108 protein-coding genes, 1 tRNA gene and 1 riboswitch (2 of these 110 running past the window's edge) are annotated in these 115,343 nt (G+C 54.3%); of the genes, 31 read left to right on the top strand and 78 right to left on the bottom strand.

Going from position 1 to position 115,343, the window contains the following annotated elements; all coding sequences use genetic code 11:
* The 18 genes from hemL to KP806_RS09670 form a co-directional block, all read right to left on the bottom strand.
* On the bottom strand, positions 1-629 hold the 5' end (the start) of the coding sequence (gene hemL, locus KP806_RS09585) for a glutamate-1-semialdehyde 2,1-aminomutase (RefSeq protein WP_224723358.1). The gene continues 673 nt to the left of window position 1, outside the view; the window shows 629 of its 1,302 coding nt (coding positions 1-629); it begins with the start codon at positions 627-629; the stop codon falls past the left edge of the window.
* Positions 622-1,632 (bottom strand): porphobilinogen synthase, encoded by a 1,011-nt coding sequence (gene hemB / locus KP806_RS09590; protein ID WP_224723359.1) that lies wholly within the window; start codon positions 1,630-1,632, stop codon positions 622-624. Before hemB ends, hemL begins: the two co-directional genes overlap by 8 nt.
* The gene (cobA, locus tag KP806_RS09595) at positions 1,632-3,200 is read right to left on the bottom strand and encodes a uroporphyrinogen-III C-methyltransferase (RefSeq protein ID WP_224723360.1); all 1,569 of its coding nucleotides are present in this window, start codon (positions 3,198-3,200) and stop codon (positions 1,632-1,634) included. The genes hemB and cobA overlap by 1 nt, the downstream gene beginning before the upstream one ends.
* A gap of 4 nt (positions 3,201-3,204) precedes the next feature.
* The gene (gene hemC / locus KP806_RS09600; protein WP_224723361.1) at positions 3,205-4,176 is read right to left on the bottom strand and encodes a hydroxymethylbilane synthase; all 972 of its coding nucleotides are present in this window, start codon (positions 4,174-4,176) and stop codon (positions 3,205-3,207) included.
* Positions 4,176-4,820: a precorrin-2 dehydrogenase/sirohydrochlorin ferrochelatase family protein gene (locus KP806_RS09605; RefSeq protein WP_224723362.1), complete on the bottom strand. Its 645-nt coding sequence runs from the start codon at positions 4,818-4,820 to the stop codon at positions 4,176-4,178. The genes hemC and KP806_RS09605 overlap by 1 nt, the downstream gene beginning before the upstream one ends.
* A 32-nt stretch (positions 4,821-4,852) precedes the next feature.
* Positions 4,853-5,665, bottom strand: coding sequence for a cytochrome c biogenesis protein CcsA (gene ccsA, locus KP806_RS09610; RefSeq protein WP_224723363.1), 813 nt, complete (start codon positions 5,663-5,665; stop codon positions 4,853-4,855).
* 23 nt (positions 5,666-5,688) lie between these two features.
* Positions 5,689-7,071, bottom strand: a complete 1,383-nt coding sequence (gene hemA, locus KP806_RS09615; RefSeq protein ID WP_224723364.1) for a glutamyl-tRNA reductase — start codon at positions 7,069-7,071, stop codon at positions 5,689-5,691.
* Positions 7,072-7,269: 198 nt separating this feature from the next.
* Entirely contained in the window at positions 7,270-7,668 is a 399-nt protein-coding gene (gene speD / locus KP806_RS09620) for an adenosylmethionine decarboxylase (RefSeq protein ID WP_224723365.1), read from the bottom strand.
* Between the two features lie 281 nt (positions 7,669-7,949).
* Positions 7,950-8,624 (bottom strand): YjgB family protein, encoded by a 675-nt coding sequence (locus KP806_RS09625; RefSeq protein ID WP_224723366.1) that lies wholly within the window; start codon positions 8,622-8,624, stop codon positions 7,950-7,952.
* A 174-nt stretch (positions 8,625-8,798) separates the two neighbouring features.
* On the bottom strand, positions 8,799-9,389 hold the full coding sequence (locus KP806_RS09630) for a non-ribosomal peptide synthetase module (protein ID WP_224723367.1): 591 nt from the start codon (positions 9,387-9,389) through the stop codon (positions 8,799-8,801).
* A 192-nt stretch (positions 9,390-9,581) separates the two neighbouring features.
* Complete coding sequence (gene yihA / locus KP806_RS09635; RefSeq protein WP_224723368.1) at positions 9,582-10,169, bottom strand: ribosome biogenesis GTP-binding protein YihA/YsxC; 588 nt, start codon at positions 10,167-10,169, stop codon at positions 9,582-9,584.
* Complete coding sequence (lon, locus tag KP806_RS09640) at positions 10,166-12,535, bottom strand: endopeptidase La (protein ID WP_224723369.1); 2,370 nt, start codon at positions 12,533-12,535, stop codon at positions 10,166-10,168. Before lon ends, yihA begins: the two co-directional genes overlap by 4 nt.
* A 37-nt stretch (positions 12,536-12,572) precedes the next feature.
* Entirely contained in the window at positions 12,573-14,279 is a 1,707-nt protein-coding gene (gene lonB / locus KP806_RS09645) for an ATP-dependent protease LonB (RefSeq protein ID WP_224723370.1), read from the bottom strand.
* A gap of 230 nt (positions 14,280-14,509) precedes the next feature.
* Positions 14,510-15,619: a flavodoxin-dependent (E)-4-hydroxy-3-methylbut-2-enyl-diphosphate synthase gene (gene ispG, locus KP806_RS09650; protein ID WP_224723371.1), complete on the bottom strand. Its 1,110-nt coding sequence runs from the start codon at positions 15,617-15,619 to the stop codon at positions 14,510-14,512.
* Positions 15,620-15,712: 93 nt separating this feature from the next.
* Positions 15,713-16,969: an ATP-dependent protease ATP-binding subunit ClpX gene (gene clpX, locus KP806_RS09655; RefSeq protein ID WP_224723372.1), complete on the bottom strand. Its 1,257-nt coding sequence runs from the start codon at positions 16,967-16,969 to the stop codon at positions 15,713-15,715.
* A 16-nt stretch (positions 16,970-16,985) separates the two neighbouring features.
* Positions 16,986-17,579 carry an ATP-dependent Clp endopeptidase proteolytic subunit ClpP gene (gene clpP, locus KP806_RS09660; RefSeq protein WP_224723373.1) on the bottom strand — a complete coding sequence of 198 codons (594 nt, stop codon included), beginning with the start codon at positions 17,577-17,579 and terminating at the stop codon, positions 16,986-16,988.
* A 226-nt stretch (positions 17,580-17,805) separates the two neighbouring features.
* Positions 17,806-19,095, bottom strand: coding sequence for a trigger factor (gene tig, locus KP806_RS09665; RefSeq protein ID WP_224723374.1), 1,290 nt, complete (start codon positions 19,093-19,095; stop codon positions 17,806-17,808).
* Between the two features lie 88 nt (positions 19,096-19,183).
* On the bottom strand, positions 19,184-20,083 hold the full coding sequence (locus KP806_RS09670; protein WP_224723375.1) for a hypothetical protein: 900 nt from the start codon (positions 20,081-20,083) through the stop codon (positions 19,184-19,186).
* Positions 20,084-20,293: 210 nt separating this feature from the next.
* Here KP806_RS09670 and KP806_RS09675 point away from each other — a divergent pair.
* A tRNA-Arg gene (locus KP806_RS09675) sits at positions 20,294-20,370 on the top strand.
* Between the two features lie 185 nt (positions 20,371-20,555).
* On the opposite strand, the gene KP806_RS09680 is transcribed toward KP806_RS09675, so the two are convergent.
* Positions 20,556-20,891: a hypothetical protein gene (locus KP806_RS09680; RefSeq protein ID WP_224723376.1), complete on the bottom strand. Its 336-nt coding sequence runs from the start codon at positions 20,889-20,891 to the stop codon at positions 20,556-20,558.
* A gap of 142 nt (positions 20,892-21,033) precedes the next feature.
* Between KP806_RS09680 and asnB the strand changes: the two genes are divergently transcribed.
* Entirely contained in the window at positions 21,034-22,878 is a 1,845-nt protein-coding gene (gene asnB / locus KP806_RS09685; RefSeq protein ID WP_224723377.1) for an asparagine synthase (glutamine-hydrolyzing), read from the top strand.
* A 150-nt stretch (positions 22,879-23,028) separates the two neighbouring features.
* Here asnB and rdgB read toward each other — a convergent pair whose 3' ends face one another.
* The 3 genes from rdgB to KP806_RS09700 form a co-directional block, all read right to left on the bottom strand.
* Positions 23,029-23,691: an RdgB/HAM1 family non-canonical purine NTP pyrophosphatase gene (gene rdgB / locus KP806_RS09690; protein ID WP_224723378.1), complete on the bottom strand. Its 663-nt coding sequence runs from the start codon at positions 23,689-23,691 to the stop codon at positions 23,029-23,031.
* A 6-nt stretch (positions 23,692-23,697) separates the two neighbouring features.
* Complete coding sequence (gene rph / locus KP806_RS09695; RefSeq protein ID WP_224723379.1) at positions 23,698-24,435, bottom strand: ribonuclease PH; 738 nt, start codon at positions 24,433-24,435, stop codon at positions 23,698-23,700.
* A gap of 186 nt (positions 24,436-24,621) precedes the next feature.
* Positions 24,622-25,677, bottom strand: a complete 1,056-nt coding sequence (locus KP806_RS09700) for a GerMN domain-containing protein (protein WP_224723380.1) — start codon at positions 25,675-25,677, stop codon at positions 24,622-24,624.
* A gap of 130 nt (positions 25,678-25,807) precedes the next feature.
* Between KP806_RS09700 and KP806_RS09705 the strand changes: the two genes are divergently transcribed.
* Positions 25,808-26,347, top strand: a complete 540-nt coding sequence (locus KP806_RS09705) for a phosphatidylglycerophosphatase A family protein (RefSeq protein ID WP_224723381.1) — start codon at positions 25,808-25,810, stop codon at positions 26,345-26,347.
* Between the two features lie 20 nt (positions 26,348-26,367).
* On the top strand, positions 26,368-27,048 hold the full coding sequence (locus tag KP806_RS09710; RefSeq protein WP_224723382.1) for a TIGR00266 family protein: 681 nt from the start codon (positions 26,368-26,370) through the stop codon (positions 27,046-27,048).
* 129 nt (positions 27,049-27,177) lie between these two features.
* On the opposite strand, the gene KP806_RS09715 is transcribed toward KP806_RS09710, so the two are convergent.
* From KP806_RS09715 to KP806_RS09730, 4 genes are all read right to left on the bottom strand, one after another.
* The gene (locus KP806_RS09715) at positions 27,178-28,896 is read right to left on the bottom strand and encodes an ATP-binding protein (protein WP_224723383.1); all 1,719 of its coding nucleotides are present in this window, start codon (positions 28,894-28,896) and stop codon (positions 27,178-27,180) included.
* Between the two features lie 105 nt (positions 28,897-29,001).
* Entirely contained in the window at positions 29,002-29,973 is a 972-nt protein-coding gene (glpX, locus tag KP806_RS09720; protein ID WP_224723384.1) for a class II fructose-bisphosphatase, read from the bottom strand.
* Between the two features lie 477 nt (positions 29,974-30,450).
* Positions 30,451-31,482, bottom strand: a complete 1,032-nt coding sequence (locus KP806_RS09725; protein ID WP_224723385.1) for an MBL fold metallo-hydrolase — start codon at positions 31,480-31,482, stop codon at positions 30,451-30,453.
* A 1-nt stretch (position 31,483) separates the two neighbouring features.
* Positions 31,484-32,230 carry a class I SAM-dependent methyltransferase gene (locus KP806_RS09730; protein WP_224723386.1) on the bottom strand — a complete coding sequence of 249 codons (747 nt, stop codon included), beginning with the start codon at positions 32,228-32,230 and terminating at the stop codon, positions 31,484-31,486.
* 189 nt (positions 32,231-32,419) lie between these two features.
* Here KP806_RS09730 and KP806_RS09735 point away from each other — a divergent pair, with 189 nt between their 5' ends.
* Genes KP806_RS09735 through KP806_RS09750 form a run of 4 tightly spaced genes read left to right on the top strand, consistent with a single transcriptional unit; the run spans position 32,420 to position 35,932 of the window.
* Positions 32,420-33,751: a spore germination protein gene (locus KP806_RS09735; RefSeq protein ID WP_224723387.1), complete on the top strand. Its 1,332-nt coding sequence runs from the start codon at positions 32,420-32,422 to the stop codon at positions 33,749-33,751.
* The gene (locus KP806_RS09740) at positions 33,748-34,848 is read left to right on the top strand and encodes a GerAB/ArcD/ProY family transporter (RefSeq protein WP_224723388.1); all 1,101 of its coding nucleotides are present in this window, start codon (positions 33,748-33,750) and stop codon (positions 34,846-34,848) included. Before KP806_RS09735 ends, KP806_RS09740 begins: the two co-directional genes overlap by 4 nt.
* Positions 34,845-35,732, top strand: coding sequence for a Ger(x)C family spore germination protein (locus KP806_RS09745; RefSeq protein WP_224723389.1), 888 nt, complete (start codon positions 34,845-34,847; stop codon positions 35,730-35,732). Before KP806_RS09740 ends, KP806_RS09745 begins: the two co-directional genes overlap by 4 nt.
* Positions 35,660-35,932, top strand: a complete 273-nt coding sequence (locus KP806_RS09750) for a Ger(x)C family spore germination C-terminal domain-containing protein (protein ID WP_224723390.1) — start codon at positions 35,660-35,662, stop codon at positions 35,930-35,932. The genes KP806_RS09745 and KP806_RS09750 overlap by 73 nt, the downstream gene beginning before the upstream one ends.
* A 10-nt stretch (positions 35,933-35,942) precedes the next feature.
* Here the strand turns inward: KP806_RS09750 and fni are convergent, their stop codons facing one another.
* A complete protein-coding gene (gene fni / locus KP806_RS09755) occupies positions 35,943-37,001 on the bottom strand; it encodes a type 2 isopentenyl-diphosphate Delta-isomerase (RefSeq protein WP_224723391.1) in 1,059 nt (352 codons plus the stop codon).
* Between the two features lie 286 nt (positions 37,002-37,287).
* Between fni and nagB the strand changes: the two genes are divergently transcribed.
* Entirely contained in the window at positions 37,288-38,013 is a 726-nt protein-coding gene (gene nagB, locus KP806_RS09760) for a glucosamine-6-phosphate deaminase (protein ID WP_224723392.1), read from the top strand.
* A 6-nt stretch (positions 38,014-38,019) separates the two neighbouring features.
* Positions 38,020-39,195, top strand: coding sequence for an N-acetylglucosamine-6-phosphate deacetylase (gene nagA, locus KP806_RS09765; RefSeq protein WP_318153561.1), 1,176 nt, complete (start codon positions 38,020-38,022; stop codon positions 39,193-39,195).
* Positions 39,196-39,526: 331 nt separating this feature from the next.
* On the opposite strand, the gene KP806_RS09770 is transcribed toward nagA, so the two are convergent.
* From KP806_RS09770 to citZ, 7 genes are all read right to left on the bottom strand, one after another.
* On the bottom strand, positions 39,527-40,309 hold the full coding sequence (locus KP806_RS09770) for a DeoR/GlpR family DNA-binding transcription regulator (RefSeq protein WP_224723394.1): 783 nt from the start codon (positions 40,307-40,309) through the stop codon (positions 39,527-39,529).
* 2 nt (positions 40,310-40,311) lie between these two features.
* The gene (locus KP806_RS09775; protein ID WP_224723395.1) at positions 40,312-41,268 is read right to left on the bottom strand and encodes a sugar kinase; all 957 of its coding nucleotides are present in this window, start codon (positions 41,266-41,268) and stop codon (positions 40,312-40,314) included.
* Positions 41,269-41,300: 32 nt separating this feature from the next.
* On the bottom strand, positions 41,301-41,732 hold the full coding sequence (locus KP806_RS09780) for a hypothetical protein (protein ID WP_224723396.1): 432 nt from the start codon (positions 41,730-41,732) through the stop codon (positions 41,301-41,303).
* A 154-nt stretch (positions 41,733-41,886) separates the two neighbouring features.
* Complete coding sequence (gene recQ / locus KP806_RS09785; RefSeq protein ID WP_224723397.1) at positions 41,887-44,049, bottom strand: DNA helicase RecQ; 2,163 nt, start codon at positions 44,047-44,049, stop codon at positions 41,887-41,889.
* A 102-nt stretch (positions 44,050-44,151) separates the two neighbouring features.
* Positions 44,152-45,096, bottom strand: a complete 945-nt coding sequence (gene mdh, locus KP806_RS09790; RefSeq protein ID WP_224723398.1) for a malate dehydrogenase — start codon at positions 45,094-45,096, stop codon at positions 44,152-44,154.
* 127 nt (positions 45,097-45,223) lie between these two features.
* Entirely contained in the window at positions 45,224-46,519 is a 1,296-nt protein-coding gene (gene icd, locus KP806_RS09795; protein WP_224723399.1) for an NADP-dependent isocitrate dehydrogenase, read from the bottom strand.
* A 128-nt stretch (positions 46,520-46,647) separates the two neighbouring features.
* On the bottom strand, positions 46,648-47,760 hold the full coding sequence (gene citZ, locus KP806_RS09800) for a citrate synthase (protein WP_224723400.1): 1,113 nt from the start codon (positions 47,758-47,760) through the stop codon (positions 46,648-46,650).
* Positions 47,761-48,103: 343 nt separating this feature from the next.
* On the opposite strand from citZ, the gene KP806_RS09805 reads away from it, so the two are divergent.
* Entirely contained in the window at positions 48,104-49,651 is a 1,548-nt protein-coding gene (locus KP806_RS09805; RefSeq protein WP_224723401.1) for a Ppx/GppA phosphatase family protein, read from the top strand.
* Here KP806_RS09805 and ppk1 read toward each other — a convergent pair.
* From ppk1 to KP806_RS09850, 9 genes are all read right to left on the bottom strand, one after another.
* On the bottom strand, positions 49,623-51,689 hold the full coding sequence (gene ppk1, locus KP806_RS09810) for a polyphosphate kinase 1 (protein WP_224723402.1): 2,067 nt from the start codon (positions 51,687-51,689) through the stop codon (positions 49,623-49,625). The genes KP806_RS09805 and ppk1 overlap by 29 nt on opposite strands.
* 191 nt (positions 51,690-51,880) lie before the next feature.
* Positions 51,881-52,273, bottom strand: a complete 393-nt coding sequence (locus KP806_RS09815) for an FxsA family protein (RefSeq protein WP_224723403.1) — start codon at positions 52,271-52,273, stop codon at positions 51,881-51,883.
* Positions 52,270-52,752: an acyl-CoA thioesterase gene (locus KP806_RS09820; protein ID WP_224723404.1), complete on the bottom strand. Its 483-nt coding sequence runs from the start codon at positions 52,750-52,752 to the stop codon at positions 52,270-52,272. Before KP806_RS09820 ends, KP806_RS09815 begins: the two co-directional genes overlap by 4 nt.
* Positions 52,753-52,897: 145 nt before the next feature.
* Positions 52,898-54,652: a pyruvate kinase gene (pyk, locus tag KP806_RS09825; protein WP_224723405.1), complete on the bottom strand. Its 1,755-nt coding sequence runs from the start codon at positions 54,650-54,652 to the stop codon at positions 52,898-52,900.
* Between the two features lie 95 nt (positions 54,653-54,747).
* Positions 54,748-55,818 carry an acetyl-CoA carboxylase carboxyltransferase subunit alpha gene (locus tag KP806_RS09830; RefSeq protein WP_224723406.1) on the bottom strand — a complete coding sequence of 357 codons (1,071 nt, stop codon included), beginning with the start codon at positions 55,816-55,818 and terminating at the stop codon, positions 54,748-54,750.
* Entirely contained in the window at positions 55,808-56,677 is an 870-nt protein-coding gene (gene accD / locus KP806_RS09835; RefSeq protein ID WP_224723407.1) for an acetyl-CoA carboxylase, carboxyltransferase subunit beta, read from the bottom strand. The genes KP806_RS09830 and accD overlap by 11 nt, the downstream gene beginning before the upstream one ends.
* A gap of 43 nt (positions 56,678-56,720) precedes the next feature.
* Positions 56,721-56,909 (bottom strand): glutamate decarboxylase, encoded by a 189-nt coding sequence (locus KP806_RS09840; RefSeq protein WP_224723408.1) that lies wholly within the window; start codon positions 56,907-56,909, stop codon positions 56,721-56,723.
* A 97-nt stretch (positions 56,910-57,006) separates the two neighbouring features.
* Positions 57,007-57,498 carry a phosphatidylglycerophosphatase A family protein gene (locus KP806_RS09845; protein ID WP_397376375.1) on the bottom strand — a complete coding sequence of 164 codons (492 nt, stop codon included), beginning with the start codon at positions 57,496-57,498 and terminating at the stop codon, positions 57,007-57,009.
* 314 nt (positions 57,499-57,812) lie between these two features.
* Positions 57,813-61,421: a DNA polymerase III subunit alpha gene (locus tag KP806_RS09850; RefSeq protein ID WP_224723410.1), complete on the bottom strand. Its 3,609-nt coding sequence runs from the start codon at positions 61,419-61,421 to the stop codon at positions 57,813-57,815.
* 111 nt (positions 61,422-61,532) lie between these two features.
* Here KP806_RS09850 and KP806_RS09855 point away from each other — a divergent pair, with 111 nt between their 5' ends.
* The 3 genes from KP806_RS09855 to KP806_RS09865 all read left to right on the top strand — a co-directional run bounded on the left by KP806_RS09855 (position 61,533) and on the right by KP806_RS09865 (position 62,764).
* Positions 61,533-61,859 carry a YtrH family sporulation protein gene (locus tag KP806_RS09855; protein WP_224723411.1) on the top strand — a complete coding sequence of 109 codons (327 nt, stop codon included), beginning with the start codon at positions 61,533-61,535 and terminating at the stop codon, positions 61,857-61,859.
* Positions 61,860-61,862: 3 nt separating this feature from the next.
* The gene (locus KP806_RS09860; RefSeq protein ID WP_224723412.1) at positions 61,863-62,384 is read left to right on the top strand and encodes a hypothetical protein; all 522 of its coding nucleotides are present in this window, start codon (positions 61,863-61,865) and stop codon (positions 62,382-62,384) included.
* 83 nt (positions 62,385-62,467) lie between these two features.
* Positions 62,468-62,764, top strand: a complete 297-nt coding sequence (locus KP806_RS09865; protein ID WP_224723413.1) for a YtpI family protein — start codon at positions 62,468-62,470, stop codon at positions 62,762-62,764.
* An 8-nt stretch (positions 62,765-62,772) separates the two neighbouring features.
* Here KP806_RS09865 and KP806_RS09870 read toward each other — a convergent pair whose 3' ends face one another.
* Both KP806_RS09870 and KP806_RS09875 read right to left on the bottom strand, forming a co-directional pair.
* Positions 62,773-64,128: a DRTGG domain-containing protein gene (locus KP806_RS09870; protein ID WP_224723414.1), complete on the bottom strand. Its 1,356-nt coding sequence runs from the start codon at positions 64,126-64,128 to the stop codon at positions 62,773-62,775.
* An 84-nt stretch (positions 64,129-64,212) separates the two neighbouring features.
* On the bottom strand, positions 64,213-64,686 hold the full coding sequence (locus KP806_RS09875) for a hypothetical protein (RefSeq protein WP_224723415.1): 474 nt from the start codon (positions 64,684-64,686) through the stop codon (positions 64,213-64,215).
* Positions 64,687-64,913: 227 nt separating this feature from the next.
* Here KP806_RS09875 and KP806_RS09880 point away from each other — a divergent pair, with 227 nt between their 5' ends.
* Positions 64,914-65,270, top strand: a complete 357-nt coding sequence (locus KP806_RS09880) for a helix-turn-helix domain-containing protein (RefSeq protein ID WP_224723416.1) — start codon at positions 64,914-64,916, stop codon at positions 65,268-65,270.
* A gap of 91 nt (positions 65,271-65,361) precedes the next feature.
* On the opposite strand, the gene KP806_RS09885 is transcribed toward KP806_RS09880, so the two are convergent.
* Both KP806_RS09885 and KP806_RS09890 read right to left on the bottom strand, forming a co-directional pair.
* Complete coding sequence (locus KP806_RS09885; RefSeq protein WP_224723417.1) at positions 65,362-65,646, bottom strand: hypothetical protein; 285 nt, start codon at positions 65,644-65,646, stop codon at positions 65,362-65,364.
* A gap of 89 nt (positions 65,647-65,735) precedes the next feature.
* Positions 65,736-66,071, bottom strand: coding sequence for a YlbF family regulator (locus KP806_RS09890; RefSeq protein ID WP_224723418.1), 336 nt, complete (start codon positions 66,069-66,071; stop codon positions 65,736-65,738).
* Between the two features lie 178 nt (positions 66,072-66,249).
* On the opposite strand from KP806_RS09890, the gene KP806_RS09895 reads away from it, so the two are divergent.
* From KP806_RS09895 to KP806_RS09920, 6 genes are all read left to right on the top strand, one after another.
* Positions 66,250-67,620 (top strand): YheC/YheD family endospore coat-associated protein, encoded by a 1,371-nt coding sequence (locus KP806_RS09895; RefSeq protein WP_224723419.1) that lies wholly within the window; start codon positions 66,250-66,252, stop codon positions 67,618-67,620.
* Positions 67,621-67,632: 12 nt separating this feature from the next.
* Positions 67,633-68,862, top strand: coding sequence for a YheC/YheD family endospore coat-associated protein (locus KP806_RS09900; RefSeq protein ID WP_224723420.1), 1,230 nt, complete (start codon positions 67,633-67,635; stop codon positions 68,860-68,862).
* The gene (locus tag KP806_RS09905; protein ID WP_224723421.1) at positions 68,859-70,238 is read left to right on the top strand and encodes a YheC/YheD family endospore coat-associated protein; all 1,380 of its coding nucleotides are present in this window, start codon (positions 68,859-68,861) and stop codon (positions 70,236-70,238) included. Before KP806_RS09900 ends, KP806_RS09905 begins: the two co-directional genes overlap by 4 nt.
* Positions 70,238-71,377 (top strand): YheC/YheD family endospore coat-associated protein, encoded by a 1,140-nt coding sequence (locus KP806_RS09910; RefSeq protein WP_224723422.1) that lies wholly within the window; start codon positions 70,238-70,240, stop codon positions 71,375-71,377. Before KP806_RS09905 ends, KP806_RS09910 begins: the two co-directional genes overlap by 1 nt.
* A gap of 164 nt (positions 71,378-71,541) precedes the next feature.
* Positions 71,542-72,039, top strand: coding sequence for a GNAT family N-acetyltransferase (locus KP806_RS09915; RefSeq protein ID WP_397376376.1), 498 nt, complete (start codon positions 71,542-71,544; stop codon positions 72,037-72,039).
* On the top strand, positions 71,996-73,189 hold the full coding sequence (locus tag KP806_RS09920; RefSeq protein WP_224723424.1) for a YheC/YheD family endospore coat-associated protein: 1,194 nt from the start codon (positions 71,996-71,998) through the stop codon (positions 73,187-73,189). The genes KP806_RS09915 and KP806_RS09920 overlap by 44 nt, the downstream gene beginning before the upstream one ends.
* Before the next feature lie 87 nt (positions 73,190-73,276).
* Here KP806_RS09920 and KP806_RS09925 read toward each other — a convergent pair whose 3' ends face one another.
* Both KP806_RS09925 and KP806_RS09930 read right to left on the bottom strand, forming a co-directional pair.
* Positions 73,277-73,870, bottom strand: a complete 594-nt coding sequence (locus KP806_RS09925) for an MSMEG_1061 family FMN-dependent PPOX-type flavoprotein (RefSeq protein WP_224723425.1) — start codon at positions 73,868-73,870, stop codon at positions 73,277-73,279.
* A 15-nt stretch (positions 73,871-73,885) separates the two neighbouring features.
* Entirely contained in the window at positions 73,886-74,560 is a 675-nt protein-coding gene (locus tag KP806_RS09930; protein ID WP_224723426.1) for an HAD family hydrolase, read from the bottom strand.
* Positions 74,561-74,788: 228 nt separating this feature from the next.
* Here KP806_RS09930 and KP806_RS09935 point away from each other — a divergent pair, with 228 nt between their 5' ends.
* Complete coding sequence (locus KP806_RS09935) at positions 74,789-76,057, top strand: saccharopine dehydrogenase NADP-binding domain-containing protein (RefSeq protein WP_224723427.1); 1,269 nt, start codon at positions 74,789-74,791, stop codon at positions 76,055-76,057.
* 89 nt (positions 76,058-76,146) lie between these two features.
* Here the strand turns inward: KP806_RS09935 and KP806_RS09940 are convergent, their stop codons facing one another.
* Positions 76,147-76,452, bottom strand: coding sequence for a hypothetical protein (locus tag KP806_RS09940; RefSeq protein WP_224723428.1), 306 nt, complete (start codon positions 76,450-76,452; stop codon positions 76,147-76,149).
* A 335-nt stretch (positions 76,453-76,787) separates the two neighbouring features.
* Between KP806_RS09940 and asd the strand changes: the two genes are divergently transcribed.
* On the top strand, positions 76,788-77,585 hold the full coding sequence (gene asd / locus KP806_RS09945; protein WP_224723429.1) for an archaetidylserine decarboxylase: 798 nt from the start codon (positions 76,788-76,790) through the stop codon (positions 77,583-77,585).
* Between the two features lie 163 nt (positions 77,586-77,748).
* On the opposite strand, the gene KP806_RS09950 is transcribed toward asd, so the two are convergent.
* The gene (locus tag KP806_RS09950) at positions 77,749-78,534 is read right to left on the bottom strand and encodes a helix-turn-helix domain-containing protein (RefSeq protein WP_224723430.1); all 786 of its coding nucleotides are present in this window, start codon (positions 78,532-78,534) and stop codon (positions 77,749-77,751) included.
* 341 nt (positions 78,535-78,875) lie between these two features.
* On the opposite strand from KP806_RS09950, the gene KP806_RS09955 reads away from it, so the two are divergent.
* Positions 78,876-80,174 carry an aminotransferase class I/II-fold pyridoxal phosphate-dependent enzyme gene (locus KP806_RS09955; protein WP_224723431.1) on the top strand — a complete coding sequence of 433 codons (1,299 nt, stop codon included), beginning with the start codon at positions 78,876-78,878 and terminating at the stop codon, positions 80,172-80,174.
* A gap of 98 nt (positions 80,175-80,272) precedes the next feature.
* Here KP806_RS09955 and KP806_RS09960 read toward each other — a convergent pair whose 3' ends face one another.
* The 6 genes from KP806_RS09960 to KP806_RS09985 all read right to left on the bottom strand — a co-directional run bounded on the left by KP806_RS09960 (position 80,273) and on the right by KP806_RS09985 (position 86,475).
* Positions 80,273-81,520: an ABC transporter permease gene (locus KP806_RS09960; protein WP_224723432.1), complete on the bottom strand. Its 1,248-nt coding sequence runs from the start codon at positions 81,518-81,520 to the stop codon at positions 80,273-80,275.
* Entirely contained in the window at positions 81,520-82,272 is a 753-nt protein-coding gene (locus KP806_RS09965) for an ABC transporter ATP-binding protein (protein WP_224723433.1), read from the bottom strand. Before KP806_RS09965 ends, KP806_RS09960 begins: the two co-directional genes overlap by 1 nt.
* Before the next feature lie 124 nt (positions 82,273-82,396).
* Positions 82,397-83,638 carry an S-layer homology domain-containing protein gene (locus KP806_RS09970; protein WP_224723434.1) on the bottom strand — a complete coding sequence of 414 codons (1,242 nt, stop codon included), beginning with the start codon at positions 83,636-83,638 and terminating at the stop codon, positions 82,397-82,399.
* 109 nt (positions 83,639-83,747) lie between these two features.
* Positions 83,748-85,136 carry a DEAD/DEAH box helicase gene (locus KP806_RS09975; RefSeq protein WP_224723435.1) on the bottom strand — a complete coding sequence of 463 codons (1,389 nt, stop codon included), beginning with the start codon at positions 85,134-85,136 and terminating at the stop codon, positions 83,748-83,750.
* Between the two features lie 26 nt (positions 85,137-85,162).
* Positions 85,163-85,936, bottom strand: a complete 774-nt coding sequence (locus KP806_RS09980) for an SDR family NAD(P)-dependent oxidoreductase (protein WP_224723436.1) — start codon at positions 85,934-85,936, stop codon at positions 85,163-85,165.
* Positions 85,937-86,013: 77 nt separating this feature from the next.
* Positions 86,014-86,475 (bottom strand): chemotaxis protein CheX, encoded by a 462-nt coding sequence (locus KP806_RS09985; RefSeq protein WP_224723437.1) that lies wholly within the window; start codon positions 86,473-86,475, stop codon positions 86,014-86,016.
* Between the two features lie 168 nt (positions 86,476-86,643).
* On the opposite strand from KP806_RS09985, the gene KP806_RS09990 reads away from it, so the two are divergent.
* Both KP806_RS09990 and KP806_RS27780 read left to right on the top strand, forming a co-directional pair.
* Positions 86,644-87,654 (top strand): zinc dependent phospholipase C family protein, encoded by a 1,011-nt coding sequence (locus KP806_RS09990; RefSeq protein WP_224723438.1) that lies wholly within the window; start codon positions 86,644-86,646, stop codon positions 87,652-87,654.
* Between the two features lie 268 nt (positions 87,655-87,922).
* Positions 87,923-90,769, top strand: coding sequence for a right-handed parallel beta-helix repeat-containing protein (locus KP806_RS27780; protein ID WP_318153548.1), 2,847 nt, complete (start codon positions 87,923-87,925; stop codon positions 90,767-90,769).
* A 42-nt stretch (positions 90,770-90,811) separates the two neighbouring features.
* Here the strand turns inward: KP806_RS27780 and KP806_RS10005 are convergent, their stop codons facing one another.
* Positions 90,812-91,810 carry an HRDC domain-containing protein gene (locus KP806_RS10005; RefSeq protein WP_224723439.1) on the bottom strand — a complete coding sequence of 333 codons (999 nt, stop codon included), beginning with the start codon at positions 91,808-91,810 and terminating at the stop codon, positions 90,812-90,814.
* Between the two features lie 235 nt (positions 91,811-92,045).
* Here KP806_RS10005 and KP806_RS10010 point away from each other — a divergent pair, with 235 nt between their 5' ends.
* Together KP806_RS10010 and KP806_RS10015 are read left to right on the top strand one after the other, a co-directional pair.
* Positions 92,046-92,342, top strand: coding sequence for a DUF3055 domain-containing protein (locus tag KP806_RS10010; protein WP_224723440.1), 297 nt, complete (start codon positions 92,046-92,048; stop codon positions 92,340-92,342).
* 53 nt (positions 92,343-92,395) lie between these two features.
* Entirely contained in the window at positions 92,396-92,680 is a 285-nt protein-coding gene (locus KP806_RS10015) for a hypothetical protein (RefSeq protein ID WP_224723441.1), read from the top strand.
* 70 nt (positions 92,681-92,750) lie between these two features.
* Here KP806_RS10015 and KP806_RS10020 read toward each other — a convergent pair whose 3' ends face one another.
* The 3 genes from KP806_RS10020 to KP806_RS10030 all read right to left on the bottom strand — a co-directional run bounded on the left by KP806_RS10020 (position 92,751) and on the right by KP806_RS10030 (position 96,048).
* A complete protein-coding gene (locus tag KP806_RS10020; RefSeq protein WP_224723442.1) occupies positions 92,751-94,106 on the bottom strand; it encodes a dicarboxylate/amino acid:cation symporter in 1,356 nt (451 codons plus the stop codon).
* Positions 94,107-94,229: 123 nt separating this feature from the next.
* Entirely contained in the window at positions 94,230-95,024 is a 795-nt protein-coding gene (locus KP806_RS10025) for an alpha/beta hydrolase family protein (RefSeq protein ID WP_224723443.1), read from the bottom strand.
* A 244-nt stretch (positions 95,025-95,268) separates the two neighbouring features.
* Positions 95,269-96,048 (bottom strand): phytanoyl-CoA dioxygenase family protein, encoded by a 780-nt coding sequence (locus KP806_RS10030; RefSeq protein WP_224723444.1) that lies wholly within the window; start codon positions 96,046-96,048, stop codon positions 95,269-95,271.
* A gap of 123 nt (positions 96,049-96,171) precedes the next feature.
* On the opposite strand from KP806_RS10030, the gene KP806_RS10035 reads away from it, so the two are divergent.
* Positions 96,172-97,053 (top strand): AraC family transcriptional regulator, encoded by an 882-nt coding sequence (locus tag KP806_RS10035; protein ID WP_224723445.1) that lies wholly within the window; start codon positions 96,172-96,174, stop codon positions 97,051-97,053.
* Between the two features lie 11 nt (positions 97,054-97,064).
* On the opposite strand, the gene KP806_RS10040 is transcribed toward KP806_RS10035, so the two are convergent.
* Entirely contained in the window at positions 97,065-97,826 is a 762-nt protein-coding gene (locus tag KP806_RS10040; RefSeq protein ID WP_224723446.1) for a metallophosphoesterase, read from the bottom strand.
* A gap of 291 nt (positions 97,827-98,117) precedes the next feature.
* Between KP806_RS10040 and KP806_RS10045 the strand changes: the two genes are divergently transcribed.
* Positions 98,118-98,447, top strand: a complete 330-nt coding sequence (locus tag KP806_RS10045; RefSeq protein WP_224723447.1) for a helix-turn-helix domain-containing protein — start codon at positions 98,118-98,120, stop codon at positions 98,445-98,447.
* 14 nt (positions 98,448-98,461) lie between these two features.
* On the opposite strand, the gene KP806_RS10050 is transcribed toward KP806_RS10045, so the two are convergent.
* From KP806_RS10050 to KP806_RS10100, 11 genes are all read right to left on the bottom strand, one after another.
* Positions 98,462-98,623, bottom strand: a complete 162-nt coding sequence (locus tag KP806_RS10050; protein WP_224723448.1) for an anti-repressor SinI family protein — start codon at positions 98,621-98,623, stop codon at positions 98,462-98,464.
* 17 nt (positions 98,624-98,640) lie between these two features.
* Positions 98,641-98,725: riboswitch (cyclic di-GMP riboswitch) on the bottom strand.
* Positions 98,726-98,910: 185 nt separating this feature from the next.
* Positions 98,911-99,945 (bottom strand): UDP-glucose 4-epimerase GalE, encoded by a 1,035-nt coding sequence (gene galE, locus KP806_RS10055; RefSeq protein WP_224723449.1) that lies wholly within the window; start codon positions 99,943-99,945, stop codon positions 98,911-98,913.
* A gap of 36 nt (positions 99,946-99,981) precedes the next feature.
* Entirely contained in the window at positions 99,982-101,562 is a 1,581-nt protein-coding gene (locus KP806_RS10060; RefSeq protein WP_224723450.1) for a lipopolysaccharide biosynthesis protein, read from the bottom strand.
* Positions 101,559-102,788, bottom strand: a complete 1,230-nt coding sequence (locus KP806_RS10065) for a glycoside hydrolase family 88 protein (protein WP_224723451.1) — start codon at positions 102,786-102,788, stop codon at positions 101,559-101,561. The genes KP806_RS10060 and KP806_RS10065 overlap by 4 nt, the downstream gene beginning before the upstream one ends.
* 19 nt (positions 102,789-102,807) lie before the next feature.
* Positions 102,808-104,007 (bottom strand): glycosyltransferase, encoded by a 1,200-nt coding sequence (locus KP806_RS10070; protein WP_224723452.1) that lies wholly within the window; start codon positions 104,005-104,007, stop codon positions 102,808-102,810.
* Entirely contained in the window at positions 104,004-105,206 is a 1,203-nt protein-coding gene (locus tag KP806_RS10075; protein WP_224723453.1) for a glycosyltransferase, read from the bottom strand. The genes KP806_RS10070 and KP806_RS10075 overlap by 4 nt, the downstream gene beginning before the upstream one ends.
* A gap of 7 nt (positions 105,207-105,213) precedes the next feature.
* Positions 105,214-106,371, bottom strand: coding sequence for a polysaccharide pyruvyl transferase family protein (locus KP806_RS10080; protein WP_224723454.1), 1,158 nt, complete (start codon positions 106,369-106,371; stop codon positions 105,214-105,216).
* Between the two features lie 4 nt (positions 106,372-106,375).
* Positions 106,376-107,440: a glycosyltransferase gene (locus KP806_RS10085; RefSeq protein WP_224723455.1), complete on the bottom strand. Its 1,065-nt coding sequence runs from the start codon at positions 107,438-107,440 to the stop codon at positions 106,376-106,378.
* Positions 107,441-107,474: 34 nt separating this feature from the next.
* Complete coding sequence (locus KP806_RS10090) at positions 107,475-108,674, bottom strand: glycosyltransferase (protein ID WP_224723456.1); 1,200 nt, start codon at positions 108,672-108,674, stop codon at positions 107,475-107,477.
* Entirely contained in the window at positions 108,671-109,318 is a 648-nt protein-coding gene (locus KP806_RS10095) for an acyltransferase (protein WP_224723457.1), read from the bottom strand. The genes KP806_RS10090 and KP806_RS10095 overlap by 4 nt, the downstream gene beginning before the upstream one ends.
* A gap of 26 nt (positions 109,319-109,344) precedes the next feature.
* Positions 109,345-110,556 (bottom strand): nucleotidyltransferase domain-containing protein, encoded by a 1,212-nt coding sequence (locus KP806_RS10100; RefSeq protein WP_224723458.1) that lies wholly within the window; start codon positions 110,554-110,556, stop codon positions 109,345-109,347.
* Positions 110,557-110,776: 220 nt separating this feature from the next.
* Between KP806_RS10100 and KP806_RS10105 the strand changes: the two genes are divergently transcribed.
* Complete coding sequence (locus KP806_RS10105; RefSeq protein ID WP_224723459.1) at positions 110,777-111,436, top strand: acetyltransferase; 660 nt, start codon at positions 110,777-110,779, stop codon at positions 111,434-111,436.
* 7 nt (positions 111,437-111,443) lie between these two features.
* On the opposite strand, the gene KP806_RS10110 is transcribed toward KP806_RS10105, so the two are convergent.
* The 5 genes in view from KP806_RS10110 to KP806_RS10130 are tightly spaced (at most 46 nt apart) and all read right to left on the bottom strand, a layout consistent with a single transcriptional unit that may run on beyond the window.
* On the bottom strand, positions 111,444-112,628 hold the full coding sequence (locus tag KP806_RS10110; RefSeq protein WP_224723460.1) for a DegT/DnrJ/EryC1/StrS family aminotransferase: 1,185 nt from the start codon (positions 112,626-112,628) through the stop codon (positions 111,444-111,446).
* A gap of 46 nt (positions 112,629-112,674) precedes the next feature.
* Positions 112,675-113,280, bottom strand: a complete 606-nt coding sequence (locus KP806_RS10115; RefSeq protein WP_318153562.1) for a sugar transferase — start codon at positions 113,278-113,280, stop codon at positions 112,675-112,677.
* A gap of 15 nt (positions 113,281-113,295) precedes the next feature.
* Positions 113,296-114,036: a glycosyltransferase family 32 protein gene (locus tag KP806_RS10120; RefSeq protein ID WP_318153551.1), complete on the bottom strand. Its 741-nt coding sequence runs from the start codon at positions 114,034-114,036 to the stop codon at positions 113,296-113,298.
* 14 nt (positions 114,037-114,050) lie between these two features.
* Positions 114,051-115,124 (bottom strand): EpsG family protein, encoded by a 1,074-nt coding sequence (locus KP806_RS10125; RefSeq protein ID WP_224723463.1) that lies wholly within the window; start codon positions 115,122-115,124, stop codon positions 114,051-114,053.
* Between the two features lie 40 nt (positions 115,125-115,164).
* Positions 115,165-115,343 carry the 3' end of a glycosyltransferase family 2 protein gene (locus tag KP806_RS10130; RefSeq protein ID WP_224723464.1) on the bottom strand. The gene runs 727 nt beyond the window's last position, so only the last 179 of its 906 coding nucleotides appear in the window; its start codon lies beyond the right edge, outside the window; its stop codon occupies positions 115,165-115,167.

A 115,343-nucleotide genomic window follows, 5' to 3' on the forward strand; every position in this document is an offset into this window, starting at 1 on the left:
ACGCAGGCGATTTCCTCGCCGAATTTCTCGAACGCAAGCTTGACGGATTCGATATCGTTATAAGGCACCGTAATCGTGTTCGCAGCCACCTGCTCCGGAACGCCCGGGCTGTCGGGCAGACCAAGCGTCGCTACTCCGGAACCAGCCTTGATAAGCAGGCTGTCCGCATGACCGTGATACGAGCCTTCGAATTTCAAAATTTTGCTTCGTTTCGTGTAACCGCGCGCCAGCCTTAAAGCCGACATGGTCGCTTCCGTGCCGGAATTGACCATTCTTACGAGGTCGATCGAAGGAACGCGCTCGCATACGAGCTCCGCCATCAGCGTCTCAAGCTCGGTAGGAGCCCCGAAGCTCGTTCCCTTCTCGGCAGTCCGCTTGATCGCTTCAATCACTTCGGGATGGGCATGCCCCAAAATAAGCGGTCCCCATGAGCCCACATAATCGATATAGCTGTTGCCGTCAATGTCATAAACGCGGCTTCCTTCCCCGCGTTCCATATAAACGGGATTAAGCCCTACCGATTTGAACGCCCGCACCGGGCTGTTCACGCCGCCCGGAATGACTTCTCTCGCTTTAGCGAAAGCGGCAACGGAGCGCTCGTCGTTTCTTTGCTTCGGTGCATTACTCATCCGCGTCACCTTCTCCCTTTAACCAGCGCGCCGCATCCTTCGCATGGTATGTAATAATGAGATCGGCGCCTGCGCGCTTCATTCCCGTCAACGTTTCAAGGACGACGTTCCGCTCGTCAATCCAGCCGTTCGCTGCGGCCGCTTTGACCATGGAATATTCCGCGCTGACATTGTACGCCGCAACAGGCAAATGATAGTTATCCTTAAGCAATCTGACGATATCCAGATAAGCCAGGGCCGGCTTTACCATCAGAAAATCGGCGCCTTCCGCAATATCGGACTCCGCTTCGCGGAGTGCCTCCCGGACGTTCGCCGGATCCATCTGATACGTCTTGCGGTCGCCGAATTGCGGCGCCGAATGAGCGGCGTCCCGGAATGGCCCGTAGTAGGCGGAGGCGAACTTCACCGAATAGGACATAATCGGAATATCGCTGTATCCCGCATCGTCCAAGCCTTGGCGGATAGCCAGCACGAAGCCGTCCATCATATTCGACGGCGCGATCACGTCGGCGCCGGCAGCCGCTTGCGAGACGGCGGTTTGAACCAGCAGATCGAGGGAGGAGTCGTTATCGACCTCCGCAATTCCCGTAATCTCATGCTCATGAACGATGCCGCAATGACCGTGATCGGTAAATTGGCACAGGCAAGTGTCCGCAATGACGACGAGCTCCGGCGCCCAGCCCTTGACCGCACGGATCGCCTGCTGTACAATGCCGTTCTCGGCGTAAGCCGAAGAGCCGACCGCATCTTTGTGCTCGGGAATGCCGAAGAGAAGAACCGACTGGATGCCGGCCTTCAGCACGTCACGGATTTCATCTTCGAGCAAATCCAGCGAATAGTGGTAAACACCCGGCATTGAAGGAATTTCTTCTTTTATATTCTCGCCGTGCGTGACAAAAATCGGATAGATAAAGTCGTTTGCGCTAAGCACCGTTTCTCTTACCAGATTTCTTAAAGCAGGGGTTCTGCGTAATCTGCGGTTTCTTACAGTCGGAAAACTCATCAGTCCCGTCCTCCCAGCGTAGTATGCTTCCTTTTTTTATTGTCGTTTATGATCGCCTGCAGCAAGCCGTCCAAGGTGGAGTCTTCCGCCTCGATTGCAACCTCGAGACCGGCTTCTCTTACCGTTTTGGACGTGACCGGACCGATGCTCGCAACCGGTATGCCCGACAGCAGCCCCGCAGGATTGTCGATTCCGTTTCGCTTCAGCACTTCCATCAGATTCGTAACCGTCGATGAGCTCGTAAAAGTAATCAGGTGAATGTTCTTCTCCTTCAGCCATTCGAGCGCCAGCTCGTCCTGGCCTTCCGCGAGCTTCGTCTCGTACACGTCGATTTCGACCGGGATCAGTCCCTTCGCCGAAAGCTCGCGAGGCAGAAGCTCGCGCGCAAGGTCGCCCCGCGGCAGCAGCACCGTCTGTCCCGGCTTCAGCTCCGGGCCCAGCTGTTCAAGCAGCCCTTCCGCATGAAATTTGGCCGGCAGCTCTTCGGCGGTCAGCCCCCGCTCGGCCAGCGCAGCCGCCGTTCTCGGACCGACTGCGGCCACTTTCGCGCCGTGAAATCTTCTTACATCCACCTTCAGCTTCTGCAGCCAGCGGAAGAAATAGTCGACGCCGTTCACGCTCGTAAAAACAACCCAATCATACCGCTCCGCCTGCGAAAGCGCGTCTCTTAACGCGGCAACGGCCTCCGGTTCGGCCGTTTCGCTGATCTCGATAACGGGAAACTCGCAAGGCTCGCCGCCGAGAGCTTCGATTTGCTCCGCAAGCTCGCTGGCCTGGGCTCTCGCTCTTGTCACAAGCACACGCGTGCCAAATAAAGGCTTGCGCTCGTACCATTGCAGCTTCTCTCGCTGCAGGACAACCTCTCCTACCACGATGACCGCGGGAGGCTTGAACTGCGCCTCGTTCACGACCGCTTCGATCGTCGCAAGCGTCCCGACGACGGTACGCTGTTCGACCCTTGTGCCCCAGCGGATCAGAGCGACCGGCGTCTCCGGCGGTTTTCCGTGCTTGATCAGCTGATCGGCGATATATCCGATTTTGGCTACGCCCATCAGGAAAATAAGAGTGCCCGTCGCGTTCGTCACTTTATCCCAATGAATCGAGCGGTCGAGCTTGTCCGGGCTTTCATGGCCCGTAATGATAGACAAGGAAGAAGCCAGATCGCGATGCGTCACCGGAATGCCTGCATACGCCGGAACGGCGATAGCGGACGTAATGCCCGGAACGATCTCGAATTCGATCCCATTGTCATACAACAGCTCGGCTTCCTCGCCGACCCTCCCGAATATCGTGGGATCCCCGCCCTTCAGGCGGGTCACCGTTTTGCCCTGCAGAGCCAGATCGACAAGCAGCTGATTAATTTCTTCCTGCTTCATCGTATGGCGGTCGGGCAGCTTGCCGACATAAATTTTTTCCGTTCCCGGCTTCAGATGCCGGAGCAGCCTTGGACTTGCGAGACGGTCGTAAACCACGACATCGCATTCCTTCAGGCACTCGAGCCCGCGGACGGTGATCAGCTTCGGGTCACCCGGGCCCGCACCGATCAAATATACTTTCCCCTTTTTCACCGGCTTATCCCCCAATGTCCGCCAAAATGCGGTCGGCTCCCCGTTCTATTAATACAGCGGCTACGTCCCGGCCCAGCTGCTCCGGATCCGTTCCCCGCTTTTCTTCCTTCAAGATCAGGCTGCCGTCAGGCGAGCCGACCATGCCGGTCATAACGAGCTGACGCTCGCCGGAGCCGCTTTCCGCAGATTCGCGGACGACGCAGTAGGCACCGATCGGAACCTGGCAGCCTCCGTTCAACGCGCCCAGAAAGCTTCTCTCCGCACGGACGGCCAGCTCCGTTTCCTTATCGTTATACAGCGCCAGCAGCTCGCGGATTTCCGGATCGTTCTCCCTGCACTCAATGCCGAGAGCGCCTTGTCCGACAGCCGGGAGGCAAACATCGGTTGGCACGACGGACGAAATTTTTTCCCTCCAGCCCATCCGGGTCATGCCTGCGGATGCCAGCACGATCGCGTCCAGTCCTTCCGTCTCCAGCTTACGGATCCGGGAATCGATATTGCCGCGGATAGATTCAAGCCGCAAATCCGGTCTTGCATGCTTCAGCTGGGAGGAGCGGCGCAGGCTGCTCGTGCCTACTCGGGCGCCGATAGGCAGATCCGCAAGTCCCCCGCCTTCACGGGTTACCAGGCAATCGGTCGGGTCAACCCGCTTCGGAGTCGAACCGTTGATCAGACCCTCCGGCAGCTCGAACGGCATATCCTTCATACTGTGGACGGCCATGTCGATATCGCCGTCTATGAGCGCCTGCTCGATTTCCTTCACGAAAAGTCCCTTGCCGCCGACCTTGGACAAAGTAACGTCGAGAATCCGGTCGCCCTTCGTTACGATTTTTTTAATTTCAAACGTATAGTCGAAGCCGTGCTTGTCGCAGATTTCCTTCAGATCGTCAATTACTTGACCCGTCTGAGTCAATGCCAGCGCGCTTTGCCTTGTTCCCACTACAATTACACGTTGTCCACTTGCTGCTTTCGCCATTATTTATGCCTCCTGTCAATCCGATGAAGCAAGCTTTGCAGCCATTCATCGATGTCGAAGTGTATTCTGTCTTGCTGCGCGGCCTCCTCGGCGGCCAGCTGAAGCACAAGCTGCCTGTCGCGCTCGTCCAGCACCGTGCCGAGAACGCGTTCGCGCAAGCGCCTTAGCCGCGCCGTCAGCGCTTCATAATTTGGACCGTACCGGCTTTCCAGCTCAGCCTTGATCTGACGGGATAGCGCCGGGCTGGCGCCCGATGCGGTAACCGCCAGCAGCAAATCCCCCCGCCGTACGACCGAAGGCGAAATAAAAGAGCTGTGCCCGGAATCGTCCGCCGCATTAACCAGAATGCCCAGCTTATCGCACGACGCGGCTATCGATTCGTTCAGTCCGCCGTCGTCCGTTGCCGCAAATACGAGCCGGGCGCCTGCGATATCCGTCTGCTCAAAACCCCGCAGCTGAACGGTGATCGCCCCCTCCTCCGCAAGCCGGGCTATAGAATGTGTCACCTGAGGGCTGACGACGACGATATCGTCGGCTCCCGCTTCAAGCAGGCCCCGGATTTTCCGCTGCGCGACCGCCCCTCCGCCAATTACGACGCAGCGCCTGCCGCGAAGCTGAAGAACCGCCGGATAATATCCATTCATGCCTGTTGCCCCCACATCCGGATTTTAGCCGCTTAATGAAACGACGAGAAATAGTTCGAAACCAGATTTAACGCCAGCATGCCGAATGCGGCGATATACAGCCTGGCCAGCTGCGGACCGGTCCGCTTCAGCATCGCTCTCTGATACACATAAATCACATACATGATCAAAGCCGCAAACGACGTCAGCACCTTCCAGTCAAACAACAGCGAGGCTCTTCCCTCCACCAGCAGGGAGGTTACCGCGATGGCAAGCGACATCGCCAGCAGCGGGACTCCCACAATAACGGCTCTGTCCCCGTATCTCTCAATCAGGTCCAGACTCGGCAGCCGGCGGACAAAGCTGGACCAGCGCTTCCGTTTTAACTGGCTGTGCAAAAACAGATACATGGAAGCGAATAAGGCGCCGAGCGTCAAAGCCGCGTACGCGCAAAGCACGAGACTGATATGTATATAAAGCAGCTCCCTTGTCGTTTTCCATAATTCAAGCGATTCTCCGGCGCCGGTACTGCTGTGCAAATTCAAAGCCAATACCGCAAACCCGACGACGTTGACGAAAAAAACGACAAAATCGATTTTGATAAACCGGCTGATGACGAGCGAAATCGTAACGAGCAGCCAAGAGAACCCTAACCAATATTCGAATGGCGTTACGTTCACCGACTGCAAATGGGTAATCATCCGGTAAACCAGATAGCCGGTCTGCAAAACCCAAACAAAAATAAGCAGCCCTGTACCCATCCGTTTCGCTTTCCGACTGGCGTTCATAAAGTCGGAAAAATAAAACAGCAGGCTCAGGGCGTAAATATAAAGTATCGCATCATATATCAAGCTTTGAGTCACCATAGCTCCTCCACATTCGCGGCCCTTTATCTTGTAATAGGTGCTAATGCCACAGCAGCTGCATGGGGTTGAACGTTTTTCTTTTTTGCTGCAACAACAGATTCTGCTGCCGCGTCAAGCTCCGCCTGGCGCGATTTGGCAAGCTGATCTTCCAGCGCGAACAGCTTAACGAACATGTCCATCGCTTCGTCGGCGCGCTTCTCTCCGGCCATTTCCTTAATCCGCAAAATCGGATCCTGCATCATTTGGTTCACGATGCTTTTGGTCAGCTTGCGGATTACCTTGAGCTCATGCTCGTCCAAGTCGGGGAGCTTGTTCGTCAGACTCTTCATCGTTTCCTCGTGAACGTCCGCCGCTTTCGTCTGCAGGGCCCGGATCAAAGGAACGACGCCGAGCGTCTTGTACCATTGCTCGAACAATTCCATTTCTTCGCTGATCATCGCTTCGATTTTGGCGGCCTCCCGGCGACGGTGCTCCAAATTGCTCTCCACAATGCCCTCCAAGTCGTCGATATCATACAGAAACACATTATCGACTGCCGCGATCGAAGGGTCCAAATCCCGCGGAACCGCAATGTCGACCATGAACAAAGGCTTAGCCTTGCGCCGCTGCATCGCAGCCGCAACCTTCTGGCGCGTCAGCACGTAGCTGTCCGAGCCGGTGGAGCTGATAATAATATCGGCTTCGTGCAGCTTATCGACCGCTTCCTCAAGAGACCATGCTACGCCTCCGAACTTGTCCGCCAGAGTGACGGCACGCTCGTACGTGCGGTTGACGACGATAACCCGTTCCGCCCCGTTCGCATACAGATGCTTCGCAGTCAGCTCCCCGGTTTCGCCGGCTCCGATAACCATAACCGTCTTCTTGCTGAATTGGCCGAATATGCGTTTGCCCAGCTCTACCGCCGCATAGCTTACCGATACGGCCGATTCGCCGATCGTCGTCTCGGTATGGGCACGCTTGGCCATCGTCAGCGCCTGCTTGAACAGCATATTGAACAAAGTCCCCGTCGTCTTCTGCTGCTGGGCAAGAAGAAAAGCGGTTTTCACCTGGCCCAAAATTTGCGTTTCCCCAATGACCATCGAATCGAGTCCGCTCGTTACGCGGAATAAATGCTCGATCGCCTTGTCATCCTCGTACATATATAAATGATTCGTAAACCGATCCCTCGGCAGCTTGAACCATTTCTCCATAAAAGAGCGAATATAGTGTCCGCACAAATGATGCCTGTCTACAACAGCATAGATCTCCGTCCGATTGCAGGTCGCGACAATGACACATTCCATGATGCTTTTCGTCTGGATGAGCTGATTCAACGCTTCAGGCAAATCCCGTTCCGCGAACGCGAACTGTTCTCTTACTTCAACGGGAGCCGTACGATAATTCAGACCTACTGATATGATGTGCATGCGCGGTCACCTGCCCCCTTTCTCTAGTCCGTACAACCTTTGATGTCTGCGATTATTATAGCATAGTTCGACATTCAGAAAATGCTCATTTATGAATAATGTTTGAAAAATTAATAATCATTATTCCCTTTTCATGCAAAGAAATAACCATGGATGAAATCCATGGTTATTTCGCAATAACACGTTCGGTTATAGCTCTTAGACGAGCTCGGTTTGCTTCATTTTCGGTTCTTCCACTTGCAGTTCGCCCATACCGCGCACAAGCTTCTTCGCGTAAGTCGCTTTCGGCTTCAATACGGAAAGCATGTAATCGATCGCAAGCTGAGGATCAACAGTCTCTCCGCAAGTGTAACAGTCAAGTGCGGCAAAGCCCTTCTCAGGATACGTATGAATCGAGAGGTGACTCTCCGAGAGCAGTACGAGAACAGTTGCTCCTTGAGGGTCGAATTGTTTTGCTTGAACTGACAATACAGTAGCTCCGCACGCTTCAGCAGCCTCTACCATGTGTGATTGCAAAAATTCAGCGCTGTTCAGTAGATCAAAGTCTACACCCCAAGTATCAACAGCAACGTGTCTTCCGAAAGTTGAGTATTCCATCTTTCGGTTCCCCCTTCCTAGGAATAAAATGTTTGAAAAATTTCATCCGCTAGGACCTACGTCATTCACTTCTCGAGGGATTAATCTCTCGCAACATAACAATGTCCTGAGTGAATCCTGGTTCCTATTATTTTCACAACAATGTTTTCAACGAGAATAAAAATAACATCTATCGCCGATAATTGCAACCCTTTTTTTTGAGCAGGTGTGAATTGGCATCCCTGCGCCTGCTCCGTCTTTAATGTATGTCGATATCGCTTATTACGCGACAGGACGATCCGTTATCCGGCCATATTATTTTTGGCGTCCTGCGGGCTGAAAACGGAGATATGTCCCACTCCCCCGCCAGCTTCCGGGATAATGAATTTCAACTGAAACTGACCGTTAACTTCGTACGTGTAAATATCGTCGGATCCGTTAACCGTCGTTTCATCCGCCTTGCCGAGCGCGGCTTCGATGTCCTCCAGCGTAATGACATGCAGCTCCTCCGCATACGACCTGACATCGAAGACGATCATCCCTTTGTTATAGCCGAAGGTGATTCCTTTGTCCTCATATGTGGCATACATGCCTTTACCCGCCGATTCGTTCCGGTCGGCTTTGCCCCATGCTTTTTCGATGTCATCGTACAGCGCCGTATGCGCAGCGTAGGAGCAGCCCGGCACCTTTCCCTGCTTGGCAAGCTCGACCAGCGAGCCGACCGTCCATTCCTGTCCGCCTGTCTCTTGCCCGCCCTCCTGGCCGTCTTCCTGTCCGGCTTCCTCCGCAGCGCCTAGCGCGCTGCCGCTAGACTGCGGCGACGCTTCGGTGGTCGGCGTTACGTCCGGCGCCTCCGTCTGCGGCTTTGCGGTCTGCCCGCCTCCGGTATTTCCTTCACTGCATGCCGTCAACGCCATCGCAAGCGCGAGCAGGATGCCCGCGGTAAGCTGGCGAAATCGTCTTGTCCTGTTCGTCATAGATGCGTCACTCCTTATGCAACTCTTTGATTTTAAAGCGAGCGCAAGTCCGCTTCCTTGTTACTGACAGCTGCAGCGCCCGATAAGTTGCACCTGCCGCCGAAAGATATTCCTATAGCAATAAAAAAAGAGAAGCCGCGATTGGCGGCTCCCCTTGCGTCTATGCCATGCTTATCAAGCTTCTAGTACAAATAATTTGCGGGTCAATTCGGTCAGGCGTTCGTCGATTTTGGCGATCTCGGTTGCGTCCTTCGTCTGATTGCGAAGGTCCAGCAGCTCATTTACCGCGCTGTTGACGAGACCGATTTCTCTTTCGATCAGTCGGCTGCGGAAAACGCGTTCAAGCTGGCCAAGCGTATCCTTGAATTCGAACACAACCCGGTTGCCCGATTTGGTGCTTTCCACGATTTTCATGACTGTGCCGTTCATATAATGATAGATCATCGTATAATGACTGTAGATTCGATTGACGGTCGCGCTGCCGCGGAAAGCAGATACCGCTTTGCGCATCGCATTGGTCAGCCTTGGCCCAACAAGCCGGCAAGAAAGTACGCACACAAAATAGTCTTGTTGACGTTCAAATGTCAGTCGGACTTCTTCCCTCCCTGCTACGTCTTCGAGAACAAGCTCATGGTTTCCGTTATCGAGCACTAATACCTCAAGGCGAAGCTGCTGCTCTTCAAACAACCTGATAAACTTAGCCATCTCATCATTCGTTAATTGCAGTTTGGCATTTACATACTCTGTGGCTAGCCGCTTAGCCATAAAAATCTCCTCAATTCTTTAAACTTGCACCTTTTTGTCTTAAGTATATTATACGTGATCGAAACATTTTATTCCTGCCGGCCAGCTCCGAAATTTTCGCAAATTCCACAAAAAAACGGAGGAATTCACGAGGAAAGCCGGATTATTCGCTATATCCTCTGCTTTATATAAGAACTTGCTGCACTTTCTGCCTCATGTAGCAATCGCTTCCGAAATAACCTCCCAAAGCTGCTCCCGCCCAAGCCCCGTTTCAGAGGAAAACAGGACGACGGGATCGCGGGGATCGGCCTCCAGCGTCGTTTTAACCATTTTAATATGCTTGTCCCATTTCGACCTCGGAATTTTGTCCGCCTTCGTTGCGACGATGCAGGTCGGAATTTCATAATGCTTAAGCCAGTGGTACATTTGCTGGTCCTGCTTGGACGGCTCGTGGCGGATATCGATGACCAGGAGCTGAAGCTTCAACGGCTCGCGGTCCCGGATATACTGCTCAATCATTTCCCCGAACTGCTCCCGCTGCGTTTTGGACACCTTGGCATAGCCGTATCCTGGAAAGTCCACGAGATATACCATGTCGTTGACGCGGTAGTAGTTGAGCTGCTGCGTTTTGCCTGGCTGGGAGCTCGTCCTGGCCAGGTTTTTGCGTAAAATCAATTTATTAATCAATGATGATTTCCCAACATTGGAACGCCCTGCCAGAGCGATCTCCGGCAAGGCGTCCTCAGGATATTGATGCGGCTTTACCGCGCTGATGACAAACTGTGCTTCTGTAATCTTCATAAAATCGTCGTACCTGCCTTCTCCTCCGTTTGTACCGGAAGCAGCGCATGCTGCAGCACTTCATCCATATGTCCGACAGGAATAAATTGCATCTCTTTGGCTACGCTGTCGGGTATATCCCGCAAATCCCGTTCATTGTCCTTTGGCAGCAGCACTTTGCGTATGCCCGCGCGATGCGCAGCTAGCGATTTCTCCTTCAAGCCGCCGATCGGCAGGACGCGGCCTCTAAGCGTTATTTCTCCCGTCATGGCCACTTCCTTGGATACGTAACGGTTCGTAAGAGCCGAAATAAGTGCCGTTGCGATCGTAATGCCCGCGGATGGCCCATCCTTCGGAATAGCCCCTTCCGGTATGTGAATATGAATATCGTTCTTCTCGTGGAAGGCCGGATCGATGCCCAGCTCCAGCGCTTTTGAGCGCGTATAGCTGAAGGCTGCCTGTGCGGATTCCTTCATGACGTCGCCCAGCTTGCCAGTCAAGGTCAGCTTTCCGCTGCCCGGCATAACCGTGACCTCGATCACCAGCGTATCGCCGCCCACTTCCGTCCACGCAAGACCGGTGACGGCTCCAATCTGGTTCTCGCTTTCGGCCTGACCGTACCGGAACTTAGCCGGACCGAGCCATTCCTTCAGCAAAGCGGCATCCACCTCAAGCGGCTCGGCGGTCCCTTCTTCTTCGCGGGAGACGAAATGCTTGGCCGCCTTCCGGCATACGGCCGCGATTTGCTGCTCAAGGTTACGCACGCCCGATTCACGCGTATACTCGCGGATGAGCTGCAGCAGCACCTCGTCATTCATGCTCAGCTGCTCTTCGGCGAGCCCGTGCTCCTTCTTCTGCTTCGGCAGCAAATAACGCGATCCGATCTGCAGCTTCTCGAGCTCCGTGTAGCCCGGAATGTACAGCACTTCCATCCGGTCAAGCAGCGGACGCGGAATATTGTGCATCGCATTCGCGGTCGTCACGAACATGACGTTGGATAAATTGAACGGAACCTCGACAAAGTGGTCGCTGAACGTATTGTTCTGCTCCGGATCAAGAACCTCCAAAAGCGCCGAAGCCGGATCCCCGCGGAAGTCCATTGCCATCTTATCGATTTCGTCAAGCAAAAAGACCGGATTATTCGAGCCCGCCGTCTTCATCCCTTGAATGATTCTGCCCGGCATCGCGCCGACGTAGGTGCGCCTGTGGCCGCGGATTTCCGCTTCGTCGCGTACGCCGCCCAGCGATATGCGGACAAACTTCCTGCCGAGCGACTTCGCGATGGAGCGCGCAAGCGACGTCTTGCCGACGCCCGGCGGCCCGACCAGACAGAGAATCGGCCCCTTAAGCTGCTTGACGAGCTGCTGAACGGCCAAATATTCAAGCACCCGCTCCTTCGGCTTTTCCAATCCGTAGTGATCTTCGTCGAGAACGGCCTCCGCCTTGCTGATGCTTAGGTCATCCTCCGTCTGCTTATTCCATGGAAGCGAGAGCAGCCAATCGATATAATTGCGGATGACGCCGCCTTCCGCGGACGTGGACGGCATTTTCTCCAGCCGGTCGATTTCCTTCTCGATCTTCTCCTTCACCTGCTCGGGAACACCCGCTTCCTGAAGCTGGCTGCGCAGCTCTTCGACTTCTCCCGCGCGGCCTTCCTTCTCGCCGAGCTCCTTCTGGATCGCCTTCATCTGCTCGCGCAAATAATATTCCTTCTGCGTCTTCTCCATCTGCTTCTTGACGCGCTGGTTTATTTTGCGTTCGAGCTCCAGCACCTCGCGCTCGTTATTGAGAATGTCGAGAAGCTTCTCCAGCCGCATACCGACGTCGATCGTCTCCAAAATATCCTGCTTATCCTTGATTTTGAGAGACAGGTGGCTGGTGATTACATCGGCAAGCCTGCCCGGATCGTCAATATCCGAAACCGCCGCGAGCGTCTCCGGGGTCACCTTCTTCGAAAGCGAGATATAATGCTCAAATTGGTTCAGGACGGAGCGCATCAGCGCGTCCACCTCGGGATCGTCCGTCTCCTGCTCAGGCAGCTCCTTGGCCGACACTTCGTAAAATTCGTCATTCGGCAAATAATCCAAAATCTCCGCGCGGACGACGCCTTCAACCAGCACACGGATCGTGCCGTTCGGAAGCTTAAGCATTTGCCGAACCTTGGCGATCGTTCCGACCTTGTAAATATCCTCTTCCGTCGGCTCTTCAATGTTCACTTCCGACTGCGAGCACAGCAAAATCATATGATCTTCGACCATCGAACGCTCCAGCGCCCGCACCGATTTGTCCCTTCCCACATCTAGGTGGAGCACCATGCTGGGATAAACGAGTAGCCCTCTCAGCGGTAGCAAGGGCAGCCGACGACCTTTCAACTTATTAGGTCCCACTCCAGCACCTCCAATTGTTAACGTCTACATCATATTATCATTCTACTGAATCTGCCTGCAAATAGCTAACATTCGGAGCGATAAATAATTCGGATGCCGTTTGCGGCTCCGCTTCCTCGGCCACGACGCCCGACTCCGGAAATACATGGGCGAACACTTCCTCCACCTTATCGACCGGGATGACCTTCAGCCCTTCCAGATCCGCGAATACGGCTTGCCAGTTTTCACGAGGAATGATGACCTGCTTCGCGCCGGCTTGAAAAGCAGCTTCAACCTTGGCCAAGACGCCGCCTACAGGCTTCACGTTGCCGTGGATCCCCACCTCGCCCGTCATCGCCAGCCTGTTGTCGACCGGAATGCCTTTTACCGCAGAAGTAATCGCAGTAGCCATCGCAATGCCGGCGGACGGACCGTCGATCGGCGTGCCGCCAGGGAAGTTGATATGCAGATCGTAATCCTGCGTGTTAAGGCCGATACGGCGAAGCACGGTCAGCACGTTCTCAACCGAACCCTTCGCCATGCTTTTCCGCCGCAGCGTGCGCGAGCCGCCGCCGCCGAGCTCCTCTTCATCCACGACCCCGGTAATCGTAAAATTGCCGAGACCCGGAGCAGACGCAATGGCGCTTACTTCAATCTCGAGCAGCGTACCCATGTTCGGCCCGTATACGGCGAGACCGTTCACGAAACCGATTTGCGGCGACTCCGGCACCTTGCGGTCCGGCCTCGGCGGGATTTGACTGCTGTTGACGACCCACTCGATATCGGCGGCTAAAATGCTGTCGCGTTTCTCGGACAACGCGACGCCTGCTGCAAGCTGAATGACGTTCACGGCTTCGCGGCCGTTCGTCGCGTATTTTTTTACGACCTCAATTGCCTCGGGGCATGGGCCGAAGCCGATTTTCTTCACGGCGTTTTCCGCTACAAGGCCGATTTCTTCTGCAAGCAAGGGACGGAAGAACACCTCCATGCAGCGGGAGCGGATCGCCGGAGGAATTTCCTGCGGCGAACGGGTTGTCGCACCGACCAGACGGAAATCGGCAGGCAGGCCGTTTTGGAAAATATCATGAATATAAACCGGAATGTTCGAATCCTCCGAGTTATAATACGCGCTCTCCAAAAACACCTTGCGGTCCTCGAGTACCTTTAACAATTTATTCATTTGGACCGGATGCAATTCACCAATTTCGTCGATAAACAAAATACCGCCGTGAGCCTTCGTAACGGCGCCCGGCTTCGGCTGCGGAATTCCCGCCACCCCCATCGCTCCCGCACCCTGGTAAATCGGGTCATGAACGGAGCCGATCAGCGGGTCGGCGATGCCCCGTTCGTCAAATCTGGCGGTCGTCGCATCAATTTCCGTAAATTTGGCTTCCGGCAGAAACGGCGATGAAGGATTTTTTTTCGCTTCCTCCAGCACGACGCGCGCCGCTGCGGTTTTACCGACGCCCGGCGGTCCGTAAATAATAACATGCTGAGGATTCGCGCTGCAAAGCGCAGCCTTTAACGCGCGCAGGCCGTCCCGCTGCCCGACGATGTCCTGCATGGCCTGCGGTCTCGTTTTTTCCGCCAGCGGCTTGGTCAGTGAAACGCTCCTTTGCTTCCGGAGCTTATCCATTTCCTTGCGCGATTCGCGGTCAACCGCAGAGCGGTTTGTCTTTTGGTTCCGCAGCAAATTCCAGAAATACAAACCGATCACGACGGCAAAAAACACCTGAATCAGCATTAACACTACACTTAAACTCATTTTCCTCCGCTCCTCTCAGCGTAAACGGTTGTAGCCTTCCTTCTTCGGGGCCAGCCAGTCAATCTGCATAATTGGTAGTATTCCCCCCTGGTAGTAGGAATAACCGCTTCCTCGCTTTTTTTCCTGATGAAGAATATCCAAAAGGATGTACGAGTGGAAAGAGAATGAAAAAAGAGGTTTGCTTCCGTCTCTTGAAGACGGAAGCAAACCTCTTTAGTGTTGGTGCCCTTTTAAGCCGGGGTATGGTGCTTGCGGCCGGGAATTTCCCCTGTCGCTTCAAACACGCGCACGATTTCATCGATTTCCTTCTTGAGCTCGTTCAGCAGCTCCGCCTCCGGCACCTTGCGGATCATCTCGCCATAACGGAACAGCATTCCCTCGCCGCGCGCACCGGCAATGCCGATATCGGCCTCGCGGGCCTCGCCGGGACCGTTAACCGCGCAGCCGAGCACAGAAACCTTGATCGGCACCTTGATCTTCGCGATGTAGTCCTCCACCTCGTTGGCGATCGAGAACAGATCGATATCAAGCCGGCCGCAAGTCGGACAGGATACGAGCGTTGCCGCATTCGTAATCAGCCCGAACGTCTTGAGCAGCTCGCGAGCGACCTTGACCTCTTCGACCGGATCGGCGCTTAAGCTGATGCGGACCGTGTTGCCGATGCCCATGGAGAGCAGCGCGCCAATACCGGCGGAGCTTTTGATCGTGCCGGTATGGAGCGTACCCGCTTCCGTGATGCCAAGGTGAAGCGGATATTTGATCTTCTCCGCTGCCATGCTGTAAGCGGCAATCGCCATCGGCACGTCGGAGGCTTTGAGCGAGACGATAATATCGTGGAAATCAAGCTCTTCCAGAATGCCGATATGGAACAAGGCGCTCTCCACCATCGCTTCCGGAGTCGGATAGCCGTACTTCTCAAGCAAATGGTTTTCCAGCGATCCGGCATTGACGCCGATACGAATCGGAATTCCTTTATCCTTGCAAGCTTTGACGACAGCCTCTACGCGTTCGCGGCGCCCGATATTGCCCGGATTGATCCGGACCTTGTCGACACCGTTCTCGATGGCCATGAGCGCCAGCCTGTAATCGAAATGAATGTCCGCAACAAGCGGAATATGAATGCGGGATTTAATTTCTTTGATCGCCTCGGCCGCTTCCTTGTTATTGACGGTTACCCGGACGATTTGACAGCCCGCTTCCTCCAACCGCAAAATTTCCGCAACCGTCGCCTCCACATCCGCCGTCTTGGTCGTACACATGCTTTGAATGATCACTTCGTTGCTGCCGCCGATCGTCAAATCGCCGACTCTTACCGGTACCGTATCTTGACGTAAATACATAAGCAGATCTCTCCCATGAACGTCAAAGTCCACCCTGACCAAGCGGCCTAAGCCGCTGGCAAGGGTGGAAACATTGACGGTGCTAAATAATGGTTAGGCGCTCTCTTCCTTCTTCTTGCCTTTCTTGGCAGCCAGCTCCGGCATGATTTTGTCCTTGACGGATTGCTCCGTAATAAGGCAAGTGCTCACGTCGTCGCGGGACGGCACCTCGTACATCACCTCAAGCATGATGCCTTCGATAATCGCACGAAGTCCGCGCGCGCCGGTATTGCGCTTAATCGCTTCCTTCGCGATCGCGTCGAGCGCAGCCGGCTCGAAATCGAGCTTAACGTTATCCATCTCCAGCAGCTTCTGGTACTGCTTCACTAGAGCGTTCTTCGGTTCGGATAAGATCCGAACGAGTGCCGGCTCGTCAAGCGGCTCCAGCGTAGAGATAACAGGCAGACGTCCTACAAATTCGGGAATCAGGCCGAATTTGAGCAAATCCTCAGGCAGTACCATCGACAAATATTCGCCCGGCTTCAAGTCCTTTTGCACTTCGCCGGTAGAGTTAAAGCCGATGACCTTCTTGCCGATACGGCGTTTGATCAGCGATTCCAGGCCGTCGAACGCGCCGCCGCAAATGAACAAAATGTTCGTCGTATCGATTTGGATAAACTCCTGGTGCGGGTGCTTGCGGCCGCCTTGAGGCGGAACGGAAGCAACCGTGCCTTCCAAAATTTTGAGAAGGGCCTGCTGCACGCCTTCCCCGGAAACGTCGCGAGTAATCGACGGGTTCTCGGATTTGCGGGCCACTTTATCGATTTCGTCGATATAAATGATGCCGCGCTCGGCTTTCTCCACATCGTAATCCGCCGCTTGAATAAGCTTAAGCAAAATATTCTCGACGTCTTCACCGACGTAACCCGCTTCCGTAAGCGAGGTTGCATCCGCAATGGCGAACGGTACGTTCAAAATTTTGGCCATCGTCTGCGCAAGCAAGGTTTTACCCGATCCCGTAGGACCCAGCAGCAAAATATTGCTCTTCTGCAGCTCGACATCCTCGATCTTGCTGCCCGAGTTAATCCGTTTGTAGTGGTTGTAAACCGCTACGGACAGCGACTTCTTGGCGAACTCCTGGCCGATGACGTAGGAATCCAGAATGGCGCGGATATCCTTCGGCTTCGGAATGTCCTTCAGATCGAGCTCTTCCTCGTTGCCGAGCTCCTCTTCCACGATTTCCGTGCAAAGCTCGATACACTCATCGCATATATAGACGCCTGGACCGGCTACGAGCTTACGTACCTGATCCTGCGATTTGCCGCAGAACGAGCATTTCAGCTGGCCTTTTTCGTCGTTGAATTTAAACATCTGATCACCCCTTCGATTAAATCGTCGATACCGGTGCCGTTATCACCTTGTCAATCAAACCGTAGGCAAGGGCCTCTTCCGCGCTCATGAAATTGTCACGGTCGGTATCGCGGTCGATTTTCTCATAAGGCTGTCCGGTGCGCTCCACATAGATCTGGTTCAGCTTTTGTTTCGTCTTCAAAATCCAATCCGCATGGATCTTGATATCGGAAGCTTGGCCGCGCACGCCGCCAAGCGGCTGATGAATCATAACCTCCGCGTTAGGAAGCGCGAAACGCTTGCCCTTCGCACCGGCAGTCAGCAGCAGCGAGCCCATGCTTGCAGCCATGCCCATGCAAATCGTGGACACTTCCGGCTTAATATATTGCATCGTATCGTAAATACCCATCCCCGCCGTTACAGAGCCGCCGGGAGAGTTAATATACAGGTGTATGTCCTTCTCCGGATCGTCGGCCGCCAGAAACAGCAGCTGTGCAATGACCGAATTCGCAACGTCATCGTCAATTGCACTTCCCAGGAAGATAATACGATCCTTCAGCAATCGGGAATAAATATCGTAGGAACGTTCCCCACGGTTTGTTTGTTCGACTACGATCGGTACTAGATTCATGCGACCAACCTCTTTTCGTTTATGGCTTTAGATACTTACTTATTGTAACACGTCATCGTAATGATGTCATTTTTCCGATAATACATTATACGGCGACGGTCGTTCGATATGTACGGAGATTCGTCTCCCGATCAAGCTGAAGCTGATATGTAAGGTCAAAATAAGGCACGTATCGAACGTGCCTTATCCCGGGTGAAGCCAATTATTTAATTCGTTATGTGAGCGATTAAACCGCTTTGCTGTTGTCGATCAGGAATTTGATCGTTTTGCGGAGCGTCAGATCCTCCAGCAGGCTGAGAAGGTTGCCGTTTTTCGCGAAGATGTCGCGCAGCTCGGCAGCAGGACGGTTGTAGGATTGGGACAGCTTCTCAAGCTCTTCGTTCAAATCTTCTTCGCCTGCAGTAATGCCTTCAGCTTTGGCGATCGCTTCTAGCACCAGGTTGTTGCGAACGCGCTTCTCGGCGTCGCCGCGCATTTGCTCGCGGAGAACGGCTTCGTTCTGGCCGGAGAACTGGTAGTAAAGCTCCATGTTCATTCCTTGCATTTTGAGGCGGTTCTCGAAGTCGCGGATCATGTAGTCCGTTTCGGAAACGATCATCGGCTCCGGAATTTCAACCTCAGCGGCGGAAGTAGCTTTCTCAACGATTGCGGACTCGCGCGCTTGCTCAGCTTCCTTCTCCTTGCGCTCTTTCAGCTTAACTGTAAGATCCTGCTTGTACTCTTCAAGCGTATCGAACTCGCTTACGTCTTTGGCGAACTCGTCGTCAAGAGCTGGAAGGGATTTGCGTTTGATTTCATGCAGCTTCACCTTGAACACGGCTGGCTTGCCTGCCAGGTGCTCGGCGTGGTAGCTCTCAGGGAACGTTACTTCTACGTCCTTGAAGTCGCCGATTTGCATGCCTACTACTTGCTCTTCGAAGCCTGGAATGAACGAGCCCGAACCCAGCTCAAGAGAATAACGCTCGCTTGCTCCGCCTTCGAATTGCTCGCCGTCGACATAGCCGTCGAAATCGATAACGGTGATGTCGCCGTTCTCTGCCGCGCCTTCCTCGATGACGGTAAGCTCTGCATGACGCTGCTGCAGACGCTCCAGCTCGGCGTTTACTTCCTCATCCGTAACTTCTGCAGTTGCAGCTTCAACCTCAAGTCCTTTGTACTCGCCCAAAGTCACTTCAGGCTTAACGACAACCTTAGCCTTGAATTTGAAAACTTGGCCTTTCGCGAATTGCTCAACGTCAATCTCAGGACGGTCGACCGGCTCAATGTTGCTTTCTCTTACCGCGTTCGTGTAAGCGTCAGGCAGCAGGATGTCGATTGCATCCTGATACAGGCTTTCCACACCGAAGCGCGATTCAAAAATGCCGCGCGGCACTTTGCCTTTACGGAATCCCGGAACGTTAACCTTCTGAACGACTTTCTTAAATGCTTGATCAAGAGCACCTGCGACTTTCTCCGCTTCTACCTCCACGTCGATCGACACGATGTTCTTGTCTATTTTTTCCCAAGTTGCTTTCATTTTATGCCTTCCCCTCCGAAAATGCGCATGCATTACTAGTTTTCACGTTTCATAAACCATTCTATTATAATCAAGATAGACAACCATTTCAAGACTGGGGTTCATGATCCCCCGATTGCTGAAGGGCGGCCACCTGCCGAAGAGCGCGGCAAGCTTGCTCATACCTGAAGCGGAGCGGCTCGGTAATGCCGTATGTATCGCGGATATCGTCGTCGTTCGCGGTCCCGTAAACCGTGAGCAGCAGCGTCAAATGCAGCGCCGCGGCGAAGCAGTCGATCGTGCCCTCGTCGTCCCTGAGCATCCATCTGTAAGCAGCCGTTCCATACAAAAATTGGAGGCTTTCCTTCCAGAGCTCCCTTGCAAAATGCGGCAAAGTCGGATCGTCGACCTCCGCCGTCTGTTCCGTTCTCTCGACAATCCGGCTGACGGGCTCCGGGAATTCGTCCATCGACAGCGGCGTCTCCTCCAGTTCCAGCTCGACCGTCTCACCCAGCCGGTCAAGCGTCAGGCTGCCGGAAGCCCCTCTTCTGCGCAGGCATTGAAGAGCCTTGAATTGAACGACCGGATGCACCTCTGCGCTCAGCAGCCACGTCTTGATCTCATCATCGATATCCGGACTTTGTATGTACGCTGCACGTTCAAGCGCCAGGATCTGCTGATCGATCATCGGATGATGCTGCATAATGTACAGCACTTGATTGATGTAGGCTTCATCCTGCTCGGGCGGATTCAGCAGCTGCTCGCGAAGTGCCGCCTCGTCCTCTTCCTCGCCGCTCTCCGCCGCCCGCGCACCCGACTCCCCGCCTCCGCTTTCGGGAAAAGCCATGTCGAGCCAGGTCAGCAGGCTGTCCCATTCTTCGTAATGCCTTGCGTCCTCGCCCTGGCATTGCAGCAGAAACCGCAGCAGCTCCTTGGCCTCCCCGTACTGCTCCGCCTCCAGCATACGGGTGAGCTGGATTTGATAATGGTCCAGCATGCTGGGGAACAAATAAACGTTGTCTTTGTTGTCTCCTTTTGTGTCGTTGGGAGTCGTTATGGTAACACCGCCTTATGGTCTCGCCGTTTGTTCGTCTGTCCGATCTTGCGATCGATTATACCATGTCCTTGCAAAAGAAAAAACAAAAGTCGCCTGCCGGCTAAAAAATATTTCAATTTGGGCTTGCGCATTATCAATCCCATGTGGTATATTCTTACTTGTGTCCCGGTAGCTCAGCTGGATAGAGCAACGCCCTTCTAAGGCGTCGGTCGGGGGTTCGAATCCCTCCCGGGACGCCATTTATTTTATGAAATGACAATGCATACCTCCAGAACTTTGATAAACAAAGTTTTGGAGGTTTTTTGTGCATCCGGTCTGTCTGCCCGGTAAATAGGCATAGGCCTTTTAGACCTTGTTACGGCCAAAAAGGCTGACTCCGCATCGGTTCGCAGGGTCAGCCTGTCATTTATCCGGAGCTCCGATTTTACAGCACGCCCATCGATTCGATATGGCGCTTTGTGTCGTCGGTTCCATGCTCGTACAGCTTCCTGTATATGCTCTGAATAATACCGTCGTAGCCGGCATTCATTTCGCCGTCGCTTGCCGTGCCGTACGGCGTATGCACGAAATGGAACGTCTGCGCCTCGTCCATGCTGGAAAGCTCGTCGAACAGCTCCCTCAGCTTGGTATGCTCTCTCCCGTTTAAGCGGACCTCCAGCTCGTATGCCGCCGCCTGCCGGTCCTCAAGTATTTGTCCCGCCTGGACGGACACATAATACGTTCTCCAATCGCTGTGCTCCGTTTCGTTGCCAATTACCATCTTCGGCTATACCCCTTTCCTGCCGCTCTCGCTTTTATCGGCCTGTTCTAGCATCCCCCGTCGGACAGACATTTTATCCCTTTTTTCAGCATATAACGATATTATCGCAACTTGAGACCAGCAAAAGAGAGGAATGAGAACGATGTGTGGAATTACCGGCTGGATCGACTGGCACCGTGATCTGACCAAGCAGAGCAAAAGCTTAGAGAAGATGACCGACACGCTCGCACCGCGCGGTCCCGACGCTTCCGGCACGTGGATATCGGCGCATTGCGCGCTCGGACACCGCCGCTTGTCCGTTATCGATCCCGAGAACGGAGCACAGCCGATGATTCGCCATACGGGCGACGACAAATACGTCGTAGTCTATAACGGCGAGCTATATAACGCGCTCGAGCTGCGCAAGGAACTCGAAAGCAGGGGAAGAACGTTCACGACGAACTGCGATACGGAAGTTTTGCTGGTAGCGTATATGGAATGGGGAAAGGCTTGTGTCGAGCGGTTTAACGGCATCTTCGCATTCGCGATATGGGATGCGTCCGCAAGCGAGCTGTTTCTGGCACGCGACCGTTTGGGCGTTAAGCCGCTGTTCTACAGCACGCAGGACGGTCTTTTTATTTTCGGATCGGAGCAAAAGTGCATCCTGGCCCATCCTGCGGTCAAGCCCGAGGTCGGGGCGGAGGGACTGGCTGAAATTTTTATTCTCGGTCCCGCGCGCACGCCCGGCCACGGCGTCTATAAGCAGATTCAGGAGCTGCGTCCCGGCCGCTGCTTGACGGTAAGCCGTTCCGGCATCAGGACGGTTACGTATTGGCAGCTGGAGAGCAGCCCGCACAATCAGAATGTGGAGGAGACGGCGGAGCATGTCCGGGAGCTTCTGAAGGATACGGTAGAAAGGCAGCTCGTATCGGATGTGCCGGTGTGCACGCTGCTGTCGGGCGGTCTGGACTCCAGCGCCTTGACGACGCTTGCCGTTAATTATTACAACCAGAACGGCCAGGGCAGCGTCCACACGTATTCCGTCGATTACAAGGATAACGACAAAAACTTCAAGGCGCACGCCTTCCAGCCGAACAGCGACGCCCCGTGGATCCAGCGTATGACGACCCATCTCGGCACGGTTCATCATCCCGTCCAATTCGACACGCCCGAGCTCGTCGGCGCCCTCGATGCAGCGACCTTTGCCCGTGATTTGCCCGGCATGGCCGATGTCGACGCGTCGCTGCTGCTGTTCTGCCACGAGATCAAAAAGGACGCAACCGTCGCTATATCGGGGGAAGCGGCTGACGAAATTTTCGGCGGTTATCCTTGGTTTCACCGGGAGGAAGCGCTGAATGCCGATACCTTCCCGTGGTCGCTCGCCTCGGCCATGCGCGCCGATCTGCTGGCTCCAGACGTAGCCAAATGGATCAAGCCGCTCGATTACATCGGAGACAGGTACGCTCAGGCGATTGCCGAAGTGCCTCATCCGGACGGGGAAATCGGGCAGCTGCGCAAAATGCGTCAAATGTCTTATTTGAACATTACGAGGTTCATGCCGACGCTTCTCGACCGTAAGGACCGGATGAGCATGGCAGCCGGGCTGGAGGTGCGGGTCCCGTTCTGCGACCACCGGCTCGTCGAATACGTCTGGAACATCCCGTGGGAGATCAAAACGTCGGGTGACAGGGAGAAAGGCATTTTGCGCAAAGCGCTGCGCGGCGTGCTTCCGGACGACGTCCTGACCCGCAAAAAAAGCCCTTACCCGAAAACCCACAACCCGAATTACCTCGCTGCGGTCAAAGGACTGCTGCTCGACGTGCTGAACGACCCCGGCTCCCCTCTCCTTCCGCTTATCAATGTGCAGAAGGTCAAAGAGCTTGCCGAATCCAGTACGGCCAGCTCGAACATTCCGTGGTTCGGCCAGCTGATGTCGGGTCCGCAGCTATTCGCTTATTTGTATCAGGTTAATCTGTGGCTGAAGCGCTACAAGGTCGAAATCGTCTGATCCAGCTTACGTTTCGCGGTGAGATATAGGCGTCGGTATAGGAGTGAAACTTATCCTTTCTTATATCTTTAAAACAAAAGCCCACATCCGGTTCGTTCCGCTGCCGCGGTCCTATGCCGGATGAGGGCTTTTTAATGAAAAAATATTCCTTTACGCGTCCTGAAACAGAGGCAGCAGCTTGCCGAGCGCATCGCCACGGTGGCTGATCTGCTGCTTCTCCTCCTTCGTCAGCTCCGCCATGCCGCGCTTCAGCTGCGGAAGCCAGAAATGCGGATCGTATCCGAATCCGCCGGAGCCGTGCGGACGGTCCGTAATAAGGCCGCCCACCGTTCCCTCGGCTTCGACGAAATGTCCCGTCGCCGGATCGTAGAGGGCCAGAGCGCAGACGAACTGCGCCCCGCTGAGCATGGCCGAGCCGTCCTCCAGTACGCCGAGCGGCTTAAGCCGCCCTTCCTCCTTCAGCCGATTAAGCTCGGCGATCAGCTTCGCGTTATTCTCCGCATCCGTTGCGCCTTCGCCCGCGTAGCGAGCGGAATAGACACCCGGCTCCCCGTTCAGCGCCTCGACGCGCAGCCCGGAGTCGTCGGCCAGCACCTTCACGCCAAGGGCGTCGCCGGCCGTCTTCGCCTTGATGCGCGCATTGGCTGCAAACGTGTCGCCGTCCTCGACGATGTCCGGAATTTGCGGATAATCAAGCAGGCTCGCCGCTGCTTTGCCCAGCTTCCGGAGCGCATGGTCGAACTCCTTTACCTTGCCGGCGTTCTTGGTCGCGATGACGACCGTTTCGCCGCTCTTTACAGCTTTCTCCGCCATCCCCGCTTACCCTCCGATCCGGTTCGCGTGGACGCCAAGCGCCTCGCGCTGCTTCACAACCAGCGCCGCAATGCCTTCTTCCCCTAGCGCCAGCAGTGAATTCAGCTCGTCGCGCGAAAAAGGAGCCTCCTCGCCCGTCCCTTGAACCTCCACGAACTTGCCGCTGCCGGTCATCACCACGTTCATATCGACCTTCGCCTTGGAGTCCTCTTCGTAATTCAGGTCAAGCATCGGCTTGTCCCCGATGACGCCTACGCTTACCGAAGCCAGAAAATCCGTGATCGGATACTTGGCGAATGCCGTTTTTTCCGCAATTTTATTGACGGCCAGCGTAAGCGCGATAAACGCCCCCGTGATGGAGGTCGTGCGCGTGCCGCCGTCGGCCTGGATGACGTCGCAATCCAGCGTAATCGTACGCTCGCCGAGCGCATGCAAGTCGACGACCGAACGCAGGGCGCGCCCGATCAGCCGCTGAATTTCCATCGTGCGTCCGCCCAGCTTGCCCTTGGCGGCCTCACGGATGTTGCGCGAATGGGTAGCGCGCGGAAGCATGGCGTATTCGGCCGTGACCCAGCCTTTTCCCTGTCCTTTCATGAAAGGAGGAACCCGCTCCTCCACGCTTGCGGTACAGAGCACCTTCGTGTCTCCGACCTCGATCAGAACCGAGCCCTCCGCATATTTGTTTACGCCTGTCGTTATCGTTACCGGCCGCAGCTGGTTGGTTTGACGACCGTCATTTCTCATGCCTGTTTTCCTCCTGAGCTTCTCGATATGCATGGCAAGGTAATCAGCCTGTCCATAAAACCTCTAATCACAATCTTACCCATTTTACCAAAGTCATCCTTGAATTGCATCCAAAGCCCGAAAAAAGCAAAAAAAGAAGGAGACGTTCGTCTCCCCCTTCGGAGCAGGCATGCCTGCTCGGCTGGCTTACGATTTAATCGCGTTCACGTGCGCCGGACGGCCTACAGGCTCGGTGTAGGAGTTGTCCTTGTCGTCAACGACGTTAGCTTCGCCGTTCAGCTTGATTTGCACCGTTGTCGCTCCGGTATTTTCCGTGACGGAAAGGACGAGAGCCTGCAGCATTTCCGAAGGCAGCTTCTGCCCTTCCTCATAAAATTCATCCTCGAGGTCAACCGTAACTACATCTCCCTCCTGGGCGATATTTTTCACGATCACATCGGGCAAAATAACGCTTGTCAACTCTTTCTGGTTAAGCGGACCGGCAATCAGCTGCTCCAAAGCCGCCTGAGCCGGCGAATCCGAACGGTTGACCAGCCGCGTAACCGGCACGTAATATTGCACGTCGTCTGCGGTCTGTGCAGAGAAATACAAGGTAACCGGCGTCGAACGGGAATAATTGACGCCTTCGGCGGTTTCGATATTAATGCCGACCGCCTTCCTTGTAAGCGGCTCGTCCAGCGGGTAGCCGTCCTCAGGCATTTCCGTCAGCTTGACGCCCTCGTGCCAAATTTCCACCTGCTCGATGCCCGGTACTGCCGTAAGGGTCCAGGTAATGGCTTCGACGATTTTGCGCTCGTCTTGTGCGCTATAGTTGGTGAAAGGCTCCGAGAAGTCGACGATCGCCAGCTTCTGTTCCTTGTCGTACGTATATTTTTTTATTTGCGTGCCCTGTGGAATCATCGCCCGGAAATCCTTCGGCAGCTGGTCCGCATACGAGCCGTTCTCGACCATCATCTCCAGCGCCTTTTGCGCCGCCTGCTCGTTCGCGCCAACCGTCGTCTGCAGGGAGATCGGAGCCAGATAGCCGTTATGGTCCTCCAGATAAACCGTCATATGCGTTCCTTGGCCCTGTACGTCAGCCTGTCCGGTTTCGGCGCCTTCCGTGCCGTCCTGGATCTCGACCTGCGGCGGATCGATCGACTGGCTTGTCTCTTGGGAGAACAGCCCGCAGCCCGCCGTAAAGATAGGCAATGCCAATACACCTGTAAGTAAAGCACCCCTAATCCATCTCTTTTGAACCATATTGTTCTTTCCTCCCTAATCTAGTTTTGCCTGGCGGCTTTGTACAACTCACTATTTGTAGTACTATGTATACGAGCCCTTCTTTGTTTTAGACCAGTTTTGTCCACAAAATCGCAAGGGGGTACATTCCATGACCGATCCAGAAGTTTACAGCCTGAACAGCCGCAAAGTGGCGGAAGCGACAGACGAATGGCTCATGAAACGCGGCGTAACGAAGTTGGCTATCGCCGAGCTTGTTCATTTTTTGCAAAAAGACTATTTCCCCGATCTGACTCCCGAAGATTGCATCGTGCATGTGGAGGCCGTTCTATCGAAGCGCGAGGTGCAAAATGCGGTGCTCACCGGCATCCAGCTCGATATTCTGGCCGAGGAGGGCAAGCTGCTGCAGCCCCTTCAGGATATGATCAAGCATGACGAAGGGCTGTACGGCTGCGACGAAATTTTGGCGCTTTCGATCGTGAACGTGTACGGCAGCATCGGATTTACGAATTTCGGTTACGTCGACAAGCTGAAGCCGGGCATTCTGGTTAAGCTCAACAGCAAGACGGACGGAGAAATCCATACGTTCCTCGACGATATCGTCGGCGCGATCGCCGCATCGGCGGCAAGCCGCATCGCCCATCGCAGGCAGGCGGAGCGCGAAGGCGTTACCCAGCCGCCGCTTGATTAACGAATAGCAGGAGGTTTCGGATGAATTACGAAATTTTTTACAAAGGCGCATTCGCTATGCTGAAGGTTAAGCTGAATCAAGGCGAAAGCGTGAAAGGGGAAATGGGCGCCATGGTATCCATGTCGCCCAGCATCGACCTGAAGGGCACGGTGGACGGCGGCATCATGCGCGGTCTTGGACGGATGCTCAGCGGGGAAACGTTCTTTTTCCAGGAAATGACGGCCGTGCGGGGGCAAGGGGAAATTCTCCTTGCTCCCCCTTCCCTCGGCGATATCGAGGCGATCGAGCTCGACGGTTCGTATAAGCTGTACGTTCAGAAGGACGGTTTTTTGGCAGGCACCAGCGGGATAGAGGTAAATACCAAAATGCAAAATCTCGGACGCGGGCTTTTGTCGGGGGAAGGCTTCTTCATCGTCGAAATCAGCGGCCGGGGCACCGTGTTCCTCTCCTCGTACGGCGCGATCCACGCGATAAATCTGGCGCCGGGCGAAGAGGTCACGATCGACAACGGGCATCTTGTCGCATGGCCGGGCTACATGCAGTACAGCATCGATAAAGCGTCGAAGGGCTGGCTCTCCAGCTTCACCAGCGGTGAAGGCCTGGTGTGCAAATTCCGCGGCGAAGGGGTTGTGCTCGTCCAGTCGCGCAATCCGGCCAGCTTCGGCAATTGGCTCAAAAAGTTTATCCCGGGCAGAAGCTGACCGGCTGTAAAAGCTCGCTGCGCTATAAGTTATTAATGAACTCATACTTATAAAATTGTTAAGTACAAAGGGCTGTTCACATCGGCGGTTTCGCCTGTGAACAGCCCTCTTCTCATTTGATGCCTTTCCTTAAAACTCCACGCGCACCCTTGTCCCCGACGCATCGGAATCGAAATGGATCGTCGCTCCGTGATGATCCGCTATGCTGCGGCATACGGCCAGACCCAATCCCGTTCCGTTGTCCTTCGTCGTATAGAAAGGGGTGAAAACCAGATCATGTGCTTCCTTTGGAATCCCGTGTCCCTGGTCGATCACCTCAAGGTTGACGAAGCCGTCTACCTTGCTCGTCCGAATCGTAAGCACGCCCCCTTTATTCATCGCTTGAATGGCATTGCGCGTCAGGTTCAGGAGCAGCTGGCGGATCTCTTTCTGGTCTACGAATATCGGCTTATCCGCCTGAAGATCGACGGCAACCTCAATCCCGTATACGGCGGCGTCGGCCTCCAGCAGAGGCAGCAGCTGCTCGATAATCTGGTTAAGCTGCAAATATTCCTTGCTGACGAAGCGCGTGCTCGCAAGCGACAAATATTCGGAAATAATGCCGTTGGCGCGGTCGAGCTCGCTGATCATCAGGGAAACGATTTCCTGCCGGGTCTGGAACGACTGGTTTTTGCCCATTAATTGCAGAAAACCTTTGATCGTCGTCATCGGGTTGCGCACCTCGTGCGCAATGCTGGCGGCCATCGAGCTGAGCAGATTGTATTTGTCCAGCAGAACTAAATTTTTCTCGGCTTTTCTGAGGTCTGTGACGTCGGTCGCAAACCCCAAAAAATACTCCTTATCGCCCATGCGGACCGGTTCGCCGGAAAACATGCCGCTCCCAAGCTCGCCGTTTGTCTTCAAGAAGCTCAGCTCGTGGTTTTTGAGCACCCTCTTCATCCGTACGACCTTCAAAATATCCTGCCCCAGCTTCGCCTGGTGTTCGCTGCTGACAGTGCACTGAAACTTATCGTTCGTATCGGTAACGGTCCCGTCGCTCATGTCGACGATGAAGTTCATCGTCGCATTCGTGTAAAAAGCACTCGCGAACCTCATATTCGATTCCTGCAAATGCTCCTGGGTTTTCGCCTGCTCCGTCACATTATGCCAGCTGTTCGCGAAGCCGTCGCCCATCTTATAATATTGAATGTCGTAAACGCCGGACATGGAAATATCGTTATAGATATAAGAACGTTTGAGAACGGTTTCCCCCGTCTCCGTCACGTGGCGGAAAATCGGGAACAGCTCGTCCACCGAGCCGGGAAACAGCTCGGACAGCCTGCTTCCGACCGCCTGCTCCTTCGTATAATGATTGGTCCGGCAGGAGGCTTCGTTGACGTATTCGATTCTGAAATCAACGATATTCCCGTCGTCGTCCCTGATTGCGGAATAATAGCCGAAGCAGTCGATCAATTGGTCCAGACAGTTGCGGTACCAGGTTTCCTGCTTGATCAGATTCGCCTCAAACTCCTGATGCTCGGTAACGTCGCGTCCGACAAAATAAAAATATTGCGAGTCTTTGCTCTTCGTCGCGTTCCACTGCGTCCAGGCATATTTCCCGTCCGGCATGCGGTAACGGAATTTGTAATCGGTGGCCTGTTCGCCGCCGAGAATCAAATCCGTCATCCTCCGGACATACTCGGCATCCCCGGGATGCACGTTATCGAGAAAATCATCGACGAGCACGTAATTTTTCTCCGGATCCAGCACTTTCTTGAATGCACTGTTGCTATCGATCACGTTGCCGCAGCGGTCCAGAATCACCATCATGTCAAAGGAGAGCTCGAATAAATTTTTGTAATGATCCATTCCCATTCCATCCATTCTGCCTGCGTATAATTTACCGATATACGCATCGTATCAGACAACGCAAGCGCCGGGCAATACTATTCCGCGCCGCGCGCTGCGAAGGCATCAGGAATGGCCGTTTAAAAAGGGCTTGTTCGGCAAGTAATGAAGGGACCTGACGAAACGGATCGTTTTGGTTTTGGCCCGCATGACGATGGAATGCGTCTCGGCACGCTCGTCCGGGAAATATTGTACCCCGCCGAGAAATTCGCCCGGCGTAACGCCGGTGGCCGCAAAATATACGTCACCGTCGCCGATCATGTCCTCCATCGTCAGCACGCGGTAAGGATCCTCGATTCCCATTTGAACGCAGCGTTTGTATTCATTGCCGTCCGCCGGCATTAAGCGGGCCTGCAGCTCCCCGCCCAGACATTTCAACGCCGCTGCCGCAAGCACGCCCTCCGGCGCCCCGCCCGAGCCGACGTACAAATCGATGCCCGCCTCTGGAAATGCGGGAGCCATAGCCCCTGCTACGTCACCGTCCGACAGAAACTTGATGCGGACGCCGACTTTGCGGAGCACCTTGATGGTCGTTTCATGCCTCGTGCGGTCAAGAATCATGACGGTCAAATCCGAAACCTTCTTATTTAATGCATCCGCCGCTTTGCGGAGCGTCACGTCGATCGGATCGGTAATGCTGAGCTTTCCTGCCAGCGCCGGTCCGCAAGCAAGCTTCTCCATGTACATGTCCGGAGCATGCAGCAGCTGTCCCTTGCCCGCTACGGCAATAACAGACATAGCGTTGTTCAAGCCTTTGGCTACGATCTCCGTCCCTTCGAGCGGGTCGACCGCAACGTCCACCTCAGGCCCGTTCAGGCTGCCTACTTCCTCTCCGATATAAAGCATAGGCGCTTCGTCCATCTCGCCTTCGCCGATGACGACAATACCGCGGATCGACACCGAATCGAACATCGCCCTCATCGCCGAGGTCGCCGCCCCGTCCGCGCTGTTCTTATCGCCTCTTCCCATCCAAGGTGCGGATGCAAGTGCCGCCAATTCCGTTACACGTACGAGTTCCAGTGCCAGTTCTCTCTCCATGATTCTATCTCCCTTATGATCGATTGTGACGGAATATGTACAAAGCGATATGCCGCCGTATTCCTTTATTTAATATGTATCATAAATATAATTATGACGCAATAAATATTGCGTAAATTTCATTAAATACTCATAATCGTGGTCTTATAACGACTGAGAAAGCGGTACAGGCATATAATAAATGGATTGGATGTATCTAATTCCTCCGTTTCCGGTCATTCTGGCTATATAGGTGGATTTCGTGTATTTAAATTTGCCGGAAACGAGGGATTCACCAAAAAGTCCAAAGTTAGCTGTAGAAAATCCAGTTATTATGCGCGGTTCCATCATGCATCTCATATTAACTGGAGGTTTTACAGTTATGCTCGAAGGATCGGGCTGAGACATGATCAACGGGGCCTGACTGTCATCATTATCATCCGAAGGAATCAAAAGGCCCGTCGGATGGAATCCATCCGACGGGCCTTTTGATTCCTTTTAGGTTCTACCGGTCGTGCAATAAACGATGACGCCGCCTTCGTCCTTTCGGCGCAGAAGCCCGCGGCGCTCCAAGTAGACGAGATGCGCCAGCGTTTCCGACATCGCGAACCGGAGATTATGGGCATTGCCGCGCAGGCTTTCCCCGAATAGAGCTTCGCACATTCCGAAAGCCGTGCGCGGCTTTTCTTCGATCAGCTCGCGCATGCGCTCAAGCCTGCGGGCGTGATGCTGGCGAAGCTCGTCAATCCGCCCGGCAAAATCGGGAAACGGATCGCGATGACCCGGCAAGGCAAGGTGAACGTCGTAGCCTCTCAGGTGCTCAAGGCTCGCAAGAAACGAAGCGAGCGGGTCCTCCTCCTCGCCCGGAACGATGCTCACGTTCGGCGTAATGCGCGGCAGCACCTGGTCGCCGCACAGCATCCACCGCCGTTCCCGGCTGTAGAAGCACAGCTGGCCGGACGCATGACCGGGAGCATCGATCAGCTGCCACAGCACGCCGCCGATCGCCATCGTATCCCCCGGCGCGATATAGCTTACTTCCGGCTGCGGCGATACTTTGGCCACAAAGCTGCCGAGATGCTCCCCTACGGCCTCTATCAGGTAACCGGGCATGCCATGACTCGAATAGAGCGACATGAGCTCACGGGCAAAGGCGTCCCCGTCCTTCCATAACCGCTGAGTATAGGCATGCGACTCCCTTGTCATATAGACCGGCGCTCCGCTGAGCTTCTGCAAGTAACCGGACAAGCCGTAATGGTCCGGATGCTGATGCGTCAGGATGATGCGAGAAATATCCTTCCAAGCGATGCCCTCTCGCTCGAGAACGGCTTCCCACGTCCGGACCGCTTCGTCCGTCCGCAGCCCCGGGTCGATGACGGTGTACCCTTTCTCTTCAGGAATGAGGTAGCTGTTCACCCATCTGAGCGAGAACGGCAGCGGCACCTTGATTCGCATCCATCCGTGCTCCAGCCGGTCCGCTTCCTCCGCTCTCAGCTCCGCCCGGCTCTGCCCCCGTTTCAGGTTCTTCATCTTATACCGCCTTCCCTGCCATGATCATCCGCGGCGATGCGGCCTCGTCGTACGCAGAGCCGTCATAATTCCCGTAAAGCTGCTCCAGTACGAGTCCGCAATCCTCCAGATGCCGTTTGAACCATTCCAGCCCGAACAGCCTGACTCGCTCCAAATAAGCCCGGGTACGCTCCAGTCCCTCGGGATGCGAAATCGTAATTTCTTTCTGAACCCATCCGTCCACAATGGACCGCTTCTCTTCGATCCGCAGTCCGGTTTCCGGATCCGTCCGCTCGGACGACGGCACCAGACTCCGCTCAACGTAACCGGGATTCAGGAAATCGATGAGGAACGAGCCTCCTTCGCGCAGCACGGCCCGTATCCGCTTCAGCACTTTAACGTTATCCTCCTCCGGGGAGAAGTAACCGAAGGAGGTGAACAAATTGACCGTAGCGTCAAAGCTTCCGCCCGGAAACGGCAGCTCCCGCATATCTCCTTCCACGAATTTCACTTTGCCGTGAACGTCGTGCCTTCTGGCCTCCTCCAGCAATATCCCTGACAAATCGATGCCGGTCACATCGTAGCCAAAGCTTGCCAAGGCAAGCGCATGCCTGCCCATGCCGCAGCCGATATCCAGCACTCTCGCCCGCTGCGGCAGCTGCAGCCACTCGATCATTCGGCGCGCTTCGTTGTTCGCCTCCTGCCAGTTCCTATGTTTGTACACCAGCATATAATCATTGCCGAAGCTCTGTTCGTACCACGCTTTCATCCAGGTGTTCTCCTTCATCTATAAAGCATTCATATGTATGACGACATGATCCCTTTATTGTACTTGAATTAACCGATGCTCGCAAAACGGAATTCACCCGGCATACTTTATGGTTTTACGTGCAAACTATGGAAAATCTTCCAAACATAAGGGAGAGGGATTAACGACGAGAAGAAAGGGGGATGCAGCTTGCTGGAACGGATTCGCCTGCTGTTTGCCGAAGCTGTCGATTTGAAAATGGAAACGCTGGCGAACAGCGAGATGACAATCGAAATCGCGTATATCGCCCCTCTATGCGAAGAGAAAAAAGTGAACGACTTTATTATCGTCCCGTTTACGAAGGAGGAGTACTCGTTCCGCAAGCAGCTTGGCATCAACCCGGATTATCGGCTCGTGGAAGATCCGGCCTACTGGCAGGAGCTGCTCTTGAGAGGGCATATTCTGATTAAGGCTGCGGATCATATTTATTCCTTCGACGCGGCGCGCGTCATCAGCGTCGAGAATCCCCAGACGCAGGTCGAGAGCGCAATTCAAGGGCCGCAGCTGGCGCTGAGCGAGGATATCCGGATATCGCTGAACCTCGTCCGCAGCATGTATCCCTCGCCCGACTTGTCCGTAGAGGAGCATACGATCGGCTCCTTGTCCAAGACGCCCATTATGACGGTGTACGATCAGCGCCGCGTCGACCCGACCGTGCTGGACAACGTCCGCAAGAAGCTGACGACGATCAACGTCGAAATGGTGCATGCGGCCGGCGAGCTGGAGAAGCTGCTGGTCGGCAAGCGGAAGCATTTGTTCCCGACCGCGCTGATTACCGAGCGGCCGGACCGCATTACGCGCGCCATAGCCCGCGGGAAAATCATCGTCCTTATAAAAGGAAATATGTTCGCCATTATTTTGCCTGCCACCTTCTTCGATTTCATGCAAGCCGTAGAGGACAGCTATGATTCCTATTGGATGACGAGATTTCTTGTTTTTCTCAGATACGCTTCCATTTTGCTGACGATAACGCTTCCGGCCTTTTATATTTCCGTCGTCTCGTACAATCCGGAGCTGTTCCGGGTGCAGCTGGCCTTCTCGATCGCGGGAAGCCGCTCTGCCGTTCCGTACCCTTCCTTCGTGGAAGTATTCATCATGCTGTTTATGATCGAGACGCTTGTTGAGGCCAGTATCCGGCTGCCTCGTTACATCGGCTCCACGGCTACGACGGTCGGAGGCCTCATCCTTGGGCAGGCCGCCCAGCAGGCTGGGCTCGTCAGCAGCATTATGATTATCGTGACCTCGGTCGTGGCGATCTCGAATTTCGTCATTCCCGTCAATTCATTGTCGTTTGCCGTCCGGTTTTTGAAATATCCGCTCATTCTGATCTCCATCTTCTTCGGAATATCGGGTGTAGCCATCGGCATGTTTATTTACATTACGTATCTATGCAATCTGCGCAGCTTCGGCAAGCCTTATTTCCGTTTCTTCGGCAAGCTGCGGCACCTTGAGGGGGATGTCGGGCAGGTGAAGCTGAAATGAACCGTTACGTCTTCTACAACTTCATCCTTGTAAGCTTCATCAATCTGATGCTGTACGTGCCGCATATTCTGATCCAATACCGGTACACGGGCGCCGTCTCGTCCATTGCGGCAGGCTCGGTGATCGGCACGGTCCTTTTGTATTTGTATACAAGCGCTTTGGCTCGTTATCCCGGCAAAGGGCTGCCCGAAATTTTAAAAATTCACTTCCCCGGATGGCCTGCAACGGTATTGACGCTGTTTTTCGCGATCATGTGGTGGTTTGCCACTACGGTTGTCGTCGTCGCTTACGCGATACTGATCAACCGTTTTTTCAATCCGGACGTCAACACGACGGTCATCCTGCTTACGCTCGTTCTGGCCTGCGGTTATGCGGCCACCCGCTCGACCTTGACCGTCATGTTCGTCATTGAGATCGGCGTTATCATTAACGCTCCGATCATTATGTTCATCTTGTTCAAGGCGGTGCGAAGCCCCCAATTGAATTGGGATGCGATCCGGGTCGTCGCCAATTACATAACCGCGATGCCGTCGATTACCGCTTTGGCTGCCGCTTCGTTCGTCTTTACCGGATATATCAATCTGTCGTTGTTTAACAGGCTTTTCCCGCCGAACTTCCGCTTTAAGTTCCGATGGGTCTACCCGACCTTCGGCCTCGCCATATTGCTGGTTACGTTTTTTGTGCCGATCGGATTTCACGGAACGGAAACGGTGAACCGGTATATTTACATTTGGAGCGTGACGGCGGATTCCCTGCTCATGCAATACGGCTTCATCGAACGGGTGCTGTTCCTGTTCCTGATCGTATTTTTGAATCTGACTCTCGTCTATACGATGTCCGGCTGTCATCAGGCGATGGAATTCATTAAGAGCTGCCTTCCCGGAGAAAAAGCGGAAATCGACAGTCCCGAAACGCCGGTCTCGAACTATGTGATCGTTTCCTGCTTCGCGCTGCTGACGATGATATTCCAGCTGCTCACGAACGAAAAGCTCAACATGCAGATCACATCCTATTGGCTCGTCCTGCGGATGTTCATCGAATTTTTCAGTGTCATCGGAATTTTTATTTTAAGCCGAAGGAGGTCCCGTGCCGTATGAATCGGCTGCCTCGAATGACGCTGCTGCTGCTCCTTGTCGCCTTGCTCGGGGGCTGCGGCTTCAAAGACATCGACAAACGTTTTTTTGTCGTCGCTTTGGGGATCGACCTGACCGACAATGAAAAAAAGCCTTACCGCATCACCCTGCAGCTGGCCGTCCCTTCTCCGAAAATCGAACCCGGCGCTTCCATGCATCAGATCGAGACGATCGACGCCGAAAGCATTTCCGAAGGAGTACGGATGCTGAAGGCGTATGTGGACAAGGAGCTGGACTTCGGGCACTGCAAAGTATTCCTGCTTGGCGAGAAGCTTGCCCGCAGCGGCTACGAGGACGTGCTTCAGTTTATGTCGCGCAGAAGGGATATCCAAAGCGTGGCCGATATTGCGATCGGCAGGCCGGATGCGGAAAGCCTGCTTAAGATTAAGCCGGTTTCTGAGCGGTACCCGGGCAACACCCTCTTCCTCAGCTTCGGCTCCGACGGGACGGAATCGTCTTACACCTACGTGGAATCGTTGTCCGACTTCTCCAGGAGAGCCGGCGAAGAAGGGCTGGACCCGATCCTGCCCGTCGTCATGAAGGACAAAAAGGACAGCTTTATCATGAACCGTACCGCCTTGCTGAACAAAAAGAAGGTAAAGCTTATTCTGTCGCCTTCGGAGTCGCAGCTTTTTAATCAAATCGCATCGGATTTCGTCAAATCCTCGATGCACGGCAATTTTGAAGGCATGCCGCTCGTCGTCTCGATTACGGAAATCCATTCCCGATACCGCTTTGTCAAGCTTGAAGGCGACGAATGCCTCGAAAGGTCAAAATGGGAGTTGTGTTCGAGGAAGCGCCGCATGGCCTGTTCGAGCAGGAGTGGACGAACGTCGAGAAGCAGCTGAGCGAGTCCTATTCCAAATCGGCGGAAGCGCTGCTGCGCAAAATCCGGAAGGCCGGCGTCGATCCGCTGGGCTTCGGCCTCCGTTACCGCGCGACCCATCCGGGGAGCGGCGCCTGGAAGGAGTGGCAGTCGATTTATCGCGACATCAAGTTCATTGTAAAGGCCGACATTAAAATCGAAGGCACGGGGCTCATAAAATAAAAAAACAGGCTCATCCCTTAGGGATGAGCCTTCGTGTCCCGCGAAGCTCGCCGATCGTGCCCGCTCCGATGCCGAACATTGCCGCTTTCAATTCGTATTCAATCCGTTCGAACTGCTGCAGGAGCAGCTCCTGTGAAAGCTGGCTGCTCCCCCCGGCCGCCTGCGGCAGCAGCACACGCCCGAAGCCGGCCAGATCGGCGCCGAGCGCAATCGCTTTGGCGGCATCGACGCCGCTCCTCAGCCCGCCGCTTGCAATAATCGTCGCCTCGGGGAGCCGCTGCCTGATTTCGAGCACGCTTTCCGCCGTCGGTATTCCCCAATCGGCGAAGGCTTCGGCCGCCTGCTTACGGAGCTGGTCCCCGGTACGGAATTTCTCCACCTGGCTCCAGGAGGTGCCTCCCGCACCCGCTGCATCGATGAACGCTACTCCGGCCTCATGCAGCGCGGCTGCGGTATCGGCATCGATGCCCCAGCCGACCTCCTTCACGCCAACCGGCACCTCAAGCGCACGGCACACCTTACCGATCGCTGCCAGCAGCCCGCGGAAATCGGTATCGCCTTCCGGCTGGAAAATTTCCTGCATGCTGTTCATATGAAGCACGAGCGCATCCGCCTCGGCGATATGGACGGCTCTGCGGCACAAATCCGCCCCGAAGCCGTAATTCAGCTGAACGGCGCCCAGGTTTGCGATGACCGGTACAGTCGGCGCGTCCTTTCGCACAGCAAACGATGCCGCCAGCTGCTCGTTTTCAATCGCGGCGCGCATCGAGCCAAGCCCGATCGCCCACCCGCGCTCCTCGGCCGCCGCCGCCAAACGGCGGTTGATCGCTCCCGCCTCGTCCGTGCCTCCGGTCATCGAGCTGACGAGCAGCGGAGCGCCCATTCTTTTGCCCAGCCATTCGGTATCCAGCCTGATTTCCTGGAAGGAAAGCTCCGGGAGCGCGTTATGCTTAAACCGGTATCGCTCCAAGCCGGTTTCGATGCCTACGCCGCCTACCTGCTCCTGCAGGCAGATCCGGATGTGCTCTCCTTTGCGTTTCGCAGTAGCGTCCCGCTGTTCTATTGTCATGCGTACTCCTCCCGTGCGTGAACGCTCTTTATCGTAATGGCGCTTCATCGCGCCTTGTAACGTCTATTTACAAGAATAGCACAAAATGCGGATTGATGCTCCCGGCATCCCAAAAGGATAACCTGCGCGGCCGGCGTTCCATTCCAATTCGCGGCAAGTATCTTGATTGTACTTTTATTTATATTGATCTTTTCAATCATTTATTTGATCTTAACAATCAAAATTATTGTTAAATATACAGAAATGATTTAAACTGTACCTAAAGAATCAATGAGGAGGCCGGAAGATGGACATTAAAATTTTTGATCATCAGCAGGACCTGGATACTTATGCGGCGGAGCTTTTTGTCCGTCTCGTTAACGAAAAGCCGGAAGCAGTGCTCGGACTCGCAACGGGATCGACACCGATAGGGATTTATGACAAAATAATAGAGCTGCATCGGCAGCAAGACGTGAGCTTTCAAGCTGTCACGACCTTCAATCTTGACGAGTATGTCGGAGTAAGTCCGGATAACGAGCAAAGCTACGCGTATTATATGCAAAAAAACCTGTTCTCCCATATCGATATCCCTGCCGGGAACACGCATTTGCCCGATGGCATGGCCGAGAATATCGATGCGGAATGCGCCAGATACGAGGAGCAGCTTCAGGCCCAGCCTGTCGATATGCAGCTGCTCGGCCTCGGGCACAACGGCCATATCGGCTTTAACGAGCCGGATGTCCATTTATCCGGGGGCACGCATGCCGTGAAGCTGTCGAAGGAAACTCGCGAAGCCAATGCCCGCTTCTTCGCGTCTCTGGAGGAGGTTCCGCGCTATGCGGTGACGATGGGGGTAGGCTCCATTTTAAAAGCGAAAACGGTGGTGCTGGCGGTTAGAGGCGCCGACAAGGCCAAAATTGTAAAGGATGCGCTGACCGGCCCGATTACAACCGAAGTGCCTGCATCTCTGCTGCAGACGCACGCGAATGTAGTCGTTCTGCTGGATCGCGAGGCGGGAAGGATGTTGGATTAATTGACTGTGAACTCGGCAGGTACGCTTATACATCATGTCAATATCGTATTGGAAGACCGGATCGTATTCGGCAGCGTTCGGACGGCGAACGGTAAAATCACGGAAATTTTCGAGGCGGATCAGCCGGCCGGGCCCCCGGATTCTACCGAGGTTGTAGACGGTGACGGGGGCTGGCTGCTGCCCGGCTTTATCGATATGCATGTGCACGGCGGCTTTGGGGCGGATTTCATGGACGCCGGACGCGAAAGCTTCGATGCGATCACGAAATTTCACGCGGCGCACGGCACGACCGGCATGCTGGCGACAACGATGACGGCCTCCAAGGAAGCGATCGAGGCCGTGCTGCATGCGGTTGCGGAATACCGGGCCGGGGAAATGCCCTATGCCGACTTGTACGGCGTTCATTTGGAAGGGCCTTTTATTAGCGAGAAGTGGATCGGCGCCCAAAATCCGGCTTATATTATGGACCCCCAGCTTGAATGGATGAAACAGTGGACGGAGCGGTATCCCGGCCTCATTCGCCAGCTCACCCTCGCGCCGGAGAAAGACGGAGCGCTGGAGACGATTCTATGGCTCAAAGAGCGGGAAATCGTGACCGCATGCGGACATACCGATGCCTTGTACGAGGAAATAACGGCAGCCGCAGATGCGGGGCTTTCCCAAGCGGTCCATACGTATAACGCGATGCGGGGGCTGCATCATCGCGAGCCCGGCACGCTTGGCGCGGTATTGACAGACGGGCGCATCAGCGCCGAGCTCATCGCCGACGGCCTGCATGTCCATCCCGCGGCGATCCGGCTGCTGCTTGCCGCCAAGTCCCGGGATAAAGTCATCCTCATTACGGATGCGATGGCGGCGGCGGGCATGCCGGATGGCGACTATTCGCTGGGCGGCCTTGCGGTCGTCGTCAGAAACGGAGAAGCGCGACTGAAGGACGGCGGCGCCCTTGCAGGAAGCTGCCTGACGATGATCGCGGCGGTCCGTTACCTGCTGAAGCATACGGAGCTCAGCTTGACGGATATAAGCCGTCTGGCAAGCGGGAATGCGGCGCGCCAGCTCGGCATCGGCGACCGTACCGGCTCGATTGCAAGAGGCAAGTACGCGGATCTCGTCTTGCTCGATAAGGACCATGCCGTGATACGAACCTGGGCGAAGGGGCGTACCGTGTTTGCGGCAACATAGAAACGGATCGTATATGTAGATAAAAACGAGGAGCTGTCCGGAAGGATTTTCGGACAGCTCCTCACTTTTTACGAAAAGCTACTTGAAATTGGTGCACTTCAGTTCTCAGTTGCAGTTCCGTTCGTAAGAAATGGATTTTCTCCAGTTATTTTCACTGCTTTTGCTCAAATTTACGTTTTAGCTGGATTTCGTGTAGTTAAATCCGTCTAAATTTCGAATTTTGCCGCAAAGTCGGAAAGTAACTGTAGAGAATCCCGTTATTTCTCTTCCTATCGCTGATTGCCCTAAATAACCTCAAAAAATCCAGTTATTCCAACGTTCGGACGACAAACTAATCCGTCACATAAACCGAAATGCCGTGCTGCTCCACTTGAGCCGCAAGCTCCGGTGACAGCGGCATATCCGTTATGATTCCGCGCAGCTCGGATAGAGCAGCTGTAGAGAATAACGACGTTTTCCCCGTCTTCGTATGGTCAAATACGGCATAGGCCTCCTGCGAGCGCTTAATGAGCGCTTTGCAGATTTGCGCCTCCTGCTCGGAATAGATCGTAATGCCGCCATCGACGGAAATGCCGTCAACTCCGAAAAACATTTTGCCGATATGAAGATGAGACACTGTCCCTTCTCCCAGCGGTCCGCAAAGCTCAAAGCTGTTATGGCGCATAATGCCGCCGGTGACGACGACCTGCACCTGGCTTCCCGCCAGCTCCATCGCAATGTTCACCGCATTGGTGACGACCGTAATGCCTTTGCGCGTTTTCAGCTGCTTGGCAATGAGGAAGTTTGTCGTCCCCCCGGACAGCCCGATGACATCGCCTTCTTCGATCAACGAAGCGGCCAGCGCGGCGATCCGTTCCTTCTCCAAAATCGATAAACCCGCTTTTTCCTCAAAGGGCAGATCGCGTACCGTATGCATGCCGTCGTACATGGCACCGCCAATCGTCCGAATGACCGGATATTCCGACTCCAGCTGCTCCAGGTCCCGGCGCGCCGTCGCTTCCGAGCAGCCGAACTTCTCGACCATCTCGCTGATCGTAATCCGTCCCTGCTGCTTCAGCAGCTGCAGCAAGGCTTCGCGGCGGCGCTGTCCCTTGGAACCGTTCGCATCCGCCATTATTAACGCTCCACCCACGCTTTGGAGGACAAGCGCTGCTCCACCACGTTCCACTCCGGCAGCGCTTCCCAGTCGCCGCGCATTTGCACGACAAGCGAGCCGTTAATGCTGGCCAGACGGACCGCCTCGATCGGCGTCATCCCCTTCATGATTCCCGCAAGGAAACCTGCGCAGAAGCCGTCGCCCGCTCCAACCGTGTCGACCACCTGCTCCGCCGGATAGAACGGCAGGCTTTCCTCCACGCCTTTATTCAGCACGACCGTCGTATCGCCCACGCCTTTGATGATGCTGATCGCTTTCAGCTCATTCAGCTTGCCTTTAATCGTCTCGTAATCGTCCGTATCGTAGAGGAGCTTAAGCTCGTCCCACCCCGGCAGAAAATAATCCGCATCCGCGGCAAGAGGTAGCAGCGCTTCGCGTGCTTCCTCGATCGACCACAGCTTCAGCCGCAAATTCGGATCGAAGCTGACGAGCACGCCGGCCTCCTTCGCGATGTCGACCGCACGTCTCAGCGTTCGGCGGCAATCCTCGCTGAGCGCCGCCGTGATACCGGTTACATGAAGCAGCTTGGCGCCGCGGATGTAATCCTCATCCAGCTGATCGGGCGTCATGCGGCTGGCAGCGGAATGCTTCCTGAAGTAATGAACGGCCATTTTACCCGCTACAAACTCACGGAACATCATTCCCGTCGGCGCATCCGAACGGGTTTTCGCGCGGGAAATGTCAACGCCCTCCCCGCGCAGCGTTTTCAAAATGATTTTACCGAACGGATCGTCGCCCAGCGCGCCGAACCAGCCGACGGAAGAGCCGAGTCTGGCCAATCCGATCGCGACATTGCTCTCCGCTCCCCCGAAGCTTTGCTCCAGCGTCGCGGCGCGCTCGATCGCTTTATAGTTCTCCGGCATAAACAAAGCCATTGATTCGCCGAACGTAATTATTTGCGGTGATGATTCATGCATAACGTAGTCCCCCTACAGCGTTATAAATGATTCTAATGATCAGCAAAGATAGGAAACTTCATGAAATAAAGGATCACGACGTAAAGCAGCAAAATGATAAAGCTCATCACGCGGGCTTTGCTAATATGGGCCGTTGCGCTTTTGCCTTCCTCGATCGAGGAAACGACTCGCTTCAAAGGCTTCGTGATGATGCCGCCCAGCGCCGCAATGGCAAGGAACAGCACAAGGATGATGATCATCCACACCAGCTTGTAATCGGCCTGCGAGATCATGTAGCCGCCGGTCAGCAGCTGCAGGATCAGAAAATATTGCGCGATCCGGTTTGCGGATACCAATCCGTCCGCCAATCCGCCCTGTCCCAAGCCGGCGAGATTCGAGGCCCGTCCGATCATGAACGGAAGCACGACATAGAAGCCCATGCCAACCGCGCCAAGCACGTGCAAAAATAACATTGCTTCAAACATTTCCATTCCTCCTGTTTTCGTAAAGCGTAAAAAAACCATTGTTTTCTATAAACGCGCATTACAAATAGTTTATCAGAAATCGGGCTATTTTCAAATGACAGCGGTGGCTATCCTGTGACACGCTCCAAGGATAACCCGCAACATCGCCGGCTTCTTATGAGCTTTTAAAACCGTATTTGCTGATCACACCGTGTATCGCGAAAAAGGATACGTCTTCGGGAAGCTCATCCTTGATCGGCCTCAGCTTTTCTGTGCCCACCTTCTCGATCGCGGCGACGATCAGCGCTTCCTGGTCCGCGGGGATGATCCGGCTGAAATCGATGTCGAGCCCTTCGTCGGCGCAGCGGATTAAATGCCCCTCGACCGTGACCCTGCTTAATCCGCGTTCTTTCGCAATATCGCCCGGCTCCTGCCCGGCTTGAAACAGCTCCAGCGTCGTCACATGACTCGGCTGCTCCTCGCCGGACGCCCGGCTTCCGCCGCTCCGGTTTGGTGCCGTCTGTTTTGGCGGAAAGTCCGAACCAAGAGGCAATCCCTCTCCAATGAACGACTGAATGATGGCAATCAGCTCGCCGCCGTACTTGTCCGCCTTCGCCGCGCCTATCCCTTTCACCGCAAGCAGCTCTTCCGTCGTTTGCGGCTGCACGTTGGCAATTTCGCGAATCGTCGCGTCAAAAAACAGCATGAACGGCGGAACGCCTTCCGCGGCCGCCTTCTCCTTTCGCCACTGTCTGAGCGCCTCAAATAGAGGCGTAGACGCCGCGTTGTCGCTGGCGGACGATTGGCGGACCGTCGCCCGAACGCGCTGCATGATCATTTCCCGGCCTTCCAGAACGGGCAGCGCATTGGCCGTAAGCGATACGACCGGATACTGGCCTTCGCTTAATCTCAAATACCCTTCCGAAACCAGCCAGTAAAGCCAGTCCGCGATCTCCTTTTCAGGCAAATGCTTCATCAGCCCGTAGGTCGACAAGCGGTCCAGGCCGAACTCCAGCAGGCGCTTGTCGCGCGAGCCCTTCAGCACCTTGGCCACCATCGTAACGCCGAAGCGCCCTTTCATCCGGCCGACGCAGGAAAGCGCCATCTTCGCCTCGTCCGTCCGGTTCACCGGCTCGCTCTTATCCAGGCAGCTGCTGCATTTGCCGCAGGCCGCCACGCCGGTTTCTCCGAAATAATCGACGATAAACTGCTGCAGGCAGCGCTGCGTGCGACTGTAATTCATCATCATATGAAGCTTCGAAAGCTGAATGGCTTTGCGGTCCGCGTCGCCTGCTCCCTGCTCGATCAGGAAACGCTGCACCTGCATATCGGCAGGCTCGAACAGCAGCACGCATTCGCTCTCCTCGCCGTCCCTTCCCGCACGTCCGGCTTCCTGGTAATAGGATTCGATATCCCCCGTCATCTGCCAGTGCAGCACGTAACGGACGTTCGGCTTGTCGATCCCCATGCCGAATGCGTTTGTCGCGACCATGACGCGAATGTCGTCAAAGCGAAACCGCTCCTGCGTCTCCGCCCGTTCGGCGTCGGACAAGCCGCCATGGTATTTGCCTGCCTGAACGCCGCTTCTGCTCAGCAGCTCATAGACGTTCTCGACCTCCTTGCGGGTCGCGGCGTAGACGATGCCTGACTGCTCTTTGCGATCCGCCACAAACCTCTCGAGAAAGCTTTTTTTCTGGGCTCCGGTCACGACGGACAGGGACAAGTTCGGTCTTGCAAAGCCCGTGACATATACGCCCGGATCGCGAAGCTTTAGCATTTCGCTTATATCGCGGGCAACTTCATTCGTAGCGGTAGCCGTAAACGCAGCAACCAGCGGACGATTCGCCATTCTGGCGATCCAGCCGGCCAGCTGCCGGTAGCTCGGACGGAAATCGTGACCCCACTGGGACACGCAATGCGCTTCGTCAATCGCGATGAGCGGAATCGCCAGCTGCTCCGACAGCGTCTGGAACATCGGCGCATCGAGCCGCTCCGGCGCAACGTAGAGCAGCTTGTACTCCCCCTGCAGCGAGCTTCGTACAACTTCGCGGTATTCCGCCGCGCCAAGCGAGCTGTTCAGAAATGCCGCCGGGACGCCAACCCGGCGCAGCGCGTCAACCTGATCCTTCATCAGCGATATAAGCGGCGAAATGACCAGCGAGGTGCCCGGCAGCAGCATCGAAGGGATCTGGTAGCAGATGGACTTCCCCCCGCCCGTCGGCAAAATAGCGAGCGTATCGCGTCCGTTCAATATTCCCGCGATTATCTCTTCCTGCCCTTTGCGGAACGAATCATAGCCGTATACCCGTTTCAGCGCTTCCCTCGCTTGTTCGATCATGCTGGACCCCTCCTCTTTTCGTTTATGAATGCAAAGGACCCTGGCAGTGTACTGTCAGGGTCCTCCCGAACGCATTTTGCGTCTTTTTTTTGTTACGATTGATTAGCCGGATTTTACGATTTGAATCACGTTACGCACCGATTGAGCGGATTTATCAAGCGCCGCCTTCTCGTCGGCCGTCAGCTCCAGCTCAAGCACTTTCTCGATGCCGTCGCCGCCGATAATCGCCGGAACGCCCATGAACAGGCTGTCGTAGCCGTATTCGCCTTCGAGAAGAGCGATAACCGGAAGAATGCGTTTCTTGTCCTTCAGAATCGCTTCGGTCATTTGAACGAGCGAAGCTGCAGGAGCGTAGTACGCGCTGCCGTTGCCGAGCAAGTTCACGATTTCACCGCCGCCTACGCGGGCACGCTGAACGATCGCTTCGATGCGGTCAGCCGGGATCAGCTTCTCGATCGGAATGCCGCCGGCGTTGGAATAACGCACGAGCGGTACCATGTCGTCGCCGTGTCCGCCGAGCACAAAGCCGCGCACATCTTCGACGGATACGTTCAGCTCTTGGGCGATGAACGTGCAGTAGCGCGCCGTGTCAAGAACGCCGGATTGGCCGATTACGCGATTTTTAGGGAAGCCGAGCGTTTCGTATGCCGCATAAGTCATCGCGTCAACCGGGTTGCTCAGGATAATGACATAAGCGTCAGGGCTGGTCGCTTTCACATTTTCGCAAACGGATTTCACGATTCCAGCATTTGTGTTCACGAGATCGTCGCGGCTCATGCCCGGCTTGCGGGCGACGCCTGCCGTAATAATAACGACGTCGGAATCTTTGGTGTCGTCATAGTTGGAAGTGCCGATGATGCTTGTGTCGACCCCGAGCACCGGAGTCGCTTCCAGCATATCCAGCGCTTTCCCTTTCGTCGGGTTTTCCAGCGGCGCAATATCAACGAGCACAACGTCGCCAAGCTCCTTCTGCGCAAGCATAAGTGCAGTGGTAGCTCCCGTGAAGCCCGCTCCTACTACCGTAATCTTTTTACGTTTGATCGCCATTATAAAATGCCTCCCAATCGTTTCGTTTATGGTCAAAAATCCGCTTCGCTTCCCCTATAAACGCATGACACCCGCCGCTTACGCGCAGTCCCGTCTCCCTATCGTCTCCAGCACTCAATCGTTCGAACTACATATTTTTGATGATCTCGTCAGCAAAAGCGGAGCATTTCACTTCAGTCGCGCCTTCCATCAGACGGGCGAAGTCGTAAGTAACCGTTTTGTTGTTGATCGAAGTTTCCATGCCTTTGTAGATCAGGTCAGCCGCTTCCTGCCAGCCAAGGTGCTCAAGCATCATAACGCCGGAAAGGATAACGGAGCCCGGGTTTACAACGTCTTTGTCCGCATATTTCGGAGCCGTGCCGTGAGTCGCTTCGAAAATAGCGTGGCCAGTCAAGTAATTGATGTTAGCGCCTGGAGCGATACCGATACCGCCGACTTGAGCAGCAAGAGCGTCGGACAGGTAGTCGCCGTTCAGGTTCAGCGTTGCGATCACGTCGAAATCGGTAGGGCGAGTCAGAACCTGCTGAAGAGCGATGTCGGCGATTGCGTCCTTCACGACGATTTTGCCGGCAGCTTCCGCTTCCGCTTGCGCTTTGTTCGCAGCGTCAACGCCTTCTGCTTCTTTGATGCGGTCGTATTGGCCCCAAGTGAACGTTTGCTCGGCAAACTCTTGCTCAGCCACTTCGTAGCCCCAGTTTTTGAACGCGCCTTCCGTGAATTTCATGATGTTGCCTTTGTGAACCAAAGTAACGGATTTGCGGCCGTGCTTGATTGCATATTCGATTGCCGCGCGAGCCAGACGCTGCGAGCCTTCTTTGGATACCGGCTTGATGCCGATGCCGGAAGTTTCAGGGAAACGGATTTTGTTAACGCCCATTTCGTTTTGCAGGAACGCGATAACCTTCTTCACGCCCTCGGAGCCTTCTTGGTACTCGATGCCGGCATAGATGTCTTCCGTGTTCTCACGGAAAATAACCATGTCAACAAGCTCAGGACGTTTAACCGGGGAAGGAACGCCGTCGAAGTAACGAACAGGGCGAAGGCAAGTGTACAGGTCAAGCTCTTGGCGAAGTGCAACGTTCAGGGAACGGATGCCGCCGCCGATTGGAGTTGTCAAAGGGCCTTTGATCGCCACGATGTATTCGCGGATTGCAGTAAGCGTATCGGCCGGAAGCCATTCGCCGTATTCGTTAAATGCTTTTTCGCCGGCGAATACTTCGTACCAAGCGATTTTTTTGCTGCCGCTGTAAGCTTTCTCTACCGCTGCGTCCAACACGCGTTTCGAAGCTTTCCAGATGTCGCGGCCTGTGCCGTCGCCTTCGATGAATGGGATGATCGGGTTGTTAGGAACCTGAAGAGTACCGTTGTCGATTGTGATTTGCTCGCCTTCAGTCGGAAGCGCGAATTTTTCGAACTGTGCCATGAATGAAATCCTCCTTGAATATGTACTTGCAGTGCAAGCATCGTTAGTTTAAAGAATAAGGGTGTATCTCCTTAAAAAGGAGAACGAACGGCAAGTTCGCTCCCTCTTTATTGCGGCATAAATGCGGTTTAGCGCTGCTCGATCGGAACGTATTTCGCGTTGACCGGACCGACATAATCGGCGCGAGGGCGGATCAGGCGGTTATCCTGGTACTGCTCCAGAATGTGCGCGCTCCAGCCGGATACGCGGCTGATCGCAAAGATCGGAGTAAACAGGTCGCGCGGAATTTCGAGCGTCGTGTATACGGAAGCGGAATAGAAGTCTACGTTTGGCTTCAAGCCTTTTTGACCCGTTACCAGCTCCTCGATCTTGACGGACATTTCGTAAAGCTCCATGTTGCCGGTCAGCTTGCCCAGCTCGCGGGACATTTTTTGAAGATGCTTCGCGCGCGGGTCGCCGTTTTTGTAGACGCGGTGACCGAAGCCCATAATTTTTTGCTTGTTTGCCAAAGCGTTGCTGATGTAGCTTTCCACGTTAGCGGTCGAGCCGATTTCTTCCAGCATAACCATAACCGCTTCGTTCGCGCCGCCGTGAAGAGGACCCTTCAGAGCGCCGATAGCCGAAGTAACGCCGGAGTAAATATCGGACAAGGTAGCAACCGTAACGCGTGCAGCGAACGTCGAAGCATTCAGTTCGTGATCCGCATGAAGCACAAGCGCTTGGTCGAGAGCTTTGACTGCAACCTCGGCCGGCTCATTGCCGGTCAGCATGTAAAGGAAGTTGTAAGCGATGGATACGCCTTGCTTCGGAGCTACAGGCTCTTTGCCTTCGCGGATACGAGCAAAAGCCGCAACGATTGTTGGAAGCTGGGCTTGCAGCTTAATCGCTTTCAGCTGGTTCGCTTCCGGGGACATATCGTTTGCGGACGCATCGTACAGTGCCAAGCTGGAAACCGCCGTGCGGAGCGCAGCCATGGAATTCGTTTTTTGCGGATAAAGCTTGATTTGTTCGATAACCTCTTGCGGCAAGGCCGCGTATTGATCCAATTGCTTTTGGAGGCGGTCCAGCTCCGAGCGGTTAGGAAGCTTGCCGTACCAGAGCAGGTAAGCAACCTCTTCAAATGTAGCGTTTGCTGCCAGGTCGTCAATGTCAATTCCGCGGTAAGTCAAAACTCCGTCTATGATCGAGCTGATAGACGACGCCGCAGCGACGATTCCTTCAAGACCTTTAGTTGCTGTCATCGTTCTCTCTCCTTTAACTGGGGTATAGTTAACAGAATAGGGATTTCAGAATTTGTACCATCGCTCTTAATCATAGCTGATTTTGGCAATGAAGTGAACAAATAGGGACATAAAAATGCTTTATCGCTATCATTAATATTTTTTTCGACTCGAATTTTCGCTTCTGGTGTCGGAAGCTCCTGCTGCATTTTTCCCTATTTGCGCCAATTTTAGCCGCGGAATAAAACATTTTTCCTGGACTGAATATAATGGTAAAATGTCCAAAAGACTTGCCGGGCGAATTTCCGCATGGCTCACTCATGAACAGCAATTCACGTCAAATTTGTCGCATCGGAGGCGCTATATGACAGGACAACGCATCGGGATCATCGACATCGGCTCCAACTCGGTCAGGCTGGTCGTTTACGAGGAAACGCCGAACGGCGCCCACCGGGTAGCGGACAGCAGCAAACGGCCCGCGCGCCTCAGCGAACGGATCGATGAGGACGGCCGCCTGACGGATGCGGCTATAGACGAGCTCATCGACACGCTGCACCACTTCGCCCTCATATGCGGGCATAACCATACAAGCAGAATACGCGCGGTGGCGACAGCCGCCATCCGCAACGCCGCGAACCGGGCATCCATCCTGGAGCGGATCAGAGCGGCCACGGGGCTTGAAATCGAGCTGCTTTCGGGTGAAGAGGAAGCGACCTACGGCTTTCTCGGCATGATTAATTCCCTGCAGATCAGGGATGGTTTCCTCATCGACATCGGCGGCGGCAGCACCGAATTGTCGCTGTTCCGGAACCGTGCGCTTGTGCGAAGCGTTTCCTTCCCGTTCGGCTGCGTCAGCCTGAACAAGAGGTTCGCCTCGAAGGGCATGCTGACCGACGACGGGCTGAGGCCGCTGGAAGCGCTCGTAGCCGACGCGCTGCGCAAGGAAAGCTGGGTATTCGAGACACCGGGGCTGCCGCTCGTCGGCGTCGGCGGAACGGTCCGGGCTCTTGGCCGGATGCATCAGGCCGCCCGCAAATATCCGTTCCCGCAAACCCATAATTACCCGATTGTCGGGGAGCAGCTGGATGAGCTGTTTGACCAAATGCGCAAGCTCCCGCTCGACAAGAGGCGCAAATTGCCGGGCTTGTCCAAGGACCGCGCAGACGTCATCGTTCCGGGCGCAGCCATTCTGCGCGTCGTATACCGGGCCGCCAGAGCCGCTCATTACCGCATATGCGGCGCGGGCCTGAGGGACGGCTTGTTCCACGCGACGAAATTTCCGGACCGGCCCAAGCTGGGCAACGTGCTCGAATACAGCATAAACAACCTGGCCGCCCTGCATCCCGCAGCGCCAAGGCCTCACGTGCAGCAAGTCAGCCGGCTTGCGCTAGAGCTGTACGACGTGCTGAACAGCTCCAGCAAGATGCCGCCTCAGACGAGGGTGCTGCTGCAAACGGCGTCGCAGCTGTTCCGGATCGGGGCTTCGATCGATTATTACGAATACGCCAGACATTCCTTTTACCTGATCATCCATTCGCATTTGAACGGCTTAACCCACCGCGAGATCATCATGACGGCGGCCATCGCCTCCTATAGAAGCAAAAGCAAAACGCGCCGGCAGCTGTCCGAATACAAGGAGCTGCTGAACGATTCGGATCTCGAGGTAATCTATAAGCTCGGAATTCTTCTTCAGCTGTCGGCCGCTCTGGACCGGACGGAAACGCAAGCGATCGGCCAATTTAACGCACAGCTGAACGGAGCGCAGCTGATGCTGCGCCCCGTTCACCCCCGCGGTACGCTGGCGGTCGAAAGCAGAGAGGTCGAAGAGCTGAGTCACGAATTCAAGAAGCTTTGGGGTGCAGCGCCGCTTCTGGAGGCCGCAGCTAAGCAAGACCTTTCCACAAGGAGATAGCCTTCGCCTCGAATTGGCTGCGGAGCGGCTTGCCGTTCTCTTGCGAGACATGAACATACGCTCCGCTAGGCTGCAGCTCGCGCGCTTTCACGTTGTCGTTAATGTTGAGTTCAAGCATTCTGATCAGAATCTGCCTCAGCGCCGGGTCGAACACCGGGCACATCAGCTCGATCCGGCGGGTCAGATTGCGTGTCATCCAGTCTGCACTGGATAAATACACTTCCTCCTCGCCCCCGTTATAGAAGTACATAATCCGCGAATGCTCGAGAAAACGGTCCACGATGCTGATTACCTTAATGTTCTCGCTGCGCCCGGGGACGCCCGGTCTCAGACAGCAAACCCCGCGGACGATCAGTACGATTTTGACCCCTGCCTGCGAGGCTTCGTACAGCTTATCGATCATCTCCTGATTGGAGAGAGAATTCATTTTCGCTATAACCTTTGCCGGTTTGCCGGCCAATGCGTTCTCGCGCTCGCGGTCGATCAGCCTGTACAGCTTTTCCTTCAGATCCGTCGGCGCGACGCCGAAAGCCTTCCACTCGTAAGGGGAAGAATAACCGGTTACCTCGTTGAACAGGGCCGACGCATCCCCTCCGATAATCGGATGGGAGGTGAACAAGCCGATGTCCGTGTACAGTGTTGCCGTATTATCATTATAGTTGCCGGTGCCGACATGCACGTACCGGCGCAATGTCCCCTGCTCTCTCCTTACGACCAGCAAAATTTTCGCATGTGTTTTTAGTCCGACCAAGCCGTATACGACGTGGCAGCCGGACTTCTCCAGCTGGCGCGCCCAAGCGATGTTGCGCTCCTCGTCGAATCTCGCCTTCAGCTCGACGACGACGGTAACCTGCTTGCCGGACTCCGCGGCTTTGCCCAGCGCCTGAACGAGCGCCGATTGTCCGCTTACCCGGTACAGCGTCATTTTGATCGCCAGCACGTCCGGATCATACGCAGCCTGGGTCACGAAATCGTTCACGGCGGCAAAAGACTCGTAAGGATGATACATGAGCACGTCCCGCTCGCGGATCACCTCGAACATGTCGTCGGTATCGTCGAATTCGCGCGGGTAAACCGGCTCCATCCTCTCGTAGCGCAAATGGTCGTAGCCTGGAAGGGCGTTCACAAATTTCATGAGGAAGCTCAGGTCGAGCGGTCCGTCGATTTCGAATAAATTATCTTCGATTTCGAGCTCCTCCATCAGCATTTCAAGCGCATACGGATGCATTCCTTTGGCCACCTCGAGCCTTACCGGAATGCCCCAGCGCCGCCGGCGGAGCTCCTTCTCGATCTCCTCCAGCAAATCCTCCGCGTCCTCTTCGTTCAAATTAATATCCGAGTTGCGGGTAATTCGGAACGGGCTGACGGAAAAGGGAATATAACCGTTGAACAACGTATCGATAAACTTCTCGATCAAGTCCTCCAGCAGCACAAACTCGGTTTTTTTGCTGTTTGTCCTGCCGGGCACCGGAACGAAACGAGGCAAAATCGAAGGAACCTGCACGATAGCGAAATAAGGCTCCTCCTCCTCGGGATCTCCGTCTTGCCTTAATAATACGGATAAATACAATTCCTTCGTATGCACGAGCGGAAACGGCCTGCTTTGATCAACAGCCATCGGAGTCAGAACCGGAAATACAATTTCGTGAAAATAATCGGATACGGCCTTCGTTTGCGTAAGGTTAAGCTCATCGATCGAACGGATGAAGATGCCTTCGCGGCTTAAGCAGCGGAATACTTCCCGGTAGGTACGGTACTGGTCGTGAACCATCTGATTCGTACGCTTGATCAGCCGCTTCCATAGTCCTTGCGCCGTATAACCGGTAAAATCCATCTTCGTGAGCCCGGCCCTCATCTGCATTTGGATGCCGGCGACCCTGACGCTTATAAACTCATCCAAATTGCTGGTGACGATAGCCAAAAATTTCGTTCTTTCAAGCAGTGGGTTGTTCATGTCCTGCGCTTCCTGAAGCACTCTCCGATTAAATTCGATCCAACTTAAATCCCGGTTTACATAGTTGGACAGCTGTTTCGTCATTTCTCATGCCTCCTGAAAATTTTGCATGCTTCTTCTTCATGCATAGGCGAGCGTCCGAACCTAAAGCATCTGCGTACCCGGTAAGCCATAAGCCCGCTATTTCGATATGTATGGTGCAGGGTCACCGCTAATGCCATTATGGAGCATGACTATTATTTCAATGTTAACCTTTTGTAAAAGCCGCGTAAATATTAGTAACGACCGATTCGGAAATGACCGTCGCGGATCCTTTTTTCGATCCAATTCAGCATGATCCGGCGGTAAAAGAGGCGCGTAGCTGGAAACAGCAGGGTAATGCCAAGCAAATCGGAGAAAAAACCGGGAAGCAGCAGAAGAAGTCCTCCCGCCGCAACGCATAGGCCGTCCAGCAGCGACTGGCCCGGAATTTGTCCGTTCTGAAGCTGCTTTTGTGCCTCGCCCCAAACCTTGCGGCCTTCGGCCAACGATAAGAACGCGCCGGCAAGCCCCATGACGATCAGGATCAGAAAAGTTGTCCAGCCGCCAAGCCAATCCGCAGCCTGCAAAATGCCCCACAGCTCAATAAAGGGAAATGCGATTATGACGGCAAGCAGCCACTTGTTCATTGCGGTATCCTCCCATGCGCAAGCATAAGCTCGTATAATTCCGGCAGCGCCTTGTTCAGTCTGACCGGCTGCCACTCCTTGCCCACCCACACATGCTTTGTGCCTCCTTCGACTAACAGCTCGCCGGGAAGCTGTTCATCCGGGGCCAGCCTTCTCCCGCAAAAATCGGGCATCTCCACTCTTCTGATCTGCGATTCGAACGTTACCCGGATCGGCGAGAAATCCGCAATTCGCGTACAGACGATAACCGTATCGTCATAACGGGCAGGAAGCACATACCGGCAATTCAAATCGACGACCGGAAGCAGCAGCCCATGCCGCTCAATCGTTTTGTAATCGAAGCCTGCGTCTCTAATCCACTCCGTGCGTCCGATCTCAAACCAGGTGAGGTAATTGCCGTGAAAGACAACGCCCATCTGGTCCGTCTCCTGATAACGAACGCGAAGCGGATGCAAAAACCAGCTTGATGCCGAGCCCATTTTTTCGCACCTCCTTCAAGTGATAAACCGGTTCATTTATAGCGGTGTGAAGTTTACTTATTCTTATTATTTTAAGAAAAAGCGACGGTGAGTTCACCATCGCTTCCTTCTTGTTCATCTATGTTCAGTTAGCTTGCGTATCAAATTAAAGAACCTTCGATTGGCCGTGGTAGATGACGCCGGTTTCGCCGTAAACGGTCACTTCCATGCCGTCCTTAAGCAAATCGGTCGCTCCAGCAACGCTTAGAATAACCGGAATGCCCAGGTTAATGCCGACTACGGCCGCATGGCTTGTAATGCCGCCTTGCTCCGTAATAACAGCCGCCGCTTTCTCGAATGCAGGCATATATTCCTTGTCGGTTGCAATCGTCACAAGAATGGAGCCTTGCTCCGTCTTTGCGATAGCTTCTTCAGGCGTGCGCGCTACAACGATTTTGCCGGTTGCCGTCTGACTGCCGATGCCTTGGCCATGCGCCAGAAGCTCGCCGATGTGGTGGATCTTGATCAGGTTCGTGCTGCCTGCTCGTCCGACAGGAACGCCCGCCGTAATAACAACCGTGTCGCCAAGGCTCAGGAAGCCTGTGCTCATGCCGCCTTTAACCGCATTTTCGAACATTTCGTCCGTCGTTTGCGCGTCGGGTCCGAGCACTGCGAATACGCCCCAGATCAACGAAAGGCGGCGAAGCACCTTCTCATCCGTCGTAACGGCGATAATCGGGGATTTAGGCCGGTATTTCGATACCATACGGGCGGTAAAGCCGCTTTGTGTAGAAGTAATAATCGCCTTCGCGCGAAGATCCAGCGCGGAATTGGCAACCGCTTGGCTGATCGCTTCCGTTACGCTCGTTTGCTGGGCGTCTGCCTGTTTCTTGAAAATTTCGCGGTATTCAAGCGCGTTCTCAGCACGCTCGGCGATCCGGGCCATCGTTTGCACCGATTCCACCGGGTAACGTCCTGCAGCCGTTTCGCCGGAAAGCATAATCGCATCGGTACCGTCGAAGATCGCGTTCGCAACGTCGCTCGCTTCCGCACGCGTCGGACGAGGGTTGCGCTGCATGGAATCCAGCATTTGCGTAGCCGTAATAACCGGCTTGCCCACGCGGTTGCCTTTCTTGATCATGTTCTTTTGAACGAGCGGTACTTCTTCCGCCGGAATTTCGACGCCAAGGTCGCCGCGGGCTACCATCAGGCCGTCCGAAACCTCGAGAATTTCGTCCAGGTTGTCTACGCCTTCCTGGTTCTCGATTTTCGAAATGATCTGGATATGACCCGCATTGTGGCGCTCGAGCAGCTCGCGGATTTCCAACACGTCGCTGGCTTTACGCACGAAGGAAGCGGCAATGAAGTCGATGCCTTGCTCGATGCCGAAAATAATATCGTTCGCATCCTTCTCGGTGATGCCCGGAAGCGAAATCTTCACGCCGGGAACGTTAACGCCTTTTTTGCTTTTGATCGGGCCGCTATTTACGATCCGGCAAATGATTTCCGTACCTTTAACCTCTTCCACGGTCAGGCCGATCAAGCCGTCGTCGATCAAAATGGTGGAGCCTACGCTCACATCGTTCGGCAGGTTGTCGTATGTAATCGGAACGCGATTACGGTCGCCCAAAATTTCTTCTGTCGTTAGAGTGATGGTCTCGCCTTGGTTCAGCTCGATCGGCTCTTCCTTCAGCTTGCCCAGACGGATTTCAGGACCTTTAGTGTCAAGCAGAATAGCGACCGAAGTCCCAAGCTCGGCGTTCGCCAGACGGATGTTCTTGATCCGGTTGCCGTGCTCTTCGAAATCGCCATGTGAAAAGTTCAAGCGGGCAACGTTCATGCCTGCTTTGATCAGTTTTTTTGTGTTTTCAAGTGATTCGCTGGATGGTCCGATTGTACAAACGATTTTTGTTTTGCGCATGTTCTTTTTTTCCTCCGTAAATTGCCTGATATTCTTTTATATACTGACACGATGCTTCCCTGCACGGAGCAGCGAAGCATCGATTGTACACCTTATTACTGAACGGTCGGAGCCGCTTCCGGCGCCGTTTCCTTAGGAGCGCCTCCGCTTAAGCTTTGCGCCGCAGGAGATACGCCTGCCTGCTTACTGCCGGCTGCTTCTACTCGCTGCTCAGGAATGCGGTATTGTCCGACCTTCCGGAACTTATTGTAGCGGTCCTCGATCAGCTGCTCCCCGGTAAGCGGCAGCAGCTCCTCAAGATGCTTCCACAGCTTATCCTTAATTTGAGCGGCCTGGAACTCCAAATCCTTGTGCGCCCCGCCCTGCGGCTCGGCGATAATATCCTCAATCACTCCGAATTCGAGCAAATCCTTGGCCGTAATCTTCATCGCTTCCGCAGCCTGGTCCGCCCTGGAAGCATCCTTCCACAGAATAGATGCCGCACCGTTAGGCGAGATCGCGCTGTAAATGGCATTTTCCAGCATAAGCACCCGGTTCCCGACTCCTAACGCAAGCGCGCCGCCGCTGCCGCCTTCGCCGATGACGACGCAGACGATAGGCACGCCGAAGCCGGCCATTTCCCGCAGGTTGCGGGCAATCGCTTCCGATTGTCCCCGCTCCTCGGCGGTTTTGCCCGGGTAAGCGCCTTTCGTATCGATAAACGTAATAATCGGACGCTTAAATTTGTTCGCCTGCTCCATCAGCCGAAGCGCTTTGCGGAAGCCCTCAGGATGGGGACTGCCAAAAAATCTGGCGATATTGTCACGCGTATCCTTGCCCCGCTGATGCCCGATGACCGTAACCGGTACACCGTTCAGCTTCGCAAGCCCGCCGACGATCGCAAGATCGTCCGCGAACAGGCGGTCGCCGTGCAGCTCAATAAAATCGGTAAACACCGCCTGGATGAAATCCAGCGATGTCGGCCGCTGATGATGGCGGGCCATATGCATCTTCTGGGCGGGAGTCAGCTCGCTGTACAGTTCTTCTTCAAGCTGCTTGCATCTCGACTCGAGACGTGCGATCTCCTCGGAAAAGTCGATGCCCTTCTCGACGCTCAAGCTTTTCAGTTCGATAATCTTTTGCCGAAAATCGTTCAGCGGTTTCTCAAAAGGCAGCTCACCCGCCATAGGATGTTCCCTCCCTTGCGACATGCATGTCGAGCAGCTTCGTTAACGTAGCTTTCATGTCCTTCCGGTGCACGACCTTATCCAGCTGACCGTGCTGCAGATTGAACTCCGCCGTCTGGAAATCGTCAGGCAGCTTCTGGCGGATCGTCTGCTCGATGACGATTCGGCCTGCAAAGCCGATTAGCGCCCCCGGCTCGGCCAAATTGTAATCGCCAAGGCTCGCGAAGCTGGCGGAAACCCCGCCTGTAGTCGGATCCGTGAACACGGAAATGAACAGACCGCCGTCGCCCTGGAATTTAGACAGCGCAGCGCTTGTTTTGGCCATTTGCATCAGGCTCAAAATGCTCTCCTGCATCCGGGCGCCGCCCGACGTAGAGAAAATAAGAAGCGGCAGCCGCTTGGCATGGGCCGCTTCGATTGCTCTAGTAATCTTCTCCCCAACGACCGATCCCATACTTCCCGTGAAGAAATCGAAGCTCATTACAGCTGCTACAACTGGAAAACCGCCGATCGTGCCTTCTCCCGTTACGACAGCCTCGCGCAGACCCGATTTGCTCTTCTGCTGCTCGAGCTTGCTCGCATAACCGGGAAACGCAAGAGGATCGACGGATTCCATGTCCGCATCATACTCGAGCAGATGCCCCTCATCTAGCGTAATTCCGATTCTCTCCCAGGCGGTTAACCGAAAATGGTGGCCGCAAGAGGAACAAACCTTCAAATTTTTCTCCAATTCCTTGCTGTACTGAATCGTGCCGCATTTCGAGCACTTATTCATAAGCCCTTCCGGAATATCCCGCTTTCGCGGCTCAGAAGGTATCGTCGCATATTTCTTCTTCGTAAATAAGTCCTTTATTTGCACGTGTGACACCTCTCAAGGCGCAATAGTATTGAGCGGTCTGCCGTTAAGGCCGCATGATGGAGTTGAACACTTCCTGCACTTCCTCCAGTTCGCCGGACGGGACCAGAATCTCATATTGCTGTTTGGACAGATTGACAGAGCGGACCTTCACCAGAAAACCTTCCTCCGTAAGCCGCTTCTTGATGTTATCTGCGATTTTTGCTGTTGGTGCGATATAAATGACCGTCCACATCATGGTACCTCCTGAAAACTTTGCTACCGCAAAGTTCACTTACTATGCATAGCTATTTTCCGGTAACTGGCCATATGATGTCATAATGATACCATAGTCATGGCGAATCCGGCAAATCATATCGGATCGCTTTCGGGTCCTGATGCGCGATGCGGGCGGATGCGGCGGCGGCCAAACCTGCAACCAAATCGTCCAAAAACACATGTATCCGTTCGCCTTTCAAATTCAGCTGACGAATAATGCCGGGTTTAACTTTATCCAAATATCCAAAGCTCGTCAATCCGATCATGCCATAAACGTTCGTGATGCCGAGCGCCAGCGTTTCATCCACGCCGTACAGCGATTCGTCGGTTTCCATAATCGCCTGAAGCGGCTCCGGCAGCAGCCTGCGTTCGGCCAGTTCGTCCAGCGCGATTCCGGTAAACATGACATACTGCACCTCGCGTTTAGCCAGCACGGCCCTGACGCTTTCCTCGCATTGCTCCATCGTCAAATCGGCGTTGTACGGCCGCTGCAGCGTGTATACGATTTCCGTGACGTCGCCGACCGAAACCCCGCGTTTCAAAAGCCACTTTTCGATTCCCGTCATGAGGCTCATCCCTCCCGCATCTGCTTGTACATATCCCTTGGAAACATAAGCGTAGAGAAATTAAAGGCCGACCCCTAACCGCTGGCGAAAGCTCCGCGACTGTCATGGCCATCTCCGCTTGTATCTCTAAACATATGCAGGTACGAGCCTTGACGTGCATAGGAAATGCTCGGGTGCGCGAGTTTTTTGGGGATATAGGAAAGTATAAGTTTCATTCCTATACAACTGCTGCCTATATCTCACCGCGATACGTGCGCAAAGATGCAGCCAACGGTTCGTGCGCAGCAACAGCCGTTTACGCTTGACGGTTTTCGTTATTTCACGACGATCGTGCCCGCCCCGAGCAGCTCTTCGATGGAGGAGATCAGCCGGGGCGACGGTTTGACGCGATAGCTGTCGCTGAGCGCAATCGATTTTTGCCCCTGCTCGTAGAACAATACCGTGCCGAGCTGGCCCGCATGAGCGGACAAAATCTCCTTCAGCCGCGCCAGCACGGCCGGCTGCTCGTTTTGGGCGATAATCTTGATATAGACCCGCTGGGGCTTGCGTTCGGCGGCAGGCACAGCACTTGTCTGCGGCGGCGCGGCTTGCCGCCGGGCTCCTTCTGCCTGCGCCGCCGGCCGGACGGGAGGCGCCGCATTCGCGCTTTGGCCTCCGATGCGCGCGGAGCGCGACCGCGCCTGCTTCTGCAGACGAAGCACCTGCTGCTCCAAATCTGCACGTTCCTCTCCCAGCGGCACAACATCCTCGACGATCAGCTTGAAATCGTCATCCTGCTGCTGGACGACAGCCTGGATAATTGCCAAACCGCCCTTTTCCAGCCTGTTTCCGACACGCTTCCATACCGCAGGAAACACGACGCCCTCCACCCGCATGATGCGGTCCTCGACTTCAAGAAAGCCCATCGCATGGCCCTTCTTGTTCGTAAACGGCTTTAAGGAAACGACCATGACGCTCAGGATGGCGATCGTTCCTTCAGGCGCATCGCTTAAATCGACCAGCCGGTCGAGGCCGAGTCCCTCCAGCTGAAGCTGCGCGTCATCCAGAGGATGGCCGGACAAATACAGGCCGAGCAGCTCCCGCTCGAAATCCAGCTGCTGCGCCCCGGTGTAAGGACGGATGTCAGGAAGCTCTACGTCCCAATTTTGCACCTCGTCGAAGCCGAACAGCTCGATTTGCAGCTCCTCTCGTTCCTTGCGCCACTTGACGGCCGCCTCGACCGTCTCCTCGAGCGCTGCAAGCAGCTGCGCCCGGTGGCCGGGCAGCGAATCGAGAGCTCCTGCCTGAATCAGCGATTCGAGCACCCGCTTGTTGACTACCCGAAGGTCCGCGCGCCGGCACAAATCGAGCAGGCTATCGAATGGCCGTTCCTCCCGCTCCTTCAATATCGCTTCTATCGCCTGCGTGCCGACGTTTTTGACGGCGGCAAGGCCGAAGCGGACCGCATGGCCGGAGGGCGAGAATGAAACTCCGCTTTCGTTGATGTCCGGCGGCAGCACTTCGATTCCCATTCGTCTGCATTCGTCGACGTATTCGGCCGTTTTGCGTTGGTTGCCCGTAACGGATGCCAGCATGGAGGCCATGAAGGCAACCGGGTAGTGGGCTTTCAGCCATGCGGTCTGAAAGGCAAGCACTCCGTATGCCGCAGCATGCGCACGCGGAAAACCGTAATCGGCGAACCGTACGATCATGTCGTATACAGCGTTCGCTTCCTCCTCCGTATAGCCCTGCTTCAAGCTTCCCTTCACGAAATGGCCCCGCTCCTCGTCCAGCACCTCGCGTTTTTTCTTGGAGACGGCTCTGCGCAGCAGATCCGCTTCGCCGAGCGAGAAACCCGCCATCAGGGAAGCGATTTGCATAATTTGCTCCTGATAGACGATAATGCCGTACGTATCGGCAAGAATCGGCTTCAGGGAAGGATGCGGGTATTCCACCGCAATCTGGCCGTGCTTGCCCTGAATGTATTTCGGAATAAACTCCATCGGTCCCGGGCGGTACAAAGCCAGCACCGAGACGATATCCTCAAAGCCGGTCGGCTTCATATCCTTCAGCACGCGCCGGAAGCCGGAAGACTCCAGCTGGAAGATGCCTGTCGTATCTCCCCTTCCGAGCATCGCATAGGTTTGCGGATCGTCGTCGCTCACATGGCGGAAATCGATTTCTTTGTGCTCATGCTCCTTGATCCAGTTCAGCGTCCTCTCCAGGATGGACAGCGTACGAAGCCCGAGAAAATCCATCTTGAGCAGCCCGATCGCTTCCAGATGCTCCATCGAATACTGCGTAAGCGGGATGCGCTCGCTTCCCGTCTGGAGCGGTGCGTAATGCGTCAGCGGCTCCTGCGAAATGACGACCCCGGCCGCATGCGTCGACGCATGGCGGGGCATCCCCTCCAACTTCATCGCCATCGCGAGCATCGCAGCCGTCTTCGGCTGGCGCTCGGCGGCGTCGCGAAGCTCCGAGCTCGTGCGGAGTGCCTCGGAAAGCGTGATGCCGAGCTGGTTCGGGATAAGCTTGGCCGCCCGGTCCGTCTCCTGAAAGGGAACGTTCATCGCCCGTCCTACGTCCCGGACCGCCGCTTTCGCCGCCATCGTGCCGAACGTAATGATCTGGGCGACGTGCTCCTCGCCGTATTTGGCCGCCACATAAGCAATAACTTCGTCGCGGCGCTCGTCGTTAAAATCGATGTCGATATCGGGCATCGTAATCCGCTCCGGATTCAAAAAACGCTCGAACAGCAGCTTATATTTCAACGGATCCACGTCCGTAATGCGCAGCGTATAAGCGACAAGGCTGCCCGCGGACGAGCCCCTTCCCGGACCGGTGCGAATTCCACGCTCATGGGCGAACCGTATGAAATCCCATACGATCAGAAAATAATCGCTGAAGCCCATGCTGTCGATGACGGAAAGCTCGTAGGTCAGCCGGCGCTCCGCAGCCCCTCGAAACTCCTCGTCGGCAGCCCATTCCGGCAGCCCCGCATATCTGGCCATCAGGCCGTCCCGGCATAGGGCTGCCAAATAATCGGAGGAGCTCATGTCTTCCGGCACGGGACGGAAAACCGGCAGCGCGGCGCGGCCGAGCGTCAGATCCAGCTCGCATTTGCCGGCGATCTCCAGCGTATGGGCAATCGCCTCGGGCACATGCCTGTACAGCAGCGACATTTCTTCCGCGCTTTTCATATACAGCTGATTGGTCGGCATTCTCAGGCGATCGGCGTCGTCGACCGTTTTGCCCGTTCCGATGCACAGCAGCACGTCCTGCACCTCGGCGTCCTCCGGCCTCAAATAATGGACGTCATTGGTTGCGGCCAGCTTGATGCCCGTTTCGCGCGAAAGGGCGATCATTGCAGCCGACACCTTCTTCTGCTCGAGCATGCCGTGGTCCTGAAGCTCCAAATAAAAATCATCGCCGAAAATATCCCGGTAACGCAAAGCTGCGCTCTTTGCCTCCTCGGGCCTGTCGTGCAGCAGATGCTGTGAAATTTCCCCGCCGAGGCAGGCGCTCAGGCAGATGAGTCCTTCCGCATAGGTGCGAAGCGCCTCGGGGTCGATTCTCGGCTTATAATGAAATCCTTCCAAGTGTCCGATCGAGCAAAGCTTCATCAAATTGCGGTAGCCCGTCTCGTTCTTGGCGAGGACAATCAGATGGTAAATCGGCTGATCCTTGCGGGCGCCCTTCTCAAAGCGCGAGCCCGCCGTCATATAAAGCTCGCAGCCGATGATCGGCTTAATGCCCGCGGCAAGGCACGCGCGGTAAAAAGGAATCGCCCCGTACATGACGCCGTGATCGGTCAAAGCAAGCGCCTTCATGCCGAGCTCCGCCGCCCTTGCCGTCAGGTCGCGGATTCTGGCGGCGCCGTCAAGGAGACTGTATTCGCTGTGAACGTGCAAATGCACGAATGACTGTTGGTTCGTACCGCTCATGACTAACGTTCCTTTCCGCAGCTTCCGAAATTTAGTTCCCTCTATTTTATCATAATAGAGGCGGACACGCCCATAGAATGGTAGCAGGCTGTACATTTAGGAGGTCTTCCCATGAGCTATTTTTTATCGAAAGCCGGCCTTGATTTTTTTATCGCGTTTGGCGTCATTATCGGCGGGTCCATGCTTGCCGGCGTCGGCTCGGTATTTATGCTGCTTCCTCCGGCGACGACGATGGTCGATACGGCCGCCAGGCTGAAAATCTGGGCGATCGTCGCAGCGATCGGCGGATCGATCGACCCCGTCCGGGTCATTGAAAGCAACATTACCCAAGGCCACCTGTCGCCCGCGGCCCAGCAAATCTGTTTTATTCTGATGGCCTTCCTCGGCGCGCATACCGGCACGGAGCTGGTACGCCTGATTTGCAAGGGAGCTGCGTGACGCATGCGGCTCCCTCCGTTTGAACGCTATGTAAAAGGAATGCAGATGCTCGGGATGCTGCTGCTAGGCATGGTGATCGGGGCGGTCGTTTTAAATTCGTTTTATGTGGCGAGACTCGAGGCATTGTTCGACGAAAGAAGCAATCTGGTGCTTAAGCTGGAGCAGTATAAACAGGATATTAACGGCTTGAAGCAATTTAAAAATCAGCATACCGTCATCAAAAGCATCGTCCCGCGGATCGAGTATGATGCCGGTGAAGATTCCAATCGTCCAAAGCCGAAGCTGGATCAAGTTACGGAGGCTAAGCTGATTAAACTGATAAAGAAAGATCTGAGCAGCTTTCTGGGGAAAAGCATCTACGAAATCGATTCCGACGCACAGCTCGCACGCAGGCTTCTAAATAGAATGCTTTATTTAGACGTTAACGGGAAAGATTACAGCATCGAAGTAAAAACGATTCTGGTCGCCGATAATGTGCTGCACGTCTGGGTCACCGTCGACTATTACACAAAACCTCCTTCATGAGCAGGAAGCGGAAAATCATGATACAATAGAGCCTATCTATCAGGTCATTCCGCTTAACTATCAGCCAAAGGAGCTATCGTTACATGGATCAGCTAATGCAATGGCTGTTCGCGCCCGGCATCTTCATCTCCCTCGTATGCTCGGTCGTGTTCAGCTTCAAATCCCGCCGCTCAAAGGACGGCCGTACTAAAGGCATATACGCCGCGCGCATGAACATCAGCATGGGCGTCATGCTGATGTTCATCGCCCTCGTCCAGATGTTCCTGGCAGGCGAATCGACAGCGCGCATCGTCATCGGCGCCGTCTTCCTGGTGCTCGGCGTCTTCAATTTGTTCGCCGGTCTCCGCAACCTCAGCCTTTACCGCGCCTCAAGAGGTTAAGGGGCATCTTAATAAGGATCGATCATCTGGGCCGTCAGCATCGCTTTGGCGGCCAACCCCTTCGTATCCCTCACCTCAATTTCCAGCTTCGTAAACTTTCGGCTCATCTCGAGCGCCTTCGGAATAATCGTAATTTCGCTGTCGATCTGAACCGGCCTGACAAAATAGGTCGTCATGCTTTCCAGCAAATAATCACGCCTTGCCGTCTCCCGGATCATCCTTCTGGCCGCCTGCGTCATCAAGGTGGCCATCAGCCCTTCCGAGACCATGCCGAGCGAGCCGGACATTTGCGGGGTAATCGTTCCCTTATAGGCCATCTCCCAATCCTCGTGGCCGGCCGAACTTTGAACGGCCATAAAGCCCGCCCACATCAAATCTTCGAAAGTCTCTCCCGATTCAGGCTGCTTGCCCGCAAACCGCATCGCATCGAGCACCTCCTGTCTCGTCACGACGCCAAGCAGCTTGCGGTGCCGGTCTACGATCGGCAGCAAATCGATGCCCTCCGCGGCCATCGTATGCGCGGCCGAGGTGACGGTGATGTTCGGAGCTGCTGTAATCGGCTGCTTCGTCATCAGCTTCTCGACCGCATGGTCTTCCGGATAGCCGACCGCATCCTTCGCCGTCATCATGCCGACTACCTTGCCGCGCTCGTCCACGACCGGAAACCTGGAGTATCCCGTTTCCCGCGACAGCCTGTGGAAGCCGTAGACCGTATCCCCCGCATGCAGCACGTCTGCCGGACGGCTGAAGGTGACAATATCCTCGAGCAGCATAATCTTCCGTTTGATCAGCCTGTCATACATGGCGCGATTGATCATGGAAGCGACGGTGAACGTGTCGTGCCTGGACGAGATAACCGGCAGGGACCGTTCGTCGGCAAGCTTAATCACTTCCGCGCCCGGTTCGAACCCGCCCGTAATCAGCACCCCCGCGCCCTCTTCGAGCGCGCAGCGGTGGGCGCCGACGCGGTTGCCTACGATCAGCAGGCTGCTCTCGTCGATGTAGCGCAGCATCGCATCGAGCTCCATCGCCCCAATGACGAACTTATGAAGCGTCTTGTCGAGGCCGGCCGCTCCGCCGAACAGCCTTCCCTCCACGATTTCCGCCACCTCGCCGAAGGTAAGCTGATCCAGCGCCTCCCTTCTCTTACGGTCGATTCTGACGGTGCCGATCCTCTCCTTCGTGCTGACGAGGCCGACGCTTTCCGCTTCCTTAAACGCCTTGTATGCGGTGCCCTCGCTCACGCCGAGCGCCTTGGCGATCGCCCTGACCGATATTTTGGTACCGATCTTCAAATCCTGAATATATTGCAAAATTTGTTCGTGCTTCGTGCTCGTTTCATTACCCGGTCCGATTCGGGACATACACGGTTCCTCCGTCCTTGCAGCCTTCTTCCCTCTATTATAGGAGAAAGAAGACGCCAAGTCATGCCGTCCCGCCGGCCGCTCTTACAGCTGCCAGTTGAGAAGCACACGCGTCACTTTGATCCCGCCGTCCACCGGCTGCCCGTCCTTCCCTTTCAGCTTCCATTTCTTGAACAGCTGCTGCATGGACTGCACGTTAATAGCCGACTCTGCCCCGGACATAATGAACGACTGCCATTCATAATCGATCGGCAGCGGATAGCGCAAGGATTGTATCAAGTGATCATCAATCACGATGCTTTGCGGCGGAATTTCTTCATAGAAGCTGGAAAACAGAAATGAGCTGTGTTCGCTGTGAGGCCTGGAAACCGGATCTGACGCGAGCCCGAGCACATATTCCACGATCTGGGTATGCGGATTAACCCTGCAGCTGAAGGAACCGTGCGCAGTCACCGCTTTATCGACGCGATGGGACAACCGGTAGGTGAATTGGACAAGGAAAGGAACGTTGCAATAATAAGCGCGGACTTTTCTGAAAAACTCGAATTCGTCTACCATGATGCATGCCTCCTTGAAGCCCCTTGTAACTGATGACTAACCTCCACTCCGAGAAACTGGTAATTTCATCCTGTACAGGCAATCTTATTAATAGAATGATACTTTTTTACACAATTATAGTAAAGAGTCCCTCTGTTCGTCAATGACTATAGTCATTATTTTTTATTTGTATTATAGGATGTTGTTGGCGGGCAAAATAAGCTCTATCGTTAGGTTGAGGTGACAAAATGAGTGGGATTGCGGCACGTATCGGAGAAAATATTCGCCAGCTTCGCAAAAGAAGAGGCCTCAGCCAGGAGCAGCTTGCGCTGCGCGCCGAAATTAACCCCTCTTATATGGGGCAGGTGGAGCGCGGAGAAAAGAATCCAACCATCGACGTGCTCGGCAAGATTGCGCTCGCCCTTCAAATGCCGATCGAGCAGATCGTAGGCGTCATCTCGGAAGCCGATTCGCCTGGCGCTGCCGAGGAAGCCGGCTATCTTGATAAAATCGCCCATCAATTGAACGGGCTCAGCCTGAAGGAACAGGAAGCCGTCTACAAATTCGTCAAGCAGCTCGTCCAGTTCAGGGAAATGGATTCCTGAGCGGCTTGCTCAAGGCGTATTAAAAATAAAAAGAGAAACAAACGCTCCCGTAAGAGCGGTTTGTTTCTCTTTTTTTGTTCCGGTTCTGCAGTTACCCCCGGACTTTACGCTTGACGGCCGTCTTTTCCGTCAGCCTGCGCTCCCAGTACATAGCTTTAGCCCTTTTGATCCGGGCCAGCTCCTTGCGCTTCTCCTCTTTCATCAGCAGCGCGTTCACGTGGGCCGTCACAATGACGAAGGCAAGCAGCGTCCAGACAAGGCCGAATACGCTTGTCGCATCCCAAGTCGCATTCAGCTCCAAACGAGGCAATCCATACGCAAGCATCGCAAGCGCGATGAGCAAATACAAGACATGTCGTCCTTTTCCGGAAAACATCGTTCCTCAGCTCCTCCGCAGATCGTACGCGGCCGATACGCTTGACCGCTTTACATCTTATGAGCGGATAAGCCGGGATATGACCCTGGCTAGTCCACGATCGATTTCAGCACGTCGGACACAATCCGGTTGACGTCCTCGAATACGATTGCAAACCGGCGCTCCGCCTCCATTAGCCTGCCGACCAGCGGATGCTGCACGATGATCTCGTACAGCTTGTTCATCTGCTCCATTTCCTGGGCCGAGGGCTCTTCGCCGGCCATCATTTTCTGCTGCAGAAAGCCCTGCCTTTCCCGGAAGTTATCAAGCATCCGCTTCGCTTCGGGATCCGCCTCGGCAGCGAGCTTCGCTTCCTTCAGCAGCCGGGCTTCCTCACTTTCCTTCAACGCTCTTGCCAGCTCATAAGCCGAATCATAAATGTTCATAGCCACTCTCTCCCAACCTCGTTAAATTTATGGAAAAGCTGAAGAAAACAGCACAAGCACGGCTTCCAATCCCATTCACAAAGGGATAGATGTCCTCATATGATGAAGTAGTTCGTTTAAAACACCTATAGGCCGCTTACCAATTATCGTCATCCTCCTGCTTGGAAGGAGATTTATGATGCTCAAATCGAAAGTAGCCGTTCAGGTGATCAGCTCCGGCATGCTTCCTGACGACACGCTCATGTTAGGCGAATCGCTTGTGAAGCAATGTAAAATCCCTCAGGGCCAGCACATCCTGCTCAAGTTCGGCGCATTCCGGCAGTATGTGAAGGTCATCCCCGTCGCGAAGTACGACGGAATGAGAATGAGCCACGGCTTATCCAGACTGCTTGGGTTAACGGGCGGCTCCGCAGTACGAGTGCAGTACAAGTCAGGATCGTCCACGCTCGTCCTGGGTCCTTTGATCGGCGTGCTCGTCAGCCGCGATTATCCGAATATGCCGGATAAGCCTTTCGGTTCCATTACGATGTTCTGCAGGGAGCTCGTTGAAGCCTGTACGGCGCAAGGCGCGTACGTGTATTTCTTTACGCCGAAGCAAATCGGCAGCAATCTTAACGCCGTAGACGGCTGGATCTATTCGGACGGATGGCGCAAGGTTACGGTGCCCGTGCCGGACGTCATCAATAACCGGTTAACGACAAGGAAATTGGAGAATAGTCCCAGCGTACAACATTTCATGAAGGAAGTAAAACAGAAACACCAGACGACCGTGTTCAACGAAAAATTTCTGGATAAAACGGAAGTGTTCGATGCGCTCAAGAAGGACGAATCGCTCGCCCGCTATTTGCCGGAGTCCCATCTGCTGCGTAACTACGACATGCTGAAATCGATGTGCTCGCGCTACAGCAGCGTGTTTCTGAAGCCTGCCCGCGGCAGCCTCGGCAAAGGCATCATCCGGATCAACCGGACGGACGACGGGAGCTTCCTCGCGCTGCACGCGACGGCCGCAGGCAGCCGGAAACAGCAGTATCCCAGTCTCATGAAGCTGTTCACAGCCATTTCCGCCAAAATGAAAACCGCCCGCTACCAAATCCAACAAGGGCTGCAGCTGATCGAAATCCAGAAGCGGCCGGTAGATTTCCGCGCGCTCGTTCAAAAAAACGCTACCGGAAAATGGACGATTACGTCCATCGTGGCAAGAACCGCCGGCGATCACCACTTCGTCTCCAACCTCGCCCGCGGCGGAACGCTGAGCACGGCGGGCGAAGCTATCGCCAGGTCGAATCTGCAGGCGGGAATCAGCCGGAAGGACGCTTCCCTGCGGCTGAAGCACGCCGCCCTGCAAATCGCAGGCGGGATCGATGCGCAAATTCCTGCACATTTCGGCGAGCTCGGCATCGATCTCGCTATGGACACGAGCGGCAAGGTTTGGCTGCTGGAGGTTAACTCCAAGCCGTCCAAAAACGACAACACCCCACTCAACGACAACAAGATCCGTCCTTCCGTCCGCATGATGATTCAATACTCCCGGTTTTTATCGGGCTTTTAAAGGAGGCGGCGCATGAGGGAACAAAATATCAATCTCGGCATCGCCGTCGCCTCCTTGACGGGCAGCGGCACAAATGCCCAAGGCGATGCACGGCTGCCGGAGCCGGCCTTCTGCAGAGCGTTAAGCCTGCTCGGCAGGACGCACGGCGCCGATGTGTACGTATTCGCGGCGGACGGCTTCGATCCCCGCACCGGGGAGCTGCTCGCTTACCGCTTGCGGAACACCCGCTGGGTGCTGGAAAGCGTCCCCCTGCCGGACATCGTTTACAACCGCTGCTTCTTCTCGTCCCCCGGGCAGCGCCCGGCCTTCCGCTCCATGCTGCAGGCCATGAAGCTGCGCAAGCCCTTTATGCTGTTAGGCGGCGAGCTGCCGGCGAAGCTCGAAGTTTACGGTGCCCTTCAAAGCGATCCCGATCTAGCCGCGCACCTGCCCGAGACGGTCCGGTACCGATCGGCTGAACAGCTGACGGAGCTGCTCCGGCAGCACCCCGGCGGCATCGTTCTGAAGCCTGCGTCAGGCATGCAGGGCAAGGGGATCGCCCATATCGCCCGCTGTCCGCTTCAAAATCAATGGACCGTAAGAGGCCGTTCGCGGCAAAACCGTCCTTTCAGCCGCACGTTTGAAGGTGAAGGCGGTCTGACCGAATGGATTTTGCGTTTTACCGGAAGCTGCAGCTACATCGTTCAGCCTTACCTGGAGCTGGCCGGCGGAGACGGCAAGCCTTTCGACGTCAGAGCGCTGCTGCAAAAGGATGAAACGGGACGCTGGACTTTGTCCGGCACTGCGGCAAGAATCGGGCGGTCCGGCTCCATAACGTCGAATTTGCACGGCGGCGGCACCGCCGAGCCGGCCTTGAGGCTGCTTTCCGCCAAATTCGGGACACTGGAAGCCGAACGTTTGCTGATGCGAATCCATACAATAAGCAAGCGGGCAGCAGAAACACTTGAAAGTGAATTCGGCAGGCTTGCCGAGCTTGGCCTTGACTTTGGCATTGAGCCTGGCGGTCGAATCTGGCTGCTGGAAGCAAATTCGAAGCCGGGCCGCTCATCTTTTAGCCAAATTAACGACCAGACCGCCGAGCAGCATTCGGTTCGGAGACCGCTCCTGTATGCATGCTCGCTGGCCAAACGATTAAATCCGTCCATCTCCATGGGGGCTGTAGAAACCGCAAGCGGCCGCAGGCGTTATTTGATTTCAGGCAACCCAATACGGCCTTTCAACGTTCAGGAGGTTCATCGATGAGTTTGACAACTTGTAACGTACATTTCTCGCAGCAGTCAAATAAGGTCATCTATTTGTCCAGCCCGTTGCTGAAGCAGCTGAAGCTTTCCGGCACGAAGACCGTTAACCTGAAGCTGGGAAACGAGGTTGTCACGGCGGATATCAAACAGCTGAACAGGTCGGGCAACCATCTTTATCTGCCATCGGGCATTCGCCAGTCCATTCGCGTGCCGAAATCCGGCAGCGTCTGTATTCTGAATGCCGGTGACAACGAGGTTCATTTAGGTCCGCTGGTCGGCATTCTGAGCGATAACACGGAGCGCTCGGAAAGCAACCCTTTCGGCCCGCGCACCGGCTTCATCAAGCAAATTATCCGTACCGGCGACCATAAAGCTTACATGTTCGGCTTTACGCCGAGCGATATCAATTGGCAGCAGGAAACGATCAACGGCTATTTTCTCAATCCGCAAGGCGGCTGGTACCGGAAAATCGTCCCCCTGCCCGATGTCGTCTACAACCGGCTTCCAAGCCGCAAGGCGGAAACGTCGGCGTCGATCAATGCATTGCGCGAACGCTTTGTGCGCAGAAAAATCCCTTTTTTCAATTGGAGCTTCTTCAATAAAGCAGACGTTTATAAGCTGCTAGACAAGGATCCGGAGGCGCTCGAGCATTTGCCCGAGTCGGTATCCGGCCCGACGCCGGAAAAAATAAAGGAACTGCTCGAAAAGCACCAGTTCCTGTACTTCAAGCCGACGGCAGGCAGCCTTGGAGCCGGCATCTACCGGTTAACCTACAATCCGAAGCGGGGGTACTTCGCCCGTTACCGTAAAGGCAATGAAAACGTGCTGCTGCGCTTCACCAGCTTTTCCAGCATGATGCGTATGATTCAGGCGCGGCACGGCAGCAACTTGAATCATTATGTCGTGCAGCAAGGCATCCGCTTGGCCGAGATCGACAGCTGTCCGCTCGATTTCCGTTTTCATATGCACAAGAACGGCAAAAACGAATGGGTAACCGCCGGAATCGGAGCCAAAAAAGCCGGACGCGGCAGCGTAACCACCCATGTGAAAAACGGCGGCTCGCTGATGACGCCCGAGCAGGCGCTGAGCAAAACGTTCGGTACGCAAGCCGGCAGCGTTCTGGAGAAGGCGAAGCAGGTGGCCGTCAAGCTGTCCGAGGCGATCGAGAGAAACTATCCGCACCGGCTCGGCGAGCTCGGACTCGATATCGGGATCGATAAAGACGGCGAAATTTGGATGTTCGAGGCGAACGCAAAGCCCGGCCGCTCCATATTCAAGCATCCCGCTCTGAAATCGGAAGGCAAAGCATCGATCTCTTACATTTTCGAGCACTGCATGTACCTTAGCCGCTTCCAAGGCCAGGGAGGTAATGGATAATGGACAGCTTTCAGCCGGAGGAACCGGATTTCCGAGAGCTGCGCGAAGGCAAAACCGTTTTGGCGATTTTGACTATCGAAGACGATGCCCAGCAGTTCCGGGGAAACCGCAGCAACTTCATCGACCTGATCCGGACGGGTCAATCCATGGGCTTCATCGTCTACGTCTTAGCGGTTAAAAACCTGGTGTTCAGCAAACGCAGCCTCAAAGGATTCGTATACAACATGGAGACCGAAACCTGGCAGCAGCGCCTGATGCCTTTCCCGAACATTATCTATAACCGGATCCCTTTGCGCGAGGATGAGATATTGCCTGCCGTAAAGCAAAAGATCGCAGCCTGCCATCGGCATCCGAGCGTCAAACTGTTTAATCCGTTTTTCTTCAATAAATGGGATCTGTTCGAATGGCTTCGCCTGTCCAAGACGACCAAGCCGTTTATCCCGAGCACCCGAAAGCTCATTAATATCGCCGGTCTGCACCGGATGATGCGCAAGCATTCTTATTTGTATTTAAAGCCGGAAAGCGGCAAAGCCGGCAAAGGCATAATGACGATCAAGATGCATACCGAGAAGCAGCTGCCTTACCGCCTGATTATTCAAGAGAATAAAAAAAGCGCCACGTACAACTGCTCGACGATCGGCAAGCTTTGGAGCCGGATCCAGCAGCAAAGCGGCGGCGAAGCCTATATCGCCCAGCAGGGAATACAGCTGGCCTCCTATAACGAACGCCGCTTCGACCTGCGCGTGCTTGTGCAGAAAAACCAGCGCGGCCAATGGGACATCACGGGAGTCGGAGCCCGGATCGCAGGCGCCTCCAGCATCACGACGCATGTCCCCCGCGGCGGCATGATTGACGATCCGGAAAAGCTGCTTGCGCACTCATTTAACGAAGAACGGGCGCGTAAGCTTTTGATAAAAGCCAAAAATACGGCCGTACTGATAGCCAAGCAGATCGAACGGGCATCCGGTCATCTGCTTGGAGAAATGTCAATGGACCTCGGCATTGACAGCGACGGGAACATGTGGTTTTTCGAGGCAAACTCAAAGCCTATGAAGTTCGACGAGCCGCATATCCGCCAGAAATCGCTTGAACGAATATTCCATTACGGAGCTTATTTGGCCAAAGCCAAACAAGCGTAAACGGCTATCGCTACGCACGAACCGTTAGCAGCATCTTTGCGCAGCTCGGTTCTGTGCCGTCCTTTGGCGGCAATAGCTTACGTTTCGCGGTGAGATACAGGCGTCAGGATAGGAGTGAAACTTATACTTTCCTATATCTTAGAAAAAGTCAGGAGGCGCACCGCATGGAACTGGAGCTGCTTACTCCGGAGTCATGGATAACGGAACGGAAACGGCTGGTCGGATTTGCGGTCCGGTTCGGCGATAAACGGCTTGCCGTGTCGTCGATCCATACGCTGCGCAGGCTTGACCCCTCCAGACTGGCGCCTTCGGCCGGCGGGGACTGCGATACAGCCGTCGTGGTCGCCAGGCAAGGCAGCCGTATCGCAGGCTTCGGCTTCGCCTCCGGCGGCGGAGAGGACTGCTGCATGTTCGTCGTTCATCCCGACGCGAGAAGCCTTGGGATCGGCAGCGCCATCATGCAAGCGCTGATCGATCGGATCGGCCAGCTGACCTGTAACGTCGCCGCAGACAATACCGCCAGCATGGCGCTTTGCTTCCGGCTTGGCATGGCCGCCGTCTCGATGCACCGGGGACCGACGGGAAAACCGACGCTTCGTTTCGAAAGGAGATCCGAACATGACTCAGCCCGTCCTAGGCATTCTGACTTTGTATCTCAATGAAGCCGGTTTGCTGGAGGAAAAATCCATTTATCAAAAAATGACGGTCTCGGCCAAAAAACTGGGGCTGAACGTTTTTGTTTTTACACCGAAGGATGTCAATTACAGCCAGAACCAGATTCATGCGATGTTCTACGATCCGGAATCCCAAACCTGGTCGCGCAAATGGACCTCCTTCCCGCATCTCATCTACGACCGCTGCCGCATTCAGCGCTCGTACCGATTCGAGCAGCTTAAGCGGTTCCGCTCCCGCTACGGTCATCTCACCTTTCTGAACCGTCCGCTTCGCAACAAGTGGACCGTTCACAACGTGCTGTCCAAGGATTCGCGCTTCAAGGGCTATTTGCCCGCTACACGCTACATCGAGAGCGTTCAGGACGTCAGCGACATGCTCGGCAAGCATTCGCTTGTCTATCTGAAGCCGGTCAACGGAACCGGCGGACGGGGCATTTTACGCATAGAGAAGCAAAAGGACGGCCTGCTGCACATTCAAGGCCGCGATCAATCCAGGCGCATCATCAAGCCCCGCCAAATTTCTGCGGCTCAGCTGAAAGGCTTCCTGTCCCCCTGGAACCTGAAGGGCAACATGTATATCGTGCAGCAGGGCATTCAGATAAAGCTGAACAGCGGCCGCGTCCACGATTACCGGCTGCTCGTTCAGAAGAACGGCGACGGCAATTGGGAAGCGACCGGCTGCGCGGGACGGATCGGCGCGGCGGGCAGCATTACCTCCAATCTCCACGGCGGCGGCCATGCGTCGACGATGGATGCCTTGCTGAAGGATTGGATCCGGGACGAAGCGAAGATCGGCCAGGTAAAAGACGAGGCGAATAAACTCGGCGTCGGTATTGCCGCCTATTTGGAGAAGTGCTTCGGCAGGCTGTGCGAGCTTGCGCTCGATATCGCGATCGACCGGAAGGGCGGCATTTGGCTGCTGGAGGTCAACCCTAAGCCCGCGCGGGAAGTATTTAAGCAGGCTGGGGAAAAAGAGGTTTACCGCAAGGCGATCGTCAGACCTCTTGAATACGCGCTCTGGCTTTACAACCAGAAGCGGCGGCGGAAAGGAAAGGATAATAAGCAGGCGACGATTTCGAACGCGAATGGCTGCCCGGGTTCGAGTACTAGCTTTGACCGGGACGATCTGCAGCCATAACAAGCGGGGATGCGCAATAAGCCCCCGCCGGGTACGAGGCCTTTAACGGCAATCTCGACCGGCGGGGGCTTTTTCGCGCCCGGCAGGTTATTTAAACTCGTAACCGTTCATGCGCAAATGCGCTTTGAATATTTCGCCCGGTGACGGCAGAGCTTCCGCCGATGGCCAGCTCCCGCTGTTCCATATATCCGACGATTTTAGCGCCCGCGGGCAGTGAATAAAGCATTCCTCCACCTCGACGACGACGGCAAGGCTCGGGCTTTTTCCGCTCCAGCCCATCGATTCGATCAGCTCGGCGTTTTCCGTAAGCGTGACCCGGCCGTTCAGCCGCAAAACCTCCTGCATGCCGGGAATCATGAACAGCATGCCGACCTGCGGATTTTGCAGCATGTTCAGCAGCGAATCGATTCTCCGGTTGCCGATGCGCTCCGGGTAAATGATCCGCCGGTCGTCAAGCGGCTTGACGAAGCCGGCTTCGTCACCGCGCGGAGAAGTGTCGCAGCGGCCGAAGCCGTCGGAGGAGGATAAGAAAAAGAGCGGCGACATCGATAAAAAATGCCGGATATGCTCGTCGATGCGGTCTACCGATTTCTGGGCGACCGCTTCATGAGGGCTGCCGAACAGCTCCTGCAGGCGGCCGGCCGAAACGACGGGATCTTGTTTCCATAATAGGTTTGTCATGCGAAACCTTCCCTTCTAAGCCAGCAATCCGGTCAGTTCCCTGAAATCGGAAATATGTACGTCGGCTCCTTCAAGCTCGGCCGCCCTTCCGTAGCTCGCATACGCGCAGGCGACGGTCTGCAGGCTGTTCCCTTTGCCGGCTTCGACGTCAGAGGAACGGTCGCCCACCATCCAGGCCTTCCGGATGCCGTGTTCCTCGAGCAGCCGCGCGACCAGCTCCACCTTGCTTGCCGTCTTGTATTCTCCCGCACTGTACAGGCCGTCGAACAGCGCTTCGATTCCTTTGTGCCGGGCTACCCCTTTCACATACTCCTCCAGGCCGTTGCTCGCGACGAACAGCTTGATGCCGCGTTCCTTCAATTTTCGGAGCGTTTCCTCCACATAAGGGTAGAGCTCTCCTTCCCCGGCTTCAAGGCCTTCCAGCTCATATTGCAGCAGCAAATCGTCGGCGCGCTTACGCGCTTCTTCGGTGCCGTCCGGCATTACGTTTCTCCATATATCCTCAAGCAGCATCCCGAGGCAGCCGAGCAGCTTCTCGACAGGCGGCGTCGGCTCCATATAAAGTTTTTCCTCCCGGAGCGTATCGAACACTCTCTCATGCACACGCACTAGAAGCGTGTCCGTTTCGAACAGCGTGCCGTCCATATCGAATATGACAGCCTCCGGCATCGGAAGCTTGCGGCTTGTCATGGCCAATCATCCCCTTCCAAGTTTGATCTAATCATACTGGAACTAGGGAAAGCACCGCAAGCCCGCGGCCGGGCGATTGCGGTTAAGCGAATGCAGACGGATATCCGGCTATGATCTCCTATCCTCCTGTTCAAAGCCGCACCTTGGACCGATGCAGCGGAGCATTTGCCAGGTTCATCGGGTTTAAGCGAAGCGTATGCTGACAGCAACGGAGAGGAGATGTTACGCATGGAGAAACAACCGGTCGTCATGACGCTGCTTGGAAGCGGCGGCGGCGTCGGCCGCGCCGTCCTGGCTCTACTGGAGCAGGTTGTGCGCGATGCCAATGCCCCATTACATGCAGAAATCGCGTCCTGCACGATTCACTGCATCGACAGCAAAAAGGTTGATATGAACGAGTTCGCAAGCTCATACGGTCAGCTTTCGAGCCGGATTGTGCTGCACCAGTTCGATTTGAAGGATACGAGACGTTTCAAGCGTCACTTGGTCAAAACAGGAACGTCCCTTGTCATTGACGCTTCCTGGGCGGATACGGTCGAAATGCTGGCCTGCTGCGACGAGCTGGGCATCATGTACGTGAATACTGCGCTTGAAAGCGAGGAAGTAGACAACCGTCCCGAGCTGGAGGGTTTTACGCTGATCGAGAGGTATGAAAGGTTCATAAAGAACCGGGATGGCTTCAAAAAGCTGAAAGCCATTGTCGGATCGGGCATGAATCCCGGTGTCGTCCAATGGATGGCAATCTCCCTAATGAAGGAGCAGCCGGATAAACTCCCGCTTGCATGCTACATTGTCGAGCGGGACGACAGCTTCTATGCCGACCGTTCGCTGCAGAAGCCGAAAACACTGTACAGCACCTGGTCACCCGAATGCTTCCTGGACGAGGCTCTTTTAAATTACCCGATGTACGTAAGCCGCCACCAGCCTCTATTCCTTTACGAGTATGTTTACGCGCAAACCTTCACCGTACGGCTGGGACCGGTCGCCTTCGAGGGCTGTCTCATGCCCCATGAGGAAGTGCTGTCCCTGGGTGAGCGGTATCCGTTTGAGACCGGCTTTATCTATCGGGTTAACGACGTAACGACTGACATCCTGAACAGCCACCTCGATGATTCCGATGAGCTGTGGGATTGGGAGCATAAGCTGCTGGATCCGCGCGAGTCGGAGCTTGCCGGGGCCGACCTGGTCGGGGTTCTGCTCGTATACGACGATCATGAACGGTTTGTCTACAATATAATGGAAAATTCCAGCGTCTACGCGGCATACGGAACGAATGCCACCTATTTTCAAGTGGCTTGCGGGTTATACGGCGGCATCTGCTCGTTATTGCAGAACGAAGTGCCCGAAGGCGTTCACTGGGTAGATGAGCTTGTCGATGCCGGAAACGTCAAATACGGAGAATATTTGTCCTATTTCTTGAAGCCGATTATCCGGGGAGAAAATGCGACCTCCGAAGGCCTGCTTCTCCAGCGCTTGCGCGAAGCCGGCGGCAGTTGAGCCGGCGGAATGCGGCTTGAAGCGATTGGAAGCCATGGCTTGCCGAAACGAAGGCAAGCCTTTTCGTTTTTCGATGACCGCGCTCCTGTCTAACGGCTGTGCGATTCGCTTTCAATAGATGAGAATACCCGAAGAACCATCTGCCCGAGTACATACGGACCCAAATACGCCCCGCTCGCCAGAAAAACGGGATGAAGAAAAATCCGGTGAACCTCCGTCATAAACACAGTGCCGTGAACGATCGTATCGCGCACGGCCGCTGCCGACAATACGAAGAACAGGAAAGCCGCCGCGGCCGCGATCCCGTCCAAAAACCTCCCCGCCGACCTGTACCGCCGGCTGAACCATACGACAACCGCGGCGCCTGCGGCCAAGCCCGCACCCAATAACAGCATATTTGCCACCTCTATACTGGAATCTGTAACAATCAATTCTCGCAGCATTTTCGGTATATTTCTCTCTTTTTAAACGCGGCTGATACGGCTAATTTCGGGCAATGACGGAACCGCTGAATTGAACCTCGGTCACGTTCGGATCGTTGAAGCCTTCAATAGCCTCCGGCTGCAAACCGTTCGGCTGAATAAAAAAAAATTGGCGACGCCTGCAGAAGCGGTTAAGTAGTAGCTGTGCGTGCTGCCGCATATTGATAAATCGGGACGGATATGTCACACTGATTGGTGGAAGACGGGAAGCTCGTTCCCTTTGCAGGAAAGGACGTGACGGTTCACGAATGACGAAATGGCTGCTTCGTTCCATGACAGAATTAAGCTCGCGCAAATGGATTTCCGGTTTGACCGGCAAATTCGCGCAATCGCCCTCCAGCCGTCGTTTTATTTCCCGCTTCGCGGCGGCATACGGCATAAAGGCCGAAGAAGCGGAAAAGCCGCTGAGCGAATACAGCACACTTAATGAATTTTTCACCCGCCGCCTGAAGCCGGGATCGCGCGAGGTGGATCTGGCGGCCGACTCGCTGGTCAGTCCCGTGGATGCGCTTATTACAGGCGCGGGCCACATCCGGGAAGGCACGATATTAAACGTAAAAGGTCAGGACTACACGATCGAGGAGCTGCTGAATCGGTCTCCGCGGACGGCGAATTATATGAACGGCTTTTACCTTGTCCTTTATTTAAGCCCGACCGATTATCATAGAATCCACTCCCCTGTCAGCGGACGAATCGTTGAACGCGAGCATATCGCAGGCAAGGTGTATCCCGTGAACGATTTCGGGCTGCGCCATATGCGGAGGGTGCTGAGCCGCAACGAACGCCTCATTACATATATACGAACGGAAAACGGGGAAACCGCCGTCATCAAGGTGGGGGCTATGAATGTGAGCAGCATCAGGTACGTTCTGCCGCTGAAGGAAGAGACGGCTAAAGGCGAAGAGCTTGCGTATTTTGAATTCGGTTCCACGGTCGTGCTGCTGATGGAGGACGGAACCTTTATCCCGAGAGGAGACATTATGCCGGGCGTCAAGGTGCGCATGGGCGAGCGGCTCGGCACTCATGCCGGCAAAATTCTTCAATAACAAGCGTAAACGGCTATCGCCGTCCTTTGGCGGCAATAGTTTACGTTTCGCGGTGAGATATAGGCGTCAGTATAGAAGTGAAACTTATACTTTCCTATATCTGAACAAAAAGGGACGTACCGCCGGCAGCTTCATGCTGCAGCGGAACGTCCCTTTAAACGTTCTATCTGATCTCCGAGGGGCTGCGCCCCGTATATTGCTTGAATTGGCGGCTGAAGAAAAAAATGTCGCGGTAGCCGAGCGCATCAGCCACCTCGGTCACGTTCATGCCGGCATGCATCAGCAAATGCTGCGCCCGCTCGATGCGGGTCCGGATCATATAGGTTTGCACCGACATACCGATCAGCTCTTTGAATTTCATCGAAAAATACCTCGGCGACAGCTGCGCACGCATTGCGAGGTCCTCGACCCGATGGGCGATGCCGGGATTTTGCCGCACGAAGTTCGCCACCTCGTGGATCGCCTCCGTCAGCTGGTTGCTCGCTTTTTTCTCCACGGGCAGCTGCTTGTCCTCGCGCAGTAAATGGATAAGCAGCTGCTTCAGAACGAGCCGTGCCTCCTCCTCCGCCGCATAGGTTTCAACAAGAAAGAGCCTGACGTAACGGGAAAGCATATATTCGAAATCGACCGTGTCGCTTAACTGCCTGTACCGTTCCGGAACCGCGTCGACGGCCTCGTTCACCGCAAAGTGGATATAGGAGAGGACAAGCGGCTTTTGCGGATTGTGAGTCGCGCTCGTGTAATCGCCGGGACGAAACAAAAAGCAGCTGCCGGGACCGACCTCGTAGTGGGTGCCGTTCACTTCGACCTCCCCTTCTCCGCTCCAGACATAAAATAAATCGTAATTGGCCATCGGCTTCTCGCGCCTCGCCCACCTCCAGCCCGGCTCGCAAACGATCTTCGCGAACGCCGGCAGCAGGACAAGCGAATTTGGCGAAATGTGCAACATAGGCAACCTCCCGAGTAATCTATGCCGTCATCATACAACAGCCCTAATCCGTTGCGCAAGCCGCAAGAGTAAACGGCTATTGCTGCGCACGAACCGTTAGCTGCATCTTTGCGCAGCCCGGTTCTGCGCCGTCCTTTGGCGGCTATTGCTTACATTTCGCGGTGTGATCTAGGCATCAATATAAGAGTGAAACTTATACGTTCCTATATCTTCAAAAATTCCGAAAAAATTTGCTTGCGGAATGGTCCCCGGTACAAAAAAAATGTTATAATAGCACCCGATAAGCTGAAACGGCTATAATAATTTCAAACGAATGTTTTCGGAAGGATGGAAGAAGGTCCATGAACCCACTTGCAAAGCAGTTAAACGAGACGTTGCAAACGGAAAATCCTAACGTCTATGCCATGTTGTCAGCCTTAGGCAAAGCGATTTATTTTCCAAAGGAGGGCATCCTCAGTCAATCCGCCGAAGCGAAGACAAAAGCGAAGAAATATAACGCGACGATCGGAATTGCTACCGAGGGCGGACAGCCGATGCATCTCAAGGTCATTCAGGAGACGCTTTCCGCCTACAATCCGAAAGATCTTTATGAATATGCTCCGCCGGCAGGCAAACCGGAGCTGCGCGCGGCTTGGCGCGCCAAGATGATTAAGGAAAATCCTGCGCTTGAAGCGAAAGGCTTCGGCAGCCCGATCGTCACGAACGCGCTGACGCACGGACTGAGCATCGTGGCCGACCTGTTCGCCGATGCCGGGGATGCGGTCGTCATTCCAAACAAAAACTGGGAAAACTATGAGCTTACGTTCGGCGTCCGCCGCGGCGCGGAAATCGTAGAGTATCCATTATATAACGATCAAGCCCGCTTCAACAGCCAAGGGCTTCGCGATGCGCTGCTTGCTCAGAAGGATAAAGGCAAAGCCATCGTCGTGCTGAACTTCCCTAACAACCCGACCGGCTACACGCCGGACGCTGAGGAAGGGGAGGAAATTGTAGCGGCGATCCGCGATGCGGCGGAAGCCGGCATCAATGTCGTTGCCGTTACCGATGACGCCTACTTCGGCTTGTTCTTCGAGGACTCACTGCACGAATCGTTATTCTCCAGGCTGGCCGACCTGCATCCGCGCGTTCTGGCCGTGAAGGTTGACGGAGCTACGAAGGAAGAGTATGTATGGGGCTTCCGGGTCGGCTTCATTACGTATGCCTCGGCAAACGCCGCAACGCTTGCGGCGCTGGAGCAAAAGACGATGGGCATTATCCGCGCCACCATTTCGAGCGGGCCGCACCCGTCGCAAACCTTCGTACTGCGCGCCCTTACATCGCCTGACTTCGATGCGCAAAAAGCGGAAAAGTACGAAATTATGAAGGGCCGGGCTAACCGCGTCAAAGCGCTGCTCGACAGCGGCCGTTACGGCGACGTTTGGGATTATTATCCGTTCAATTCCGGATACTTTATGTGCCTCAAGCTGCGCGGGGTTGCCGCAGAGGACGTGCGCGTCCGCCTGCTCGACCAGTACGGAATCGGAACGATCGCGCTCGGCGAAACCGACTTGCGCGTTGCCTTCTCCTGCATTGAGGAAGGAAACCTGGAAGAGCTGTTCGACACGATTTTCAAAGCGGTTAACGAGCTGCTGGCAAAATAAAAATAAACGGCTTCTCCCGCCGTTTATAACAAACACCCCTGATGATGCCGGGTTACATTCCGGCTTCAATCAGGGGTGTTTTTTTGCTGCCGTCAGATCTACTCTTCCTCCGCGTCCTGCTGCAGCTTCCGTCTCATACGCGAGGGACGGATTGCGATATAAGCCAGCGCGCAAGCGGCACCCGCGGCAAGCGGTACATAAAGACCGGCAACTGCCAGCGGGATAGCGGCGGACAGCCAAAGCAGAAGGCTGCAGACCAGCAAGGCGAGCCGGTCCACTAACGCGTATTGATCCACTCTCTGCTTCTCCGGCAAAGGATAGACATGCTTCCAGACCGAGTACCGGTGAACATGCCTGAGGCTGCCTAATTGGACGGCTGCGACGCCGGTGAACAACACGAATACGAGCATGGCTCCCCAGCCTGCAAGCGACGCGGCATCAGCCAGCCAATAGGTGACCAGACAGCCGAGCGCCAGAAGCCGGACAACGATCCCGCCGATTTCCGTCCTGACCAGTGCCGCCGCGTACAAATAAACGAAGGTATTGCGGCCCGCATATGGGATAAAACGCAGCAGCCAGGCGGCGTACGATCTTCTGGCCGTACGCGAAGGCAAAGTCGGCACATCGATAAACATGCCGAAAAAAACGTAATACCGCTTGCGAGTCCTGGCTTCCTCGAAAATAAGCCTCTCCCACGGCAGACGATGACGGACGGGCAGCCGGTGCAGCAGCATAAACAACAAGCACGATATAACGGTAAATAGTGCCGCCTGCCAAGCCGCATTCGTCAGCCATACGGACAATACCAAAGCGGTAAGCGCCCAGCGAAGCACCCTCATTGACAAGCGCATACCAGGCCATGCCATCCGGCGCTCTCTCCACGCTCCCCACACATTGCCCGCCTTCAGTCCGGCTGCGGCAAGGGTGAGCGGCCAGGCCCCGTTCGGCGCCGCCCCTTGCCTGTAAATCGGCAAGTAAAGCAGTAGCACGATACCGGCGAGAATAGCGCAGCCGATCGACGTATGCCGGAGTGAACGGCGAATATATCCACCCATGTCGGATTCTCTGGGCATCAGAAACACCGTATCGCCCGGCTCCAGCCACGTGCGCAGCGGGCACCAGCATATGGCCAGCGTAAGCGAGATGACCCCGGCCGCGGTGACCGGAAACTGTTCGGGCAAATTGCGGATCAGGGAAAAGTAGCCGATAGCCGACGAGATGAACAGCAGCGACATGAATGCCGGAAAGCCGCTTTGGCCCATATATCTGAAATAGGGCAGCGTTTCCTTCCGGAAAGCTTTGGCACGCTTGGCCCATATGGCTTCCAGCGCCTGCTTCGCCCCCATCAGCCTTTCCCCCTGCTGACAAGCTTATAGAACGCATCCTCCAGCGAGCCCCCGCCGCGAGCCTCCATGCCCGCTGCCTGCCTTACCTCTTCCAGCGTGCCTTGGGCAACGATTTTGCCGTGATGCATGACGATAAACCGGTCGCAATACGCCTCCACGGTCGAAAGAATATGCGAGCTCATCAGAATGGCGCCGCCCTTTCCTTTTACCTCGACCAGCCGCTCGAGCAAGGAACGGATCCCAAGCGGATCGAGCCCGAGAAACGGCTCGTCGATAATATAAAGCGGCGGCTCCGCCAGGAGGGCGTTCATAATCATGACCTTCTGCTTCATCCCTTTGGATAAATGCGAAGCAAAAGCTTTCCGCTTCGGGAGCATCTGAAACTCCTCCAGCAGCTCCTCCCTGCGCTCCGTGTAGGCATCCTCCTTCACGCTGTAGGCCATACCGGTCAGCTGCAGATGCTCCTCCACCGTAAGCTCGTCGAACAGGACGGGCGTTTCCGGCACGTAAGCGAACGCGGAGCGGTATTTTTCCGTATCCGACTCAAGCGTCGTCCCGTCCACCAGCACGACGCCCTCGTGCGGCTTCATAAGTCCGAGAATATGCTTGATCGTCGTGCTTTTGCCGGCTCCGTTCAATCCGATCAGACCGACCATCTCGCCGGCTTTCACTTCGAAAGAGAGATCGTGAAGCACAGGCCTCCTTGGGCTGTATCCGCCCGTTAAACCGTTTACCTGCAAAATAGAATCCATTCGTTCACCTTCAATATAAGTAAAGTAAAAATAGGATGAGCTATTTATCAGCATAACGAATAATGGCTCGAATATCAAAAAAGAGGCATCACCATAATCGGTGATGCCTCTCACTACGTGCGGATTACTTGATAACGATCGATTTTACCGTGCCGTTCTCGCCCTTCACCTGAACAAGCTGTCCAGCCTTCAGAAGCGAAGCTTCACCGGTAATCGTAACGTTTGGATCGATATTATAAATAAGTACCGAGGTTTGTCCATTTACGGTATTCGTAACGGAGATCGTCGCAAGCTTGCCTTGCGAATTAACTGTTACGGTGTTGACGATACCGGTCTCATCAAATGCAACCACTTCCGGAGCTTCTTTCGTTACCTCGATGAATACAACTTTGTTTTGGTAGGTGCGAACAAGCACTTCGTCTCCGGCTTTCAGCTCGCTTACAGGAGCTTTTTTGTCATCGCGGAAAATGAAAACGTTCGCGTCAAGCGCCAGTGTCAGCTCGGTGTTGTCGCCTTTTACTACCGTGATAGCGCCGTTTGCCGGAGCTGCTTTCAGCTTGCCCGTAATGGCCGTTGCGTCGTGATCAGGCATTTCGACATCAGTGCGGTCGAGCAGCGCAGCCAGCTCAGCGCGGGATACCGGTTGGTTAGGACGGAACGTTTTGTTGCCTTCCTTATCCACGTAGCCGGTAATGATGCCCTTTTGCAGCGCAAGCGCAACGTAGCCGACCGAACCGGCAGGAATTTGCTTCGCGTCTTTAAAGTCAAGCTTCGTGTTGTTGAGAGCTTTCGCCTCGTCTTCCAGCTTAAGCGCTTTAACGAGAAGGATCGTCGACCAAAGTCTGGTTGCTTTAACCTCAGGCTTCACTTCCGTTTCAGTTTCCGCGAACAGGTCGTTTTCCAGCGCAACGGATACATAACCGACAGCCCAAGGGTATTTGCGCTCGAGCTTGTCAGCGTCTTTGAATTGAAGCTCCGTGCTCATTTCTTCTGCCGATTCAGCCTGAGCGCGCAAGCCCATAAGCCTTACAGCAGCTACAAGCGTTTCGATACGGCTGATTTTTTGAGTCGGCTTGAATGTACCGTCCTGATAACCGGTGAATACGCCTTTCGAAGCAAGACGCATAATGTATTCCATTGCCCATTTCAGATCGTCTTCGTCCTTGAACTTCCAGGTTACTTTAATTTCTTTATCATCGTCATCGTGACGGTCGTATTTGTCCTCTTGACGGTTTTTGTCGTCGTCGCGGTCTCTGTCATCTCTGTCATTGCCGCCGTCCGCGAATGCGGAAGTTGCTCCGCCAGCGAGCATCAGCAGCGCAAGGGAGGATATTGCTGTCTTTTTCCATAATGTTTGTTTCGTCAAGAAAGCCACTCTCCTTAGTCGATTACGGGAAATTATCCCAAGTTTTCGTCTTTCGCCAATAGCTTTCGGACGAGAATGATCGATTTAAGAGGGTGGCTATTAAAAAAATTTAAGAATCTTCTTTTTTTGCAGCGCGCTTTTCCTTTAACCACTTGGGCGCGCCTTTGTTTTTGCCTTCATTTTTTTTGACGAATTTTGCCTGCGTTTTCCCGGGCGCGGGCTTCACTTTCGCTTTTGGAGGCTCAGGTGCCGCGGCGGACTGGGCCGAAGGCGCAGCCGGGACGGATGCAATGCGCGCAGCCGGCTTACGCGCCGGCTTCTCCGTCCGTTCCGGACGGTAGCTGGTCGCTTCCCGCAGCTCCTCGGCTGTAAGCAGCTTGCCCCTGAACATCGTTCTTTCATCGAGCTTGATGCCCAGCTGCTTGCGGAACTTTTCCATAATGAACAGCTCCTGAGGAGTCACGATCGATACGACGGTCCCGCTCCTTCCCATTCTTCCGGTCCGCCCCGCACGATGCACGTAATGATCAGCATCTGAGGCCGGGTCCAGCTGGATCACGAGCGGCAGACCTTCGATATCGAGACCCCGGGCGGCGACATCCGTCGCCAGCAGAAGCTGGCAGCGCCCGTCGCGGAAGCGGGCAAGCGTCGCGGCCCGGCGCTGCTTGTCCGCATCGCCGTACAGCGTCTCTACAGCGAAGCCTTCATAGCTTAGCTTCGATTCCCAGTTGGCGATATTGTCGGTATCGTTCAGGAACAGCAGCGCCGAGGAAGGCTCCAGTAGCCTGATCAGCCGCCTTGTCGTATCCGTTTTGTCTCTTTTGTCGCTTACAATATAAAAATTATCGACCGTTTCCGACACCCGGTGCTCGGGCGTAATTTGGATCCGGACCGGATCCTTCATCCAGCGACCTTCGAACCGGGCCATTTGATCCGGGTACGTCGCGGAGAAAAACGCAATCTGCCGCTCGCGGCCCATCGCGAACAGGATCGCCTCCACTTCCTTCGTCGAGCCGAGCTGAAACACCTGATCCGCTTCGTCGATCACAACGCTCTTCACGTCGCTCAGCCTGAGCTTGCGCAGCTTCAGCAGCTCATGAATCCGCCCGGGCGTGCCGATCACCAGCTGGGGCTTAAGCTTCAGCTTCTCCACCTGCCGCTTCATCGCGGCGCCGCCGATCAGCTGCTGCACCCGGATGTTCAGCGGCTCACCGTAAACCTCCGCTACACGCACGATTTGCATCGCCAGCTCCTGGGTTGGCGCCAGGATAACCCCCTGAACGGAGTTCGAATAGGCATTAAGCCTCTGCAATAGCGGCAATAAATAGGCAAGCGTCTTCCCGGTGCCCGTCTGCGATCTCGCCGATACGTCACTGCCGCCAAGCAAAACCGGTATCGTTTCCGCCTGCACGGCGGTAGGCTCGGCAATCCCGTTCGCCGCCAGCTTCGCCGTCAGCGCAGCGTGAATGCCGATTTCATTCCATGTGTAGGTACTCATCTTTGTATCCTCTCTTAGTTAAAGCCTTATTTTCGGTTAAACCACTTGCCGAACAGCCGGTCGGCCGTGCGCGGCATGAGCTGATAAAGCTTGATGCCCGCGGCCGCTGTCTTCGGCAAATCCACTTCATCCTTCTTCTTCTCCATGACGCGGATAATCGATTTCACAACATATTCCGGCTTCATCATGAACCAGCTTACGTTTTTAACATAAGCGCCTGAAGGGTCCGCAAGCGAAAAAAACGGCGTATCGATAGGGCCCGGATTGACCGCCGACACCCGGATGCCCTGCTCCCGAAGCTCCATCCGGAGCGAATTCGTAAAGCCGAGCACGGCATGCTTCGTAGCTGTATAGGCCGTGGATTTCGCGGAGCCGATCTTCCCCGCCATGGATGCGATATTGACGATATGACCCGTTTTTCTCTCCAGCATATGAGGAAGCACCGCCTTTGTACAGCGCACAACCCCCATATAATTCGTGTCCATCATATCGTCAAAGCTTTCAATCGGCATTTCCGTAAACGACTCAAACTTGCCGTATCCCGCATTGTTCAGCAAAATATCGATTTTGCCATGCTTGGCAACGGCGGCCTCGACCGTTTGCACGACCCGCTCGTTATCCGTCACGTCCATCTGGTAGACGGAACATTTCCCGCCCAGCGCGGCTGCGATTTCCGAAAGCCTGTCACCATTTCGTCCGGTCAATATAGGTACAGCGCCCCGCTCCGCAAGCTTCGCAGCCGTCAAAGCCCCTATTCCGCTCGACGCCCCCGAGATGAAAACAACCTTGTCCTTTAACATTTTTCATCACCTGTATTCAAGTTTAACTGATTGGTATTACGGACGCAAAAAAAGCTCCCTAAGGAGCCGTTTCTGTGCTAAGATGCGATTAAAACCTGGATGTCGAGCTCGCCGATTCCGTCCATGATCAGTGGAATCGTCAACGCTTTCTGTGCCGAGAAGCCCGCCGACTGCGCGGACTGGATGACCTTCGGCGGCGTAATATCGACCCTGACGCCTTGATTGAACAGCATGGTGCTCGCATTCCCGCTGATCATATTGCCAAGCTCGGAAATGGCGCTGCGCACGATTTCATCGATTTCGGACAGGACATATCCGCCCATCATTGCCGATACCATCTTCAGAGCAACCTGTTCACTAAGCCCGAATACAATGTCGCCGTTCATTTGCCCATTAAGCCCAATTTGAATCCAAATATAATTCTCGACAAATTTGATATCCTTAAGACCCAGTTCTCCGGTTGCAGGGCGTATTTGTACGACTTGTTCGATTACGATTTTTGCGGATTCCAGAAACGGGTTAATATACTCAGCCTTCATAAAGAGGATACGCTCCTTTTCGACAAAATGCGCCCTTGTCATATTTGTTTCCTATTATATCTAATTCAGTAGGACAAGTATACTATAAAAACGAGATATGAACCTTTAGAACTATATCGAATCCAGGAAAATTATGTAGAATTCTGCGAAAACGTGGAGGAGGCCTCTATGCCAAACGTATGGGCTCATTTTATTTTCGGCCAGATTGTACTGGAAGAGCTCGGAGAATCCGGCCTTCTGGAGGTAAACGAGCATAAAAACATGTTTAATATGGGCTGTCAGGGACCCGATTTTTTGTTTTATCACCGTTTTTTTCCTTGGCAGCGCAGCATAGCGATGGTCCGCATGGGTACAGAGATGCATAACAGGCATTGCGGCCCAGTGATGGCGAAGCTGCTGGAGTCCGTCACCGGCCGGAGCGCAGGCCCGGCCGACCCTGATCCTTCCGTTCTATATGCACTCGGATTTTTGCTCCATCATATTTTGGACCGGAATCTGCACCCTTATGTTTTCAGCAAATCGGGTTTCCGGAAGTGGGATCACCAGCGGTTTGAAATTATGATGGATACGCTTCTCGTACGCGAGCTGTGGGGCATCGATACTTGGGACACCCCGGTCTGGCGGTACTTGGAAACGAACGGCGCCTTCCCTCCGGCCATTGTCGACGCATTCATGTCGATAACGGATACCTTTTATCCGGATTTGTCCGGCCTCGTCCTGAAAGAGGATTGGAATCAGGCCAATCGGGATTTTGTGGCGGCGCAGCGCCTGTTCCACGATCCTTCCGGCATCAAGCGCAGGCTGACCTTCGGGAAAATCGAGCCGTTCGTCTACAAACGCGGCTTGATTACTTACGATATTTTAAATGTCGCGGAGAAGCCGTGGATCGATCCGGTCGACCGTTCGGTCGTTCATCACGAAAGCGTCTGGACCCTATGGGACCGTGCGCTCGCCGATGCTCTGGAGGTTGTGCCCGCCGTATTGGCCTGGCTGAGAGCACATGAACACCCGCAGCAGGCGAATGAGGAAAGCAGCCGCATCCCCCAGCTGCGCGAAAAGGCCATTATGCTTATCGGCAACCGCTCCTATGAAACAGGCCTCGACTGCGGCTCCGGCCTCGCGATCCGCTACGCGGATACGATCTGGGAGGACCAGCCTGGCATAACGGAAAACGGCTGAGATTATGTTCAAAAGCTTAATGAGCAAGTTGATGACCCCCGAAGCAACCCTGCAAGCTAGCTGGAAATAGATTCCCATTCGGAGGAGCGCGCATCGCTGGCCGCCCCTCCCTTCTGACAGGAGTTCCATCCCCCGGCCCCAATCTCTCCTTCGTATCAAATAGATTTCCGCTTGGACGAACTTCCCATGGTAGACTAAAACACTTACCTGCGCATGCATCCGTTCATATACTAAAGCACGTCCAATAAATGGAAGTGAGGGGTGGCAGATGGCTGAGCCCAATAACGGTTTCATCCAAGTAAACGGCAATGACATTCAGGTGTACGACGATTCAGAACTTCAGTCCGCGCTAGAGACAATCTACGATCCGGCAACCGGAAAATTAAAACCGGAAGCGTTTCCGCCCGGGTACGGAAATGTTCCAGGCCCGGAAGGCCCGGAAGGTCCTGAAGGGCCGGCGGGGCCTGTGGGGCCGGCAGGACCACAAGGGCCACAGGGACAGGCCGGACCTGCGGGACCGCAAGGTCCCAAAGGCGACACAGGACCGGCAGGACCTCAAGGCCCCCAAGGACTCCAAGGTCCGATAGGACCAGCAGGTCCCCCGGGACCGGCAGGCTCCGACAGCGGCTCCACGCTCCCGGGAGTAGTCTATGTGCTTGAAACGGACCGCTGGGGCATCCAACCCGGCATACCGGCAAAGCCTTACGCAACCATCGATTATACACAGGCCGACGCCAACATCCAAGGCTTTAACAACGCAATCGAATGGGCGGCCGACAACGGATACAGCCAACTGGTCGTGCCAACAGGAGCCTATGCCATCTGCTATCCCCGCACAATCATGATTACGCGCAGCAACTTTACCGTAGATTTTAACGGGGCCACCCTAAAAGTCATCTACGATTCAACCCGCAAATCCCCATTCGATCCCCGTCCCAATGCAACGGATTACTACAATTTTCCCGCCAGAGGACAAGATGGAGTCAGCATTAAGCTGCAAAGCGCTACAAACTCGCACATCAAAAATCTGATCCTGATCGGCTGCAAGGAGGACCGCAGCTTTGACTTTTCCCCCGAAGCCTCGATCGAATGGACATACGGCATTCAAGTCATTCGCGGCTCTTCGTATTGCTCCGTCCGCAATTGCAAGGTGAGCAGCTACATGGGTGACAGCATTTCCTTCGACAGCACCGCCTATTACGATTATGCCGAATTCGGCCTTGGTCTAACGGTTAACGACGTGGACCGCCAGACCGGAGCCTTGATCGCCGCCACAGGCAAAACGCTCGTTTCCCAGCTCCTCACCCTTCCGACGACCGACTATGACAGCTTCCTGGTCGCCGGAGCCGGCTATACGCGCCAAACCGCCATCCTGACAAAAGAAGTGAGCGTATTTTATTACGATGCAAACAACGCATATATCGGACGCTATGAATTCAAAAAAATATATACGCCGATTTCGATCCCGAAAGCCGCAAAAAAATTCAGGCTTCTCTTCCACAACGAAACCGTTACCACCAAAAACATGCAAATCTCACTCAAGTTCGGCCTGACCCCTCATCATAATTTGGTGGAATATTGCGAGGTATACAATCTTCACCGGGGCGGAATTACGCTTGGCGGCAATTACAATACCGTTCAATACTGCAGCTTGCATGACGGGACCGGCGTGCTGGACCGGAAACCGCTGTTCACCGATCCGACCCGCTACGGAATCAATCAGGAGGACTCATACGGGGACAACTGCATCATCCGAAATAACTTGTTCTACAACCTGCATCACGGTATACTGGCAGGCTGCTATACAATTGAAATTCATAACAACCATTTTTATAACCTCGGCGGAATAGGCATTAACCTGTATTCCCTACATGCCGCGTTTGTCAAAGAAAACTATCTATACCGCTGCCAAACGGGTATCGGCTTGATGACGGCCCACCTGCAAAATGCCCATGTCAACATCGAAAACAACACGATCGCTTTTACGAATAATGTCGGACTTGCAGGCGAAGGCTACGACGTCTATTTTCAGCGGAACACGATCATTGACGCAGCAATTTTCACCTTGCCAAACGACGACCGCTTTATTTGCAAAGGCAATAACTTCAGGTGGACGGAAGCTTATTCGGGAGTGCCTGCGATTACGGTGAACAGGGTGGAAGACTGCTCCTTCGAAGGCATGACACAGCAAAGGGACGTTTATTTCAGAGTTTATGAAATCGTGAATACTGTCATGATCAACATGAATGTGCGCATCGAAACGAGAAATCAGAAAACTGCCGCCGAGCAGGTAACCTTCACCGACTGCCGATTCAATAAATGCCTGCTCAATAACCATATCCTTGCGACCAAACAAAGAACCGCCGTTTTAAACAAATGCAAGCTCACGGATACCGTCGTGAAGATCGGCAACATTAACACACCGGGAGAATCTCCGGTCACAAAGCTAATCGACTGTCAATTTCTGAGTACCGCAAACATCTACTTCTTCCAGACCGAATTTAACGCCGGATACGGCTGGATCGAGGTCAACCGCGGCCATTTCGAAATTTCAAACAGCAGCTTCCTGTACTTCCTGACGAATTTATTTAACGTAACGGGCACGAACAGCCTCTTTCTGAAAAATTCCCGTATCGTTTATACGGGCACCGGCAAACTCCCCTTGCTTTATTACAACATTACCAATAAAAAAGCGGTCAAAACGTTTGTGTCCGACCGGAACGTCTTTATTAATATTCAATTGCCGGCCTCCGAAGCAGGCGTATACCTGGATTACGATCCAAACGAGGAAGGCTTGACTCCTCCCGCATCCGGCGAATGGTTTAGAGGCGACACTTACGCTAATGCGGCGCCGGCTGCGGGTGCAAACGTTGGCTGGATCTGCACCGTAACCGGTATCGCGAACGGAGTGGCGTGGTCGGCCTTTACTGCAAAGGCGAAAGGAGACCGCATCAACGCCGGAGGACATGTCTATGAAGCGATCACCGCGGGAACGACAGGCTCGACGACGCCGGCATGGCCGGTTTCCTCAGGAGCCGTCGTTGCCGACGGCAGCGTAACCTGGCAGGAAATCGGCGCCACTGCGGTATTCAGGCCTTACGGCCAAATTTTTTAATCTCCAAGCACCCTTACCGGGTGCTTGTTTTCTGTCCGCGTCTCAAACCGCCTTGCTCGTCTTGCTCCTGCGGAAGCGTAATCGGATCAGACGGAGTCTTTCGTACAGATGGTCGACGGATTTCCCCGTTTGAGTGTCATCCGGCACTCCATATACCTGGTGCAGCACCGGCTTCAAATATTTGTCTCCGACTGCGGCAAGCGCATCCCAAATCAACTGCTGTTCCTCGTCAGGAACCTCCGCGAGCTCGCCTGCCACAAACGATTCGAAATCGTAGCCCTCCTGCTCCATCTGCTCGATGCGCTCCAGCAGCTCGCGGCGCGGCAGCGCGAGCTCCGTTTCAAGCTGACTTAAGCTCACTCCTTGCTGAACGGCCTTTAAAATGTGCTTCTTAGCCTGCTGCTTGTCCATTTGAATTTTGAATTTCGTTTCCTTCTGTTTAAAAAGCCACTGCGTATAGGCAGCGGTATCGAGCCGTTCCGTGACCCATTGCAGCGGAAATTCGGTCATGCGGCTTGCCTGCCCGGTGATCGCGAGCACTTCTTCGGCATATGCGGCATGCTTCGCCGTGCCCCAGCCCGGAATTTGAATCAGCTCCTCCGCCGTCTGCGGAACGAATGCGCTGATCATCCAGAGCATCCTGTTCGTAGCAATCAGGTAAGCGGAGCGCTTCTCAGCCGTGGCTTTCGCCCGGCGCCATTCGCGCAAGGCTTGGAACAGCTCCTGATCGGCATGCAGCTCGCCGTAGCATTGCAGCATCGATTGAAAGCTCCCCGCACCCGTGCGGCGGTCATCCAGCATCCCGTCGATGATCGGCGCATATCCTTCTCCCATAACTTTGGCGATTCCATGCCGGAAAGCCATAATCATCTCCTCCCAGGACGTTCCTTCGAACCAGGTTTGCGGCGCTTCTCCATTCCGGTCCCCCTCCATCCACAAAACGGCCCATACCCCTTGGCGCTCGCAGATAGACAGCTGGGCACTTTCAACCCGCTGTCCTTCCCCCGGCTTCTCGAACGTATTCAAAAAAACGATTTGCATGCTACCCCATCCTCCCATATCATTAAATTTGCGAATGTTGGTACGGAGCGGCCGGGCTCCCGCTGCGGAATCGGCCTTAAAAAAACAAAAAAGCACCCCTTCCGCCATAAGGCAGAAGAGGTGCTTCCTCACGTCCAATCATTCGATTGCTTTCATGCTAACATAAAGGATGGTTTATGACAAGCCTTTTGTTATGTATAATAATCTAAACTAACCAAAGTGGAGGATATCCAGTATGCTGCTGCCTGATTTCGATTTTATGTCCGATAGCACCGAAGAAACGTCTACCCGATTCGTCACCTTCATCGGTCCCAGTCTCAAACGCTTTGATCTAGCCGTCACAGCCACTAACCGGTTTTACGGCAAAAAGCTGGTCACCGATCTCCAATCGGGCAAAACGGCTATCATCGGCCCCGACGACCTCGAAGAAGAAGGTTATTTGGAATTTACGTATAAGCTGTCGGAGGAAGAAGCCGGCGAGCTCCGCCAATTTTTGTATTTTGTTGTAGGAACGGTGCATTTTACCGATTAATCGGGGTACACTGAAACCGTAGTAAATCTACGCATCAGGAGGAGCCTATTCCGATGGATCGCTTTATCAATGAAGAACGCCGGCCGTACACCGATTTGGCAACCGTGGAGTCGCAGCGCAATGAGCTGACTTCGGAGGAATTTCCGGAAGGGCCTTACGGCTCGGGCATGCGGGTGGAGTCGCTCGGCAAAAGCAAGCCGTGGCGGATCGACCAGCGGTCGCAAAAAGCCTATGACTACGAAAATCACATGCTGCATGACGAATTGTCGCGGGATTATGCCGGCGAAGACGATTACGGAGATGGAGATTCCATACCGGAAGTGCTTGACGAGCCTTAACAAAAGAGCCCTTAGCCGCCCGCACCGGCAGCTAAGGGCTCTTTTGTTACTATCAAGCTTTCGGCAGCCGTTAAGCCGGGTTCAGCTCAAGCTCATCCTCTTCCCCACGATTAAAGGCTTCGCGGTCGAATTCGCCCTCCGAATTCGCTACCAGCAGCGCCGTTACCGTTGTGCCTGTCGCGTTGACGGCCGTTCGGCCCATATCGATTAACGATTCAACGGCGACAACGAGCGCGATCCCTTCGAGCGGCAAACCGATGGCCGTCAAAACGACGGTCGTCGAAATCGAGGCCGGTCCCGGCACGCCGGCAACGCCAATGGATGAAATGACGCTTACGAGCACGATCAGCACATAATCCGTAGCCGTCAAGCCGATTCCGTAAACCTGGGCGACGAATACCGAGACGACGGCGGGCCAGATGCCCCCGCAGCCGTTGAAATTCATTGTCGCTCCGAGCGGGGCGACAAAGCTGGCTATTTTCGGAGAAATCCGCAGCCGCTTCGTTATGACCTCCAGGTTAATCGGTAGCGTCGCGAAGCTGCTGCGGGTCGTAAAGGCGACGGCTGCCGTCGGATAGGCTTTTTTGAAAAATTTGAGCGGATTCACCTTCGCAACAAATGAGACGAGACCGCCAAACACAAACACGAAATGCAAAATCAATGCAATATAGCTTACGACGATCAGCATCGCCAGCGGCTCAAGCGTTTCCCAGCCGTAGCGTGCCGCCATTACTGCAATTAACGCATATACGCCGTATGGGGTAAATCGTAAAACGTATTTTACAACCTGATGCATAATTTCCGTTGCCGACTGAATGAAGGCTCTGAAGGGCTGCACCGCGTCCGGCTTTTTCGCCCCTACCTTCACGACCGCTACCGCGATGAATAAAGCAAAGATAAGGATCGGCACGACTCTGCCTTCGGCTGCATCGTTGATCGGATTGGACGGCACCTGATCCAAAATAACCTGGAAGAAACTCGGCACCTCACGCGCTTCGAAATTTTCCGGCTTCGTCATGGCAAAACCCGCACCCGGGTTGATGAAGGAAGCAACGAGCAAACCGATTATTGCGGCAATACCGGTCGTCGCTAAAAACCAGCCGATCGTCTTGATGCTGAGCTTTCGCAAAAATTCTATATTCGTAATGGAAATGATGCTGTTAATGACCAGAACGAAAACGAGCGGGATAACGATCATTCGGATCAAATTAATATAGATCGAACCGACCGTGCCGACTCCCTCCGTCTCAAGCTTAAATGCATTAAAGACGATACCTGCGGCCAGGCCTAAACCTAGTGCGACAAGCACCCTTGTCCCGAAGCCTACCCGTTTCTTCGCCAAGTAATACAAAATTCCGAGCAGTACGGCCGAGACGGCCAGCGAAATCCCGTTCGTCTCGATTGCGGTTAACAAGTTATTTTCCATAATCGTCTGTGCTTCCTTTCCGGCAGATGTCTAAGATGTCTCGCACCTGTATCATCGTAAAATTAACAGTGTTACCTATTTTTTCACATCGTTAGTTGGAATATGCACCCAGTCCCTGACCGGTTAGTACACCTTCTTCAGAAAAGCAAGGCTTGCTTCGAGCGCCTCCTTCAAATGAAGCGTCGCTCCGCGGTAAGGATGCTCGGCGCCAAACGTGTGGTCAGCTCCGTCAATCGTCACGTATGTTTGATCCGGCACCTCTTCCCGCAGCCTTGCGTTGGCGGCGATCAGCCTCTCGTTATCTTTGCTCCCTTGCACGATTAACGCAGGCTGCTTCAGCGTTTTGAACCGGCTCAAAATATGATACCGGTCTCCTCTCGCGCTCACATCGTCCGCAATCACTTGCTGAACCAGCGAAACGTCGTTTGAATTTTTCGCTCCCGCTAGAGGAGCCGCACCGCCGTTCCATACGATAACCGCCTGGATGTCCTCAGGCTGCTCGGCCGCCGCGATAATGCTGCTTGAACCCGCGCGGCTATGCCCGATAACGGCTACCCGTCTTTCGTCCGCTTCTTCGCTTAAGGGCAGCAGACGCTGCTTAATGTGACGCAAAATGACCTCCAAATCGATAAGCTCCTGAGAAATCGTGCTCGCTTCCGCGATCACCCGTTCGGATAACCCCTTCTCCTTGGCGGTTACGCGCGAGAAGCTGAAGCTGACCGCGTAAAAGCCTGCTGCAGCCAAGCTGTCCGTCACCTCGGGCCAAAACCCCCAATCCCTTGAGCCTCTGAATCCGTGCACAGCGACAATTACCGGTTTGGGCGAACCGTCCTGTACAGCTTTCACATTCCCGTGCAGGGAGAGCTGCTCGTTCAGTCTGATATCAAACGGTTCGGAAACGATCGTTTTTTCGGACATTCCAATCACTCCAATCTAAGGATTTAACGTTACCCGGCGTCTTGCCGGCTGTGGATGCAAAAAAACGGAGGCTCCCTGTGAGATAGGGCACCTCCGTTTGTACGGTCGCATGCACGGCATAATACGTTAACAACATATACTTCATAACTCTTATCAGAATACTTGGATATAATCCATTATGACCTGCAGAGCTTCTGATTGTCAACCCTAATCACAAAGCAACTCCTGCCCTTTGCGGAAAGGATTACGTGTTTATGATCTCGTATTTCGGCTTGACGTTGTTAAAATCCGGATTTTCTCCGCTTACCATCAGCCCCATGCCCCAATCGAAATGCACCTGCTCGGTAGGAGGATCGGACGGGTCGCGGTACTGGAACAGAACATTTCTGCGCGTCCGTCCGCTGCGGTTCACGTCGGAGCCGTGGATCGTCAAATAATTGAAAAAAAGCACGTCTCCGGCCTGCGCAGGGCAAGGCGTTCCCGAAGAAATCGGATGCTCCTTATGGTTCAAATAATGCCTGCCGACATGCGGGATCGGTCCTTCCTTATGGGAGCCCGGCACGACGCAAAGGCAGCCGTTCTCCATGTCCGCATCATCGAGATGGACGCTTGCAGCAAGCATGGAATGGTCTCGATGCGGAAAGTACGGGTAGTCCTGGTGCATCGGAAATGCCGCTCCGTTAGACGGAGGTTTGACGAGCATCTTCGAATGGTGCAGTTGCACGTTGGGGCCGATCAGCCCCTGAAGCACCGTCGCCATATTCGGATGAACGACCGCCCGCATAAATGCCGCATCATGATAATGAACGTCATGGAATCCCTTCAGCACCAGCTTCTTCAACTGCTCCGGCGGCAGAAAATCCCCCTGCCAGGCATGATTGTCATGCGCTTCGGCGCGGGCCGCGCGTTCGATGATTCCCTCGACGGCCGTGCGCATTTGTTCGACTTCCTCCCTGTTGAATACTCCCTTTACAAGCAAATAGCCATTTTCTTTGTAAAATTGCACATCCGATTGATTGATCATCTACATTTCCCTTCTCGCATATTAGCGGTTAATGTAGTTTAATTATAGATAATCATAGGGATTATTGTATTTGCACCCAGCTGACATGGTTTTGCAAAATGACGCCATAAGGGGGAACATTTTATGTTTCAGTGGTCGGAAAGCGAAATGCGGTTAAACCGCTACGCGCGTTTGCTGGCGGGGGATGAGTTAACGTTTCATGTGCATTATTGGGGAGTCGTCCGGCATCTTCCGGCTAACGTGCCGCACCGGCATTCGTTCTACGAGCATTGCTATGTCGCTGGTGGAAGAGGAACTTATATCGATGGGGACAGAACGTATCTTTTACATGAAGGCGCGGTGTTCTGTTCGCGGCCGGACGTCATGCATCAGATACGGGACGTTGAGCAGCTGGATTTGCTGTACGTCGCATTCGAGCCTGACGAGAAGCTTTCGGACGGCACCGCCTTTGCCGAATTCACGAATGCCGTGAACGGCGGCAGCGTTTGGCTTGAGGGACAATCCGGCTCCCCGCACATACAGCTATGGAGCTCCATATGCGTGCCGGTATCGGGGGCAGGCGCGCTTCCCGTAACGCTGCTGCCGCAGCTGGCTCATGGTCTGCTATGCTCGCTGCCCGCCCTTCTCGGGACAGCCGGGCAAACGAAGCAGCCCCGCCCTTCCTCGGACGCCTCGCTGCTAATCCACCGGGCCAAGCTGTATATCCGGGACAATCTGGCCAGCAAGCTGACGCTTGCCGAGGTCGCCGGCTATATCAACGTATCCGAGCGGCATATGTCGCGGCTGTTTGCCGGCAACATTTTGGAGAGCTTCTCGGCGCTCGTGCGGCACGAGCGGCTCCGGGCCGCCGAACGCCTGCTCATCCAGTCGCAGGCCCCGATCAAGGAAATAGCCGAGCTATGCGGCTTCTCCTCGGTTCATTATTTCACGCGGCTTTTCGCCGAAGCGAAGGGAATCCCGCCGGCAGCTTACCGTGCGGCTGTCCAGCTGCAGCGGCAGAAATAACGGAAAGTGTCTTACAGCTCGTGGACGGTAACCTCGCTGCGCACCATAAACCGCGCATTAAAGCCGGCTTGTCCGATTCCTTTGGAAATATAAAAAACGCCCTGCTCCGTTTCATGCATGCCTTTGTATATGCCATGGGCCGGCAGCGGACCTTTGGGCTTAAACTTGAAAAAAAACGGCACGTTCAGCTGCTTGCCGTGCAGGTGGCCGGCCATCAAATAATGATACGGCCGTTTAATCTTAAGAACCACGTTAGGGTCATGCGTAATGACGATGACAGGCTCGTTTCCGTCCACATGCTCAAACGCAGGGCCGACCCGGCTGTGCCGGGTCGAGTCATCGTCGATGCCTACCAGCACGAAGTCGGCGCAAACGACGGATTCATTGCGCAGCAGCCGGATGCCGTGCATCTCAAACAAATCCAGCAGCCTCTGAAGGCGCGGAAGCTCGTAATCGTGATTGCCAAGCACCGCGTAAGCAGGCACGCCGCTGTCCGCTATCACTTTCAAATACCTCTCAACCTTCGGCAGACAGCTCTCCTTGCGCGTAAAATCTCCGGTTAACATAATATAATCCGGCTTCTCGGCGGAAATGAGCTTCACGATGCGCGATGCGCGAATTCTCAACTTATCTGCATGCAAATCGCTGATTTGCAGTATTTTTTTATGTATGCCCGCATCATATCGTACCCGTTCGGTCTTCAGCCATTGAGTCGGGAGAATCAGCAGTAAATAAAATAGGATAAAGCATGCACAAACGGCGACTGTATACAAAGAACATCCCCCCTATACCCCTTCATATCGTAAATACTATACGAATAAGTATAGAGCAAGAAGATATGAAACCTCAACATGCCGCAAACGGACCTCAATAACGAAAAAATAGAGCTTACATCATCGTAAGCTCTTTCCGAATATGTATGCAGAAATCCGGTATTATAAGTATATTCTCATCTTTTTTATCCAATAACATACAATAGAGGGAACTTAAAAGGTTTCGCAATTGAGAATTATTCGTTATAATAGAGGCTAGTCTACAACGATGTGATAACGGAGGAGTTTGCTATGATCGGAGAACGTATTAAGATACTGCGCAAAAGAAACGGCTTATCACTCACCGAACTCTCTCAACGGGCAGGCGTGGCTAAATCTTACTTAAGCTCCATTGAACGGGGGCTCCAACAAAATCCTTCGATTCAATTTCTTGAAAAAGTAGGCGCTGTCCTAAAAGTTACCGTTGAAGATTTTCTGAACCAAGACGAAGCCGAACCTAAAACCGATCAATTAGATCAAGAATGGGCAGATTTGGTAAGAGAGGCGATGGCCTCCGGTGTCAGCAAGGATCAGTTTAAAGAATTTTTGGAATTCAACAAGTGGAAGATTAAGCGCGAATAGCGCTTTTTTTAACGTCAGACCGCCGTCTCCCGGTTGTCCGGCTTCCCACTTTCCTGAAGGCACAGAAGAACTTTACGCACATCTTCCTTCGAGAAGCCCATTGCGCGCGCGTTTTTCATCAAGGCGACCCATTCCAAATCCAAGTCCTGATAATCCTCTGAATTCACAAGTACCATAATCCTATGTCCCCCATTCATTATTGGGACGGTTGCACCACTGACTCCATGCGTTTTAAGGTGCCCAGATACTAAACGCACTTCAACGTCTCCCATTTACTGGTTCGATAACTATCATATTTGTATTATAAATCAGCTCTTTTGCGCATGTTGTCGCTTCGTGTCTCAAAATTTAGCGACTTTGTCACATTTTTTGTCGAATAATTTGTCGAAAAAATTGAAGAGCTGTTAAAAGAAGAGATTTCAGGGACTAGCTGGAGCTAGTTCGGAACAACTAGACACGGATGCTAGCTGGTCGCGAACAGCTCCTCGTGCTCATAACCGTTCGGGTTCGAATACTGCCAGCGCCACGAATCCCTGCACATCTCTTCGATGCCTCGGACCGCCCTCCAGCCCAGCACCTCGTTCGCCTTCGTCGTATCCGCATAGCAAATCGCAATATCCCCGGGACGCCTGTCGACGATCGCATAAGGAATGCTACGGCCGGATGCCTCCTCGAATGCGGCGATCATTTCAAGCACGCTGTAGCCGCGCCCCGTTCCCAGATTAAAAATGTCCACGCCCGTTTTTCCGAGCACCCTCTCCAGCGCACGCAAATGCCCTTTTGCCAAATCGACGACGTGAATATAATCTCTGACGCCCGTTCCGTCCGCCGTCGGGTAATCGCCGCCAAAAACGTTTACCTGCTTCAGCTTTTGAACCGCGACCTGCGAAATATACGGCAGAAGATTATTCGGAATGCCGCTTGGATTCTCGCCGATCAGTCCGCTCTCATGAGCGCCGATCGGATTGAAGTAACGGAGGATGGAAACGCCCCACCTGTCATCCGCAGCCGCTACATCCTGCAGCACCTGCTCCAGCATCAGCTTCGTTTGGCCGTAAGGATTTGTCGCGGACAGCGGAAAGTGCTCCGGAATCGGCACCTGCTCCGGAAGCCCGTACACGGTCGCCGAGGAGCTGAATACCAGCTTATGTACGTCATGCTTTTTCATCGCTTCGCACAATTGGAAGGTGCTCATCAGGTTCGTATGGTAATAAGTAAGGGGCAGCTTCACGGATTCCCCTACCGCCTTCAGACCTGCGAAATGGATGACGGCTTCAATTTTGTGATTGGAAAAGATGCTGTCAAGCGCTTCGCGGTCAAGCAAATCCGCCTCATAGAAGGCAAACTCCTTTTTCGTAATGCCGGCCACCCGCTGCAGGGCAACCTGGCTGCTGTTCGACAGATTATCCACGACTACAATTTCATAGCCCGCTTCCAGAAGCTCGACGCAGGTGTGGCTTCCGATATATCCCGCTCCGCCGGTAATTAGAATCGCCATTTGAAAAATCCCCTTCCTGATCCATGTAATATTTTTTTACTTATGTCCTCCCGCCTCGGTAGCTCTTCCCTGCCGTTGAAGCCTGCTTAGCAGCATTCGCGCATGGGGCAGCCTCTCCAGCAAACCTTTAAACGTCGTCCACAGATAAGAAAATTCATCCGTTCTATGGAAGAGAGCAATATACAACAGATTCACCATAAGCAAGCAAATGACGGCTTTGAGCCCTAACCAGATGAAGGTGCCGGACGGAATGAAGGAATATACGGCGCCTACGGCGAAGCAGGCTCCCGTTCCGACAGCCGCGTAATAGACATAGCTTGTAAAATAGCGGTGCAAAGGCTGCCGAAACACCTTCCGGTACACCAAATACGGGGTCGTCCAGAAAGGTACGGCCAAAGCGCTGACGAGCGAGCCGACGAAGATCCCTGTAATGCCCATGTGCTTGACGAGCAGAAGGGAGAGGCCCAGATTAATCGCCGCTTGGCAAAGCGGTGCAAAGCGGTCTTCATGAAAAATCCCCGCCGTATTTTTGACCGTTGTGATCGAGTTCCGCATTCCCCTTTCATAGAATGTAATAACCGAAACAAGCAGCACAGCCTGCCCCATCAGAAACGGCTCCCCGATCCACAGCTTGATGAACGGCTGGACCAGCAAATACAGCAGAACCGCAAAAAGCGAATACAGCCAAAAATTTAAAAGCATCGTAACCCGGTAAATTCGGTATACGGTTTCCGCGTTTTCCTTGGCGACGAGATTGCCCACGCTGTGGTACATGCTGGTGAACACCTGATTAACGAACGTGCGGCAAATGTCGATCAGCATTTTGTAATTGGAATACAAGCCGACGGCGGCGACGCTGATAAACGAGGAAATGAGAATGCTGTCCACGCCGAATATAAAATACGTCCCGATATTTTGGAGCATGATCGCTTTCATATTTTTAATAAAGGTTGCTTTCGTTTCGGCGTCGATCTTATGGCTTGTTTTCTGCTTCAGGAACGGATACATTCTGTCTACAACCGCCGCCAGGATGATCGATGTAGATATCGTAATGACGCTTTCTACGACGAGAAACAAAATGTAATTTTCGGTGAAGTAGATGATCGCGATCTTTACCAAGGTGGAGACGATCGAGGACGCCGAAAACACTGCGGTGACGATATAATTTTTTTGATTGACGTTCAGGAAAGAGTGCTTGTAAACGAACAGGTAAGGCGCCGCCGTATTGATCAAAAACATAAAGTAGATCAGGGTCAGATGCTCCACGCTCGTATCCTTGACAAATGTGTCCAGGAAAGGCAGCAGCCCGAGCCCCAGCAGCATGACGATGCCGGCGATAACCATATACGATTTCTTGTACAGCTGCATGAGCGCCTGAATTTTGGGCACATCGTGATCGGCAACGGGCTTATACAAATTGTAAATAATGCTGGAGCCGATGCCGGCTTCCGCCAGCGACAGCATAGCCAGAATACTTGTAAACAGCGCGTTGACGCCCAAATAATCAATGCCAAGGCTGTTGATAAATACGGTTCTCGATATGAAGCTGAGTACAGTAATGATCAGCTGGTTGCCTAGCCCGGCCGTCATATTCAACAACGTATGCTTCGTTCTCATGTTAAGACCTGCCGGCTTGCGCCATGCTGATCAACCGCCTCCTGGCCGGTCAGCTTCTTATAGCGTTCGCTCATGCGTATTCCGAAGCCCTGCGAAAACGGGAGAATATTGAATTGAACGGAATAGACTCCAATATCCTTCGTATCCCCTTGGGAAAAATCGATCGCCCCGTCACGCCGCGTCACCTGCCTCAAATACCCGATAGCTTTGTTAACGCCCTCAAGGCACGGCTTCGTCAGCGGCTCGATCTGGGCCGCATTGACCAGAAACCAGCTTAAGGTCGCAGCCGCGGAAGAATCGTGACGGCTTTCTGACCGCGTCACCGTCCAGTTCCAGCTGCCGTTAGCTTGCTGGCAGTCTAAAACCGCTTGTGTGAATTTGACAACAATTTGCTCCAAAACGGATTTATACGCATGATTACGAGGCAGCTCGTTCCAGCTGTCGATCAAGCCGATTGCAAACCAGCCGAGCCCTCTCCCCCAGCCGTACAAGCCGAGCGGCGCTTTATCCTCCAGCTTGTAAGCATGGCAAGGAATGAAGTGGGTTGCCGACATCCCGTATTTCTCATACTCCCTGATCTGCTTCACAGCCAGCTCGATACATTCCGGTTTATTGTATTTGTAGCCGTACGACACCAGAAACGGGCAGATGAAGCCGATCGTATCCACGTAGCGGTACCTTGACATGTACTTCCGGTATTGAACGGTTCCATCCTCGCCGATATGCTCTTTAATCAACTGCCAGCAATAATCTAGTGCCGGCTTATATGTATCTGCCGCGATAAACTCCAGCTTCATCAGAGCATAAGCCAATATAACGGCATCTACATGCTCCGGCTTCGTTTTCCACTGGCCATTGTTGTCGAAATTGCGGTTCAAGAAATTTTGAAAGGCCGATTTGACGTCCTGGTCGTCGTTATCCTTCAAATATTCGGCCAATCCGAGCAGCAAAGCCGCTTGCTGCCAATGCTGAATCGCATCCTTGGAGTAATTGCCTCTAATCATATCCAGAAAGACAAGCCTCGTATTGTCGGTGACTTTGATTTTAGGAGTCCGTTCCAGCCACTTGACACCCCTGGCCGTAATCTCACGGCTCCAGTCGGACAGCCCGTCGTATCTTCCGATCCGTATTCTTTTTTGCCAGTCGTTCAGTTGGGGCATGATGTCGATAAGCGCTGCCAGCAAGCCCAAACCTAGCAATCCGTAGCTTATGAGTTCCAGAATCATAGCATTGACTCCCCTAGCATCAGCTGATTAATTGGTAAAACTTTTCGACCTCGGCTTCCGTTCCGAGAGGTTCGGCTGCGAGCTGTTCGGAGAACGTATTCATCAGGCCGGGTTCGTTAAGCAATCTCTTGATGCCTTCCGCAATCCCCTCCGGATTCATGGCTACGATCAAGCCGTTCCGCTCATGGTCGATCTGGTCTTTGGCGGTCGGGAAATTCGTGACGACGATCGGCTTCCGCAATATTTTCGCTTCGTCAACCGCAATCGATTTGCCTTCCAAACGGGAAGGCTGCACATAAATATCGGCATTTTCGATGAACGGATAAGGATTTTCGGTGACGCCTAATAATAGAAAACGATCGGTTAAGCCGTGTTCCTCGATTAACGCCTTGCATTCCCGCGTTTCTTTTTCGCTTCCCAAGCCTAGTACCTTCCAAATGACCGGATATCCCTCTCGGGCGAGCAGCTTGCAGGCCAAGACGGCAAAATCAATCCCTTTCACATAGTTCAACCTGGCAACCGTCGTGATGTTGATGCATGACCGGTCGTTATTCATTGCCGCTTGTAACGGGCGCTTCGCTAACTGCCGGATCATCGGGGGAGATACGATATTATAAAGCACTTTGATTTTTTCCTTCTGCGATTGAAAATTATCCTGCAAAGCTTTGGCGCATTCATCGGATACGGTAACGATGTGATCCAGCTTTTGAAAGTAAGGCTCGTCGATGACCGGGTCCATGCCCAAATTCGTATAATTGGTATGAATCCACCCCAGCTTCTTATCCGCCATCACTTTATCCACGATAAAATAGATAGGGTTTTTCTCCAAAAAACCGACGGCGACGTCATATTTTTTTTCAAGCTTGCCGATCGATTTGGAAATGTATTTCCATACCCGCTGCTCGCATCTTGCCGCATTTTTCTCGATCCTCATAAGAGCTCCAAGCTGAAGCCTGGCCGTCATGCTTGCGATTTCCCCTTTTTGCAGGCACTGCGTCAGCGCCGCTTTAAAGGGCATATCAAAATATTTATAATTTTCCGGTGCTTCCAGCAAGTTCGTTTCTTCCGGAATGTTGGCCATAAACAGCCCCTCGTGCTTAAACAAAAACAAATCAACCTCGTAGGCCGAGTAATCCAACGTTTGCAAAAACGAGATTAATGACTTCTCCGCGCCGCCGCATGTCATGCTGTTCATGACAAAAAGCAATTTCTTCTTCACGGTACATCACCTACAAGCGAATATAGTTTGTTGATTTCCTGCTCCGTCCCCAGCTTTTCGCCGGCCAGGTTGGCGGTCAGCCTGTTTCTCAGTCCGTCGTCCGAAATCAGCCTTCCGATCCCTTCGGCGACCGCGGCAGCGCTCATCTCGACGATCAGCCCGTTATAGCCGTCCGTAATCTGATCCTTCGCGGTGCTGAAATTGGTTACGACGATCGGTTTATTTAATATTTTCGCTTCGTCGATCGCAATCGATTTGCCTTCGAATTTGGACGGTTGCGCATAAATATGCGCTTGTTTGATATACGGATACGGATTAGCTTTGAGCCCCAGCAGAATAAACCGGTCCTCCAGCCGGTATTTGGCGATAAGCTGCGAAAGCCGGCTTCTCTCTTCTCCTTCGCCGATGACGTACCAGCGCACGTTATGCTTTTGCCGCACAAGCCTGTCGCAAGCTTCTATCGCGAGCTCAAAGCCTTTCTGGTAGTGCAGCCGGCCGATGGAAAGAATGACCGTTTCATCCGGTTTCCGGCCGTAAACATCCCGTTCTCCGTGTTCGACCATCTGATTGATCATTCGCGGGGAAACGATATTGTAAATAACGTCCACCTTGTCCCGCTGTTCCGGGAACCTTCTTTTCAAAATGCTGGCGCATTCCTCCGACACCGTTACAATATGGTCAAGCTCGCTGAAATATTTGATATCGAAGTCAGGATCCATGCCCAGCTTGTCGTAATCGATATGTACCCAGCCGATCTTCTTGTCCGCATTCACTTTATCGACGCAAAAATAAGTGGCCGTTTTCTCCAGAAAGCCGATTGCCGCATCGTACTTCTTATCGAGCTTCTCCAGCGAGCTGGATAAATGCTTCCAATTATATTGCTCCGTTATCGAAATATCTCTGCCCCTGACATTGCGGAATGCAAACATGAACCGGTTGTACACCAGGGACATCCGGTTGGCTGCCGCAAGGCGCCTGACCGACTCCGCAAACGGCAGCGTAAACAGCTTATACGTCTCGGGAAGGGATATCACGTTGACCTCTTTAGGCAAAAAATCCATAAAAATCCCCTCGTGGTTAAACAAAAACAGATCGACGTTATATTGCTCGTAATCGATTTGCGATAATAAATTAACGAGGCTTTTTTCCCCGCCTCCGGCCGCCAGGCCGGGCATAACAAACAGCAGATTTTTTTTCATAAGGACCTCATGCAAGCCCGCGTAAATACTCGACGGCTTTATAGGACATGTTTTGGATAGCCGGTATGGATGTTTTCAAAGCCCGGACGATAGCTTCCTCTTCCCGCACCATTTCGTCAAATCTTGCAATCAGCTTGGCTTTGTCGGAAATTTCATCGATGTTCAGCACCAGCTTCTCTTCGCCGAAAATATCCTTCGCGATTCCTTTGGATTTCACGCTGTACCCGAGCACCATAGTCGGCACATAGTTCGAATACGCCGCGATCGTCGCATGCGTCCGCGCGCCGACGAAAAATCTCATGCGGGCAATGTACCCCTTGTACTGGATGGCGCCCAGATAATCGGGCAGCAGCAGCACTCTGCCGGTATGCTTATATTGCTCGTAGTATTGCTGAAGCACCTCGTAATCGTTATTGCCCTCCTGGATTACATGCGGCGTTAGAGCGATCGTCATATCCGTCGTGCTCAGAATATGCCGGATCAGCTCGTTGATCGCCGACTGGGAATGCACATTCCGCTTCCAGACCAGCGGACTGAAGTTCAGCCCGACCGTGTTGCCCTCCTGCCAGCCGGCAGGTAGCCCGAGCTCCTCCTTCTCCATCGTAAAGGCGGGATCGGCGCACAGCTTCACATTGCTCAGCCCCTTATCCTTCAGCATCTGGTAAGTAAGTGTCTCCCTCGCCAAAATCAGATCGTACGCTTTCAAATCATTGAGCTTCGTTTCGGACATATCCTCTTCGCCAATGGAGCAGCCCCACAGTACCAGCTTCTTGCCCTGCGATTTCACCCTGCGGTTGACCTCGTACAGGCCCGGCTGCTCGCCGTAGCAATAATTGTCTCCTCCGATCGACAAACAGACATCCATATCGCTAATATGCTTAATGATATTGCCGTGGATTTTGCCGAACGCATACGACTCGTCCTTGAACAATTTCACCTTAAGGGAAGAGACGAGCCAATCCATGGAATATTTCCTGATGCTGAGGTCGGAGCCGTTATAAATGCCGTCGAGCTTCGTAATCATTTGATCCGTGGCCGGGGCGCCCGAAACCAAATAGACGCTTGCCTTATCGATTTTCTGCTTAATGATCGAAGCGGAGGAGCGAACAATCGCCTCACAGCCCCGGTTCATGCTTCCCCCGTGCGCGTACATCATTATTTTCATATGACTAGCCCCCAATTGACTGTTTGTTTCGTGCTCTGCTGTATGCCGTAACCCAGTAAAGGCCTATGGCAGACCTGAGCAGCATCATACGCAAAATCATCCGTTCATACCGGCCGAGCTCTTCGCCCGCCTCACGCAGATAGGCCGGCAATGCCTCGCGAAGGACGGAATGGCCGATCATCCGTTTGACGTAACGGTATTTTTGCCCGAAGCTCAGGCCCGCCGCGGGCGTATAATAGAGATGAATATAAGAGATGACGGAGCGGATGAATTTGACGGTTTTGAGTGATGCCGCGCGCTCCCGCTCAATTAGAGCTTCGACGGCCGGCGGAAGCTTGGCCTCGTAAACCTCCAGCGCCCGGGCGAAATAATCCTTATTCGCGGCGCTGCGGGTCGCGCTTCCGGCTACCTCTCTATAGAAATAGCCCGAATAATCGATATAAGAGACACTGCTGCTGCAGCTTAAGGCCAGCATATTAAACAGTCCGTCTTCTCCAAGCGCCACTTTGTCGGGAAAGGCAACCCGGTGCCCGCAAATAAGCTCTCTTCTGTACAGTTTGTTGCAGACGGAATTGAATTGATCGGACTCGATATACAGCGGCAAAATTTCCTTTTGAATATATGCCGCATCAAGCCGGGTGCCGGCCGGAAACGGACACCGGTTCACTACCGGACCGGCCTCCGTCTCGCTCACGAAATTCGAGAACAAAATATCGTATCCGCCTGCCGCCGCTGCCGCATAAAGCGTTTCAAACATATCCGGCTCGACCCGGTCGTCCGCATCGACAAAGCCGGCGTATTCGCCGGAAGCGGCTGCGAGGCCCGCATTGCGCGCCGCACTCACCCCGCGGTTCGGCTGATCGATCAGCCGGACTCTCGCATCTTTGTTCAGGAAGACTTCAATAATCGCACGGCTGCGGTCCCTGGACCCGTCGTTGACGCATATAAACTCGCATTCGTGAAGCGTCTGGGCAAGCAGGCTGTCCAGGCATTCGGACAAATAAGCTTCCGCATTATAAACGGGTATAATGACGCTCACCTTTGGCTTGTTTGAGCTGTTGCCGCCCATAGCCGCATTCTCCCCCTTTCGCAGCACCCGCGCTTCATCCGATCATGCCGTACAGCTTTTGCAGCTCGCCGGCATTGCTGAAATCATGCTGCCGCATATTGTCGCTGAGCTTTTCCCTCAATTCCCGGTTCAGGTAGAGGCGCTCGATTCCTTCTGCGATCGCTTCGGGACCGATGCCGCAGATCAGCCCGTCATAGCCGTCCTTCACCTGGCTTCCCGCAGTCGGGTAATCCGTTATCAGCACGGGCTTTGCCAATATTTGCGCCTCGGTTACGGTTACGGCTTTCCCCTCGTAGCGGGAGGGCTGAACGTACAAATCGCACTGCCTGATATAAGGGTAAGGATTTGCCTTCTTGCCGAGCAGCACAAAATCGTCCTGCAGTCCGGAGCGGGCAATAAGTTCTTTCAGCTCCGTCTCGTAGCCGCCGTAGCCGACGATATACCATTTCAGGCCGGCGTACCCCCTTTGCTTCAGCAGCTTCAAAGCTTCCACTGCCATATCGAAGCCTTTCACGTAGGACAGCCTGCCGACCGAAACGATCTTGAACGCGCCGGAGTCCAGCTCTCCCGGAGGCAGCTCCTCGCCTGCCATGCTCCGGATAAAGGCCGGGGAGGTGATGTTCTCGATCAGCGTAATTTTTCCGGCCAGCGACGGGTATTGCTGCACGAACGACTCCGTACACGCCTCGGAAATGGATGCGATATAGTCGTATTTATCCCAAACCTCGAGGTCAAGCTTATTGTCGATTTCCAGCTTGCTGTAGTCGGTGTGAATCCATGCGACCTTCCTGCGGGCCCGGGCTTTTTGCGCAATCAAATCGTGAGGCCACGCATAGCTGACGGTCAAATCGTACGTTTTCGGCAGGCGCGGCAGCACATAGGAGGTCAGCTTTGAAGCCAGCTGCATTTGAATGTAGCCCGGCCCTTCCTGCAGCTTGCGCCGCTTCGCCTTCACGATCGCGATATTCCGCGACAGGAGCCGGATCAGCGTTGCCGCATAATGCCCCTCGCGAATACACTGCTTAAGCGGCTTACGGAAAACGGTGTATCTGCCGACCTCCGGCAGCACGTTGACTTTGTCAGGGATCAGGCTCATGAAATCGCCTTGATGGGAGCAAATGAGCAAATCCACATTGTATTTGTCATAATCGAAGCTCTCGAGCATATTGATCAGGCTTCGCTCGATTCCGCCGATTTCCATATCGTATACAGAGATGAGGATATCCTTTTTCATATCGATTCCTTTACGGGCAGCACCGGACTCATGGCCTTTCTGTCCTTGATGCCGATGTACCCGTTTTCCCGTTTATTCAAAAACAAAGTACGCGGAGGAACCTTCCCTTTTACGACGCTGCCGGCTGCGATGACGGCATGGTCTCCGATTACGGTATCCCGCAAAATAACGACGTTCGAGCCGATCCAAACGTGCTCGCCGATCGTAACCTCCCCGACGAGCAGATGCCCGCCGCCCTCTTCCTTGTAGTTGTGATCGTGATCGTTGATGCAGACGTTCGGGGCGATCTTCGTATAGGCGCCGATCGTAATTTTATTGACGCAGTTAATGTTGCAGTTGTCGTTAATGAACACTTTGTCGCCCAGCAGCAGCTGCCCGTCATGATCGATCCTAATGCTCGCGTTTTTCCTGATGAAGACGAACCTTCCGATGAACAGCCGCGCACGGCGGTTAAAAATTTCGATCGTGCTGTTTGCCTGGATGGAAAATATCGTGCTTTTAATATTTCTGAAGTACAGCAGCCTGATCAAAAAACCCCTTACCATTGCGGTCAGCTGCAGCCTGTTCATCGCTAACGTGCTGATCAGCCCTCTCGTCCGGTATTGACCGTAGAGGGTTCGGGCTATTTTCACAATAGCGCCCATGTCTCATCCCCTGCCTCCTTGCCGTGCTAATGATCCAGTTTTTGATCCATTTTGCCCCGTCCCTGCTTCCCCAGCTTTCTCCACGTCCACAGGAACGGGCGCAAAGGAAAGTACAGAAAATGGAGCGGCCGCGGCAAAGGCAGCGTCTTCGCGTCGTCCGGAAACGGATAAAGGAAGCTTGCCATATGCATCGCCTTTTGCGGCATCGTCATAAGTGTAAATAAATACCTGCTGTGGTAGCGCTGTACCTCCTCCGGCACCGGGTCGGTATGCAAATTCACCATCCGGTGGACGTAGAACATCGCATCCTCGGCCAGCCAATGCGCTTTCCTCACGCTGAGCAGCGGCTTCATTTCCTCGCGCAGCGGAACCGCCAGCAGCCGAGCGGCCAGCAGTAACGCCTGTCCTCCGATATGGAGGTAGCTGTGCTTGCGAAGCAGACGCGTAAGCACCGGCCAGTCGAGCTTCTGCCGGACCAGCTGCTTGATGTCAAGCAGCCAGCGCAGCCTGGACCAGCCGTGACGGGCGCCGTGCGACACCAGAAACAAGAACAGATCCTCCCTGCCCAAATAATAAATCGGTCGGCTGATCAAGGAGCTTTTGCGTTTTCTGCTCCACAGCTCTTCAAAGCCAGGCTCCTTCGATGGCGCAGGGTTCAGCCTCCAATGCAGCTCGACCTTGATCTTCTTGACGGGATGATTGAAGGTGGTATGATGATGCCTCCATTTCCAATCATTCAGCACCGTCTCGATATAGTCGTCCTTCTCGTAGCCGAGGGAGCAAAGCAAAGCCTCGGCCTGCTCCAGCTCCTTCAGCGGAATAAGCAAATCCAGATCGCAGGAGGTGCGCAGGGACACGTCGCCGTACAAATCGGCCGCTATTACCGGTCCCTTCAAGAACAATGAACGTATCCCCTTACCTTCAAACGCTTTGGCGAGCTGTTCCATCTCCCCGCTTAATCCGAGCATTTGCAGCGTGTTGCGGTAATAATCGCGATGAAACAACGTGGCTACGAACGTAGGCACATCATCGGATCTCAGTTCCTGTAGCTTTAGGTTAATGGACGGAAACACGCGGTGATGCCTGGCCAGTTCGATAAAGCGATCCCAGTCGGCCCCTCGGATGAGCTCCTGAAGCTCGAAGTTCAGCTCCACGCCTTCATCATTCGATAGCAGGATAAGCATAAGCTTGAGCTCATTCGGCAAGTCGTTCATATGGAAGTTGACGTCATTATTCATGAAATTCTCCTTCTTGCTAATTAGCCAATAACGAACAAAAGTTTCGTTTATGTTCTATAAAACGAACACAAATACAGATTATCACCATACTTATTTTCTGTCAATTCCTCTCCCGAAAGTTCATGATTCCTTATAAATTCTTGTATTTTAAATAAGGTCCGGTCTGTTAGAATGGAACTATTCAACCGGAACGTTTCACAAGCGAGGAGGAGATGACTCAGTGAACAGCCGTATCGTTGTGTTCGGAGCAGGCGGCCATGCGAAGGCCGTCATCGATACGATCGAGAAGGAAGGCCGCTACCTTATTGCAGGGCTGCTTGACGGCTACCAGCCGGAAGGCTCTTCATTCTACGGATACAAAATTTTGGGAAGCGAGCAATGGCTGGCCGCTAACGCCGGTCAGATTGACGGCTGCATCGTTGCGGTAGGCGATAATTGGCTGCGGTCGCGAATGGCGGAAGCGATCCGCTCCGTCGCACCGGATATTCCGTTCGTCAGCACGGTGCACCCTGCCGCTTCAGTCGCGAGAGGAGCTGTGCTCGGTGCAGGTTCCGTCGTGATGGCAGGCAGCGTCGTCGGCAGCGATACAAGGCTCGGCGAGCATAATGTGCTCTATACCCTATCCTCGGTAGACCATGACGGACGGACGGGAAGCTTCGTCACGCTGGCGCCCCATGCCGCCACCGGAGGAAATGTGACAATAAGCGATTACTCCGTTTTGTCCATCCGCTCGGCCGTTATCCATGGCATCACCGTCGGAGAACATTCCGTCATCGGCGCGGGCTCGACGGTGCTCGCGGACATTCCTTCGCATTCCGTCGCTTACGGCACTCCAGCGAAGGTGATCAGGTCCCGTACGGTCGGCGAACGCTATCTATAACCGCAGGTTAAGCCGTTTGCGCCGCGCTGCCGGCTCTGGCTTCGAGGACGTTGTTGATGCAGTCGATGACCCGAACCTGCTCGACCGCGGTCATACCGGAGCCGGACGGCAGGCAAATGCCGCTGTTGAACAGCCGCTCGCAGCAGGGCTGGCCGTCGCCATGGGCGTAGAAGCGCGCCCCTTCGAACAAAGGCTGCAGGTGCAGCGGCTTCCAGAGCGGTCTCGCCTCGATGTTCGCATCCGTCAGCGCGCCGAGCAAGGCCGGAATCGTGACGCCTGTCAGCTGCTCGTCGACCGTGATCGCCGTTAGCCATCGGTTCGGCCGCGAGTCTTCAAGCGCCGGCATAAAGAAGATTCCGTCGCGCCCTGATAAAGCCTGTTTGTAAGTGTCGAAGATCGCTCTCCGGGCGGCAACCCGTTCCTCCAGCACCTCGAGCTGCGCGCGGCCTACTCCCGCCAGCAGGTTGCTCATCCGGTAATTGTAGCCCATTGAGCTATGCTGATAATGCGGAGCCGCGTCCCGGGCCTGCGTGGCCAAAAAACGCGCTTTGCCGAGCAGCGCCTTGTCATCGGAGACCAGCATGCCGCCGCCCGAGGTCGTAATGATTTTGTTCCCGTTAAAGGAGAAAACTCCGAATTTGCCGAGTCCTCCGCTTTGCTTCCCCTTGTAAGTCGACCCAAGCGATTCCGCGGCATCCTCAACGACCGGTACCCCATATTGCCCGCAAAGGGCGTTAATCTCATCCATCTTGGCCAACTGGCCGTATAAATGCACCACGACGACCGCTTTCGGCAGCTTGCCTTCAAGAGCGGCAGCTGACAGCGCTTTGCCGAGCGCATCCGGCGACATGTTCCACGTGTCGGGCTCGGAATCGATGAATACCGGCTCCGCACCGCAATACCGGATCGGATTCGCGCTGGCGACAAACGTAAAGCTGGAGCAGAAGACGACATCGCCGGAGCCAACCTCCAGCAGCCGAAGGGCAAGGTGAATCGCCGCTGTGCCCGAGCTGACCGCCACAGCGTCGGCTGTGCCCGCATACGCGGCGACCGCCCTCTCGAACGCATCGATATTCGGCCCGAGCGGGGCGATCCAGTTCGTCTCGAACGCTTCGTCTATGTAATGGCGCTCCCTGCCGCTCATATGCGGAGGGGATAAATAAATCCTCTTAACATCCTGGACTGCCATCATCTACACATCCTCTTTTAAAATGTAAGCAACCTTCCGAGCCCCAAGCTTATCCTTCCTGCCTGCTTGCGCTTCCCGCAAACATCGGCATCGTCACATGGCCTTCGTTCGATACCCCTTCCGAACGGACTACCTTCTTGACGGTCAGCAGCAAAATTTTCATATCCAGCCAGAAGCTTTGGTTGTTCACGTACCAGACGTCCCGCTCGAACCGCTCCTCCCAGGTGGTCGCGTTTCTTCCGTTAATTTGCGCCCAGCCCGTAATGCCCGGCTTGACGAGATGGCGCTTCGCCTGCTCTTCGGTGTACAGAGGCAAATAATCCATGAGCAGCGGACGCGGCCCGATCAGGCTGAGCTCGCCCTTGATCACGTTCACAAGCTGCAGCAGCTCATCAAGGCTGTATTTCCGCATGAACGAGCCGAACTTCGTCAGCCTCAGGTGATCCGGCAGCAGTACGCCAAGGCTGTCCCGCTCGCCGGTCATCGTGCGAAACTTATAAACGTAGAACGGAACGCCGTGCAAGCCCGGCCTTTTCTGCTTGAACAGGACCGGCGAGCCCAGCTTCAGCCGCACAAGAATCGCCGTCAGCAGCACGAGCGGAGACAGAACGAGGAGCAGCAGCGAGGCCGCCGTTAAATCGAACATTCGTTTCAGCATGTTATCCGTCTCCTAACCTAGCAGCTTTCTCATCCGTGCGATCATGTTCGGGCCGACGACGCGGCTTACCGCTCTCTTCACATCGCCTCTCAGCCTCACATGTGCCGGCAGCCACGATTTCGCGAAATGATGGATCGTATAGCTGTTCGACGTCCGGTAATTGCCGCCGTTAATATAATCGTAGGGACTGAAATAATCCCTTGGATAGAAGGTTACCCCGTTGGACAACGTCTGGAAGCTTCCGTCCAGCACCAAGCCGTGCTTCTGGCAAATCGCGGTAATGACCGCCGTATTCGTTGTCGTATCGTATGAGCCGTCTCCCAGCAAAAAGCTTCTGTTTTCATAGTTTTGAAGCAGCTCGGCGATCCATGGATGGCCCTTCTCCGCCCCCATCGTGCCCGATTGGAGAAAGGTGCCGTCCTCAAAGCCGGAGAACGCTTCATGGCCCAAAAAGTCATCCATCGGCCTCAGCACCTCGACATCCGTATCCAGGTATAAGCCGCCGTAATGATACAAAGCGTGCAGGCGGGCATAATCGCTGACGAACGCGTATTTTTTGGCCTCATAAGCTTCTCTCACATACCGGTTTGCCGTAACGTCGAAGTTGTCCTCGTTCCATTCGATAAACGTATAGTTGCCTAAATGCTTTTGCCAGCTGCGCATGCATTTCAATATTTTTTTGGATTTTTCCCCGCGCCCGAACCAGCAATAGTGGACGATGCGGGGAATGTTCGTATCGGCTGCTTCCTTCAAGACGAAATCTCCCCCTAAGACGGCCATTTTAAGTAATCGCTCTCGTACTCCAGACCAAGCGCGATCACCGATTCATAAAAGTAGAAAAAGAAATAAAAGCCAAGAATCAGCAAATAGATCAGCCTCTGATCCTTTTCCCGGAACACTTTAATCAACCAGGCGATCAGGATGAGCTGATATAAATTGAAGTAAATCGCCATCCTCGCGAAAATCCAGTTTTGCGTCGAGATCAGCATGATGACGGCGCCGACCAGCGAAATATTAACAAAGATGTCCGCCCTCGGAAAAATGCTTCTCAGCTTCTCCCGGCTGAAATAAGCCAGCACAAGCGGAGCTACATTGACGATCGCCCGGATATAGCTGGCGCCGCCCTCCGCAAACGCTTCGTAATGCCCGTATTGGGTATCCTTGATCGCCGAAAACAGCAGCTCGGAAAACTCGTTGAAGCCGAGTACGATAAGAACCGCGAGCGAGAGGAGCAGGAACGTCGTTCTCGTCCAGGCCTCCCTTCTCACGATGAAATAAATCGGTATCAGAATTAAGGCGCTTTGATGGAAAAACGAAGCAAACACGACGATGGCGATATACGGCTTCCATTTGCCCTCGAGCAAAAACTTCGTGGCGGCAAACACGATGGAGGCGGCCAAAAACTGCCTGATGCCGTTCATGGAAATGGTGAACGTCCCTGTCGTTACGTAGAGAAACACGCTCAGCTCGAACAGTCTCGTATACTTGTAAAGCACCATCACGATAAGCAGATTGGTGATAAGCCCCGTCGTAAGCACGAGAATTTGCGGATCCTCCGTCACCTGCTGCAGCAGCATCTGCAAAATGTTAAAGGCGATATCGTTGCTCCCCGCAATCGATTCCCACGTATAATCGTTAATCGTGAAGCTGTGCTTGTACAAGTAAGTGTCCCCGATATTCGATCTCAGACCGGATACGGCCGCAAGCGTCAGCGCCGCCGCAAAAGCCAGAAGGCGGTTCGGAACGATCCTCGAAGGCGCGATTCCCGACGGTACCGAAAAATATCTAGCCGCCATGGCTACAAGAAACGAGGCAGCGAGGGCCGTCCACAGTATCGACATTGCATTCTATCCTTTCCGTTTGCTTTTTTTGCCCGTCCGATTATCGGCTTTGCTTCAGCACCGTCGCCCGATTCGTATTCTGAATATAAAAATAAAGCAAAATGCCGAGCGGAATGGCCAGCAGGGTAACCCCTTTACGGGGCGATTCCTTTAGAAAGCTTGCGTTGCGAATGATCAGGCTGCTGGATACGTAGTGAACCGCTTCGCGGATTCTGCCCT

The organism is Paenibacillus vietnamensis (assembly GCF_020169515.1).
GTDB classification, from domain to species: domain Bacteria; phylum Bacillota; class Bacilli; order Paenibacillales; family Paenibacillaceae; genus Pristimantibacillus; species Pristimantibacillus vietnamensis.

Coding starts and splice junctions, on each gene's coding strand:
- hemB (WP_224723359.1), bottom strand. CDS start 1,632: ATGAGTTTTCCGACTGTAAGAAACCGCAGATTACGCAGAACCCCTGCT.
- hemC (WP_224723361.1), bottom strand. CDS start 4,176: ATGGCGAAAGCAGCAAGTGGACAACGTGTAATTGTAGTGGGAACAAGG.
- KP806_RS09605 (WP_224723362.1), bottom strand. CDS start 4,820: ATGAATGGATATTATCCGGCGGTTCTTCAGCTTCGCGGCAGGCGCTGC.
- ccsA (WP_224723363.1), bottom strand. CDS start 5,665: ATGGTGACTCAAAGCTTGATATATGATGCGATACTTTATATTTACGCC.
- hemA (WP_224723364.1), bottom strand. CDS start 7,071: ATGCACATCATATCAGTAGGTCTGAATTATCGTACGGCTCCCGTTGAA.
- speD (WP_224723365.1), bottom strand. CDS start 7,668: ATGGAATACTCAACTTTCGGAAGACACGTTGCTGTTGATACTTGGGGT.
- KP806_RS09625 (WP_224723366.1), bottom strand. CDS start 8,624: ATGACGAACAGGACAAGACGATTTCGCCAGCTTACCGCGGGCATCCTG.
- KP806_RS09630 (WP_224723367.1), bottom strand. CDS start 9,389: ATGGCTAAGCGGCTAGCCACAGAGTATGTAAATGCCAAACTGCAATTA.
- yihA (WP_224723368.1), bottom strand. CDS start 10,169: ATGAAGATTACAGAAGCACAGTTTGTCATCAGCGCGGTAAAGCCGCAT.
- lonB (WP_224723370.1), bottom strand. CDS start 14,279: ATGAGTTTAAGTGTAGTGTTAATGCTGATTCAGGTGTTTTTTGCCGTC.
- ispG (WP_224723371.1), bottom strand. CDS start 15,619: ATGTATTTACGTCAAGATACGGTACCGGTAAGAGTCGGCGATTTGACG.
- clpX (WP_224723372.1), bottom strand. CDS start 16,969: ATGTTTAAATTCAACGACGAAAAAGGCCAGCTGAAATGCTCGTTCTGC.
- clpP (WP_224723373.1), bottom strand. CDS start 17,579: ATGAATCTAGTACCGATCGTAGTCGAACAAACAAACCGTGGGGAACGT.
- tig (WP_224723374.1), bottom strand. CDS start 19,095: ATGAAAGCAACTTGGGAAAAAATAGACAAGAACATCGTGTCGATCGAC.
- KP806_RS09680 (WP_224723376.1), bottom strand. CDS start 20,891: ATGGTAATTGGCAACGAAACGGAGCACAGCGATTGGAGAACGTATTAT.
- asnB (WP_224723377.1), top strand. CDS start 21,034: ATGTGTGGAATTACCGGCTGGATCGACTGGCACCGTGATCTGACCAAG.
- rdgB (WP_224723378.1), bottom strand. CDS start 23,691: ATGGCGGAGAAAGCTGTAAAGAGCGGCGAAACGGTCGTCATCGCGACC.
- rph (WP_224723379.1), bottom strand. CDS start 24,435: ATGAGAAATGACGGTCGTCAAACCAACCAGCTGCGGCCGGTAACGATA.
- KP806_RS09700 (WP_224723380.1), bottom strand. CDS start 25,677: ATGGTTCAAAAGAGATGGATTAGGGGTGCTTTACTTACAGGTGTATTG.
- KP806_RS09705 (WP_224723381.1), top strand. CDS start 25,808: ATGACCGATCCAGAAGTTTACAGCCTGAACAGCCGCAAAGTGGCGGAA.
- KP806_RS09710 (WP_224723382.1), top strand. CDS start 26,368: ATGAATTACGAAATTTTTTACAAAGGCGCATTCGCTATGCTGAAGGTT.
- KP806_RS09715 (WP_224723383.1), bottom strand. CDS start 28,896: ATGGATCATTACAAAAATTTATTCGAGCTCTCCTTTGACATGATGGTG.
- glpX (WP_224723384.1), bottom strand. CDS start 29,973: ATGGAGAGAGAACTGGCACTGGAACTCGTACGTGTAACGGAATTGGCG.
- KP806_RS09725 (WP_224723385.1), bottom strand. CDS start 31,482: ATGAAGAACCTGAAACGGGGGCAGAGCCGGGCGGAGCTGAGAGCGGAG.
- KP806_RS09730 (WP_224723386.1), bottom strand. CDS start 32,230: ATGAAAGCGTGGTACGAACAGAGCTTCGGCAATGATTATATGCTGGTG.
- KP806_RS09740 (WP_224723388.1), top strand. CDS start 33,748: ATGAACCGTTACGTCTTCTACAACTTCATCCTTGTAAGCTTCATCAAT.
- KP806_RS09745 (WP_224723389.1), top strand. CDS start 34,845: ATGAATCGGCTGCCTCGAATGACGCTGCTGCTGCTCCTTGTCGCCTTG.
- KP806_RS09750 (WP_224723390.1), top strand. CDS start 35,660: ATGGGAGTTGTGTTCGAGGAAGCGCCGCATGGCCTGTTCGAGCAGGAG.
- fni (WP_224723391.1), bottom strand. CDS start 37,001: ATGACAATAGAACAGCGGGACGCTACTGCGAAACGCAAAGGAGAGCAC.
- nagB (WP_224723392.1), top strand. CDS start 37,288: ATGGACATTAAAATTTTTGATCATCAGCAGGACCTGGATACTTATGCG.
- KP806_RS09770 (WP_224723394.1), bottom strand. CDS start 40,309: ATGGCGGATGCGAACGGTTCCAAGGGACAGCGCCGCCGCGAAGCCTTG.
- KP806_RS09775 (WP_224723395.1), bottom strand. CDS start 41,268: ATGCATGAATCATCACCGCAAATAATTACGTTCGGCGAATCAATGGCT.
- KP806_RS09780 (WP_224723396.1), bottom strand. CDS start 41,732: ATGTTTGAAGCAATGTTATTTTTGCACGTGCTTGGCGCGGTTGGCATG.
- recQ (WP_224723397.1), bottom strand. CDS start 44,049: ATGATCGAACAAGCGAGGGAAGCGCTGAAACGGGTATACGGCTATGAT.
- mdh (WP_224723398.1), bottom strand. CDS start 45,096: ATGGCGATCAAACGTAAAAAGATTACGGTAGTAGGAGCGGGCTTCACG.
- icd (WP_224723399.1), bottom strand. CDS start 46,519: ATGGCACAGTTCGAAAAATTCGCGCTTCCGACTGAAGGCGAGCAAATC.
- citZ (WP_224723400.1), bottom strand. CDS start 47,760: ATGACAGCAACTAAAGGTCTTGAAGGAATCGTCGCTGCGGCGTCGTCT.
- KP806_RS09805 (WP_224723401.1), top strand. CDS start 48,104: ATGACAGGACAACGCATCGGGATCATCGACATCGGCTCCAACTCGGTC.
- ppk1 (WP_224723402.1), bottom strand. CDS start 51,689: ATGACGAAACAGCTGTCCAACTATGTAAACCGGGATTTAAGTTGGATC.
- KP806_RS09815 (WP_224723403.1), bottom strand. CDS start 52,273: ATGAACAAGTGGCTGCTTGCCGTCATAATCGCATTTCCCTTTATTGAG.
- KP806_RS09820 (WP_224723404.1), bottom strand. CDS start 52,752: ATGGGCTCGGCATCAAGCTGGTTTTTGCATCCGCTTCGCGTTCGTTAT.
- pyk (WP_224723405.1), bottom strand. CDS start 54,652: ATGCGCAAAACAAAAATCGTTTGTACAATCGGACCATCCAGCGAATCA.
- KP806_RS09830 (WP_224723406.1), bottom strand. CDS start 55,818: ATGGCGGGTGAGCTGCCTTTTGAGAAACCGCTGAACGATTTTCGGCAA.
- KP806_RS09840 (WP_224723408.1), bottom strand. CDS start 56,909: ATGTGGACGGTCATTTATATCGCACCAACAGCAAAAATCGCAGATAAC.
- KP806_RS09845 (WP_397376375.1), bottom strand. CDS start 57,498: ATGACGGGAATCGAAAAGTGGCTTTTGAAACGCGGGGTTTCGGTCGGC.
- KP806_RS09850 (WP_224723410.1), bottom strand. CDS start 61,421: ATGAGCGGTACGAACCAACAGTCATTCGTGCATTTGCACGTTCACAGC.
- KP806_RS09855 (WP_224723411.1), top strand. CDS start 61,533: ATGAGCTATTTTTTATCGAAAGCCGGCCTTGATTTTTTTATCGCGTTT.
- KP806_RS09860 (WP_224723412.1), top strand. CDS start 61,863: ATGCGGCTCCCTCCGTTTGAACGCTATGTAAAAGGAATGCAGATGCTC.
- KP806_RS09865 (WP_224723413.1), top strand. CDS start 62,468: ATGGATCAGCTAATGCAATGGCTGTTCGCGCCCGGCATCTTCATCTCC.
- KP806_RS09870 (WP_224723414.1), bottom strand. CDS start 64,128: ATGTCCCGAATCGGACCGGGTAATGAAACGAGCACGAAGCACGAACAA.
- KP806_RS09875 (WP_224723415.1), bottom strand. CDS start 64,686: ATGGTAGACGAATTCGAGTTTTTCAGAAAAGTCCGCGCTTATTATTGC.
- KP806_RS09880 (WP_224723416.1), top strand. CDS start 64,914: ATGAGTGGGATTGCGGCACGTATCGGAGAAAATATTCGCCAGCTTCGC.
- KP806_RS09885 (WP_224723417.1), bottom strand. CDS start 65,646: ATGTTTTCCGGAAAAGGACGACATGTCTTGTATTTGCTCATCGCGCTT.
- KP806_RS09890 (WP_224723418.1), bottom strand. CDS start 66,071: ATGAACATTTATGATTCGGCTTATGAGCTGGCAAGAGCGTTGAAGGAA.
- KP806_RS09895 (WP_224723419.1), top strand. CDS start 66,250: ATGCTCAAATCGAAAGTAGCCGTTCAGGTGATCAGCTCCGGCATGCTT.
- KP806_RS09900 (WP_224723420.1), top strand. CDS start 67,633: ATGAGGGAACAAAATATCAATCTCGGCATCGCCGTCGCCTCCTTGACG.
- KP806_RS09905 (WP_224723421.1), top strand. CDS start 68,859: ATGAGTTTGACAACTTGTAACGTACATTTCTCGCAGCAGTCAAATAAG.
- KP806_RS09910 (WP_224723422.1), top strand. CDS start 70,238: ATGGACAGCTTTCAGCCGGAGGAACCGGATTTCCGAGAGCTGCGCGAA.
- KP806_RS09915 (WP_397376376.1), top strand. CDS start 71,542: ATGGAACTGGAGCTGCTTACTCCGGAGTCATGGATAACGGAACGGAAA.
- KP806_RS09920 (WP_224723424.1), top strand. CDS start 71,996: ATGACTCAGCCCGTCCTAGGCATTCTGACTTTGTATCTCAATGAAGCC.
- KP806_RS09925 (WP_224723425.1), bottom strand. CDS start 73,870: ATGACAAACCTATTATGGAAACAAGATCCCGTCGTTTCGGCCGGCCGC.
- KP806_RS09930 (WP_224723426.1), bottom strand. CDS start 74,560: ATGACAAGCCGCAAGCTTCCGATGCCGGAGGCTGTCATATTCGATATG.
- KP806_RS09935 (WP_224723427.1), top strand. CDS start 74,789: ATGGAGAAACAACCGGTCGTCATGACGCTGCTTGGAAGCGGCGGCGGC.
- KP806_RS09940 (WP_224723428.1), bottom strand. CDS start 76,452: ATGCTGTTATTGGGTGCGGGCTTGGCCGCAGGCGCCGCGGTTGTCGTA.
- asd (WP_224723429.1), top strand. CDS start 76,788: ATGACGAAATGGCTGCTTCGTTCCATGACAGAATTAAGCTCGCGCAAA.
- KP806_RS09950 (WP_224723430.1), bottom strand. CDS start 78,534: ATGTTGCACATTTCGCCAAATTCGCTTGTCCTGCTGCCGGCGTTCGCG.
- KP806_RS09955 (WP_224723431.1), top strand. CDS start 78,876: ATGAACCCACTTGCAAAGCAGTTAAACGAGACGTTGCAAACGGAAAAT.
- KP806_RS09960 (WP_224723432.1), bottom strand. CDS start 81,520: ATGGGGGCGAAGCAGGCGCTGGAAGCCATATGGGCCAAGCGTGCCAAA.
- KP806_RS09965 (WP_224723433.1), bottom strand. CDS start 82,272: ATGGATTCTATTTTGCAGGTAAACGGTTTAACGGGCGGATACAGCCCA.
- KP806_RS09975 (WP_224723435.1), bottom strand. CDS start 85,136: ATGAGTACCTACACATGGAATGAAATCGGCATTCACGCTGCGCTGACG.
- KP806_RS09980 (WP_224723436.1), bottom strand. CDS start 85,936: ATGTTAAAGGACAAGGTTGTTTTCATCTCGGGGGCGTCGAGCGGAATA.
- KP806_RS09985 (WP_224723437.1), bottom strand. CDS start 86,475: ATGAAGGCTGAGTATATTAACCCGTTTCTGGAATCCGCAAAAATCGTA.
- KP806_RS09990 (WP_224723438.1), top strand. CDS start 86,644: ATGCCAAACGTATGGGCTCATTTTATTTTCGGCCAGATTGTACTGGAA.
- KP806_RS27780 (WP_318153548.1), top strand. CDS start 87,923: ATGGCTGAGCCCAATAACGGTTTCATCCAAGTAAACGGCAATGACATT.
- KP806_RS10005 (WP_224723439.1), bottom strand. CDS start 91,810: ATGCAAATCGTTTTTTTGAATACGTTCGAGAAGCCGGGGGAAGGACAG.
- KP806_RS10010 (WP_224723440.1), top strand. CDS start 92,046: ATGCTGCTGCCTGATTTCGATTTTATGTCCGATAGCACCGAAGAAACG.
- KP806_RS10015 (WP_224723441.1), top strand. CDS start 92,396: ATGGATCGCTTTATCAATGAAGAACGCCGGCCGTACACCGATTTGGCA.
- KP806_RS10020 (WP_224723442.1), bottom strand. CDS start 94,106: ATGGAAAATAACTTGTTAACCGCAATCGAGACGAACGGGATTTCGCTG.
- KP806_RS10025 (WP_224723443.1), bottom strand. CDS start 95,024: ATGTCCGAAAAAACGATCGTTTCCGAACCGTTTGATATCAGACTGAAC.
- KP806_RS10030 (WP_224723444.1), bottom strand. CDS start 96,048: ATGATCAATCAATCGGATGTGCAATTTTACAAAGAAAATGGCTATTTG.
- KP806_RS10035 (WP_224723445.1), top strand. CDS start 96,172: ATGTTTCAGTGGTCGGAAAGCGAAATGCGGTTAAACCGCTACGCGCGT.
- KP806_RS10045 (WP_224723447.1), top strand. CDS start 98,118: ATGATCGGAGAACGTATTAAGATACTGCGCAAAAGAAACGGCTTATCA.
- KP806_RS10050 (WP_224723448.1), bottom strand. CDS start 98,623: ATGGTACTTGTGAATTCAGAGGATTATCAGGACTTGGATTTGGAATGG.
- galE (WP_224723449.1), bottom strand. CDS start 99,945: ATGGCGATTCTAATTACCGGCGGAGCGGGATATATCGGAAGCCACACC.
- KP806_RS10060 (WP_224723450.1), bottom strand. CDS start 101,562: ATGAGAACGAAGCATACGTTGTTGAATATGACGGCCGGGCTAGGCAAC.
- KP806_RS10065 (WP_224723451.1), bottom strand. CDS start 102,788: ATGATTCTGGAACTCATAAGCTACGGATTGCTAGGTTTGGGCTTGCTG.
- KP806_RS10075 (WP_224723453.1), bottom strand. CDS start 105,206: ATGAAAAAAAATCTGCTGTTTGTTATGCCCGGCCTGGCGGCCGGAGGC.
- KP806_RS10080 (WP_224723454.1), bottom strand. CDS start 106,371: ATGAAAATAATGATGTACGCGCACGGGGGAAGCATGAACCGGGGCTGT.
- KP806_RS10085 (WP_224723455.1), bottom strand. CDS start 107,440: ATGGGCGGCAACAGCTCAAACAAGCCAAAGGTGAGCGTCATTATACCC.
- KP806_RS10090 (WP_224723456.1), bottom strand. CDS start 108,674: ATGAAAAAGGATATCCTCATCTCTGTATACGATATGGAAATCGGCGGA.
- KP806_RS10095 (WP_224723457.1), bottom strand. CDS start 109,318: ATGGGCGCTATTGTGAAAATAGCCCGAACCCTCTACGGTCAATACCGG.
- KP806_RS10100 (WP_224723458.1), bottom strand. CDS start 110,556: ATGAATAATGACGTCAACTTCCATATGAACGACTTGCCGAATGAGCTC.
- KP806_RS10110 (WP_224723460.1), bottom strand. CDS start 112,628: ATGATGGCAGTCCAGGATGTTAAGAGGATTTATTTATCCCCTCCGCAT.
- KP806_RS10125 (WP_224723463.1), bottom strand. CDS start 115,124: ATGTCGATACTGTGGACGGCCCTCGCTGCCTCGTTTCTTGTAGCCATG.